A 113126-nucleotide genomic window follows, 5' to 3' on the forward strand; every position below is an offset into this window, starting at 1 on the left:
CCAGCTCAACAGCCGCCCTCGACAAACCCTCGGATTCCGTACACCATCAGAAGCACTCGATGAGGTGTTGCGATAACCGCCTGAATCCGCAGGCATGAGGGTGCGTTTGAGACCGCTGTCTCGGTTTCGAACACAGCCGCCGGCGGGAACCGGACGACCCAACTACCCCCGCGTCACGAAATAATCCGACGGATCGAAGCGGGCGGTCATGCGGCGGAGGCGGCGGGCCGACCACGGCCAGGAGAACCCGTTGCGGCCGTTCCTGTCGAAGTAGTAGCTGCGGCAGCCGCCCGAGTTGTAGACCGTGGATTGGAGCGCCGCCTGGACCTCGTTGTTGAACTGCCGCATCACATTTGGGCGGACCTCCAGCGACACCGCGGCGCTGCGCCGGAGGTGGGTCAGGGCCTGGACTACCTGTTGCAGCTGGGACTCCACGATCAGGAAACCCGACGCGACGGCCGACACGTTCGGGCCGAAGAGGATGTAGAGGTTCGGGAAGGAGGGGACCGTCGTTCCGAGGTAGGCCTGGGGGCTGCCGTCCCAGTGCTGCGACAGGCTGCGTCCGTCTACGCCGTTGACCTTGTCCGCGATCGGCATGTCGAGGATCTTGAAGCCGGTTGCCATGATCACGACATCGACCTCGGTCTTGGAGCCGTCTTCGCCGATCAGAGTGTTCCCGCGGACCGCGGTCAGGCCGGTCGAGACCACCGAGACGTTCGGGCGGGCCAGCGCCGGGTAGTAATCGCTCGACATCAGCAGGCGTTTGCAGCCTACCGACCACTCCGGTGTGAGGGCGGCGCGCAGCGCGGGGTCATCGATCGCCGCGTGAATATTCTGGCGTCCGATCCACTTGAACGCCGCCTGCCCCCAGCGCTGGTTGAACGCGATATTGGTGAGTTCGAGAATCAATTCCTCACGTCGGCGGTTGAATTCGTGAACCCACCCCAGCCGATGCACGCCCAGGCGGCGCGCGATCCGGGACGGCGCGGGCTCCATCTTGGGTACCACCCACTGCGGAGTCCGTTGCAGGACATGGAGTTCGGCCACCTGCTCGGCAATGCTCGGCACCACCTGGATCGCCGAGGCGCCGGTGCCGACGATCGCCACCCGCTGCCCGGTCAGGTCGACGTCGTGATCCCAGCGCGAGGTGTGGAACACCGGTCCGGGGAAGGAGTCGAGGCCGTCGATGGCGGGCAGGCTCGGCTCATGCCAGGGACCGGCGGCGGCGACGAGCGAGCGGGCGCGGATCTCGCCCTCGCCGGTGTCGAGCACCCAGCATCGCTGCGGCTCGTCCCAGCTCGCCTCGAGAACCTCGACCCCGAGGCGCAGATGCTCGCTGACGCCGAAGCGATCGGCGGTCTCGCGCAGATAGGACAGAATCTCCGGCTGCGGCGCGAACTTGCGACTCCAGTTGTCGTGCGGCGCAAACGAATACGAGTAGGCGATCGAGGGGATGTCGACCGCGCACCCGGGATAGGTGTTGTCCCGCCACACGCCGCCGACGCCGTCGGCCTTCTCCAGCACCACGAAGTCGGTGATCCCCGCCTCGCGGAGCTTGATCGCGGTGCCGAGGCCGGAGATACCGGCGCCGATCACGGCAACCTCGAACAGGGGGGTCATGCGTCCTCCAGAACCAGTTGGGCGGCGCGCTCGCCGATCATCATCGACGGCGCGTTGGTGTTGCCGCCGGGAATGGACGGCATCACCGATGCGTCGGCCACGCGCAGCCGCTCGATGCCGCGCACCTTCAAATCGGGGCCGACCACGGCGCGCTCGTCCGCGCCCATGCGGCAGGTGCCGGTCGGGTGATAGACGCTCGAAATCCGCTGGCGCGCATCTTCTCTGACGGCGACCGATGTCGCGCCCGCGCGGCCGGGTGCGACTTCGGCGCGGACGTAGGACGCGGCACCGGGGTGTGCCATCGCCTCGCGGACGATCTCCACGCCCGACATCAGCACGTCGAGATCCGCGGACGCGCTCAGGTAGCGGGGATCGATCACCGGGGCCGCGTGCGGATCACGCGAGGCCAGCCGAACCGTTCCCGAGCTCTCGGGATAGAGCAGCACCAGGTAGACCGTGAAGCAGGAGCCGTCGATGTCGGGGTGAACCCCCGGAACCGTGGCGTCCTTGCCGCGACGGCCGAGCGGGGTCGCGAACAACTGCAGATCGGGAAGCGCACCGGCATGCTCGGACCTGATGTGGGCGATGCCTTCCATATAGGAGCCGCCCAGGAAGGTCGAGTTCGGCCGAATGCGCTCCCTGGCCATCGCGGCCACGAATTTCGCCGGACCGAGGATGGGGCCTTCGGTCACGTTGTAGACCACGGGCACGACCGCGTGGTCCTGCAGACCCTCACCGACCGGCAGGTCACCGAGTACCGGGATCCCGTGTTCGGCCAGGTGCGCGGCCGGTCCGATTCCGGAGAGCATGAGCAGTTGCGCGGTGCGGAACGAACCGGCGGTCACGATGACTTCCTGGTGTGCGACAAGACGTTCCGTGCCTCGCTTGGTCGCGACCTCGACGCCGAACGCGGCGCCCTTGTCGATGAGGATCCGCGTGACCTGCGCACCCGTGCGCACCCGCAGGTTCGGCGGCGCGTCGCGCAGGTACGCCTCCGCCGAGCTCTGGCGACGTCCGCCGGCCGCGTTCCACTGGGCGACCGAGACGCCTTCCTGTTCGGCGGCGTTGTAGTCGGCGTTGTGGGGGACTCCCGCGGTCGTGGCGAGGGCGTCGAGGAAGGCCGTGGTCACCTCGGCGAGATCGAGCGCGCGGGTGACGCCGATCGGGCCGGAGCCGCCGCGGTGGTCGTTCGCGCCGTCCTCGAACGCCTCCATGCGCTTGAAGATCGGGAGCACGTCCGCGTGACTCCAGCCCGCGCAACCGGCTGCGGCCCAGTCGTCGTAGTTCCGGTGGTGTCCGCGGGACCAGATCATCCCGTTGACCGCGCTGCCGCCACCGAGTCCGCGCCCGTGCATCTGCGATACCCGCCGGTCGGCGGCATGCGGCTGCGGGCTGGTGCGCGGTTGCCAGGTGACACCGCGCTGCAGCGCGCCGACGCCGTGCATCGCCCCGACCATGCCCGGGACGCGGACGAGCCGGGAGTCGTTGCGGCCGCCCGCTTCCAGTAGCAGGACCTCGGCGCCGCCGTCGGCGATCCGGCGGGCAACCGCCGCTCCGGCGCTGCCGCCGCCGACCACGATGTAATCCGCGGATGATTCGGTTCGAGCCATGGGCTACTTCTCCTTGCCGGATCGCTCGATGGCGACGGACGGGTAGTTACGGCGAAGCGCGACAAGGGCATTGCTCAGTTCGACCGCCGCTTGCAGGCGTGCATCCTCGAGTTCCGGTCGCGGCAGGATTTCTCGCAGGACGGCCTCGCCGTCGAACATGTGCACCAGCGAGGTGCCCATCAACCGGAGCACCGCGGGATCGACTCCCGCGCCCGATGACGGCACCACCGCGAGCTCGTCGATGGCGGCGTAGAGGCGGGTCGCCACCGGGGTGAGCTGCTCGCGCAGCTCGGCGTCCGTGCGCGCGGCGACCAGTAATTCGAACCAGACCGCGTTGATCTGCGAGCGCGATTGGCTTCGCGTCAACGCGAGCATCTCCCCGACGGGCGCGTCACCGAGGGCTCGAAAACCCGCGAGGTGCCGGCGGCCGACCTCTTCGGCGACTTCGACGACCAATGCCAATCGCGAGTCGAAGTGGCGGAACAGCCCGCCCTTGGACACGCCCGCCCGGGTGCAGATCTCGCCGAGGGAAGCGCGGTAGTAGCCGATCTCGGTGATGGTCGCGATCGTCGCGTCCACCAGCGCTGCCTTGGTGGATGCCGTGCGCTCGGCCTGAGTGCGCCGCACATGCTGGGTCTCGGTCACACAGCAGATTGCAACCAATCGGTCTCTAAATGTCAATGGGTCGAAGTGTATTGGGGGACAGGCGGGTTCGATCGGGGCTGGTCGTGACTTCGTGGGTCGGCAACCATCTCGGTGGCCGGGACTGCCACTTGCCTTCGAGTCTCGCGATCAGTCGGTTTCGGCCGGCTCGGTATTTCGGAGCGTCGTGGCTATCAGTGCCGCGCTGAGTGCGACGAGCGCCGCGGAGATGGTCAGCGCGTGGGCGAAGCCGTCGGTCGCCGCCTGGCGGGGGTCGAGCGAGCCGGAGGTGGTGCGGCGCTGTTCCGCGAGTGTCACGAGAACCGCCAAGCCCACTGCGCCACCGAGCTGTTGGACCGATGTGACGACGGCGGAGCCGAGGCCGGCATTCTCCTCGGTAGTGCCCGTGAGTGCGAGGACTGTCAGAGCGGGCAGGGTCATTCCGCAGCCGATGCTGGTGATCAGCAATGCGGGCAGTATTCCTGCGACATAGCTGTCGGACGGGTCGATGCCCGACATCAGGACGAGCCCGGCGGCGCTGATCAGCAAGAAGGCCACGAGTGCCCATCGCTCGCCGAGCCGGCGCACAGCACGCGATGAGACCGCCATGCCCGTGAGAATGCCCGCGCCGAACGGCAGATAGCTCAGACCGGCGGTGAAGGGGCTGTAGTCGAGGACGGTTTGGATGTGCAGCATCAGTAGAAATGCCATCGCGTAGAAGCTTGCGGAGAACAGCAGGAGGGTTGTATTGGCCACCGCCCTCGGCCGAAAAGTGAGGAACGACAGGGGGACCAGCGGTTCCGCGGTGCGTAGCTCGACGGCGACGAACGTCAACGCCAACAGCGCCGCGGCAGCGATGGGGATCACGGAACTCGCGTTTGCCCAGCCGGTTTCGGATGCCCGCAGCAGGCCGTAGACCAGCAGGCCGGGTACGGCGACGACCAGTACCGCGCCGGGTATGTCTACTCGCGCAGAGGTTTCGGTGCGGCTTTCGCCGACCAGTCGCGGCAGCACGACCAGAACCAGCACGGCAACCGGCAGATTGATGAAGAAGACCCAGCGCCATGAGGCGAAATCGGTCAGCATGCCCGAGATGACCAGTCCCAGTGTCGCGCCCAGCGCGGCGACTCCTCCCCAGATGCCGATGGCCTTGGCCCGCTCCTTGCCGCCGGGATATAGCAGGGTGAGCAGGGCCAGGGCCGCGGGACTCGCAAGCGCTGCACCGCTTCCTTGAACGAACCGTCCGACGATCAGCTGCCAGGGCTCCTGGGCCAATCCGCAGAACAGGCTCGCCGCGCCGAAAAGGGCTACACCGCAGAGGAATACACGTCGTCGCCCGAACAGGTCGGCAATCCGGCCGGACAGTAGCAGGAACCCGCCGAAGGCCAGGATGTATCCGTTGACCACCCAGGCCAGCCCGGCGAAGCCGAAACCGAGTTCCGCGCGGACGGTGGGGAGCGCGATGCTCACCACGTTGTCGTCCAGGTTGAGCATGAACTGCACCAGGCACAGCACGATTAGGGCCGTACTCCGGCGCCTGGCTGCGGGTGGTGTGTCGGGCGTCCGGGTCGAGATCGGAGTCATGAGACGACGGTAGGTAAGGCCGGACCTTGGCCGCTATACGTCACAGGGCCATGTTTTATCGTGTTGGGGACATAGTCTGGTGGGGTGCTCGAGCCTGCTTTCGAACCCGCACCCGCCGGAGTCGGTGCCATTGTCGTGGGAAGCTTTCCCCTGCTCGCGGGTGAATGGACCCACACGCACTACCACCCACAGCACCAACTGGCCTGGACGCGGAGCGGAGTTCTCGGTGTTGCTGCGGGACAAGTGAATTGGGTGCTACCGCCGACGTTGGCGCTGTGGCTTCCCGCCGGGGTTGTGCATCGCACCGGCGCGACGCGCGATGCCGTGCTGCACAGTCTCTACTTCGAACCGGACCGCTGTGACGTGACCTGGACCGAGCCCACCGCTGTGCGCGTCGACGGGCTGCTGGCGCACTTGATCGCCCACCTGGGTAAGGATGATCTGGCCGACGATGCGCGCCGCCGCGCCGAGGCGGTCGTGCTGGATCTCCTGCAACCGCTGCCCGCGACGCCGATCGACGTGCCGCTCCCCGTCGATGAACGAGTGCGGGCGGTCGCAGACGCGCTCCTGGAAGATCCCGCCGATCCGCGCGGACTGGAGGCGCACGCCCGCGCGGTCGGCGTGAGCAGGCGGACGCTGACTCGCCTGTTCGTCCAAGACACCGGTATGAGCTTCGACCGCTGGCGCACTCACGCGCGGCTGCAGGCGGCGCTCGTGATGCTCGCCGAGGGGCAACCGGTATCCCGTGTGGCGCACAGCGTCGGATACGCGACGGCCAGCGCGTTTCTGGCGGCTTTCCGGCGAACGGTCGGCACGACACCCAGGGGATATCTCGGCGGCACTAGGAACTGACGCCGTGCACGGCATGCCCCCGCGTGCAGTGCCACCGTCCACGCGCGTCGCAGTCGAGGCATTTCGCAAGTACATCAGGAGGGCGGTGTAGAGACGGTCTCCGGCAACCCGGACATCGGTCCTGCCGGTGCGGCAGGCCGGCTGCAACCACCCGCTCATCAGCCGTAGCGCATTCCCGCCTGGCCACAGATCGGTTCCGCCCATTGACTCTCGGCGGTGCTCACGATGGCCGGCAACCAGCGCGATCAGCGGCAATGAAGTGCGTTGCGTGGCAACGGCCCTGACCGATTGCGATGGGCAGGGCCGTGCTCGTCAGTTCGCTTGATCATCGGTAGACGCGGACGTCGACGACGCGAGGGTCAACTAGTCGGCGGTCTATGGTCGGTCGGATCAAGAACCTCCAGTCGTACCTCGAAGACGAAACGCAGATGGTCGGGACCGCCGGACAACCACCGTGTACTGACCGTGGCTATGTCGTCTTCGATGTCCTCGAGCGTGCACTCAATGCTGGTAGGGCATGGATACGCAACGGTTCCAGTCAATCCGCCGAAGTAGGCTGTCTTGCCGACCAGTTGGTGCGGTCGGCCATGTGCATCTACAAATTCGACCAGAGCGATGCCCGGTTGCGGATCGTCGGTCAGCAGGTGTACTGCGATGGCAGGTAGCTCGCAACCATCGCCCTTACTCAAGCGCTGTTCCACGGCAACACCGTATCTGCATTGGGTATTGCCAGTGGACTGACGCACACGCCAATCGGCAGAAACGGATGCCCGCGTGGCTTCAGATCAGCGACAGCACGAAACCGATGAAGCCGTGAGTGATTCGCTCCAAGCCGGCTCCGTCGTCACGGTCGGCTGCGCGGCGAGCGACTGGTACACCTCCGGCGGACAGTAGGCCCCCGAACAGTCCGAGAAGTCGAACAAGGCGGGATTCTCCGCCCACTTGGCGAACACCCACAGCCCGCAGGACAACACCAACAGCACCCCGAACACGATCACGTACTTTTTGAACCACACGCGCGCCATGCTAGCCCCCGATACGTCCCATATTCCCCGTACATTGAGGCGTTGAGGCGGGAGTTCGAAGTGGGGCGTTCACATGTGCCAGTCCACTCGGTGGCCATCACGAAGAAGGGTCTCCTCCACCGCGGCCCAGTCCTCCACCCACTCACAGCGGCAGGCGATCTCCATGGCGGGGTCATCGGCAATTCGGATCATGTCGCCTTTTGCCAGCGCTCGCTCCTCTGGTGTTTCGGCGAAGTCCTGCATCCTGTCGACTCGGATACAGCGCCCTGCGTCGGCGCCGGCCACGACTCGGCCCACAATGCCGTAATAGCGAGTCGCGCCCGCGTGTCTGGCGATCTCCTCTGAACGATCGAGCTCCGCAATCACGCGTGATTCCGCACCGATCGTCAAAGTGACGCCCACAGTCTTTCCGAAGATCACGATGCCGCCCTTGGCGGTCGTCGAGTTCTCCTCGGCCTCCATGACAACCGCCTCGAGAGTCATGAACGGCCCCTCCATGACGGTGACCCGCTGACCAACCTGAAATCCGACCACGAGCTCTGACATTCCCACATCGAACCACCCGCGGGCACAGCGCACAGATCGCTGCCTTCCGCGCGAAATCTTCTACGAAATCGGCAACACGGAAACCATCTGATCCGCCACACCGACTGCGGCATGGTCGCTTCCCGGCCACGGCCACGGCCACGGCCACGGCCACGGCCACGGTCAGCGGCGACGGCAAGGCGTGCGTCATCTCCGAAAGTGCCGCCGATCAGGTGACCGCGATCGACTTCGCTACCGGAAGCAAGATCGTGTCGATTCCGGTCGGCGACCATCCGCAACGTATCCGGATCGGCGATCTGCCGGTGGGATGGCAGGCCCCGACCGGAATGCCTTCCAGCGGTAGCGGTTTCCCGTCGAGCGGTAGCGGGTCCTCGGGTAGTTGAGCCGTCGCGGACCAGCGCGGCCGCCCGCCGAGTTCGTCGCGGGCGCGGGCGCGGGGCGGCAGCGGGACCGAGAACGCCGGGTCGAGCCAGACGGTTTGCGATCCGATGTGTTTGTGGTGCAACGGATGTCCTGAGCGGCCGTGACGCTCTAGAGTTGCCGCTGGGTCGGGCGGACCGGCCCGAGACTAGCGGGAGAGACCATGAGCGAGCACGACGACGACATCAAACAGGCGCTGCTCGAGGAGCAGAACAAGAACCGCGAGCTGGACGTCAAGGTGGTGGGTCTCGAACGGCAGATCGCCGAACTGCAGACGGAACTCGAGGCGGCGAACAGCCGGTACGAGGACCTCGACGGGCTGTACAAGAAGGTTCTGCAGGAGGCTGCCGACCTGATTCCCGAGTCCTGAGCGGCACCGGGTTGTAGCGCTCATCAGATCCTGGCCGCCGGAGGTTTTTGCCCCGTCGGCGGCCAGGATCGGTCGCGTTCCACGGGTTGCCGAGGACCCGTAGCGGCTTGCAGCGCTTGGCATTCGCGGACGCGAGCGCGAACACATCGGCTCAACTTCGCCGGCTCCATCGGTGCGCCGGCTCGAGACGGCGCGGGTCCGTTCAGACCCCGGGAGTCAAACGTTTGCGGGCGCCGTCCACGCGTCGTTCCACGCCGTCCAGGTGTTTCTGCGCGCGCTGGAGAGCCTCGCGTGTGGTTCGCTCGGTGGCCGCGGTGAATCGGCGGCGCTGTTCGGCCTCGGTCAGCTCGGCTCGGAGGGTTTCGACCCGGCCGACGAGTTCTGCCAGGTCCGCTGCGGCCGCGTCGTGGTCGGATCGAGCGGAAGTTACGGCGGCGCGGGCGGATTCGACCTCGGTGAGCATCTGCTCGAGCTCGCGCCGTATCTCGGCCTGCGGGTCGGGAGCGGGCTTGTCTTCGGCCTCGGATTCGGGGCGGCGTTTGGTGCGCGCGGCTGGCTTTTCGGTGTGATTCTCGGTGGAATCGTCTGTCGCCGAGTGCGTTTCGCTGCCGCGATGTCCCGCACCGGGAACCGCGGTCAGTGCGGCTGGACCGAATCCCTCGTAGGTGGCTGCGGCGGTGAGCGTTCCGGCGCGCAGCCCGTCGGCGACCGATTGATCCGCCAGCGCCGCCTGCAGACTCGCGCCGACCTCGCGCAGGACGGATTCGGTCAGGCGCTGGCCGTGGCCCGCCGCCAGTTCGGCGGTTTTGCGGGTGACGGCGTTGACCACCTGCTGCCGCTGCGTGGTGAGCGCGCGCAACTTGTCCGCCGACAGCCGCCGCTGCGCGTCGCGCAGGGCTTCGCCCACCTCCGCGACCGCGCGGACATCCTCGCCAGCCTCACGAGAGAGCAGATTCAGCGCCCACGCGGCGACCGTCGGCCGCCGCAGCTTGCCGATGGCGGCGGCCAGGGCCTTGTCCCCGGCGTCGCGGGCCTGCCGCGCCCGCTCGGTGCGGGCGGGTACGAACTCGGCGGGCGGGAGTCCATAGAGTTCGGTGACGACCTGGTCGAGCGTCATGCGCCCAAGCCTAGGGGCACGCCCGCCACCTGCCCGGCAAGGCGAGGTGGTCCAGCGAGTGGCCCACCTGGAGTGGGCCGGCTGGACAACGTCCACAGGCTGAGCGCAGCCTCGCTACCGACCGCGATTGATACTTACCCTGTGAAGAAGCGCTCGAACACCCACCGCAACGGATTGACACGCGAAAACCCGCGCGCCGCTGTGGCAGCCGCGGCGCGACAGCTCGAAAAGGCGATCTCCGCCAGCGACCACAGCGTCAGCATTCTCCTCGACCCTGTCGTCGCCCTGGGCGAGCATCGACTGCCGCATCGCATTCCGGTAGCAGACCATGTGCGCCGTGTGGTGTCGGATCCGGTTGTCAGTGTGCGTGCGATCGGTACGCGGTGCAGCTGGGCGGACGATTTCCGGAGCGTCCTCGGTGCGGTGTATCCACCGGGTGGACTGACCGAGGACGAAGACGCCGTCGATTCGCATGTTCAGGCACTCGCAAATGCCATCGAGAGCTTTATCGGGGCGGTACGAGTCGCCGCCCAGGTTGATACTCGGCCGGAGAGCTATTACGCCAACAAATGGACAGAGATCGTCCTGGTCTCCAGTACACATATCGCCCGTCTGGCGCTGACCGCCACCGACTGATTCCGTGCTGGGAGATTCGGACTGCTCATCGGCGGTCATCCGCCTCGACTTCATCGGTGTAGGTCTGTCGGAGGTTTGCCCTAGCCTCGCCCGAGGAACCGTGGAAAGGAGATGGGTGTGGGGTGGAAGGTGCAGGGGCTGACCCTGGAGGGAGTTGTCGACGTGGCAGGGCTGCCCGGGCGGCCGTTCGAGGTGGGGGAGTTCGTCGAGTTCGACGCGGTGTTCACGGAGCCGCGTGACTACGGGGTTTCGTCGGTGGGCGGGTGGACCTGTATTGCTGATCCGCAATTCCGTGTGGTCTTCGATGACGCCGCAGTGCAGGCGCTTTCGTGCAGCGGCCGGGTGCTGGCGTGGGTGACCAACAGTGTTTCGACCGTGCACGGGTTCGCCTGGTACATCGGCGGGGTCCCGGTACGACGCATCGTTTACGCCGAGGGGGAGGTCGTTGATGAGCACGGGCAACCGCTGCCGGAAGAGGCTTCGGCGCCGGAGCCTGTGGACGAGGAATTTGTCTTCGAGATGATCGCGCGGTTGACCGGGCTGAACTTCGGTGTGATCAGTGCCGCGCCGCAGAGCGTGTGGAGTTGCGGGCATTAGTCGCCGCGGGTCACCCTGCCCTCTATTCGATTCCCGCTCGCGGTGCCGTAGTCCGCGTATTTGTAGCTCGCCGAAACCACCCGGGTACCGCCGGCCTCGCACGTCGGATCGCGTAACTCGGTGAACGCGAACGTGTTGCCTGTACCGGATCGGTGCAGCAACACCACGCTGTTCGGCGGATCCGGCCGTAGCGGCTCGTCGTCGCGGAACGAGATCGCGGTGGGCGGGGTTGTCTCTACCTTGCCTGCGCCGGTTCGTAGCGTGACCACGACCCCGAACGCTTTGTCGGGAACATCTTTCGGCGGATCCGTCTGCTTGGCGTCACCCGCGTAGACGGTCGTTCGCGTCGCGTCGATCCAGTCCGACCAATTCCTCCCGCAATTGCGGTCGGTGACGCGATCGGCCAGGACGCCGGACGGGGTTCCGCTGCCCCCGATCAGCGGCGGAATCGTGAGCATCGCGGCGGTGACGAACGCGACCGAGAGTGCCGCTCCGCCCCGCACCCAGGCGGCACGTGTCCGACCGGACCGGCCGTCGTAGAAGTGGCGGCAGGCCGCCGCGAACGCGGTGGCAAGCGCGACACACGACGCGGCGAGGCTCGTGTCGAGGTGTTCCGATATTCCGGGCTCGAACCCGAACAGGTGTAGCTCGGCTCCCACGAACTGGGCGAACAAACTGGTGATCAGCCCGCCCGCGATGGCGCCGCCGGGCGCGAATCGGTAGGGCAGCAGGCCGAAAATGGCGGTGAGGAACACCAGCGGGCTGACGACCAACAGAAATGGCCAGTAGACGGTGAAGTTGGCCGCGAACCGGCCACCCGCCTCGAGCTTGACCCCCGGATCGGCTCCCGACTCCGAGTAGAGTGCGCGGCCGATCGCCAGCCATGCCACAGCCAACGCGCCGACCGCAACGAGCTGTAGTGCGTATGCGAAGGGGGTCAAGCGATTCCGCGATTTGTCACGAGCAAACACGCGGTAACGGTATCGACCGGATATGTTCGAATTGGTTGCCAGCTGTGGAGAAATCGTGTGGTTCTGAGCTTTTCGTGTCGGCTATCGCTCTTTCACCCAGAACATCCCGCGCCCGGATTCGGCCGGAGCGCTTTGCACGCGGGGTTCGATGCGGTCGAGGCGATAGCCGAGTCGGCGCGCGACCGCGGCGCTGCGGACGTTGGCTTCGTCGCAGTGGATTTCGACGCTCTCTATGCCGGGTAGCGCCAATGCGATTCGGGTCAGCTCGCCCGCGCTGCGGGTGACCACGCCGCGCCCGGTGTGCTTCACATGGCACCAGTAGCCGATTTCCAGCGCCGGTGGGCCGAGGCAGTCGTGGAGGCCGATCGCGCCGAGCAGGGTCCCGTCACCGTCGAAGATCCCGTAGTTGAAGGCGCGGTCGTGCGTTGGCCAGCCCTGGGCGACGGTCTCATCGAACTCGCGCTGCTTCGCAACGGTCGGGGGTTCGGCCAGCCACTCCATCCACGGGTGGATGTGCTCGTAGGATTCGGTGAGCGCCTCGACCCGTGCGGTCAGGTCCTCCGGCTGCCAGCGGCGTAGCAGCAGGCCCTCCAACTCGATTCGCTGCGGAGGGCCGACGCCCGGTGCCAGAGCAGGCGAGAGTTCGAGGTCCATACAGGCGATAGTGGCGGTGGGGCCTGTACCGAGACAAATCGTTTTCGCCCGCGCGCCGGCCGGTTCGGGAATGCACAGCCGCATTCCCGAGCCGAATCGACCGGCTACGGATCCAGCCCGTGGATGATGAAGTCGATGTGGGGATCGCCGCGATAGGAGCCGATGGCCGCGCGGATGTCGAACGTCGTGCCGGCGGTGCTGAGGATGAAGACCCAGACCTTCGGGGTGGTGGCCACGCCGGTGTTGTCGGTGGAGTATGAGGCGTACGCCTGTTCGGAATTGCCGTCGAAGGAGATCCGCATCGCCTGGCCCTGGGGGTTGTAGGGGGCGAAGTAGATCTGGACGCCGGGGAAGGGCACGCCGTTCGCCCGGCCGTATTTCACCGACAGGGGCGCGGCGGAGGTCCAGTCGTTGCCTATGCCGCCGCCGTGCACGGTTTGGTTGTTGCCCGAGACGATCGTCAGTACGGCGTCGGTGGGGTTGGCGGGGGCCGCGTTGTTCCAGATCGAGGGTGCGGCGGTGGACGGATCGGAGCCGGAATAGACCGCGAGGGTGCCATCGTCGGTGATGGTGGTGACGTAGCTGCCCTGCGGGCGGGCCTTGGTCGAGATCGCCCAGTAGAGGCCCTGATTGTGACCGGGGTCCGTGCCCTTGTAGACGCAGAGGTTGCCGTCGGTCTGCATGACAGCGAAGCACGGGAACGCGGGCTTGGTGACGCGGTTGCTCCAGTACGGTTGCCGCGTGGTCTGGATGCCGCTGCCGGGCGGGGTGCCGCACACCAGGGTGAGCGCACCCGTGTCGGTCAGCGTCAGACCGTATTTGCCGTTCCCCGAAGGCAGCAGCGTGTTGCGTGAAATCCATTGTCCGGCTTGCAGAGTGTTGCCGGTCGTCACCCGGGTCGCCGCGTAACTCTGGCTCGAGTTCCAGGTGATGAACGCGGGGTCGAACCCGTTGTCCGGCACGACACCCTCGGGCGCGGAGCCGATCTGGAGGTTGCCGTCGGGCGCGAAGACCGCCCAGTACTTCGGACCGGGGCCGCGCTGCCAGGTGTTCGTGGCCCAGCACGGACCCTTGTTGTCCGACGGCCCGGTCCCGCGATAGATGACGAAGTTGCCGTCGTTCTGGATGGTCGCGAAGTACTGGCCGTTGGTCTGCGCGGGATTGAACTTCCACTTCGGGTCGATGTGCGCGGAACCGGCGTCGCCCACCGCGGAGTAGTACGGCTGATTCGGGTCGATGTCGGCGTAGGCCCCGCCGGTCGCCCCGGGGCGCGCGAAATAGAACCGCAGGTCGCCGTTGGCTTGCAGGACCGCGTAGAAACCCGAGAGCGGGCCCTGTTTGAAGAAGTAGTCACCGACGCGCAGAAAGTTGCCCGACGCGAGCGCGGACCCCTTGTTCGTCCCGGCGGGCGGGAGCAGATTGCCGCTGTTCAAGCTGGTCTTGTTCATCGGCTTCTCGCTTCGCTCTCGCCGGCCGTGCTGAGTTTCGATGGTCCGGCGACGCGCCCGGTCCGGTCAAGCGGTTCGGGTGAAATCGATGTCCCGGCAAGGCAAGTCGTGCGCGACGCGCCGGAAAACCGGGATCGCGATCAGTGGGGCGGGAGCACCGCCCGGCGTTCGACGGCCTCGATCCCGCCGAGTTCGGCGAGCAGTTCGGTGAGGAACGTGCGCTGTGCCGCGAGATGCGATTCACCGAACCGTGCCGCGAGTCGGGTTTCGAGAGCGGCGCGGGCGCGGCGGGCGGCGGCGACAGCGGCGCGGCCGCGGGAAGTCAGGCGGATGCGCCGGATGCGGGCGTCCGAGGGGTCGGGCGTGCGTTCGCAGTAGCCGAGGCGTTCGAGCTCGGCGACGGCTTTGGACGCGCCCTGCTGGGTCATCGAAAGGTGGGTCGCCAGTTCGGTGATGGTGGGCTCGCCGACGATCAGGTGCTGGAAGAGGTAGCCGTGTGACATGCGCAGATCGCCGAAGCCGTCCTCGCTCAAGGACGCCTGAACCTGTGCCGCGGCGGCTTGGCCCGCGAACAGCGCGAGGGTTCCGGTGTCGAGCGAGCGGGGATCGAGGTCGGCGGTCATGGGGACATTCTGCGTTGCACAACCTTAGTTGTGCAACTATGGTTGTGAATATGTCGAACATCGAGAATCCCAATGTCGAGATCGCGCTGCGCTACCACCGGGCGGTGTCGGACTTCGCGGGCGGAGCCGAGCTGGCCGCGTTCTTCCACCCGGATTTCACCCACCACGAGCTGCCGAACGCGCTGTTCCCGCAGGGGAACATGCGCAGCCTCGACCAGGTGCAGGCAGCCTCGGCGGCGGGGCGGAAAGGCTTGAGCGCGCAGAACTTCGAGGTGCTCAACACGATCGCGATGGGCGAGCAGGTCGTGCTGGAGGTGCTCTGGACCGGGACGCTGGCGGTGCCGGTGCGGGACCTGCCGGTCGGTCATGTCATGCGGGCGCACATCGCCACGGTGCTGGAATTCCGGGAGGGGAAGATCATCGCCCAGCGCAACTACGACTGCTACGAGCCGCTCGTGCCCGCCTGATCGGGATGGCCCGTCCTGCGCAGGCGAACCGCCACCGCGATCGTGAGACAGGTGGTCACGAAACTGCCGAGCATCCCGTAGAACAGCGCCCACTGGCGCTCGTGGAAACCCACCAGGCAGAAGACGGACTGCACGTAGACGAAGATCGCGAGCATGCCGAGCGAGACGCCCTCGGCGCTGCGCGAGGCCCACATGCGGCGCAATTGCAGGCAGACGGCGGCGATGTTCACGAAGCTCGCGCTCCACGCCAGCCAGCCGATGAGGGTCCAGAAGCTCACCGCGCCTCCGATTGCCGATGCCCGAGGACACCGGGCCCCGGTGGATCCGGAGCCCGGCATCGTTCGCAATCAGTGTGCCGCAGACCTCGCGGCCTCGAACGGCAGGCGGTCGAAGATGAAGCGGCTCTGCGTGATTCGGCCGTCGACAACGGTGACGAGTTCGGCCCCTGGGCCGTCGGCGACCGGGAGGGTCGAGGTGTTGTACATGACCAGGGCCGTGGTGTCGTTCCCGAAGGCGGCGAACATCGTCGCGCCGACGAGGATCTGGCTGAACGGCTCGAGGAAGGCGCGATAGGCGGCCGCGCCCTCGATGCGGCCCGCGGGGGCGTCGCAGACGATGTCCTCGGCGACGTACTTCATCGCGGTGTCCATGTCCTTACCGGTCCAGGCGTGGAAGTACTCCAGGGCGACGCGGACGGCGGGGCTGTCGTTGGTGATCATGTCGGTCTCGATTCGATCGGTGAGAAGCGGTCATCGGTATAGACACCGACCCGCCCTCGAACGGACCGGTGGCGTCCCGGCGAATGTCGGCCACAGATGTCACGATGGCGGCATGACCGAGGCATTGACTGCTGCGCGGGGCGGGGACGAGCTGGCGTTCGCGCAGCTCACCGCGCCCTATCGGGGTGAATTGCGGGTGCACTGCTATCGGCTGCTCGGGTCGCTGCACGATGCCGAGGACGTCGTGCAGGAGACCCTGCTGGCGGCGTGGCGAGCGCTGCCGGAGTTCGAGGAGCGCTCCTCGGTGCGGACGTGGCTGTATCGGATCGCCACGAATCGCTGTTCGAACGCCCGGCGGGACGCGAGCCGCCGGCCCCCGCCGCCGTTGCCGTTCGAGGTTCCCGAGCCCACGCGGGCGGGGGACGTGGGCTGGCTCGAGCCGTTTCCGGACAGCCTGCTCGACCCGGAGAAGAGCTATCAGGCAATGGAATCGGTTGGGGTGGCATTTATTTCGGCATTGCAGCGGTTGCCGCCGCGCCAGACCGCGGTGCTGGTGCTGCGGGATGCGCTGGAGTTCAGTGGATCCGAGGTCGCCGACATGCTCGGCACCACGACCACCGCGGTGAAGGCCACGTTGCAGCGCGCGCGGGCGACGCTGCACGGCGATGCCGAGCCGGTGGATCCGCCCGGGCGTGGTTCGGACACCGAGCGGGAGTTGACGCGGCGGTTCGCGGCCGCGTATTCGGCGCGCGATGTGGATGCGGTCGTGGCGCTGCTGACCGACGACGCGTGGCTCACCATGCCGCCGTGGCCGCACCAGTATCAGGGCCGAGAGGTGATCGCGGAGTTCCTGCGCGGGGTTCCGGCATTCCGGGATCGGAATCCGTTGCGGCTCATGGGTACGCGTGCGAACGGTGGTCCGGCGTTCGGGGTCTACGCCAGGCTCGCGGGTGACTCGGGTTTCCGTGCCACGGGGCTGCTCGTACTCGGTCTCGCGGGGGAGGGCGTGGGTATGCTCACCCACTTCCCGCCCGCCGAGGTGTTTCCGCACTTCGATCTGCCGATGACGCTGGATGCGTGAGTTGTGCATCCTGGCCTGGACCGGCAGTGCAACCGTGACTGTCGGACCCGCTGCGGCCACCACCCGCGCGGTCGCCGCGGGCGCGAGTACGGCATCGACATCCCCGCATTCGGCGGCCGGCCTCGCTTCGCCCGGCGGCATGTTCAACGGCGCGCTGGGTCGATCGTGAATCGCACTATGGCGCATCGGGTATTCGAGTGGGCGAGCATGATTCACGCCGCGTGACGGCCGGTCGGTAGCGCGGCGTGCGGGGTCCGGATGATGGAGCGTTCGCGTTCGATGCGCGAGCGAATGGCCTCCACGGTCCACTCCTCGCGCGCGGGCATGGCGCGTGCCAGGGTCGCGAGCCATGCGCCGAGAGCGCCAACTCCCACGCCGATCACGAAGAGCAGCCAACCGTGCAGCATCTCCGCCACCTTCTCTCCGGTCGTTCCATGATTGGTTTCGGTGATCCCGGCCGCTGCTCGATCAGCGATCTATACCGGGGATGAACTCGACAGGCTTGCCGGACAGCGGATTTCGCGGCCAGTGCCCGATCGGCGTCAAGGACCACACATCCACGTCCTGCCGCATGGCGTCGAGCCAGCCCGAGACGTGCAGGACGTCCGGGACGATGACGGCCCGGATTCCAGATGGGGCGAAGGTCGCGAGCAGCAGGCTGAAATCCTTGTCGCAGGGTTCGACGAGGATGGCGCGCAGGTCGAATCCGTGGTGCCGGGCGAAACGGCGCAGCGCGCCGATGTGGTCGCCGGTGTCCTCGCCCGATCTGTCGCTGCGCACGATTCCGTATGCGCTGGTCACGGATTCACCTCGCAGACGGTGGCGGCGGCGCGGTCGGCGAGGACGCCGAGCAGGCAGTCGTGCGGAACCGGGAGGCCGGTCAGGTGCCCGCACAGGGTGATGACGGTGCGCGCCTGGGCTCGCCGGCATTCGTGCAGCAGGTCCAGGAACGCGGAGGGGACCGTTTCGTCTCGCGGATGCGGCTCGAGGAAGACGGTGCCCAGCTCGCAGCCGAGTTCGCGTGCGGCGGTGGATAGCCGGCGTCGATGGCTCTCGATCGCGCTCGCGTCGAGCAGGTCGAGTCGGAGGTATCCGTAGGCGAGGGGCGGGAGGGGGTTCATCGGCTGTACTCCTGCTGCGGAAGTGTTGCTGGAGCGTTCGCTGGAGATGTGAGTTGAGTTCCAGCCCTTGGTTTTTCTCGGACGCTTGACCTGATCGATGCTGCTGGAAGCACTTTTGACGGTACCTCTGACAAGTTGTCAGAACAACACTCATCCGCGAATCGGTCCGAGTTGTACGATTGCGGGGACCCCGTAGAAGGAGCGCGCTATGGCACCGCAGTCACCGACGGTGGCTCGATGGGAACTCTCGCTTCGGTTGAACGAGTGGCGAAAACAGCTCAACATCGATGTGGACACGGCGGCGAAGGCGCTCAAGATCTCGCGAAATCACTGGTGGCAGATCATGAGTGATCGGCGCGCGCTGACCGACGATCATTTCGCGGGCATGATCCGGTTGTTCGGGATCGACGAGGAACAGCGCAAGCTGCTGCACGAGCTCCGGGGCATCGCGCGCGAACGAGGTTGGTGGTCGGAGTATTCCGCGCTGTACAGCGACGAGAACCGGCGATTGTTCGGCCTCGAACATGGCGCGCAAGCGATCTCGAGCTACGAGGGGCTGCTGATTCCCGGGCTGTTGCAGACCGAGGACTACGCGCGGGCGATCATGGCGTCCGATATCGCCCGTATCCGTCCCGTCGATGCCGAGCGGTACATCGAGGCGCGCATGCGGCGGCAGCGACGACTCACCGATGACGATCCGCTGCAATTCACCGCCCTGTTGAGCCAAGCGGCGCTCGTGCAGGAGACGGGCGGTCCTTCGGTGCTGCGAGATCAGTTGCGGCATCTCGCCGCGCTGATGCGGGATGACCGCGCCCGCATCGATATCCGTGTCGTTCCGTTCGCGGCGGCTCAGCGTCCGATCCTGAGCGGCTCGCCGTTTCATCTGATCGAGTTCGAGAGTTCGGTCCTGCCCGCGCTGGCGTGGCACGAGTCGGTTGCAACGCACGGCATCATCGACGATCCGGCACGGGTGCGCGAGCTGCGCATCATTTTCGGGCAGCAGGTGGAACGGGCGCTCAGCCGGGCGGACTCGCTGAGTCTTATAGAGCGAACCGCCGATACGATAGCCTGAAAATCATGTGCGGCATTGAGATCCGAGACAACTCGAACAGAGTCTGGTTCAAGTCGTCGCGGTCCAATGACGGTCCCAATTGCGTCGAGGTTGCCTTCGACGGGGATCTGGTGCTCATTCGCGACAGCAAATACCTGCGTGATCCCGCCAACGACCCGGCGCGGCAGCCGATGCTCGCCGTGTCCGGCGCGGTGTGGGCCGCCTTCCTCGCGGGAGTGTGCGAGGGGGAGTTCGCCGTCGCGGCGTGAGGTGGCGGGCGGCGCGGTCGCGCGCGGCTACGGTGTAGCGATGGAGGAACGCCGACTGCTCGAGGAGTACGTCGCCGGGGGCGGGCTCATGCAGCTCGCCACGGTGGGCGACGACGGCACGCCCCGGGTGTGCAGCGTGTGGTACCTGCCGAGCTTCGGGCCGGATCGGCTGCATTTCATCTCGCGCCGGGATCGGTTGCACTCGAAGAACATCGATGGGAACCCGGCGGTGGCCGGGGCGATCATCGACAACCCGCCGGCCGAGCTCGGGCTGACCGGGCGGGGCGTGTCGTTCACCGGTGTCGCGCGGGAGCTGCCCGGGACGGGCAACGACGACGTGGCCGCCGCCTTCGCCGCGCGCTGGCCCAGGGCGGGTGGTGTGCTGAGCGCGATGCCCGACGCTGCCTCCCGGCTGTACGAGATCGCGGTCAGCGAATGGGTGCTGTTCGACGAGGAGAATTTTCCGGCGAGTCCGCGCCGGGTCATCAGCGCGGGATAGCCTCGCCCCCATCGGTGTTCGCGGCGCGCAGCAGTCGCAGCTGACCGATCTCGGCGGCGTTCTTCATCAACTCGGCGTTGACCCAGGCGACCGCGTGCGCCACCGCTTTACCGGCGTCGCTCGGCCACGGGAACTCCGCCGGGGCGTCGAGCTCGGCGTCGGTGATCGTGTCCAGGATGTCGAGCCACTGCGCACGCAGGTCGCGCAACCATTCGATGGTCGCGGACCCGGGCCCCGGCCAGCGAATCTCGGTGCGCTCGTGCGGAGTCCGATGCCGCCCGTGGTCGATCGCAACGGTCCACCACCACCCGATATGCCAGGTGAGCCACGCGACGGTCGGGACCGGGATGGGATCCGGCTCGGAATCGGCCCAGTCCGGAACCCAGCCGCCGTTCCCGTCCGCCCGAACCGTCCACGTCAGTTGGGCCGGTTCCCAACCGAAGTCGTGGTCGTCCAGCCGCTCGAGGTGGTAGTCCAGCAACGCCCACACCAGCTCGAACTGGTCACGCAGCACGTCGGTACGCGAGGTAGTCACGGCCGCATCCTGCCGGGCCGGCTCGGTGCGCGGCAACCACATTTGGCACGGCTGCCACCGTAGGCGGCCGCGCCCGCGCTGCCCGGCGCGGCCGCCGGCCCCGGGTTAGGCTGCGATCCGAGGCATCGGGAGGGACCGTGCTGCTCGCACATTTGAGTGATCCGCATCTGCGCGCCGACGCGTTGTCCGCCGCCCCCGCCGCCGGTTTGCATCTCGCGCTCGGACGGGTCCTGTCACTCGATCCACGCCCGGACTGCGTCGTGATCACCGGCGACCTCGTGGAGTTCGGTCATCGCGCCGCGTACGACCAGCTGCGAGAGCTGCTCGAGCGATTCCCGCTGCCGATACACCTCGTTGTCGGCAATCACGACGATCCCGATGCGGTCCGGCGCCGGATCAGGGCATGCGGGCAGACCCCTGGCTGACGGGTCGGCATCACGAATCCGTGGTCCGGCCCAAGGTGCCGAGGAACGTTTCGAAGACCGGGGTCGGGGTCACCTCGCCCTGATTGTTCACGTGGTTCGTGGTGGCGGCCAGGTCTATTCGGCCTTCGTGCCAGTGGTAGAGCCAGGGGCTGACCGGCCAGGGGTCGGTTTCGTAGACCAGGGTGCCGAAGCGGGCCAGGACCAGGAGGGCGCGTAAGACCTCCAGGTCGGTTATGGGGTGGCAGTAGACGCGCTGGCGGGCGGGGGCGGTGAAGAGGGCGCCGGCGGGGCCGACTACGGGGTAGTCGTCGAGCCAGCGGAGATTCGTCGTGAGGTACTCCGAGCCCGCCATGCGGAAGATCGGCAGGTTCGTGGCCAGCGCGTCGAAATCGCCCAGGGGCAGGGGTGCGAGGGATACGTCGCCGTCGGCCCGCACGTTGTTCTCGGCCAGGGTGAAAAGTTCGGTGTCGGGCGGCCATTCGTGGGTCCAGGCGCGTTCGACGGGCATCACCGTGTGCACCTTGTCGATGAGCAGGCGCTGGATCAGGCCGGGAGCCCATTCACGCCACACCAGATTGCGGGCGGCGGCCGCGGCGGGATAGACGCGGGTTCTGAGCAGTGCGCGCATGGCCGGGAAACTGTGCACCTCCAGGGGTGCGTCGCGGTCGACCGCGGTGGCCGCGACCACGGTGCCGAGGTGGTCGCTGACGATCGCGGGCCAGTGATCGGCCGGTTCGAAGAGCAGGCGGCGGCGAATGTGCTCCAGGGTCAGGGTCGTCATGCTGTCGTTGTCGGACACCATGATCTCGTCGGGGCCGACCGGGAGAATGGTGTAACCCAGGTCCGAGGCAGCGGCGAAGAGCAGACCGAAGAGCCGGCGCGGGTTCAGGTCGTCGTCGCGCATTCGAGCCGCCACCGATACAGGATATTCGACGCGGGCGTTCGCGGGGTTCTGTCGGGCGTGCGCGCGCGGATGCATGACACCGTGAGAGTGTCGGGGCGGCAGATTGATTCGGCGACGTGGCGTTCCCGGGAGGCGGGACGACCGATACGGCGGCGCGCCTAGTGGGAGCCCTCCCAGCGGTAGTACGAGGCGACCGCGGGCTGTCCGGTGTAGCCGGGGCCGGTCGTGTCGTCGGCCCCGAGGTAGGTGGCGGAGAACCGCGCCGGACGAGATGCCCCGGCGGTGAGGCGGTGGTGGCGGGCGTCGTACGTGAAGTCGGATTTGCGTAGTTCCGCCAGGACTTTTCGCGTGGCCGGTGTGCCGTCGGGATGGCGGATCAGCGCCGGGTCGAATTGCGCGGCCAGGGTTCCGGTGGGTGTGAGCGAGCGGGTCATGGCGGCCAGCAGCGCCAGCTTGTCGCCGATGTAGTGCAGACCGTGCACGCAGGTGATGAGATCGGCGGCGCCAGATGGTTGCCAGTCGGTTGCGTTGGCGGTGATCAGGCGCAGTCGCGGGGTGGCGGGAGCAGCTCGGAAGTGGTCGACGAGGTCGAGACCGACCAGGGTGATGTCGGCGGTGGGGAATTCGGCGGCGAAGCGTTGCTCGGCCGCCAGCAGCGCCCGGCCGGAGCCGCAGCAGATGTCGATCCAGGTGACCGCGGCGTCGGGGTCCGCCCGCAGGCGCTCCGCCAACCGCTCGTAGGGGTCGAAGCCCAGATCACGGGCATAGCTGTTCACTCCGGAGAGCCCGCGATCGCGGTTCATCGCGTTGTTGGCGACCACCGCGGAACGCTCCAGCGCGGCGGTGTCGAGCAGTGGCGGAACGGGATTGGACGGCATCGGACCATTCTCCCGGTTTCGCGGTCTTACCGCGTGTCGCGGCCTCGAACGCGGTCCCGCCGCCGCCCGGCACGCTCGCCGATGGGACACGACAGGAGGTTCAATACCCGTCTCGCGCGTGCTCGAAACAGTTGTCCGAAAGTTCGCTAGATAACCAAACCTTCGGCGGCGCGGCTCCGAAATCCCTTCTGTCCGGCTCATCCCGGGGCCGGATTCGCACAGTGTTGACGCTACTGGAAGGAATCGCTTTTTCATGAGGTTGATCAGTTCGCATGGCTTCGCTCGTTCGGCGGTACTCGCCGGTTTCGCTCTGTCGGCGATGCTGACCGGTGCGGGCGCGGCGAGTGCCGATCCGATGAGCGATCTCGAGCCGATCCTCAACTCGAGCTGTTCGTTCAGTCAGATCGATGCCGCGCTGCACGAGGTCTCGCCCGAGACCGCGGCGCAGCTCGATGCCGCGCCGGCGCAGAAGAACGCGATCAAGGCCGCCTACGACCAGCCGGTCGAACAGCGCCGCGCCGCGTTCCAGGCGCTCATCGCCCAGCAGCAGCAGATGGGTGCGGTGGCGCAGGACAGCTCCGCCTTCGGCAGCCAGATGGACGAGGTCGTCGCGACCTGCAGCCAGTACTGAGTTCCGGAGGCGGCTCGCTCGCGCCCGGATCGTCCGGGGGCTGAGTGACACCGCGTGGATCGGGCGCGGGTACGCGTGACTGCGGAGCACGCGTACCCGAGCCCGCCGGGACTCCCCTCAGGGCAGGGCGTTCGCCCGCGGATTGCGTTCCACGCTGTAGTAGGTCGGATCGTCGCGCAGACGCCAGTCGGGACCGGTGAAGAACCGGGCGGCGGTGTCGTCGCCGAGGGCGATGTAGCGCAGCCAGGCCACGGCGGCGCCGGACGATCGGTAGTTGCCGGGGCCGTCGACCGGTGAGAAGTGGCTCACCCCACGGGCATTGGCGATCCAGGCCGGGGCGGCGGACACGAGGTTGTATTCCCACCACCGCACCCAGGCGAAGTCGGGGACCACGACATCGTTGTAGCCGGTGAGGAACAGGGTGGGCACGGTGATCGACGAGCCCAGGGCCAGGGGGCCGGGTTCGATCGCCAGGGCGCCGATCATGCGCAGGGCCGGATCGATCGCGCCGGCGATCGGAGGGAACAGGGCTGCCGCCTGGAGCGTGGCCTGACCGCCGCCGGAATGGCCGGCCAGCACGGTGCGGCTCAGGTCGATCTTGCCGAACAGCGGTGAACTCGGATCCCGCTGCTGGGCAACGGCGGTGGCCAAGCCGATCGCGGGCACATACGCCAGCGAGTTGAAGAAGTCGTAGGACACCACGACCACGAAGCCGTGGCCGGTCCACTGCCGGACAATGGCGTCGTATTGCCCGGGGTTGGAGGTGATTCCGCCTTCGAACAGGATCAACGGAGCGCTGTCCAGGTCGGCGATGTCCGCCGGAAAATAGGTGTTCACCCCGATCGGCGACTGCAATCCGTACGGAAATGCCTGCGTGCACCGCAGATCGTCGACATTGCCCGACAGGTGCACCACGATGTGGGCGATCATGCCGAACACCGATTCCTGACAGAGATCGGTCACCGTCGAGGTCGTCACCCCGTGCGGTCCGGCCGTGTCGAAGAGGGACTGCGCCGTCGTCCCCGGTGCGATGTCATCGGCCGTCGCGGTCGCGGGGCGCACTCCGCCCACCCCGGCAGCGATCCCGAACGCCGCGACGAGAGCGAGAACGCGCCGCCCGGCACTGGACTTCATCATTGATGTCCGCCTTCACCCGATCGGAACCGCCGAGCCCGATCGATCAACTCTGAGACTGTTCAGTCTCGGATTAGACCGTAACTCCGGTGTGGCGTACGACACAAGGGGGCACCGGACCCGCCTGTCCGTGCCGCGAACCGACCAGCCGTTCGGTGCCGCGGTCTGTTGGCTTGTGCGCCAATGGATTCACATGCCCGGGAGCGGAAACGTAGAGTTCACCTGCGGGTGAGCGCGCAGAATCCCATGCCGGGCCCGATGAATCGACCAGAGCGAGGACAGACATGACGGACGCGTCAGCACCGGCCCGCGCGTCGGCCAAGGCGGCCGGAGCGGACACCGATCAGGTCGAATTGCGCCAGCTCCTGGCCGGTTTGACGGCGGTGCGCGACGGCGACTTCGGCACCCGGCTGCCGACCGACACCGACGGGCTGCTCGGCGAGATCGCGACCGTCTTCAACGGCATGGTCGATCAGCTGTCGCTGTTCACCTCCGAGGTCACCCGCGTGGCTCGCGAGGTCGGCACCGAAGGCCAGCTCGGCGGGCAGGCCGAGGTGCCCGAGGTCTCGGGAACGTGGAAGGACCTCACCGATTCGGTGAATGCCATGGCGGGCAACCTCACCGCCCAGGTCCGCAACATCGCCCAGGTGACCACCGCCGTCGCGCGCGGCGACCTGAGCCAGAAGATCACCGTCAGCGCGCAGGGCGAGATCCTCGAACTCAAGAACACCATCAACACGATGGTCGGCCAATTGTCCTCCTTCGCAGACGAAGTCACCCGCGTCTCGCGCGAGGTCGGCACCGAAGGCATCCTGGGCGGGCAGGCCGATGTGAAGGGCGTGTCCGGCACCTGGCGCGACCTCACCGACTCGGTGAACTTCATGGCGGGCAACCTCACCGCGCAGGTGCGCTCGATCGCCCAGGTCGCCACCGCGGTCGCGGGCGGTGATCTGACGCAGAAGATCCGCGTCGACGCGCGCGGGGAGATCCTCGAACTCAAGAACACCATCAACACGATGGTCGACCAGCTCTCGGCCTTCGCCGACGAGGTCACGCGCGTGGCCCGCGAGGTCGGCACCGACGGCAGGCTCGGCGGCCAGGCCGATGTGAAGGGGGTGTCCGGCACCTGGAAGGACCTCACCGAATCGGTGAACGTCATGGCCGACAACCTCACCGCGCAGGTGCGCTCGATCGCCCAGGTGACCACGGCGGTGGCGGGCGGTGATCTGACGCAGAAGATTCGGGTCGACGCGCGCGGGGAGATCCTCGAACTCAAGGAGACCATCAACACGATGGTCGATCAGCTGTCCTCGTTCGCGGACGAGGTCACGCGCGTGGCCCGCGAGGTCGGCACCGAAGGCAACCTGGGCGGGCAGGCCACCGTGCGCGGTGCGTCCGGTACGTGGAAGGACCTGACCGACAACGTCAACGTGATGGCCTCCAACCTCACCAATCAGGTGCGTTCGATCGCCCAGGTCGCCACCGCGGTCGCGCGCGGTGATCTGAGCCAGAAGATCACCGTCGAGGCCAAGGGCGAGGTCGCCGCGCTCGCGGGGGTGATCAACACGATGGTCGACACGCTGTCCGCGTTCGCCGACGAGGTCACGCGCGTGGCCCGCGAGGTCGGCACCGAGGGCATGCTGGGCGGGCAGGCGCGGGTGCCCAACGTCGCCGGCACCTGGAAAGACCTGACGGACAACGTCAATTCCATGGCCAACAACCTGACCAATCAGGTGCGCAACATCGCCCAGGTGACCACAGCCGTCGCCCAGGGCGATCTGACCCGCAAGATCGACGTCGACGCGCGCGGGGAGATCCTGGAACTCAAGACCACGATCAACACCATGGTCGATCAGCTCTCGGCGTTCGCGGCCGAGGTCACCCGCGTGGCGCGCGAGGTCGGCTCGCAGGGCCGGCTGGGCGGGCAGGCCGAGGTCGAAGGCGTCTCGGGCACCTGGAAACGCCTGACCGAGAACGTGAACGAGCTCGCGGGCAACCTCACCCGGCAGGTGCGCGCGATCGCCGAGGTCACCAGCGCAGTCGCCGAGGGCGACCTGACGCGGTCGATCACGGTCGAGGCCTCGGGCGAGGTCGCCGAACTCAAGGACAACATCAACTCCATGGTGGAGTCGCTGCGCGAGACCACCGAGGCCAATCAGGATCAGGACTGGCTCAAGACCAATCTCGCGCGCATCTCCGGGCTCATGCAGGGCCAGCGCGATCTGCACGTGGTCGCCGAGCTCATCATGGACGAGCTGGCACCGCTGGTCTCGGCGCAGTACGGCGCGTTCTACCTGGCCGACGACACCGCCGAACGGCCCGAACTGCGCCTGATCGGCTCCTACGGCAGCCCGCAGGAACCCGGTGGGACCCAACGGTTCACCTTCGGGCAGTCCCTGGTCGGGCAGGCCGCGCGCAGCCGTCGCACCATCGCGGTGGACGACGTGCCCGGCGACTACCTGACCATCGCCTCCGGGCTCGGGCAGACCGCGCCGAACACGCTGCTGGTGCTGCCGATCGGCGTCGAGGACCAGGTGCTCGGCGTGATCGAACTGGCGTCGCTGCACCGCTTCACGCGCATTCACCGCGACTTCCTGGACCAGCTGATGGAAACCGTCGGGGTCAACGTCAACACCATCATCGCCAACGCCCGCACCGACGAGCTGCTGGTGGAATCGCAGCGCCTGACCACCGAATTGCAGGTCCGCTCCGAGGAATTGCAGGTCCGCCAGGAAGAGCTGCAGCGCTCCAACGCCGAAATGGAGGACAAGGCGGCGCTGCTGGCCATGCAGAACCGCGACATCGAGGCCAAGAACCTCGAAATCGAGCAAGCCAGACAGGAATTGGAGACCCGGGCCCAGCAACTGGCGCTGGCCTCGAAGTACAAGTCGGAGTTCCTGGCCAATATGAGCCACGAGCTGCGCACCCCGCTCAACAGCCTGCTGATCCTGGCACAGTTGCTGGCGCAGAACCCCTCTCGCAATCTCTCGCCCAAACAGGTCGAATACGCGGGCATCATCCATTCGGCGGGATCGGATCTGCTCCAGCTGATCAACGACATCCTGGACCTGTCCAAGGTCGAGGCCGGCAAGATGGACATCACCCCCGCGCGTGTGCCGCTGCGCAAACTGCTGGACTACGTCGAGGCCACCTTCCGGCCCATGACCACGCAGAAGAGCCTGGGATTCCGCATCACCACCGCGCCCGGTCTGCCCCTGGACGTGCTCACCGACGATTCCCGGCTGCGGCAGGTGCTGGGCAATCTGGTGTCCAACGCGGTGAAGTTCACCGAAACCGGCACGGTGGAACTGCGGATCGAGCCGCCGCAGGCGCGCGAACTGCCGGCGGCCATGCGCAGGCACGGGTCCGCGATCGCCTTCCGGGTGGTCGACACCGGCATCGGCATCGCCGAGCATCAGCTGGAATCGATCTTCGGGGCGTTCCAGCAGGCAGACGGGACCACGAGCCGCAAATACGGCGGCACCGGACTGGGACTGTCGATCAGCCGGGAGATCGCCTACCTGCTCGGGGGCGCGATCACCGCGGAAAGCACACTGGGCGAGGGCAGTACGTTCACGCTGTACCTGCCGGTCGCGCGGCCGGACTTCCAGGAGAGCGCCTTGACCGAGCGCGAGGACGAGCAGCGCTCGGACGACCGCCCGGAGCTTGCCCTCGCGGGGCCCCAGCCCCAGCGCCGGTTGCTGGTGGTGGAGCAGCGGCCGCAGGGCCTGCTCTCGCTGGTCGCCCAGGGCGCGGTGGCAGACCTGGCCGACAGCAACGACCCGCGCGGGCCGGTGCAGGTGGTCAGCGCGACGGGGGTGCAGGAGGCGGCCGCGGCCATGGCGGCGGAGGCATTCCATTGCGTCGTACTGGAATTGGATCTGCCGGGCGACGCGGCGCTGGCGTTCCTGCAGACCATGGACGGGGACGCCGCGCTGAGCAGCGTGCCCGTGCTCGCCCACAATCACCGGCTCGATTCCGAACAGGAGCGACTGCTACAGCAGCGCATCGAGCGACAGCCCCTGGAATTGCTGTCGAGCCTCGACGAACTGCGCGAGCGCATCGCCCTGCACGTCATGGCGCAGGCCCCGGGGGACGTGGTGCCGCTGGTGCGGCGCGAGGACGCGCCCGCCGTCGCCCCGCAGCAGCCGGTCGGAGAGCTCGTCGGGCGCACCGTGCTCATCGTCGACGACGACGCGCGAAACCTGTTCGCGCTCAGCAGCATTCTGGAACTGCACGGGATGAGCGTGCTGCACGCGGAGAACGGGCGCGAAGGCATCGACAAGCTCCTGGCACACCCGGAGACCGATCTCATCCTGATGGACGTCATGATGCCCGAGATGGACGGGTACACCGCGACCGCGACCATCCGGGAGATCCCGCGCTACGAAGACCTGCCGATCATCGCGGTGACCGCGAAAGCCATGCTGGGCGACCGCGACAAGAGCCTGGCCTCGGGCGCGAACGACTACGTCACCAAACCCGTGGACGCGGACGCGCTGCTCGGCCGGATCCAGCACTGGCTCGGCGCCTGATGGAGCAGGACGGTGACGCCGCGACCGCCAGGCTGAACGGGGTGGTGGTCAACCGGCTCGCGGCGACCGTGGACCGGCTGCGGACGCAGATTCAGCAGGCCCAGGCCACCGCCGACGGGCGCGCGCTGATCGAGATGGCCAAGGGGGTGCTGGTCGAGCGGTTGCGCTGCGGGCCCGCGCAGGCGGCGCAGCAGCTGGAGTCGCTGTCGCGGCAAGCGGGCGTCGGGGTGCTCGAGCTGGCCGCGGATCTGGTCAACCAGGCCGCGCAGGACAAGATCAGCGAAGCGGTCGGCCAACTCCTGCGGCGCACAACCGATTCCGACGCGGCGGCGGTGCGCCTGCGGACCGCGGAGAGCGCGCTGCTCGCCGCGAACGGGGACACCCAGCGCGTGGCCGAATCGGTGCTCGAGCACGCGCTGGCGCCGCTGGGCGCGACAGCGGTGGTGATCTGGGCCGCGGGCGCGGACGCCTCGCTCTCGCTGGTGGGGTTCGCGGGTATCGGCGTGCAGGAGGCCGAACGCTGGCGGTACGTGCCGCCGGGGCTGGCGACCCCGGCGCGGCAGGCGCTGCTCACGCGCGAGGCGGTGTGGATCGAGGATCTCGACGCCTCGCGACTACCCTCGATCGGCGACCGGCGGGGCGGGCGCGCGGCCGTTCCGGTCGGCGCGGGCGGCAGTCTGCGCGGTGTCCTCGAGGTGTGCTGGCCCCAGCCGATCGAACCGCAGCCGCCGCAGGTGCGCCGGCAGTTGGCGGCGCTGGGCGAGCTGTGCGCGCACACCTTCGAAGCGGATCCGCTCGCGGTGCAGTCCTCGGACCGATCCGACGCGGCCGGGCTGGTGCGCCTGGCCGACGGACTGTTCGATCCGGCGCTGGTGCTGGTGCCCCAGCGCGAGCACGGCGCACTCACCGATTTCCGCATCCACCATGTGAATTCGTCCTTCGTCGACCCCGCCGGGAGGCCGCGCGGACTGATCAACGGCGCGCTGTTCCTGGAAACGTATCCGATGGTGGCCGAAGAGGGCCGGCTGTTCGAGCGCATCGAGCGCGTGCTGGCCACGGGGGAGAGCTATCGCGCGGACCGTGTGCTGCTGACCGAGCTCGTCGACCAGGTGCCGCTGACGGTCGCGGCCGCGCTCAGCATCGGCCGCTACGACGACGCGGTGCTGATCGTGTGGCGGCTCGAGGACGACGCGGCGCGGCTGGCGGCGCTGCTGCAGCACGCCCAGCGCCTGGGCCGGGTAGGCGGGTTCGAAGAGAACGCAGCCTCCGGCGAGATCACTTGGAGCGCAGAGCTGTTCGCGCTCTACGGGGTGTCCGCGGGTTCGGATCCCGTTCCGCTGGCGCAGTTGCCCGGGCACGTGCACGAGGCCGACTCCGAGGCGGTCCGGCGGTTCCTGCGCACGCTGCTGCAGTATCGCCGCCCGACCTCGGCCGCGTTCCGGCTGATCCGGCCGGACAGCGTGATCAGGCACGTGCGGATCATCGCCGAACCGGTGCACGACGAAGCCGGGCACCTGCTCGCGGTTCGCGGTGCGTACCAGGACATCTCGGCGCAGCACTGGACCGAGATCGCGCTGTCGGCCACCCGGGACCGGCTCACCCACACCGAGGAACACGCGGCCGAACAGAGCAGTCTGGCGCGGCAGCTGCAGCAGGCGATCATGCCCGACGCCCAGCCCTACACCGACGCGTTCGGGCTGCGCATCGCGGTGCGCTACCAGCCGACCGAACAGGCCCACCTGGTGGGTGGGGACTGGTACGACACCATCGTGCTGCCGTCCAAGAACATCCTGGTCTCGGTCGGCGACATCACCGGGCACGGGATCACCGCGGCCACCGGAATGGTGGTGCTGCGCAACGCCTTGCGCGGACTCGCGGCCACCGGTGCGGGTCCGGGGCAAATGCTGACCTGGCTGAATCTGGTCGCGCACCACCTGACCGATCACATCCTGGCCACCGCGGTCTGCGGTCTCTACGATCCGCAGACCCGGGTGCTGCGCTGGGCGCGCGCGGGGCACCTGCCGCCGGTGCTGATCCGGTCCGGGCAGGCCGTGAACCTGCCCGAGCTGCGCGGCATCATCCTGGGCGCGCTGGCCGAAACCTCCTATGAGGAGGGCGAAGTCCAGCTCGAGCCCGGCGACACCCTGCTGCTCTACACCGACGGCCTGATCGAACGCCGCGCCGAGCACCTCGACGTGTGCGTGGACCGCCTGCTGCGAGTGTCCGCCGAGTTCACCGGCGGGCTCGACGATCTCGTGGATCACCTGCTCGACGGCAGCGACGCCGACACCGACGACGACACCTGCGTGGTCGGCATCCAGGTCGAGCCGAGCCAGGGCCCGCCGCCGTAGCTCCGCGCGCGGCGGCGTGTCTTGTACAGTGACGAGTCGTCAGCGAGTCTTACCGGTGGGGGTTTGTCATGGCGCGCAATGGGTTACGGCGATTCGTGATTCTCGCGGCGGCGGTGACGCTCGTCGCGGGCGCCGCGGCGGTGACCACGGCCGCGCCCGAACCGGCGGTCGCCGCGGCCGTCGAACTCACCCCGCCCGCGCCGACCGGCAGTCATCCCGTGGGTGTCACCGAAGTGCATTTCGTGGACGCCGGGCGCGTCGACCCGTGGGCCGGCGGCGACCGGGAACTGATGGTGCAGATCTGGTATCCCGCCGAGGATTCCGGGTCGTCGGAGCCTGCGGCGTGGATGCCGGCCGGTGGCCGCGAAGCCCAGCGGGACTACCTCGACGGGCTGGGGGTGCCGGCGCGGAGCTGGCGGTTCGGGCCGAGTCACAGCTACCCGAACCGGCCCGCGCGCCAGGGGATCGGGCGTTTCCCGGTGCTGCTGAACTCTCCTGGTATGACCGACACCACCGGGTGGAGCACGGCGCAGGCCGAGGATCTGGCCAGTCACGGCTACGTGGTGGTCGCCATGAACCACACGCACGAGGCGTTCGCGGTGCACTTCCCGGACGGGCGCGTCGAACGCACCGTTGTACCGCTGGATTCGCCGCCGGAGGTGCTGAGCGATGTGCTGTTGCCGAACCGGGTGGCCGATACCCGCTTCGTGCTCGCCGAGTTGGCCGACGCGGCGGCGGGCGGTTCGACCGCGGCGGCCCTGCCCGCCGAACTGGCCGCCAATCTCGACCTGACGCGGGTGGGTATGTTCGGTCATTCGCTCGGTGGCTCGACCACCGTGCAGGCGCTGCACGACGAGCCCGGGATCCGGGCCGGGGTGAATCTCGACGGGCCCGTGCTGGGTTCGGTCGCGGACGAAGGCACGGACAAGCCCCTGCTCATGCTGGCCGGTGGCCGCTCGCCGTGGTACGGCCAGCCGGGCTGGGAACCGTTCTGGTCCAACAACATCGGGGTGAAGCTGCCGATCGGCATCGCGGGCACCGAGCACATGTCCTTCTGCGATCAGCAGGTGATCCTGCCCGTGCTCGCCGCGGCGGGACTGCTCGGGGCGGAGGCCGCAGGTGACGCCGTCGGGGACATCGACGCCCGGCGGTCGGTCGATCTTCAGCGCACCTATCTGCGCACCTTCTTCGATACCGTCTTCGCGCGCGAGGGCGGGGATATTCTCCGGGCTATCACCCTGCTGGCGCAGCCGGAGGTCGTTCCGCACGGTTGAGTTGCGGCGGGCGGGGCCATCCGAGAGCGCGCGAGAAGGGCCCGGCGCGGCGGGGAGCTGCGGAATTGCCGGGCACGAGAGGCGCTGTCGGTTCTATCGTGAGGTAGTGGCTCGCCGATAACCCTGATCCGTATCGGGGGCGATGTACTGCCCGGTCTGCCGGGCTCGTCAGGTCCTGTGCCAGTATTTTTCGCCAGGACGGCCAATCCGCGGACGGGTTCGCGCCGACTTCTGTGAAGTAGCTCGTTCATTGCCATGCTCGGTCAACTTCAGGAGGAGAACGCTCGATGGCCGCCACCGTGAACGAATGCCTGGATACGCCAGTGACCGCGCCGGAGCCGGGGGACGGGGAGAGCGGGGGCACAGCGGCAACGCTGGGGGAGATGGTGGGGCGTCAGTTCCGGCTGCGGGACCACTACGAGGTGGGGCGGGAGAAGGTGCGCGAGTACGCGCGGGCCGTGCAAGCCGAGCATCGCCTGCACTTCGACGACGAAGCCTCCGCGGCGCACGGGCTGCCGCGGCTGATCGCACCGCCGACCTTCGCGGCCCTGCTGGCCGCGCCGGCACAGACGGCGCTGACCGATCAGCTCAGCGGCTGCGATCTCACCACCGCGGTGCAGACCCAGCAGCACCTGGAGCTGCACCGGCCCATCGTCGTCGGCGATCGGCTCTCGAGCACCATCGCGCTGCGGTCACATCGGGAAGCCTTCGGCGGCGATCTGATGTTGGTGGACAACTACATTCGCGATCAGTACGGCTGCCCGGTCGTCACCTCGCACACCAGCGTGATCGCGCGCTCGGGCGGATCGGATATGGGACGGGCACTCAGTGCGCTGAACCCGACGATCCTGCGCCATGACGTCCGGAACGGCGCAGCCCCGGAGGTCGTGGACGTGGTCGGCGGCGCGGCGTCCGCTCGCGCGGAAGCCAGCACCCTGCGTGGTCTGGATCGCCGGACCGTCGCGGTCGGCGATGCCCTGCCCACGCGCCAATTCCGGCTCAGCTACGGCGATTTGGTGCACTACGCGGGACTGTCGGGAGATCCGAATCCGATTCACTGGTACGAGCCCGCCACCGCGCTGACCGGGCTCGGTCCCGGGGTGGTCGCGCACGGCATGCTCACCATGGGGCTGGGCGCGTCCTATCTCACCGGGTGGGCGCGCGATCCCCGGGCGCTGCGCGAGTACAGCGTGCGCTGGACGAGTCCCGCGCTCGTGGTACCGGGCCGGTTGAGCGTGATCGAGTTCACCGGCAAAGTCGCTGCGCTGCACCGGGACAGCGGACTGGCGACGGTCGCGATCGGCGCGACCCAGAACGGCCGGCGGCTGTTCGGGCGCGCCACCGCGACGGTGAAGCTGGGCTGAGTCGCCGTGCGTGACGCCGAATCACTCCGTCGCCGATGGAATCGGCGCATGTATCTGACACTCGAGATTGTACGAAGACGCCGGGGTCGGTAACGTTTCCGGCCGTCGGGGCGTTCCGGGCCGGAGAAATTCCCGGGGGCCGGTGCGCGATGGGGTGCGTTTCGGTCGCGGATATGGTCGAGCGGATACGCCGTTCGGGCTGTATCGCACGGAGGGGGCAGTGAATGCCGGGTTCGCGTCTGTCGGCGCCGCAGGCTCTGCTGTTCGATGTGCAGGGCACCGCGACGGATTTCTTTTCCACCGTTACCGGTACCGCCCGGCGCGTAGCCGGTGCGAAGAACCCGGCCGTGGATTGGTCGGAATTCGTCAATGCCTGGCGTGCGGCGTATTTCCGGGAAACCTCGCGCGAGCGACGGGCAACCGATGCGTGGATCAGCGTGGATTCCATCTACCGGTCGACCCTCGACGAATTGATCACCGCCCGGAATCTCGAACTCGACGAGAACGAACGCCGGGAGGTGAACGCCTCCTGGAAGCTCCTGACGCCCTGGCTCGACGTCGTGCCGGGCCTGCGCCGGCTGCGCCGAGATCATGTGCTGGCCACCCTGTCCAACGCCGACGTCGACGCCGTCGTCAGCATCACCCGGCACGGTGACCTGCCCTGGCATGCTGTTTTCACCGCCGAGATGGCCGGGGTGTTCAAACCCGACCCGGTCATCTATCACCTGGCCGCGCGTTATCTGGGCCTGCCGCCGTCGGAGATCATGATGGTGGCGAGCCACAAGTACGACATCCGCGCGGCGGCGCGATTGGGCTTCCGGACCGCGTTCATTTCCCGGCCCGACGAGTTCGGCGACCCGGCGCTCGCCGACGCGGAATTCTCCGACGAATTCGATATCAACGCAAGGGATTTCCAGGATCTCGCCGATCAACTCGGCTGTTGATCTCGCTGGCGCCGGTGCCCGCGGCGACGCTGCTGTTCGGCCGCTGGAACCGGTGGTCACCGGCGCGGGGAGTGCGGATCAGGCGCTCGCCTCGGCGAATCTGAGTTCGAATCGCCGCGTGGTCGGCTCGTCGAGGTCCGGGCGCAGCCCGGCGAGCCAGCGGCGGTACAGCGCCTCCTCCGCGTTGTCGTGCTCCGGATCGACGGGGCGATCGAGGTACGGGCCCAGGATCGTCACCAGGGGGCCGAGCGCGCCGCCCCGGCGGCGGTTGGCCTCGAGCAACTGGGTGACATAGCGCCCGTACAGCGGCTGAACGGTGGCGTTCAGGCGACGCGCGGCGGCCTGTTGTGCGGGGGATCCGGATTCGGTGAGTGCGCTGATCTCGCCTGCGGCGGCGATCAATTCGGTGATGGTCTCGGCGTCGATGTACACCCCGGGCGGTCCGGCGACGATGCCGGTGCGCTCCTTGAGCGGGGTGGGGTTGCCGCCGGCGAAGTACACGTTCTCCGCCGAGCCCGGCGTCCAGTCCAGTCCGATGTCGAGGCGGCGCAGGGTTTTCGAGGTCAGGCCGTGCGCCGCGCCTCGCTCGATCTTGAGCATGGTGGGTTCGGTCGGCCCGCCGTGCAGGTGCACCTGCCGCCGCGATCGGTGCATCGCCGCCATGCGGGCGAGCACGATCCGGGCCAATCGTGTGGCCGACGCGTCATCGTGCGCGTCGCCGCCGGTCACCGTCACGGGCACGATAATAGTACGAAAATCCTTCACGACGGAACCTTCGATTTGCGTGGATCACCTGGGTTCCAGGCGGAAGGCTGCTGATTTGTGCACTATGTCGGTGACGAAGCCCTTGTTAATGGGGAAAGATTTTCGTAGGATTTTCGCATCCTGACGTCGCGTTCAGCCGCACTCCCGCGCGGCGGCCGGGAACTGGCGTTGGGTGATCGACCGCGAAGGGGGCGGTCGATCACCCAGTGTCCCGGTACATTTGGCGCAGCCCCTGCTCACCGATGACCGAGGATCCGCAACTGTGCTTCTGCCCTGGGATGGTCGAACGCTCCGGGGCCACGTCCCGCGCATCCTGTTCGGCCTCTGCGCGATCGCCCTCGCCGTGATGGCCACCTTCGCCATTGCCGAGAGTCTCGCCGTAATCACCCGAGCCACCGGAATCTCCGGTGTCGCCGGCACCTTCGTCAGCGAGCGTTGTGATCCCGACAGCGGTCGCCGCGCCGCCGTCTGCACGGGAACCTTCGCCGCGGACCGGAATCCGGGCACGGTGGTGCCGAAGGTCCTGCGGGGTGGTCCCTATACGCCGGGCACGCGGGTGCCGGTGCGCTCGGGCGCTGATCTCTCGGTGACCGGAAGCGTCACCGCCGCCACCGGATTGGGCTCGGCCGCGATGTTCACGTCCTTCGTGCTGCTCATGCTCGTCGGCGCCGCGATGAGTTTCTTCAAGATCACGCTGATCCAGCGGTTCTCCCGGGTCACCCTGTACTCGGCGGCCATCCTGTTCATCGCCGGCGTGCTGATCGCCGTCGCCGCGGCGCTGGCCGGTCCCTGACCGCGCGCCGGGCGGGCGATATCCCCGGGGCCGTGATCAGGGGATGAGAGCCTGATCCGCGTTGCGGCCCAACTGGTTTCGGAGCCACGGTGCGGCCGCTAGCGCGTTCGCGGCCAGATGCGTCACCAGGGCGGCGTCCGCCGGGGCGATCAGCGTCGCGGGGTGTGGGATGGCGAGTACCCGCATGCCCGCCCCGGCCGCCGAGCGGATGCCCGCGGGGGAATCCTCCACGGCCACACAGTGTGCGGGGGAGAGATAGAGCAATTCGGCGGCGTGCAGGTAGGGCGCCGGGTGCGGTTTGGAGTGCGGATGGTCCTCGCGGGTCAGGACCAGGGGGAAGTATCGGTGCAGATCGAAATACCGCAGGGTGGCGTGTACGAAGCGGCGGGGCGAGGCCGAGACGATGCCGGTGATGGCGTGGTCCGCGGCGGCTTCGATCAGTTCCGCGATGCCCGGGAGCAGGGCCACCTGCCCCTGCTGGATCTGGCCGATCATGAGATCGGTGCAGGCTTCGACGACCCGGGCCGGGGAGTCCGAGCCGCAGACGTGTGCGAGATGGTCGGCCCAGTCGCCGTGACCGTGGGTGCGCGCCCGATCCGAGTCGGTCCAGCTGTGCCCGTGCTGGGCCGCGTAGTCGACCCAGCACCTGTCCCACGGGTCCATGCTTCCGACCAGGGTGCCGTCCAGATCGAACAGCACCGCGTCGACGCGTTCGCTCATGCGTCGACGCCTGTCGGGCCGGATGGCAGGGCGATCAGCTGGTCGATCGAAATCAGTTTCAGCCCATGGGAATCGGCGAAGGCGCGCAGTGCGCCCAGGCGCATGACCGAACCGTCGTCGTGGCAGACCTCGCTGATCACGGCCACGGGGGACAGGCCCGCCAGGCGCATCAGTTCCACGCCGGCCTCGGTGTGACCCTGGCGGGCGGCCAGGCCTCGCGGATGGGCGCGCAGCGGGAAGACGTGTCCGGGTCGTTGCAGGTCACCGGGGACGGTCGCGGGATTCGCGAGCGCGCGCATGGTGGTGGCGCGGTCCTGCGCGCTGATGCCCGAGACCACGTCCGCCACCGCGTCGACGGTGAGGGTGAACGCGGTTTCCTTACAGTCCTCGTAGGTCGAGGTCATGAGCGGCAGGCCCAGCAGGTCCGCGCGTTCGGCGGGCATGGGTGCGCAGACGACGCCGCCGGTGTAGCGGATGAAGAAGCCGAGCGCCTCGGGCGTCGCGAATTCCGCGGCCATGATCAGATCGCCCTCGTTCTCGCGATTCTCGTCATCGACCACGATCACCGCTCGGCCCGCCCTGATCTCGCGCACTGCCTCGTCGACCTGGTCGAATACGTTCACGCGGTACTGCGTGGATACCGGAATCGTCATCGTAGTGGCCTTCCGTTCGAGTGGAATGGGAGCGCACAACTCAGCAGACGGTAGCCGAAACAAGATCGATAACGCGGGAGCGCGGGAGACCGCTCGCGCCCGTGTCCATGAACATACTCCGTGGTCAGCGCGCCGGGGCGGCTCGGTCGCCCGGGTGGGGACGGGCGATCACCGCCCGTGTTCGCGGGCGGGCGGGCAAGATTGAACCCGGTTCCCGGACAGCGGTATTCGGCGCGGGAGCCCGTTCGCGCCGGCCGGTGCGGGCGCGTAGCTGTCGGCGAGGCGAGGACACCAGCATGAGGCTCACGCTCACCCCCATCCCCGCGCACCGGTGCGACGGCGCACCGTGCCCGGTGCCCCTGTCGCCGCAGGCGTTCAGCCAGTTGTATCTCGCCTATCTCGATCTGAACGGCGCGAACCGGCTGCCCTCGACGCTCTCGTTCGAGGAGTACTACGAGATCTGGCGGGCGCAGCGGCGCGGGGAGGATCTGGTCGGGCTGGACGACGGCGCGACGCGGACCGCGCCGGGCGGGGACAAGGAACTCATCACCCGGCCCAATGTTCGGCTCAACGGGGTGATTCGGACGATCGTGCTGCTGGTCGATTTTCCGGACAAGCCGCACGAGGCCGCGCACGGGCCCGGGTACTACGAGGCGATGCTGTTCAGCGACAAGCTTTTTCCGACCGGCAGCATGCGTGACTTCTACCGTTCGGTGAGCGGGTTCGACGCCGAGGCGGGAACCGGCATCGATGTGCAGGGTGCCGTGCACGGGTGGTTCCGGCTGCCGCAACCGCTCACGTTCTATACCGACGGCAGCTCCGGGACCGGTAACGGGTTCCCGCGCAATGCCGCGGGGATGGCGCGGGACGCGGTCAAGGCCGCGCTGGCCGAGGGCGTGGATTTCACGCCGTACGACGTGCTCGGGGAGCGAATCGTGACCGCGCTGTTCATCGTGCACGCCGGGCGCGGAGCCGAGGAAACCGGTTCGGCCGACGACATCTGGAGCCTGAAATGGGCGATCCCGGGCGCGGGGGAGCAGGTGGCGCCGAACCTCGCCGTGACGACCTTCCTGACCGTGCCCGAGGACTGCAACATGGGTGTCTGCGCGCACGAATGGGGCCATCTCGCGGCGCGCTGGGCGGATTACTACGACACCACGCAGTCGCCGAACTTCCGCTCGGCAGGGCTCGGCGACTACTGCCTGATGGCGGCGGGCAGCTGGGGCAATCACGGCATCACGCCCGTGTACCCGAACGGCATGTTGCGCGCGTTCCACGGCTGGCTCGAGCCGCGCGTCGTCACGCAGACGACCGCGGGCATCGTCCTCGAGCCGGCGGCCGAGGGCGGCGGGATGGTGTTCATCCGCAATCCGCGGCGGATGCCCCGCGAAAGCCAGTACGTCGCAGTGGAATACCGCCGCAAACGCGGGCAGGACGCGTTTCTGCCCGACGAGGGGATCGCGATCTACGTGGTCGACGAGGCGATCGAGAACGTCAACGACGAGTCCGCCCTGGCGATCGAGCTGATGCAGGCCGACGGGAAACGCGACCTGGCCGCGATCTTCCGCGGCGGCAACCGCGGCGACGCGAACGACCTCTACCCCTCCGCCGGCAACGCCACGATCGGGCAGTCGACCCGTCCCGCCCTGAACATGCCCGGCGGAACCTGGTCCGGGATCACGATCACCGTCCACGGCAGTCCGGGGGACGATCGGATGACCATCGACGTCGCCATCGACTGACCGGTCATACGCGCCCGCATCGTGCTGCGGAGGGGACCGTGGCGGGGCGCCCGCCGGGGCGACCGGTGGACCGGTCACCCCGGCGTGTCGCGCGCGGCGGGTAGTCGCCGAAGCCGAGAGGTGGCGTCACACGCCGGCGCGGGGAACGTCGCCGGGCCAGGCGCCGGTTTCGTGGCCGCGCTCCTCGATGAACTGCTTGAAGCGCTTCAGGTCGCCCTGGACGCGGCGGTCCAGGACGCCGAGCTTGTCGCCGACGTTCTCGACGAAGCCCTCCGGATCTATGTCCATCTGGGTGATCACGCGGGTCGTGGTGTCGTCGATGCGGTGGAAGGTCACCACGCCGGCGTGCTCGGGGCCGCTGTCCGAGCGCCACGCGATGCGTTCCTCGGGATGCTGCTCGACGATGGTCGCGTCGAATTCCCTTTCCACCGGCCCGAAGTGGACCTTCCAGTGGGTGCGGGTGCTGTCGAGCTGATCGACGCGCTCGACGCCCTCCATGAACTGCGGGAAGGACTCGAACTGGGTCCACTGGTTGTAGGCGGTCCGGATCGGTACGTTGACATCGGTCGATGCGGTAACGGTACCCATGGGGAGACCTCGCTTCCTGTGTCACGGATGCCGAGATTTCCGGCATCAACCGCGTGCTACCCGACGCGACGGGACGCAAACACCGCTCCCGTGACCAGCGGCGTCGCCCTCGGCCGGCCGGTTGTTCCCCGAATCTCCGTCCACGCCGGGCCGATCGGCACTCGATCGGCCCGGTGAGCCACCACGGGCCTCATGTACGCCGAGGTTGCCCCGCGGCGTCCGGCTCAGAGCTCAGCACATTGTGCTGCTGAGTTAACACGGTTGTCCCGCAGCGTTATTCACCGGGTGAGACCGTCGTATTGCGGGTTCCGGCGGTGCGCCCGCTGCGGGAGAGTGAGGGAAAATGCCTGCTGTGGAAGCCATTACCGTCGTCGCCGTGCTGACTCCGCTCGCGGCGATCATCGGTCGCATGGTCATGATCGCCGTGCCCTGCCGGGATGTGCCCCGGGCGTACCGGCCGGGCACGGACTGATCCGGGACCCCGGTTACTTCACGCCGATCGGTGCGCCGAAGAACGATCCGAGGGTATTGCCCAGCGTCTGGCCCAGCAGGGTCAGGCCGGCGGGGTCGGTCGCCATCAAGGGAGTGTCCGTCGTCGAGCAGCCGGGGGCGGCGGGGACGCCGTTCAGACGGTCGCCCAGCCACAGCAAAGCGGTTGTGGAGCCGGAGATCTCGGTGGTGATGTGCTCGCCGAGGTGTTCGCGGGTGTACTGGACCCGGGCGTTCGGATCCTGGCAGTAGGTGTCGACGAGGGTGTTCACCGGGCCCACCGGGATGAGCTCGTCGGGATTGGCCTGCCAGATGAACATCGGCATATCGGGTGTGGATTTACCCATGCGGGTGCGGGTGAGGGTATCGATCACCACCGGGTTCCGCATCGGATCACCCTCCGGAACCCGCAGCATGCCTTTCAGATTCGCGAAGGGGAACAGGGCGGTGTTGTACTGCACGCACAGCCCGCCCTTGACGACCTTCAGGGCCTGGCCGAGCGGGTCCAGATCGCGATCGAGCAATGCCCCGAACTCGGGGTACTCGCGGCCGAGGCCGATGACGGCGGACATGATCATCCCCGACCACAGCTGACCGTTGCCGATGTCGAGCAGCGGGCCGAAATCCGCGGGCACGCCACCCTCGGCCGTGCCCACCACGTTGAGTTCGGGCGCGTAGGAGGCCTTCAGCTCGGCCGCGTGGCCGGTCGCGATCGCGCCGCCCGAATAGCCGTACAGGCCGATCCGCGTGTCGGGGGCCAATCGCATCGGGCCGAAATCCTTCGCGGCGCGGATGCCGTCCAGGGTGATGCGCCCGGCCAGCGGCCCGGCGCCGAACGCGCTGTCGGGTCCCTGGTAGTCGGGAATGACGATCGCCCAGCCCTGTTGGACGGCGGCCTGCGCGATGACGAACTCCAGCGGCGCGACGATCTGCCCGACCGCGGCCGCGGCGGACCACTGCTGCACCGCGTACGAGGGCGCGCAGTAGGCGGCCAGAGAATCCTCGGCGACCTGCACCGAGACCAGCTTGTCGGGTGCGGACCCGCGCGGCTTGATGACCGTGGCGACCGCCGGAATCGCCTCTCCCCGAGTGTTGTTGGAGCGGAACGAGACCTGCCAGGCGTCGACGTTGAGCGGAATCACCCCGGCGTTGGCCACATTCACCTGCCGGGCGGCGATGACCTCGCCCGGGGCCTTGCTCGCCACCAGCGCGGCCGGCGGATCGTAGAACCCCGGATCGAGCTCGGGGGGCACCGCGAACGCCGGTGCGGGCTGCACCGCGACGGGTGCGGATCCCGCGGGTTCGCCGGACGCGATTGCGGTGGTGAAGGTACCCACCGCCGCCGTGAATGCCAGAGCCACCACGGCCGCCCGGCCCGGTAGCGACGCGCGCAGCGCCATAGGTCGTCTCCATCCGTTTCAATGTGAGACCACACTGACTCACACGGAGGGCAGAGTATCGCCTGAGTCACCGTCGAGCAAGGGCTGTCCGAGACAGTTTGCCGAAATTCTGCGGGAGCGGTTGTGCACGGTGCGACGAACATCCGTGCCGACCCGCGGTCCCCGCCGCACGGCCGGATTCCCCGCGCGCCGAAAAGCTTTGGCACGCGAGGAATCCGACCGGCGTCACCGCCGGATCAGATCAGGTTCCAGCTCTAGAGCCCCTGGTACAGCGGAATGTCGCGAGCCAGCTTGCCGACCCGGGCGCGCAGGGCGTCGATGTCGGAGCCGCCCGCGAGCGCGGTGGCGATGATGTCCGCGACCTCCGTGAACTCCGCATCGCCGAACCCGCGCGTGGCCAGTGCGGCCGTGCCGATCCGCAGCCCGGAGGTGACCATCGGCGGACGAGGGTCGAACGGAACGGCGTTGCGGTTCACCGTGATTCCGATCTCGTGCAGCAGATCCTCGCCCTGCTGACCGTCGAGCTCGGAGTGCCGCAGATCCACCAGCACCAGGTGCACATCGGTCCCGCCGGTGAGCACTGTGATGCCACGTTCCTTCACATCCGCGCCGCTCAGCCGCTCGGCCAGGATCTTCGCCCCGGACAGGGTGCGCAGCTGGCGATCGGCGAACTCCGCGCCCGCGGCGATCTTGAAGGACACGGCCTTGGCGGCGATGGCGTGCATGAGCGGGCCGCCCTGCTGACCCGGGAAGACCGCGCTGTTCAGCTTCTTCGCGAATTCCTGCTTCGCGAGGATGAGCCCGGAGCGCGGCCCGCCGAGGGTCTTGTGCACGGTGGAGGACACGATGTCGGCGTGCGGCACGGGCGAGGGGTGCACGCCCGCGGCGACCAAACCGGCGAAATGTGCCATGTCCACCCACAGGTACGCCCCGACCTCGTCCGTGATCTCGCGGAACGCGGCGAAGTCCTGATGCCGCGGGTAGGCCGACCAGCCCGCCACGATCACCTTGGGCCGCGCCTCGAGTGCGATACCGCGGACCTCGTCCATGTCGATCCGATGGTCCCGCTCGCTGACCCCGTACGCGTGCACCTCGTACAACTTGCCCGAGAAGTTCAGCTTCATGCCGTGCGTGAGATGACCGCCGTGCGCGAGGTTCAGCCCGAGCAGCTTCTCGCCCGGGTTCATCAGCGCCATGAGCACCGCGGCGTTGGCCTGTGCGCCCGAATGCGGCTGGACATTGGCGAATTCGGCCCCGAACAGTTCCTTGGCGCGCTCGCGGGCCAGGGTCTCCACCACGTCGACGTGCTCGCAGCCGCCGTAGTAGCGCCGGCCCGGATAGCCCTCGGCGTACTTGTTGGTGAGCACGCTGCCCTGCGCCTGCAGCACCGCGCGCGGCACGAAGTTCTCCGAGGCGATCATTTCCAGGGTGTCGCGCTCGCGGGCGAGTTCACCCGCCATGGCGGCGGCGAGCTCGGGATCGAGTTCACCGAGCGATTGCGTATCGACCGATGCCGGACGGGTTTTCGAGGTGGTCACGGGAAGCTCCAGGGTGGCGGTGCGAAGGATCGCCGCCCTATCCGCGCGCACGACCGACGCCCGCGCCCGCCGGGCCGGTGCTGATCGGTGATACGCCCGGTCCACGAGGCAACGACCACCGGATACGGCGTATCCGGTACAGCGGGCAGGTCTTCGGACTCGCGGGCACCGGTCCCCGCGCGGGGTCCACCTACTGGCCGTCGCTTCCCGGACCCGGGTCCAGTGCGTGTGACGGCGGTCGTTCCTGCTCACCGCTGCGGGACAGTCCCGGATTCTCACCGGGTTCCCTCTCACCCGTCGGCGTGACCGCCGCTCGGGCTTCGACACTCGCGATGGGTCAGGGGCTCCGTCGGCCACATCGCAAGCGAACCAGCTGCGCCACCAGGATAGGCATCGGTGATCACGCCCGGGCGTTGGGGGCTTCCGGGTGTCCCGGCTCGCCCGCGCCACCGCGCGCGTAGGTTTCCTCGGGTTCGACCGTGATCACGTCGACCACCGCGACCAGACCGGTGGGGACGACCGCGGCGTCGAAGTGTTCGACGGTGGGGACGAACACCGCGCTCGCGCCCGTGCGGGTCACCGCGACCCGCAGGCGATGCACCCACTCCTGGGTATGGGCGTCGAACACCAGGATTTTGGACAGGTCGTAGCCGAGCCGGGCGGCGGCGCTGCGGATCAGGCGCTCGTCCCACGGCTGCCGCACGCCGGAGACGTCCTTGTTCAAGAAGCCGAGGGCCTTCGGACTGTCGAACATCACCGGCACCCCCCAACAGCGGCGAAGGGCCGTGGGTCCTCGCCGGCGCGCATGCGTTCCATGTCCGATTCCTTCGGTGCGGGAATTCATCGAGTGCGCCTGTCGCGCCGCAGATTCGACAAATCGGACGAACCGCTCCGGCGCTGGTCGCTGTATCCAGCCTGCTCCCGCTACTCCCGGCGGACTCACACAATTTGTGGCAGTCTCGATACCGGGGAACCGCTTGAATCGAGGCCGTGATGAGTGAGGAATCGGCCGGGGTGGGCTCGCGCGTCGCGCAGGGCCGCAAGCTCCGGGGATGGACCCAGGCCCGATTGTCCATGGAGACAGGACTGTCGACCTCGTTGATCAGCGCCGTGGAACAGGGCCGCCGCGCGGCCACCCCGGCCTTCATCGCCGCGAGCGCGAAAGCGCTGCGCACCAGCACCGCCGAACTGCTCGGCCAGCCGTTCGCGCCGACCAGCGTGGAGGACCGGGAACTGCACGGCGCGATCGCGCTGCTGCGCAACGAACTCGCCGCCTACGACCTGGCCGACTCCGAGATCGAGGTGCGCCCGGTCGCCGCCCTCGCCGCCGCCGCCATCGAGGCCCGCCACTACCGCCGCGACGCCGCCGCGCCGAAACTGGCCGCACTGCTGCCCGCCCTGCTCACCGAAACGCGGGTTCTGGTGCACCGCAGTCATGGTCACGAGCGCGATCGCGCGTTCGTCGTGCTGGCCGAGCTGTACTACAACGTGCGCAGCCTGGCCCACAAACTCGGGTACGTCGACCTGGCCGCCAGCGCCGTCGACCGAATGACGTGGGCCGCCACCGCGAGTGGCGATCCGCTGTGGATCGCGGCCAGTCAGTTCCATCGCGCCAGCCTGCTGACCAACGGCGGCGACTGGAAGACCGCGCTGATCTTCCTGGAGCAGTGCCGCGCCGAACTGGAGGCGGCGTTGCGGGCGGGCGCCGATCGCGACCTCATCGCCTGGGGCGGACTGCATCTGCAATCCGGGCTGGCGGCCGCGCGGGCCGGAAATCGGGATCTGGCCGATTCGCATCTGGCCGAGGCCGAGGCGACGGCCAAGCGCGTCGGGCACGATCGCGACGAGGTCCTGGTGTTCGGCCCGACCAATGCCGGCATCTGGTCCGTAGCCCTGGCGGTGGAGTTGATGGATGGCGGAGAAGCGCTGAAAAGAGCTGACGGACTGTACATTCCGCCCGGCACCCCGCGCTCGCGGTCCGGGCACCACTACATCGATCTCGCCCGCGCCTACCTGCTGCACGGCGATCGCGCCATGGTGCTGGACGCGCTGCACACCGCCAAGAACATCTCGCCCTCGCTGACCCGCTACCACCCGATGGTGCACGAGACCATCCGGGTGCTGGCCCGCCAGGATGCCCGCCGCACCGACGGAATCCGCGGGTTCGCGGCCTGGTGCGGGGTCAGCGCCTGAAAAGCCCCCGATACACCTGTGCCCGAGTCGCCCCGGAATGTGGGGCGCTCGGGCACAGGCAGTTTCAGTGGTGGGGGGTCAGCGCACCGATCGTCGCGTGACCAGATTGACCAGTAGCAACAGGATGACGGCGCCGCCGAGACAGGTGAAGAAGCTGAACCAGAGGCCGCCGCCCTCGACGTCGACATCGAAGAGCTTGAGCAGGAAGCCGCCGAGCAGGCCGCCGATGACACCGACGACGATGTTGAGCAGGATGCCCTGCTGAGCGTCGGTTTTCATGATCTTGCTGGCAATCCATCCAGCGAGACCGCCAATGATGATCCACCCGAGAATACCCAGACCGAGCATGATTTTCTCCTTCTATCAGCGTCGCCGTAATCGCCGGCGCTCACTTCTTCACATACCCGCCGCGGGGGAAACGATGCGGGGGTACCGCAGAATCCCGGGCGGCGCGCAGAGTTTCAAGCTCCGAGCAGGGGGAATGCCGGGAGCAACAAGATTGCGATCGAAGGAGATGCTCGGTGTCCATCGCGTTGGTAAACCCGGACGGATCAGCGCTGGAATGCGTCGCGGTGGCGTTGGGGTGGGACGCATCGGACCTCGATCTCGTGGTTCCCGTCGACGGCGCCCTCGAACCGGGGGTCAGGGTCGACTTGAACGTTGCGGCACTGCTTTTCAGTGCTGATCAGTTGGTGGACGCCGTGTACTACGGGCAGCTCTCCTCGCGGGACGGTTCGGTCCGGCACACCGGAGACAACCTGACCGGTGAGGGGGCCGGCGACAATGAGGTCATCGTCCTGGACCTGGCTCGCCTGGCCCCGGAGGTCACGTCGGTCATCGTCGTGATCACATCGTACTCCGGACAGAGTTTCGCGAACATCGCAAACGCGTACTGTCGCCTGCTCGATGCCGGAACCGATACCGAGATCCACCGGTACCTGCTCAGCGGCGGGCCGCACACCGCTCTGGTGATGGGCAGGTTCGAACGCTTCCCGGTGGTCTGGGCGTACGAGGGCATCGGCGTCGGCATCCCCGCGCTGCACGCGGCCGAGGCGGTCCCGTACGTGCTGCAGTATCTGCACAGTCAGGCCGCGCAATGATTTCCGATTTCCGGAAATCGACCACGTTAGGTTCCCGGATTCCCGGGTATCCGTCGAGTATGAAGACGATCCGTAATACTCGGTGACACCGGGTATTCGACGAAGGATTCAAAATGAGAACATATCCGGACGACGGGAGAACGCGCGTGGTACGCAGCTCGGGTGGTATCAGCATTCTTGGTGTGCTGGTCTTGGTTTGGCTGCTGATCGGCGCCATTGCCGCAGGCCAGCGCGACTACTTCGACAACGCGCCGACAAACTGCGCGAGCACCGGAACCATTGCGGTGACAATTCTCGCCGGGCCGTTGAATTACATGGGCGTGAATCCGAAGATCGAGGACTGCAACGTCGATGTCCCGCAGCCCAGCCCGTAAATACTGACGTCGGCGCAGCACGGGTCGTCGAACGCGAGAACGCCCACTCGGTGAGAATCGGTCATGCCGTAAGGCACTGACAGGCGATAACTCACCGGGTGGGCGTTGTGCTGCGTGTACCCCGGTGCGGTCTGGTTCGTCCCTTGCCGGTTCCGGTCCTTCCGTTGTAGTGTCCGGACATGTGTCCAGCCACTTGGCCCGGGCGCTTGTTTCCGGGAAGGATTGCTCATGACTCTGCTGAGGCCGAAGCGGGTATCGGGCGGCGCGCACGAGCACGGTCACCTCGAGGAATTCCGGGTGGATCCCATCGCGCTCATGCGGAGGGTGCGGGCGGAGTGCGGGGATATCGGCGCCTTCGATCTGGCGGACAAGCAGGTCATTCTGTTGTCGGGGGCCGAGGCCAACGAATTCTTCTTCCGGTCGGGTGATGACGATCTGGATCAGGGCGCCGCGTATCCGTTCATGAAGCCGATCTTCGGTGACGGCGTGGTGTTCGACGCGCCCCCGGAACGGCGCAAGGAGATGCTGCACAATTCGGCGCTGCGCGCGGATCAGATGCGGGAGCATGCCGCCACCATCGCGCGCGAAGTGGAACGAATGGTGGCCCGCTGGGACGACGAGGGTGAGATCGATCTGCTCGAGTTCTTCGCCGAACTCACCATTTACACCTCCTCGGCCTGCCTGATCGGGGTCAAGTTCCGCAATCAGCTCGACGGCCGCTTCGCCCGGCTCTACCACGACCTGGAGCAGGGCACCGACGCGCTGGCCTACGTGGACCCGTACGCGCCTATCGAGAGCTTCCGCCGGCGCGATGCCGCGCGGGTCGCGTTGGTCGAACTGGTGCAGGGCATCATGAACGATCGTGCCGCGAATCCGCCTGCGGGCAAAGGGGATCGGGACATGCTCGACATTCTCATCTCGGTCCCGGACGAGCAGGGCAATCCGCGCTTCAGTGCCAGCGAGATCACCGGCATCTTCATCTCCATGATGTTCGCCGGGCATCACACCACCTCGGGCACGGCCGCGTGGTCGGTCATCGAGCTGCTGCGTCATCCCGGGGAACTGCGCAAGGTGGTCGACGAGCTGGACGAGTTGTACGCGGATGGCTCGGAGATCAGTTACGGTGCGCTGCGCAGGATTCCGAATCTGGAAGCGGTGGTGAAGGAGACCCTGCGGCTGCACCCGCCGCTCATCATTCTCATGCGGGTGGCGCGCGGGGAGTTCGAGGTGTGCGGCAGCGCCATCGCGCCGGGGGATCTGGTGGCCGCCACGCCCGCCATCTCCAATCGCATCCCCGAGGACTTCCCGGATCCGGACAGCTTCGATCCGGGCCGGTACATCGACCCCAATCAGGAGGACATCCTCAACCGCTGGACGTGGATCCCGTTCGGTGCGGGCAGGCATCGCTGTGTCGGGGCGGCCTTCGCGCAGATGCAACTCAAGGCCATCTTCTCGATTCTGTTGCGGGACTGGGAATTCGAGATGGCGCAACCGTCCGAGAGCTACCGCAACGATCACTCCAAGATGGTGGTGCAGCTGCAACAGCCCTGCCAGGTGCGCTATCGGCGCAGGGCCCGATAGCCGGGCGCGAAACCCGTTGCCCGGCCGGGTCCTTGCGCCTGTTCACTAGCGCGGACTATAGTCCGTACACCTGTCCAGACAGTATTGGAGTGGTTCATGGTTCTCCCGCCCGCAGACAGCTCGCGGCTCTTGATCGGCGGCAAGCTGACCACCGGCGGTGGCGGTGAATTCGTCACGCTCAACCCGGCGACCGAAGAGGCGTACGGGTTCGCGGCCGATGCCGACAAGGCCGATATGAGCGCGGCCATCGAGGCCGCGCGTTCGGCCTTCGACAGCACCGGCTGGTCCCGCGATCACGCCTTCCGGGCCCACTGCCTGCGCCAGTTGCGCACCGCGTTGCAGGCCGAGGTCGAGGGTCTGCGCGCGCTGACCGTCGCCGAGGCCGGTGCGCCGGTCATGCTCACTCGCGGCCCGCACCTCGAGGGCCCGGTCGCGGATCTGGAGTTCTCGGAGAAACTGGCCGAAAGCTACGAGTGGGAAACCGATCTCGGGGTCGCCGCGCCGATGGGCATTCGCAGCCGGCGCGTGCTGCAGCGCGAGGCGGTGGGCGTTGTCGGGGCGATCACGCCGTGGAACTTCCCGCATCAGATCAATTTTGCCAAGCTCGGCCCGGCCCTGGCGGCCGGGAACACCGTGGTGCTCAAGCCCGCTCCCGATACCCCGCTGTGCGCGGCCGCGGTCGGGGCGATCATCGCCGAGCACACCGACTTCCCGCCGGGCGTGATCAATATCGTCACCTCGGCCGATCACGAACTCGGCGCGCAGCTCAGCGGCGATCCGCGGGTGGACATGGTCACCTTCACCGGGTCCACCCAGACCGGGCGCACGGTCATGATCAATGCCGCGGCCACGCTGAAGAAGACCTTTCTCGAACTCGGCGGCAAGTCCGCGTTCATCGTCCTGGACGACGCCGACATCGGCGCGGCGGCGGGCATGGCCGGTTTCTCGGTCGCTGTGCACGCCGGGCAGGGCTGCGCGCTCACCACGCGCCTGCTGGTCCCGCGCGCCTCGTATGCCGCGGCGGTCGACGCGGCCGCGGCGGCGCTGGGACGGATCACCCCGGGCGATCCGTCGGCTCCCGGAACCATCTGCGGCCCTTTGATTTCCGCACGCCAGCGCGCCCGGGTCGAGCGGTACATCGATATCGCGCGGACCGAGGGCGGGCGCATCGTGGTGGGCGGGCGCAGGCCCGCCGCGCAGCAGCACGGCTTCTTCATCGAGCCCACCCTCATCGCCGACGTCGACAACGCCGCGACCGTCGCCCGCGAGGAGATCTTCGGTCCCGTCCTGGTGGTGATTCCCTACGACGGAGACGAGGACGCGATCCGCATCGCCAACGACTCGCCGTACGGGCTCTCCGGTGCGGTCTGGGGTACCGATCCCGAGCGGATCGCCAAGGTCACCGCGGGTGTGCGCACGGGCACGCTGAGCGTCAACGGCGGGGTCTGGTACGCCGCGGACGCGCCGTTCGGCGGCTACAAGCAGTCCGGCATCGGCCGGGAAATGGGCGTCGCCGGCTTCGAGGAATACCTGGAAACCAAACTCATCGCCTCCATGGCCTGACAACCGCACCACCACACCATGTTTCACGCACGCAGGAGCTGATCTTGTCTCGCTTTACCGGAAAGTCCGCCATCATCACCGGCGCCGCCCAGGGCATCGGGGCCGCCTACGCCCGGGCGCTGGCCGCCGAGGGTGCGAAAGTCGTTGTCGCCGACCTGAACGCCGAACGCGGCAAGGAGGTCGTGGAGAGCATCGCCGCCGCGGGCGGGACCGCGATCTTCGGTGAGGTCGACGTGGCCGACGCCGAATCGGCGACCGCGCTGGCCGATCTCACGCTGCGTGAGTTCGGGTCCATCGACCATCTGGTGAACAACGCCGCGATCTACGGCGATATGAAGCTGAACCTGCTGCTCAGTGTCGACTGGGATTACTACAAGAAGTTCATGAGCGTGAACATGGACGGCGCGCTCATTGTGACCCGGGCGGTGTGGAAGCACATGCGTAAGGCGGGTGGTGGTTCGATCGTGAACCAGTCCTCCACCGCGGCGTGGACGTATTCGAGTTTCTACGGGTTGGCCAAGGTCGGGGTGAACGGTTTGACCCAGCAGTTGGCTACCGAGTTGGGTGGGGCGAATATTCGGGTGAATGCGATCGCGCCGGGTCCGATCGATACCGATGCGACGAAGAATGTGACGCCGGATGTGATCGTGGAGGACATGGTCAAGCGGTTGCCGCTCAAGCGGATGGGTACCCCGCAGGATCTGGTGGGGGCGTGCCTGTATCTGCTGTCCGATGACGCGTCGTGGGTGACCGGTCAGATCTTCAACATCGATGGCGGGCAGGTGTTTCGCTGATGACGACGCCGGAGAACGCGGCGGCTCCAGACGGTTCTGCACCGCGCGTAGGTTTCCTCGGGCTCGGTAACATGGGCGCGCCCATGGCCGAACGCCTACTGGATTGGGCGGGCGGGCTGACCGTCTGCGACATGCGGGACGACGTCGTCGCGCCGTTCACCGAGCGTGGTGCGCTGTCCGCGGGCAGCGGCGCGGAACTGGCCAAGACCTGCGAGGTCATCTGCGTCGCGGTCGTCAGCGACGATCAGGTCCGCGAGGTCGTGGACGGGCCCGAGGGCGTATTGCGCACGGCGGCGCCGGGTCTGGTGATCGCGGTCCATTCCACCATCGGTGACCAGCTGGCCGAGGAGCTCGCCGCGCGCTGTGCCGAGTACGGCGTGGAATTCGTGGACGCTCCGATCAGCGGTGGCGCGATGGGCGCCAAGAGCGGGCGGCTCGCGGTCATGGTCGGCGGGACCGACGCGGCCTACGCGCTGGTGCGCGCGCCCTTCGCCTGCTTCTCCGATCTGGTCGTGCACGCCGGTCCGGCGGGTGCGGGCACGCGAATGAAGCTGGCGCGCAACCTCATCCACTTCGTCGCGTTCACCGCCGCCACCGAGGCGCAGCGCCTGGCCGAGGTCGCGGGCTTGGACATCACCGCGCTGGGCAAGGTGGTGCGCCATTCGGACGCGGTGACCGGCGGGCCGGGAGCGATCATGCTGCGCGATAACACCGCGGAAATCGCGGAGGGCGATTTCTGGCTGCCGATCCTGACCCACGTGCGGAACCTGGGGGAGAAGGATCTCGCGCTCGCGCTCGAACTGGGTGCTCGCCTGCAGGTGGAGCTGCCGCTCGGTGCGCTCGCCATCGACCGACTGGGACCCGGACTCGGTGTGCCCGTAGATAATTCGACCAGCGACAAGGAACTGTGATGGGTGATCAGGAATCGGTGAACGGCCAGGAATCGGCGAACGGGCAGTCGCGGCGCGAACGCGGTCTGGCGAAGATGTCCGAGGTGTACGGCTGGGAGTTCCAGGACGGCCCGGGCGATCACTTCGCCTTCACCGCCGACCATCTCTTCGCCGACATCTGGTCCCGGCCCGAGCTGTCGGTGCGTGATCGCCGGCTGTTGCTGCTGGGCGCGCTCACCGCGCAGGGACTGTTCGACGTCGCCTCCATCCAGGTCGGCGCTGCCCTGCGCAACGAGGAGCTGACCCCGGCGCAGTTGCGCGAGGTCGCGCTGTTCCTGTGCCACTACGTGGGCTGGCCCAGCGGCACCAATCTCGACGGCGTGGTCGGCAAGGCGGTCGCCGAGCATCGCAAAGCCACCGCCGCCAAGTCCGCCGAATAGCGCCGGTCCCATGTCCGACAGCGAACCCCTCGAGCTCGAAGCGACCCGGCGTCGGCTGACCGGCAAACAGGCCGACACCGTCGACAAGCTCACCGGAACCGCGCTGCGGGTCCTGGCCCGTGAGGGTTTCGCCCGGATGACCATTCGGATGGTGGCCGCGGAAGCGGGTGTCGCCGCGGCCACCGCGTACACCTACTTCTCCTCCAAGGAACATCTTGTGGCGGAGATCTTCTGGCGGCGGCTGCGCACGGCGCCCGTGACCGATGGCGACGATCCGGACCCCGTCGCGGGGACGATCGCCGAGCTGCGCACGATCGCCCTGCTGGTCGCCGACGAACAAGAACTTTCCGGCGCGGTGACGCACGCCCTGCTGGGCCGCGACCCCGATGTGCGGCATCTGCGGGCGCGGATCGGGCTGGAGATCCGCACGCGCCTGACCCGGGCATTGGGTCCGGCGGCCGATCCCGAGCTGGTGGAGGCGCTCGAACTGGTCTACGCGGGCGCGTTGGTCCGCGCGGGAATGGGATACGAGTCCTATGCCGATATCGCCGACCGGATCGAACGCGCGGCACTGCGTATTCTGCGCGCGGCGTGAGACTGCGCATTCTGCGCGCGGCGTGAAGCCGAATACGCGCCAGCTCCCGGCCGCACCGCCGATCGCTCGACGTCGCTGTGCTCGATGACGCTGTGCCCCGTGCCACCGAACTCGGCGGCACGGGGCGCGGTGGTGCGTGCACCCGGAAGTTTCCGGCCGAGCGCGGCGGTCGCCTCGATCGCCGTCCTGTCGGTCGGGACGGGCGTCCTCAGCCCACGTGCGGCAGCAGTGTGGCGTCGATCAGCGTGGCGTAGTCCGGCAGGGTGATCGCGGCGTCGATCTTGCCCTGTCCCTTCGCCCACTGCGCGAGGGCGGTCAGTTCGTTCGCGATCTCGGGCCGCAGCTGGAGCCCGAAATCGAACTCCGGCAGGACCTTGCCGAGCAGGGCGGGCTCGAGCTGGGTCGCCGCGGCGACCGCGCTCACCGCGTCGGCCGAGCGCGCGGTGAGCTGTCCGCCCGCCTCCTGCAATGCCGCGAGCAGGTTCGTCAGCGCGGGGCCCTTGTCGCGCACCGCGGCGGCGGTGGCCAGGTAGAGGCTGTGCTGGTTGTAGCTGCCGCCCGGCAGCTCCACCGCGTCCGCGCCCAGTGCCGCGGCGACCTGGGCCTGATACGGCTGGAAGATCGAGACCGCGTCCACGTCGCGCCGGGTGGCGGCGGTGACGGTCGCCGAGGGTGCGACCTGGACCAGGTTCGCTTGGATTCCGTTGTCGGAGAGTGCTTTCGCGACGAAGTAGGCCGCACTGGTGCCCAGCGGGGTGCCGATCGAGCGGCCGGCGAGATCCTGGACGGAGGTGATACCGGCGCTGCGCCGCGCGACGATTCGTGAACCCTGCCACCGGGATCCGTCGGCGATCACGCGCAGGGAGGCGGACCGGGCCAGGGTGGCGGAGGTGGGTACATCGGCGGCCGTGGCCACGTCCAGCTGTCCGGCGGCCAGCGCCTGCAGCGCCTCCACCCCGGAGGGGAAGTTCACCACTTTCACGCGGACACCGTGCCGGTCGAAGTAGCCCAGCTGCTGTGCCACCGGGACCTGCGCCCAGGACGGGTCGACGACGAATCCGACCGTCAGCGTGCCGGTGTCGGAGGTGTCGCCGCCGCACGCGGTGGCCGTGGTGAGGGCGGCGACGGCGGCCACCGCGGTGAGCAGTCTGGTCACAAGTGTCTTCATCGGTCTTCTCTTCATGCGTAGTGATAGCGGTCGTCGTGGTCGACGCCCAGTTCGTGGTGCAGGGTGCGGCGCAGTTCGCTGTACCCGGGTTGGTCGGCCAGGGCGCCCGCGGGGCGGGGGCGGTCCAGGGGATTGGTGATGAGCCGATCGATCCGGCCGTCGCGCAGCACGCCGATGGTGTCGGAGAGCCGAATCGCCTCGTCGACGTCGTGGGTGACGAACACGACGGTGCGCTCGAGCCGCGCCCACAGCTCGATCAGCAGGTCCTGCATGCGCAGCCGGGTGAGCGCGTCGAGCGCGGCGAACGGCTCGTCCATGAGCATGACCTCGGGATCGCCTGCGAGCATGCGCGCGATGCCGACGCGCTGGCGCATGCCGCCGGACAGGCTGCTGGGTCGCTGCCCGGCGACCGCATCCGGCAGCCCGACCTCCTCGAGCAGCTCCCGGACGCGTTCGCGCCGCCGCCGCGCGGGCACACCGGTCGCACGCAGCGCGAACGCGATGTTGTCCGCGACGCTCATCCACGGGAACAGTACGTCGCGCTGAAATGCCATGCCGCGGCGCGGATCCGGGGCGGTGACGGCCCGGTCGGCATCGGTCACCGTGCCCGTGGTCGGGGTGATGAGGCCCGCGAGACAGTGCAGCAGTGTCGATTTGCCGCTGCCCGACGCACCGACCAGCACGGTGCAGGAGCCATCGGGCACATCCAGGTCGATCCCGTGCAGGGTGGGCGCCACAGCGCCGGGGAAGTGGACGCCGAGTCCGCGGGCGATGAGCGCCATGTCAGTGTTCCTCTCGCGCCCAGCGCGTCAGCGGTGTGGTGAACGTGGCCAGGGCCAGATCGCAGGCCGCGCCGATGATTCCGAGCACGATGAGGCAGAAGATGACGCGATCGGCCTGGGAGAACAGCTGCGCCTGGTAGATGCGATAGCCGATGCCCTCGGTCGTGCCGGTCATCTCGGCCACGACGATCAGCACGAACGCCATGGCCGCCCCGACCCGCAGCCCCGCCACCACGTCGGGCGCGGCTTCGGGCAGCACCACGCGGGTCAGGGTCTGCACGCGGCCGCCACCCAGGCAGCGGGCCGCGCGCAGGAAATCGGCGGGGGTATCGGCGAATCCGGCGTGGCTGTTGATCCAGACCGGCACGAACACGCCCAGGGCGATCACCAGGGCCTTGCTGTCCTCGCCGATGCCGAACCACAGGATCGCCAGCGGGACGATGCCGATGGTGGGCACCGGCGCGAGCAGTCGCAGCACCGGCTGTAGCAACCGCCGGCCCAGCCAGGTGCTCGCGGTGACGATGGCGGCGGCGATACCCGCGAGCGCGCCGATCAGGAAACCGATCAGTGCGCGTTGCAGGCTTGCGGCGATGTCGGGTCCGAGCAGTCCCTCGGTCCACATTGTGCGACCGGCCCGGAAGACCTGGGCCACACTGGGAAACAGCTCGCGGGGGAACACGTCGGCGGCGACCACCAGCGACCACAGCGTGGCGGCGATGGCCAGGCCGGCGAGGGTTCCCCCGGCCGCCCCGGCCCGCGTGGACCAGATCGCGCGCGGGCGGCCGCTGCCCGGCCGGCGCGCGGGCGCCCGGGCCGTGGTGGTTGTCGGACGCGAGCTGGTCATGGGCGGAACTCCTCGGGCGAGCGTGATGGTCAGAGAGCGCCGCGCCGGTCGACGGCGGCGGCACGGGATGCGGGCGCTCCCAGGGGCACCCAGTCGAACGGCACGGCTTGCGCGCGGTAGACCAGCGGGGTGCGGGTCAGGCGGTCCACGCCGGGCACCCGGGGTTCGCGCACCTCGGGTTCACCGCCGACGCCGAGGCCCTCGTACGGGGATCCGTACTCCCACACCACCTGACCGGTCGAGGTGACCTGGAACAGCCGGCCGGTCATTCCCTCGGTGATGAGCGTGTTTCCGTTGGGCAGCCGCTGGGCGTTGCTCACGAAGGAACTGAAGAATGTCCAGGAGGGCAGTCCGGAATCCTCGGCGGTGTACTGCCAGACGATCTGCCGGGTCGACGGATCGATTTCCAGTACCCGCGAGCCCGCGTAGATTCCCAGCGGCGCCGGCGGATAACCCGCGCCGCCCTGATTGTCGAATACGAGAATGTTTCCCGCGCCGGGCAGGCCGTCGGCGATGAGATGTGGATTGTGCTGTCCGGATATCTGATCCACCGGCCGCGGCACCTTGTGCGCGTTGATGCGCTGGTGCTGCGCGCCCGGGGTTTCGGAGATATAGGGGCCCAGTTGCCAGACCACCGATTTCGTGGCCTTGTCGATCAGCGCGACGATATTGGCCTTGCGCGAGCTGATCAGAATGTTGTCCGGATGAAAGACGCCGCCGGGGTGCTCGCGATGCCAGCGGTTCGGTCCCAGGGACTTGGCGCTGTTGAGTTCGAGGTAGCCCCACGGATCATCGGGATCGCGGGTCACCGTCGCCCGCAGGGCCTCCCAGCCCGCGGCGGAGAAGCCCAGTTCATCGAGGTGATCCCCGGCCAGCCACTCCCAGACGATCGAGCCGTCCGGCGCCACCTCGAACAGTCCCTGGTCACCGACGACCGCGGGGCCGAGGGCGGGAACCACGCGCGGTACGGTCACCAGCAGCAGCCGGTTGCCGTTCGGCAGTGATTCCCAGTCGTGATTCTGCCGCGCCGCGCCGCCGGGAGCCTCGCTGCCCCATTCCCACACCGTGTCGCCGGACCAATCCAGCTGTCCCACGGTGCCATTGGCGAAGATGCCGCCGCGCGAATCGCCGCTGCCCGACAGCTGGATTCCGATATCGCCCAGGCGGCCATTGTTGAGGGCCGGATCGATGATGCGCGGCGGCACCCCGGCGTACGGCCATTGTTTGCGCACGACGCCGCCCAGGTCGATGAGCCGGGTGATCGAATCCGCGCCCGTGAACAGAACGTAGCTGTCATATGCGAGTTCGGGTTCGAAGTAGGTGACGCCCGTGGGGCGAACGAATGCCATGCCGAATACTCCACCAGTCGGTTGTTAAGTCCGTGGATCGTGAACGTAACGAATCTAATCGATTAGCGCGACCGCGCAGAAGTCCCGTACGGTGTGAGAATCAAGGTGATTCCAACTGTGGCCGCAGCGGCCCCGGGTGTCGACGATAGGGCAGATGTGACCGCCAAACGAGTGACGCTGGCCGACGTGGCCGCGCATGCGGGGACCTCCACCGCCGTGGTGAGCTATGTCCTCAACGATGGACCCCGCCCGGTGTCGGAAGCCCTGCGCGCCAAGGTGCTCCGGGCTCTCGACGAGCTGCAGTACCGTCCCGATCGCATCGCCCGCGCACTGCGCCGCCCCGGTAGGTGGCGGCAGATCGGCCTACTCGTACCCGATCTCACCCTGCCGCTGTTCGGCACGCTGGTCGGCCGGATCGAGCTCGAGGCGCGCCGCCGCGACCACCTCACCCTGATCGGCAACACCGGGTACGACCCCGATCGCGAACTCGAGTTCGTCGAGGCGTTCGCGGGCAGCGGCATCGACGGGCTGATCGTCGTGGGCGGCGCGAACGGACCCGCGACCGCCAAAGTCTGTGCCCGCGAACGCATTCCGATCGTCTGGGCGCACAACAACCGGGATCACGTGGATTCCCCGCTCGTCGGAGCGGATCACGTGGCGGCCGGCGCGCTGGCCGCACGGCATCTGCTCGAGGCGCACGGTCGCCGCGAGATCGCCTTCGTCGGCGGCTTCACCGCCGAGGACGTCGTGCACGGTGATCGGGAAACCGTCGCGCAGCGCCACGCGGGATATGCGACGGTCGTCGGCGCCGCCGATGCGCGGGTCGTTCGCACCGATCTCACCCCGCACGGGGCATATGCCTCCGTAATCCGGTATCTCGCAACCGAACCCGCTCCCCGGGGCATGGTCGTGGGCACCTATGGCCAAGCCGCCGCGGTGTTGCGCGCCATCGCGGACTCCGGCCTGCGCACCCCGGAGGACATCGCGGTCGTCGGTTTCGACGCCGATGCCCGCAACAGTTTCGGGCAGCCCGTGCTCACCACCGTGCAGCAGCCGATCGACGTCATCGCCCGCGCCGCGCTCGATCGCATTCTGAGCCCCGCGACGGCCGCGACGCCCGTGGTCGATGTACGCCTCGAAACCGGTGAGACCTGCGGTTGCGGGATCGATCCGATGTCATCGCGAAACCACCGGCTCGCAGCCGGGACCCTCTGACATCGGTTCCTTCGGTGCGAAGGGCCGGGTGAAACCGCCGAAACCCCGCCTGGCGGGCGGGGTTTCGCCAGAGCTCGGCCCGGTCTACTTCGCCGGTGCGGGCGCCGGGGCGTTGATCGTGGTGAAGTACTGTGCCGCGGCCAGAATCGCCACGGGGGCGGTGATGAAGATCTGGCCGGCCACGGTGCCCAGGGCCCCGATCGCGGCGATCCCGCCGATGCAGCCGACCGCCGCGGCGGGGATGAAGGGGCCGAACAGGCCGACGATGGAGGCCGAGGCCACCGTCGCGCCGACCACGCCGCCCAGTACGCAGCCGACGGCCGCGCCGCCGAGTCCGCCGACCAGGGTGCCGATGGCCGCGCCGAGGGAGATGGTGCTGGTCATGCGGGACCAGGCGGCCACTTCGCGGTCGTATTCGGTCTTGAACGGCGCCTTGTCCTCGAAGGGCAGGGCCACGGGCTCGTAGACAGCGTGCGCCAGGTCCAGGCGCGGGGTCAGGGTGGCGGTGTTTCCGGAGATGTCGGCGGTGATCGGGAAGCGGAAATCGTCCACCCGGAAAGACAATTCGGTGCCGGCGAGGACCGTGCCGTCCGCGGCTCGGATCGTGAAGACGCCGTTGTCGGCGTTCAGCGATCCGGCGTCGGTGGTGATCACCGTGGATCGCTCGCCGACCTGTGCGGTGTAGCCGACCGCGTCGGGGGCCGGGGTGGCGTGTGCGGTGCCGGCGCCGATGGCCGCGACGGCGATCAGCATGGCGGCGCCCTGCGCGGGCGCCGCGAATTTCCTCATCAACATTTCTCGGTTCCTCGATCGGATTCATTCGGGCGGAACGGCTCCGGAGCCGTTCCGAACTGTAATGAAAACGATTGTCATTAGCAAACCGGTGGGCTGCCCGTCATCGGAGAAGAGGCGGCTCGGAACGCGACCGAGCCCCGTCCGGGTCGTGGACGGGGCTCGGTGGGCGGGCGGGGTTACGGCTGGTCGGTGAGGTAACCGCCACGCGCGAAGAACTCCGCGACCGGTGGCTCGGCGCCGTCCGCGGTCCGCACCGCGGTGATGTTCAGGGCGCGGTTGCCGCCTCGGAAAGCGTGGGGGCCGCTGACGACCGAGGCCTGGCCGTCCAGCACGACCACCCGGCCGGGGGTACCGCCGACGGGGAAATCCGAGACGCGGGCCGCGAGGATTTCCACGCGCTCGCCGCGGTAGAAGCTGTACGCGCGGGGGTACGGGGCCGAGAGTGCGCGCACGAAGCGTTCGAGATCGGTTGCGTCCCAAGACCAGTCGACGCGACTGTCGATGTCGGCGCGCTTGTGGAAGTAGGTGCGCTCGGCCATGTCCTGTGGCCGCCAGACCGCGGTGCTGTTCTCGAGGGCGTCCAGGGCCTCGTGCACGGCGGCCGGGATGAGATCCAGCCCCGCCAGGACGAGTTCGGTGCCGGTGGCCTCCGGGCCGATGGGCAGCGACTTCTGAATGAGAATGTCGCCGGTGTCGAGGTTCTCGTCCATGCGGTGCACGGTGAGACCGGTCTCGGCGGCGCCGCTGATCAGGGCCCAGAGCACGGGGGAGAAGCCGGTGAACTTCGGCAGCAGCGAATCGTGCAGGTTCAGGGTGCCGTGCGGGGGCATGGCGTAGAGCTCGGCGGGCATCCAGGTGTACCAGCTGTTCACCACGATGACATCGGGTTCGGCGCGTTTGACCAGGTCGATGGTCTCGGTGTCGGCGCGCTCGGTCAGGTGGACGGGAATACCGTGCGCACGCGCCAGATCCTCGACCGAGTCGTTCCAGATCGCCTTGTACGAGGACTCGCTCGCCGGATGGGTGACCGAGAGCACCACCTCGTGCCGCGAATCCAGCAGCGCCTGCAGGGTTCTGCGCCCCCAGGTCTGAAAACCGAACGTGACCACCCGCATTCGGGCACCTTTCTGTCGAGGAATGAAACTAAGGGTAGCCTCACTAACCGTTCGGTGTCTCGAGTACGTCCGTGGCCTGCGCGGGTCCGGCCACACCCGTTCAGAACATCGCGACCCACATGGCCAGGGGTGCGTTGATGAAGCCGTGCACCGCGATGACGAGCCACGGATTGCGGTGCCGCGACCAGAGATAGCCCAGGAACAGGCTCTTCACCCCGATCACCGCGACGGCCGCGGCGAGGTCGACGACCGGCCCGTTGCCGCCCTGGATGGCCGCGTGCCAGGCCGCGAACACCACGCTGGTCACGAGAATCGCCGCCCACCGCCCGTACAGCGACTCGAGCCTGGTTTGCAGCCAGAAACGGTAGAAGACCTCCTCCAGCACCGCGTTCAGCACGAAGACCGCCGCTATGGTGACCGGATCCGGTATCGGGTCCGGGGCGGCGGGGTCGAGCGCGTAGGTGATCAGCACGAAGGCCGCGACCGCGGGCAGCGGGCGGACCCAGCGCCCGGACAGGTCCGCGCGTGCCCATTCGCGCCACGTCACCACGCGCAGCGCCACGGGAAGCAGTAGCAGGAGAACGGCTTTCAGGCCGAGGAACCAGAGGTTGTCGCCGCCCGCCAGGTGCAGACCCGTCGCGAAGGCCACCGCCAGCGCCGCGAGCGTCCAGCTCTGCCGGACTCGGATACGGGTGTCGATCGCCGCGAACGGATCCGGCGCGGGTTCGCGCGGCGGGATCAGCCACGCCAGGGCGAGACCCGCCACCGCGGGCAGTCCGAGCAACCAGATCGACTGTGTCTCGGCGTCATCCGCCGAGAACCGCACCTCGGTATGGCCGGTGACGAGCAGAATCACCAGCGCGCCCAGGTAGATCGCCACCCCGGCGGCGAGCAGTGCCGTGCCGATACGAGAGCCGCTGTTCACCTCGCTCAGGCTACCCACGCCGATGTCGTGCCGGGTCGGGGTGCGGCCGGGCCGGCCAGTCCACAGATCGCCCGACGGCACGGGGATTCGGGCGACCCTCGCGCCCGTGGGCGGCGCGGTCCCACGCCCGGTCGAAACGGCGATGCGGCCGCGACACGCCGATGACTGCTAGCGTGCGGCTATGCAGAACAGTGTGACAGTGCGAATGGCCGCGCCCGCCGAACAGATCTGGGGGCTGGTCAGCGACATCACCAACACCGGTAAGTTCAGCCCGGAGACGATCGCGGCCGAATGGCTCGGGGGCGCAACGAGTCCCGCTGTCGGCGTGAAGTTCCGGGGGCGGGTGAACCGGAACGGGTGGGGGTTCAAATACTGGACCGTGTGCCGGATCATCGCGAGCGAGCCGGGTAAGGAGTTCGCGTTCACCGTGCTCGGGCCGGGCGGCATGGGCATCAACACCTGGCGCTACGAGTTCACGCCGGTCGAGGGCGGGACCGACGTGACCGAGTCCTTCCACCTGCATCAGGAGACGCTGCCGGTCAAGCTGTACTGGCTCGCGGCGGGCTGGACCCGTGGCAAAACGAACCTGGACGGCATGCGCGAGACACTGAACCGGATCAAGGCCGTCGTGGAGAAGTGAACGGTTCGGGCTCGGCTCCGTCGTGACCACCGGGCGGGTGACCGCCGATCGCCGGTGGTCACCACCCCCGGCTGGCTTCGGCACGGCACCACTGTTCGCCACCGTGGTCGGAGCGGATGGCCGGGCCAACCCCTAGCGCATCGCGGACGTCGCGCTGTCGGTGACGTCCGCGCTCGCCCGCAACGGGGTGATGCGCACGCGATTGTCGTGGAAGACCGCACCGCCCTCGTAGTCCGAATCCCGTTCGGCGATGGTGGCATTCACCGTTGACCCGCCGCTGAGCTTGGCCCAGCGGCCCTTGGTGGTCGCGGCCACGCCCGGTCGGACCCGGTCGGACACCTCGGCCACGGCTTCGAACGAGCCGCGGTCGTTCGCGATGAGAATCGGTGTGCCGTCGGCGATCTCGCGCGCGGCGGCGTCCCGCGGATGCAGGGTGACGCGGGGTTCGCCGGAGCGGCGGCGCAATTCCGGGTTCGCGCCGAAGGTCGAGTTCAGGAAGTAGTGCGAGGCCGCCGAGATCAGCACCAGGCCGTCACCGGGATCGGCGGGCGGGGTATAGCCGGGCAGCGGATCGTGCCCGGCGGCCAGGGCCCGGGCGGACAGGAATTGCAGCTTGTCGGCGGGCACCGGCTGCGGGGTGATCTTGAGGAAGCCCTGGGCGCGCAGGCGCGCGGTGTCGTAGCCCGCCAGCAACTGTTCGGCCAGGGTCTCGTCGGAGTCGTAGAGCGCCGGTTCGGTCAGGCCCAGGCGCCGAGCCAGGCGGCGGAAGGTCTCGGTGGTGGACAGGCATTCGCCCGGCGGCGCGACGGCGGGATCGTTCCAGACCAGGTAGAGGTGCCCGTAGCCGGCCAGGACGTCCAGGTGTTCGGGCTGCATGGTGGCGGGCAGGATGATGTCGGCGTAGTCGGCGGTGTCGGTCATGAAGTGCTCGAGGACCACGGTGAACAGATCCTCGCGGGCCAGCCCCGCGCGCACGCGGTTCTGATCCGGATTCGAGCCGACCGGATTGGCCGCGATGACGAACAGCGCCTTGACCGGTGGATCATCGATCTCGGTGAGTGCCTCGCCGAGCCGGGTCATCGACAGCGTGCGCACCGGATGCGGCAGCAGGTCCATGCGCAGCAGCGCCGGCTCGTCGAGCTTGAAGTGGCCGCTGGTCGAATAGTGCAGTCCGCCACCGGGAATGGCCCAGTCGCCGGTCACGCCGGGCAGGCACGCCAGCACCCGCAGCGCCATGCCGCCGCCCGCGTGCCGCTGGATGCCCTGCGAGGCGCGGATGGCGGTGGGCCGGGTGCGGGCGATGCGCTCGCCCAGCGCCACGATCGACGCGACGGGCAGCCCGGTGATCTCGGCGACCCGGTCGGGCGTGAATTCGGCTATGCGGTCCCGGAATTCGGGCCAGCCCACGGTGTGGGTGTCGATGTACTCCTGGTCCTGCGCGCCCAGGCCGACGATCACGTTGAGCAGGCCCAGCGCCAGCGCCGCGTCGGTGCCGGGCAGCGGAGCCAGGTGCTCGTCGCAGCGCTCGGCGGTCTTGGTGCGGATCGGATCGATGGCCACGGTGTACGCGCCGCTGTCCTGGATGAACTTCCACAGGTGGTGACCGGAGGTCAGCGGATTGGTGCCCCACAGCAGGATCAGCTCGGACTTGGCGAAGTCCTCCGGATCCATGCCGCCTGAGCCGCCGAGCGTGTATTTCAATCCGGTGGTGCCCGCGATCGAGCAGATGGTGGCCTTGTGCAGGCTCGCGCCCAGCACATTGAACAGGCGCCGCCCGGCGTAGCCCTCGAGGCCCTGGAGATAGCCCAGACTGCCGGTGCCATGGAACGGCCAGATCGCCTCGCCGCCGAACTCGTCCACGATGCCGGTGAGGCGCTCGGCGATCTCGCCCAGCGCCTCGTCCCAGCTGATCCGCTCGAACCGGCCCTCGCCCTTGGCGCCCACTCGGCGCAGCGGATAGCGCAGCCGGTCGGGTGAATCGACCTGTTCGAGATAGCGATTCACCTTCACGCACAGCGCGCCCCGGGTGATCGGGTGCTCCTTGTTGCCGCGCAGTTCCACCGCGGCCCCATCGCGCACGGTGACCACCCAGGAGCAGGCGTCCGGGCAGTCGAGCGGGCAGGCGCCGAGGACCTTCATGTCCTCGATCGTAGGACCCCGCCCGATCTCGGTCGCTACGTGCCGGGCCGTACTACAGTGGCGTCACGTACGCCCCGGAGATGCCGCCGTCCACCAGGAACTGCGAGGCCGTCATGAAGGACGAGTCGTCACTGGCCAGGAACGCGACCGCCGCGGCGATCTCCTCGGGTTCGGCGAATCGGCCCACCGGGATGTGCACCAGCCGCCGGGCCGCGCGCTCGGGATCCTTGGCGAACAGCTCCTGCAGCAGCGGGGTGTTGACCGGGCCGGGGCACAGCGCGTTGACGCGAATGCCCTGGCGCGCGAACTGCACTCCGAGTTCGCGGCTCATGGCCAGCACACCGCCCTTGGACGCGGTGTAGGAGATCTGCGAGGTCGCCGCGCCCATGACCGCCACGAAGGAGGCGGTGTTGATGATCGAACCCCTGCCGCGCACGAGCATGTGCTCGATCGCGTACTTGCTGCACAGGTACACCGAGGTCAGGTTGACCTCCTGCACCCGCCGCCACGCGTCGAGCCCGGTGGTGAGGATGGAGTCGTCGTCCGGCGGGGAGATGCCCGCGTTGTTGAAGGCGATGTCCACCCCGCCGTAGGCGTCCGCGGCCTGCTGGAACATGGCCTGGACCTGGGTCTCGTCGGTGACGTCGACCTTCACGTAGAGTCCGTCGACCTCGGCCGCGGCGGATTGACCCGAGGTGGCGTCGATATCGGCGACGACGACCCGGGCGCCCTCGGCGGCGAAGCGCCGCACCGTGGCGAGACCGATTCCACTGCCGCCGCCGGTGACGACCGCTACTCGATCCTGTAAGCGCTGCAACATATCTCCTCTGGTGAATCGGTGGTGGATCCGGGCCGGGGGCGCGGTGCTCAGTCGGTGGCGATGAAGACGTTCTTGGTCTCGGTGAACGCGCGGGCGGCGTCGGGGCCGAGTTCGCGGCCCAGGCCGGACTGTTTGAAGCCGCCGAACGGTGTCCAGTAGCGCACCGAGGAATGCGAGTTCACCGACAGGTTCCCGGCCTCCACGGCCCGGCTCACGCGCAGCGCCCGGCCCACGTTCGAGGTCCAGATCGAGCCGGACAGGCCGTACTCGGTGTCGTTGGCGATGCGAATGGCGTCGGCCTCGTCCTCGAAGGGCAGCACCGCGACGACGGGGCCGAACACCTCCTCGGTGAGGATACGATCGGCCGGGCCCTGGGGCAGGACCACGGTGGGGGCGAACCAGAAACCGGGCCCCTCGGGGCGGTCGCCGGTGAAGGCCACCTTGGTCGAGGGCTCGAGGAAGCTCGCCACCCGCTCGCGGTGCGCGTTGGAGATGAGCGGTCCCATCTCGGTGGTCTCGAGCGCTGGATCGCCGACCCGAACGCCGCGCACCGCGGGTTCCAGGAGTTCGAGAAAGCGATCGAAGACGCTGCGCTGCACCAGGATCCGGGAGCGGGCGCAGCAGTCCTGGCCGGCGTTGTCGAACACCGCGCCGGGCGCGGTGGCGGCGGCCTTCTCCAGATCGGCGTCGCCGAACACGATATTGGCGCTCTTGCCGCCGAGTTCGAGGGTCACCCGCTTCACCTGGTCGGCACAGCCGGTCATGATCTGCTTGCCGACCTCGGTGGAGCCGGTGAAGACCACCTTGCGGACGGCCGGGTGGGTGACGAACCGCTGCCCGACCACCGAGCCCTTGCCCGCGATCACCTGGAAGACGTTCTCCGGCAGGCCCGCTCGCACGGCCAGTTCGGCCAGCCGCAGCGCGGTGAGCGGGGTCAGTTCGGCGGGTTTGAGGACAACGGTGTTGCCCGCGGCCAGGGCGGGACCGAAGCCCCAGGCCGCGATGGGCATGGGGAAGTTCCAGGGCACGATGATGCCGACCACGCCCAGCGGCTCGTGGAAGGTGACGTCGATGCCGCCCGCGACGGGAATCTGACTGCCCAGCAGGCGTTCGGGGAGTCCGGCGCTGTAGTGCAGCACGTCGCGGGCGTTGCCCGCCTCCCAGCGCGCGTTGCCGAGGGTGTGGCCGGAGTTCCGGACCTCGAGTGCGGCCAGGTGCTCCAGGTCGGCGTCGACGGCGTCGGCGAAGCGGCGCAGCAGCCGCGCGCGGTCGCCGGGGGCGGTGTCGCGCCAGCCCGGTGCGGCGCGGTGGGCGCGCTCGATGGCGGCGTCGACCGCGGCGAGATCGGCCGCCTCGACGGTCGCGATGACCTCCTCGGTCGCGGGGTTGATCACCTGGGATGTCGTCACCGATCGCGCTCCTGTCCGTATGTCGTTGCCGCCGCTACCAATGCCCGCATGAGCCGATGATCGGTGAGATCCGCCTCCGGATGCCATTGCACACCGATCAGGAAGGATTCGCCATGCGATTCGATCGCTTCGATGGTGCCGTCGGCGGCGTGTGCGGTGGCGCGCAGCGGTTCGGCGAGTCGTTCGATGGCCTGGTGGTGATGGCAGTTCGCCTTGACCTCGGGGCCGATGATCGCGGCCACCAGGCTGCCCGCGACGGTGGTGACGCGGGTGGCGCCGAAGATCCCGGGGGTGCGGGCGTGATCGGTGTGCCCCAGCACGTCCGGCAGGTGCTGCACGAGGGTGCCGCCCAGGGCCGCGTTCACCAGTTGCAGTCCGCGGCATACGGCCAGCACCGGAATGCCTTCGGCCCGGGCCAGTTCGAACAGCGAGAACTCCGATTCGTCGCGTTCGGGCCGGGTGCCGCGGGTCGCGGGATCGGGGGCCGCGCCGTAGCGGGAGGGCTCGAGATCGGCCCCGCCGGTCAGGACGATGCCGTCGAGGCGGCGCACCAGTTCGCGCCGTGCGGCGCCGACCGGTGGCAGCAGGACCGCGGTGCCCCCGGCGTGCTCGACCAGATCGACATAGTCCCGGGGCAGCAGCGCGCATTCCTGATCCCAGACCCCGTAGCGAGCGCGTTCGGAGTACGTGGTCAGGCCGATCACGGGCCGGAAGGCCGGTGCATCCGGCGCCGGATCGCGCACCGCCGCCGCGGCTTCCGGCGTGGCGCGGCGGGTGGGGTGAGCCTGGTCCGGTGCGGACGCCGGTGGGCGGTGTCCGGGTCCGTCCGCGCCGGTGTCGTGATCAGAGGCGTTCGAAGCCACGGATGCGCTCCCAGTCGGTCACGGCCGCGTCGAAGGCGTCGAGTTCCACCTGCGCCGCGTTGCGGTAGTGGCGGACCACCTCGTCGCCGAAGGCGAGTTTGGCGGCCTTGCTGTCGCCGAACAGCAGGGCGGACTCACGCAGGGTTGCCGGGACGCGCGGGCGATCCGAACGGTAGGCGTTGCCCCGGAACTCCGGTTCCAGGGGTAGCGCGTTCTCGATGCCGTGCAGCCCCGCGGCAATGGTCGCGGCGACCGCGAGGTACGGGTTCACATCCCCGCCGGGTACGCGGTTCTCGAAGCGCAGGGCCGGGCCGTGGCCCACCACGCGCAGCGCGCAGGTGCGGTTGTCCCGGCCCCAGGCGATGGCGGTCGGCGCGAAGCTGCCCGCCTGGAAGCGCTTGTAGGAGTTGATGTTCGGGGCCAGTAGATAGGTGAACTCGCGCAGGCATTCGAGCTGCCCGGCCAGGAAGTGCCGCAGGATCGCCGATTCGCCGATCGCGCCGTCGCCGGGGAAGACCGGCTCGCCTGCCTCGGTGCGCAGGCTCAGGTGGATGTGACAGGAATTGCCCTCGCGCGCATTGTATTTGGCCATGAAGGTGAGGCTGCGGCCCTCCTGGGCGGCGATCTCCTTCGCGCCGGTCTTGTAGATGGTGTGGTTGTCGCAGGTGATCAGGGCCTCGTCGTAGCGGAAGGCGATCTCGTGCTGACCGGGATTGCATTCGCCCTTGGCCGATTCCACGTACATGCCCGCGCCGTCCATCTCGTTGCGTATGCGGCGCAGCAGCGGCTCGACACGGGTCGTGCCCAGCATCGAATAGTCCACGTTGTACTGGTTGGCCGGGGTCAGTTCGCGGTAGCCGCCGCGGAAGGCCGACTCGTAACTGTCGTCGAAGACCAGGAATTCGAGCTCGGTGCCGACGTAGGCGCGCAGGCCGTGCTCGGCCAGGCGATCGAGCTGGGCGCGCAGCACCTGACGCGGGGAGGCCGTGACCGGCGTGCCCGCGGGGTCGACCTGCTCCACATCGCACAGCACCAGCGCGGTGCCGGGCAGCCACGGCACCAGGCGCAGGGTGGCCAGGTCCGGGCGCAGGACGAAATCGCCGTAGCCGGTGTCCCAGGAGGACATGTCGTACCCGTCCACGGTGGCCATGTCGACGTCCACGGCCAGCAGGTAGTTGCACGCCTCGGTGGCGTGGTCCAGCACCTCGTCCACGAAATACCGTGCCGAGCAACGTTTTCCCTGGAGCCGGCCCTGCATGTCGGTCATGGCGACCAACACGGTGTCCAGCGTTCCCGCCTCCACCCACTGCATCAGCTCGGCAACACTCAGCATCCCGGTTCGCATCATGACCCCTCTCGGCGGCAATGCCGATCACGCTAAGCGAAGTCGCGGCCTCGGGCTGCCCGAATCCACGATGCGATCGGCGGCACCCAGTCTGGCCGGTAGCTCGCGTCGCGGCGAGATGCCACACCGCAGGGGCGGGGGAGCAAGGTCGGTGATTTTCCTGAAAGTTCGCTGTCCCGGTCGTACCGTAGTGGAGGGCAGAAACACCCTGCCGCACAGAAGGTTCCGCTGGTCGTTGGTCCAGCGGTTTTGCTTTGCTCGAAAATGCACCGTCAGCGTTGTGATACAGGGCCAGGGGGTTGCTGTGCAGCCGTTCGAACTTCCCGATTTCTACATGCCGTATCCGGCCAGGCTCAATCCGCATCTCGAACAGGCCCGGGCGCATACCCGGGGGTGGGCCGCGCGCATGGGCTTCTTCGAACCGCAGCTCGGGCATCACATCTGGGACGAGACCGACCTGGAGCGGCACGACTACGGGTTGCTCTGCGCGTACACCCATCCCGACTGCGACAGTCCGGAACTGGACCTGATCACCGACTGGTACGTCTGGGTCTTCTACTTCGACGATCACTTCCTCGAACTGTTCAAGAAGACCGGCGACACCCGCGGCGCCCGGGACTATCTGGAACGCCTGCGCGCCTTCATGCCGCTGGACAGCGTCGAGATGCCCGAGCCGACCAATCCGGTGGAGCAGGGCCTGGCCGATCTGTGGCCGCGCACGGTGCCGAGCATGTCCCTGGACTGGCGGCGGCGCTTCGCCGGCACCACGCAGGCGCTGCTCGAGGAATCGCGATGGGAGCTGGCCAACATCACCGAGGGCCGCATCGCCAACCCCATCGAGTACATCGAGATGCGGCGCAAGGTCGGCGGGGCGCCGTGGTCGGCGAATCTGGTGGAACACGCGGTGGCGGCGGAGGTTCCGGCCGACTTGGCGTACACCCGGCCGCTGCGCGTGCTGTGCGACACCTTCGCCGACGGGGTGCACCTGCGCAACGACATCTTCTCCTACGAGCGCGAGGTGCGTTCCGAGGGCGAGAACGCCAACGGCATTCTGGTGGTCGAACGCTTCCTGGGCTGTGCGACCCAGGCCGCGGCGGAGATCGTCAACGATCTGCTGACCTCGCGCGTGCAGCAGTTCGAATACACCGCGCTCACCGAATTGCCGCTGCTGTTCGCCGAATACGGGGCGACGCCACGGGCCCAGCTCGCGGTGGCGGCATACGCCAAGGGGTTGCAGGACTGGCAGGCCGGCGGGCACGAATGGCATCTGCGGTCCAGCCGCTACATGAACAAGTCGAGCACTCGCGCGAGTTCGACCGCCGCCCTGCCGACAACGCTCATACCGAACGGAATCGGGATGTCTGCGCTGCGGCTCACCCCGGGCAGCCTGGGCCTGGGGCCGCGCGTCAGGAGCTTCGCCCACGCGCCCGAACCGGTCGGCCCGACGCCGCTGCCGGAGATCTACATGCCCTTCACCCTGCGGCTCAATCCGCGGGTCGACGCCGCCCGCGAACACATCGTCGACTGGGCGCGCGCCATGGGCATGCTCGAACCCGCGCCCGGGGTCGAGGTGAACATCTGGTCCGAGCGCGATCTGCGCGACTTCGACTTCCCGCTCTGCGCAGCGGGATTGGATCCGGACGCGAACGGCGACGAACTCGACCTGTCGAGCGGGTGGCTGACCTGGGGCACCTACGTCGACGACTACTATCCGGCCGTCTTCTTCCCGGCCAAGAACGTGGTCGCGGCGAAGGCGCAGGGGTTGCGGCTGGCGGAGTTCATGCCGATCGAGGGGGCGGCGGCGGAACTGCCCGTCAATCCCCTCGAGGCCGGGCTGGCCGATCTGTGGGCGCGCACCACCGCGCCCATGGACGGCGCGCAGAAACAGGAATTCCGCAGGGCCATCCAGAGTTTCCTGACCGCGTGCGAGTGGGAGGTGCTCAATCACACCCTGCACCGCATCCCCGATCCCATCGACTACGTGGAGATGCGCCGCGACACCTTCGGCTCGGATCTGACCAAGTCGCTCTCGCGGCTCACACACGGCAATCTCGTTCCGCCGCAGATCTACCGGACCCAGACGCTGTCGAATCTGGAGAACACCGCGGCCGATTACGCGGTGCTGCTCAACGATCTGTTCTCGTATCAGAAGGAAACCGAGTTCGAGGGCGACTTCCACAACGGGGTGCGGGTCATCCGCAATTTCCTGGGCTGCGACCGGGATCGAGCCGTGGCCGTGGTCAACGATCTGATGACCGCGCGCATGGAACAGTTCGAGCGGGTGGTGAGCGTGGAGCTGCCCACCCTCTACGAGGAGTACGAGCTCGAGCCCGACGTGCGCCGGGTGCTCGACCAGCGGGCCCGGGAGTTGCAGGACTGGCTGGCCGGAATCCTGCACTGGCACTTGGAATGCCGGCGCTACGGCGAAGAACATCTGATCGCGCGGTACCGGCCCGCCCCGCCGGCGCCCGCGGCCCCGGTGACCCCGGGCTTCACCCGGCCGTCCGGGCTGGGCACCACGGCCTACCGGTTCGGCGCGGCGCGGTCCGTACACAGCTGACGCACGACCGGTGGCGGGCGGCTCGAACCGGGCCGCCCGGCACCGCGTATTGCCCGGGGACCCGCTGGGCGGTCGCTACCCTGGAGGATCCAGGGGAGAAGGGTGGGGAAATCAGGTGAATACCGGAGCCGTATCGGTGGCCTTGCCGATCGCGCTGGCCGTGATCATGTTCGGGCTGGGGCTGTCACTGACCATCGAGGATTTCGCGCGGGTCGCGCGGCATCCGAAGGTGGTCGCCATCGCGCTGGTGTGCCAGGTGCTGGTGTTGCCGGCGCTGGCGTTCGGTCTGATCCTGGCCTTCGATCTGCCGCCGCTGCTGGCGGTGGGCATGATGTTGCTGGCGGCCTCGCCCGGTGGGGCGTCGGCGAATCTGTTCAGCCATCTGTTCCGCGGTGACGTGGCGCTCAATGTCTCGCTGACGGCGGTCAATTCGGTGATCTCGGTGATCACCATCCCGCTGCTGGTGAACTTCGCCATCGACTATTTCGAACCCGTCGACGACACCGGCGCGGTCGGGCTGCAATTCGGCAAGGTGGTGCAGGTCTTCGCGATCGTCCTGGTGCCGGTGGTGCTCGGCATGATCCTGCGGCGGGTGGCTTCGGGTTTCGCCGATCGGATGGACAGGCCGGTGCGAATCGCCTCGGTGGTCCTGCTCGCGCTGGTCGTGGTGGTCGGCGTGAGCGCCGAACGCTCGGACGCGGCGGGCTATCTGCGCCAGGTCGGCGCGATCACGGCGCTGTTCTGCCTGCTGAGTCTGACGATCGGATATTTCGTGCCGCGCCGCCTGGGCATCGGGCGGCGGCAGGCCATCGCGTGCTCGATGGAGATCGGCATCCACAACAGCGCCATCTCCATCACCATCGCGATCAGCGTCCTGGACAGCACCCAGATCGCCGTTCCGGCAGCGGTTTACGCCATTCTCATGACGCCCATGGCGGCGGCGGTCGGCTGGCTGCTGACCAGGCCGCGGCACCCGCGCCACGACGCGGCGGATCTGCAACCGGCCGAATCCTGACGCGGAGCGGATGTCGCGGGCGATGCCGCCCGGTGCTCACGGCCGCGGGCCGGCCAGCCGGGTCGGTTGCAGACGGCCGCGCAGGGTCACCGATTCACCGAGTTCCCAATGCTTCTGCTCGTCGAGGTCGGCGGCGTTCACGGTGTTCTCCGAGGCCAGTACGCGCGCGTCATAGGATTTGGCGAGTTCGCACAGGCGCGCGGCCTCGTTGACCGCGTCACCGATGACGGTGAATTCGTAGCGACGGTGCGCGCCGACATTGCCGGCCACCACGCGCCCGGCCGCGACCCCGATCGCGGCGTCGAATTCGCTTGCGGCGCCGGTCAACCGGGAGCGGATGGCGCGGGCCGCGGACAGGGCCGCGGCGGCCGGATCGGCCAGCGGCGCGGGGGTGCCGAACACCGCGAGCGCGGCGTCGCCCTCGAACTTGTTCACCAGACCGCCCGCGTGCTCGACCTCGTCGACCACGATGGCGAAGAACTCGTTGAGGATGGTGACGATCTCGGGGGCCGGGCGCGAGGCTGCCATGGTGGTCGAGCCGATGATGTCGATGAAGAGCGCGGCGGCGTAGCACTCCTCGCCGCCGAGTTCCTGATTGCGCTCGAGGGCCGCCGCGGCGACATCGTGGCCGACGTGCCGGCCGAACAGATCCCGGATCTGCTCGCGTTCACGCAGGCCCTGCACCATGCGGTTGAAACCGCTTTGCAGCTCGCCCAATTCGGTGCCGTCGTAGACGGTGACGGCGGCGTCGAGATCGCCGTTCTCGACCCGGCGCAGCGCGTTGCGCACGCCGCGGATCGGGGCGACGGTGGCCGCGAGCGTCTGGGCCATGAGCATGCCGCCGAACACCAGGGTCGCCCCGCCCAGGGACAGCACGCAGACAGCGAGCCGCGCGGTGCTGATGTCCATGCCGCACAGCGCGAGGATCGCCACCACCATGAGCAGTGCGACCGGAATACCTGAACCCAGCACCCACACCAGCGCCGAACGCCCGAACACCCCGACGCCGCGGGCCTGCCGGGACGGAGTCGCGTCGAGCACCCGGGCGGTCACCGCGCGCAGCGCGAACTCCGCGACCAGATAGCTGTTGGCGCACACCACGATCGCGCTGAATCCGATGCCCAGCAGGAGCTTGGGCACGAAGGCCGGATCCATGACCCCGTACAGCGGCGTCAGCACCGCCATACCGCCGATCCACAGTGCGGCCTGCTGGAAGGCCAGCCGGCGCGGCACCCGGGCGGCGGCCCGGCGTTCCTTCTCGTCGGGCACGTGGTCGGGGTCGATCGCCCAGCGCAGGGTCCGCACGCCCCACACCGTGCCCCAGGTCGTGCCGATCACCAGCGCGAGCGCCGCGTACAGCGGGGTCGCCAGGAAGTTCAGCAGGATCAAATCGCGGCTGAAGACCGACGGGCCCGGCAGCACCGCCCCGATCAGGGCGATGGCCACCACGATCCCGACCAGGTTGCCCAGGATCAGCGGCACGGTCAGCAGCGTCTGCACGCGCACCCGCCGCGACAGCGCGCCCTCGTTCGCCGGCCCGAGCAACCGCGATCCCCACGGTGCCGATCCCAGCGCCTTGCGCTCCCCGCCGCCCTCGACCATGCGGCCAGCCTAGGGGAAACGCCGGCGCGGTGATCGACTCCCGACCGGTTCACCGCGTGGAGAGAACGCCACGGGAGTCGGACACTCCGGACCGGCGGCGAGCCGGTCGGGCCCGCATCGGTCGGCCGGGTCGCATCCGAGCGCGCCGCCGCGGGTAGGTGACGGGTCGACCGGGACAGCGCCCGCGCAGCGACACCATTCGCGCTGCGCACGCGATTGTTCCGGGTTTCACCAGCCGGACCCCGCTGTCAGGCGGAGACTCTCCGCGGTGCTGTGGGATGCAAAGACTCGGCCGAGTCGGTCGTCGAGCCCGGGTATACCTGCGAGCGGCTCGACCGTCCGGTGGCACGCCGTGACGCCGGAATCAATCGCGGATCACGTCCGGCACTGGCTCGAGTGCGGCGTACAGATTGTGCCGCGGTGCCGGATCCGAGTGATCGTGCGTCCGGGGGTCAGCCCTCGCGGCGCGTCGTGCGGACGTCGCGCTGGAGCACGACCTGGACGACCGCGTCGGTGCGGGCCAGGAGTTTGTGGGGGTCACCGGGTTCGATGTGGATGACGCTGCCGGGCTCGAGGACGTGGGAGGTCGTGCCGGCGGCGGTCGTGACGTCGAGGTCGATCACGCCGGAGACGCAGGTGATGAAGATCGGGCCGACTGCCCGGTGTTCGTCCAGGAGCTGGCCCGCGCGAAAGCTGATGCGCACCAGGGTGAGCCCGGTGCCGTGCAGCAGGCGCTGCGGGTTGGGGGTCGCGCCGTCGCGCGGCACCCAGGAAGTGGTGTCGTGGACTATCGGGGCGGTGCTGGTCGTCACGCGTTCGGCTTTCTGGCGATGATGGAAATGGCGATGAGGGCGTCGCGATGGGTTTCGAAGGTGGCGCGCATGGCGAGTACGCGTTCGCGGGCGGGGCGGTCGCGCAGGATGTTGCACACGATGCGGGCGGTGCCGAGCAGACCCTCGTCGGCGATCACTCGGCGCGGTCGCAACAGGGCCATGGGCGCGAAATCGATGGTGTCGACGACGAATCCGGCCGCGGTGAGGGTGGCCGCCCATTCCGAAGCGGTCAGCGGCCGGGCGTTGACCTTGATCGAGCGGGACATCGCCTTGCGGATCTCGGTCTTGATCTCCTCGGGCAGATCGTCGGGGCGCAGCGCCAATTCGTGGATGGCGTACCGTCCGCCGGGCCGAAGCACCCGGAACGCCTCGGCGATGATCTCGGCCTTGTGCTTGTCGGTCTGCATGGTCAGCATGGCCTCGCCGATGACCGCGTCGGCGGAATCGCCGGCCAGACCCGTGGCGGCGGCGTCACCCGCGGTGATCTCGCCCCGTCCCCCGATGGCCGCGGTGGTGAGCGCGGCGGCGGCCGGATCGGCTTCCACGCCGCGATAGCTCGCGGGATCGTGCCCGAGAATGAGCGCGGCCGTCTTGCCCAGACCGGGCGCCAACTCGACCACCTCGGCCCCGCGCAGGGCTGCCGCGTCGAGCATGCGCTCGGTCATGGCCTTGCCGCCGGGGCGCAGGATGCGCTTGCCGAGCCGGGCCAGCAGCCAGTGTCCGGGGATGTGCGCGGAGTCGCGTTCGTCGAAGGGCAGGGGTGTGGTCATATCGCGGTGTTCCTACAATCAGTCGGATCGGTCATCGGTCGTGGCGTGAGAGGAGCGAAATGGCCACCGTGCCCCGGCAGCGGGATCGGGTCTTCGCCCTGGTGCGCGATTCGCTGCAACCGCTGGACGCGCCGGTCATCGCGCAGGCGCTGGGGATTCACATCACCACGGCGCGATTTCACCTGAACTCGCTCATCGAGGCGGGTCTGGTCGAGGGCACCTGGTTGCCGTCGGAGACCGTGGGCCGCCCGCGCAAGGGGTACGTGGCGGTCGGGGCCGATCCGATCGCGCCGGTGCTGGCCGCGCTGCTCGCCCAGCTGGGGGACACCCCGGCGGATCGGCGTGCGAAAGCCGCTGCGGCGGGCCGGGTCTGGGCGGACACCCTCACCGGCATCAGCGCGGACGACTCCGGTCTGCCCGATCCGGTCGGCGTGCTGTCCACGACGCTGACGCGGCTGGGTTTCCAGGTCTCCTCTGCCATCTCGAGTTTCGGCACGCACGAGATCGCGCTGTGCAACTGCCCGCTGCGGCGCATCGCGGCCGGGTCGCCGGAGATCGTGGTCGGCATTCAGCAGGGCATGATCGAACGGATTCTCGAGCGGCATTCGGCGGCGCTGGCCGCGCAGTACGAGGTCGACGTGCGGCCCGACGCGAGTGGCGACTGCGGCGTGACGCTGCGGCTCACCGTGCGACCACCGCAGGGCGCGACCACCGCGGGTTGAGTTCACCGTCGCACACCTCTTTTCGATAGTCCGGCCGGTCCGGGGCCTCGGCTGCTTCGCGGCCGAGCTATTTAAATGAGTCTTGACCGTCGCCGTTAGGCTAGGCTAACTTAGCGCCTTCAACAGTATGTTTACCACGTCGCCGCGCTGTTAGGTGAATCACGCGAAAGGCTAAATAGATGAAAAACCGCCGAAGTCTGGCCGGGGTGCTCGCCGTGCTCGCGGCCGTGCTCGCGGTCTTCGCGCCGACCGCGACCGCCGCACCCGAGGGCTTCCGGATCACGCGGGAGGTGCCGACGCTCGCCGATCTCGAGGAGCAGGTCCGGTTCCTGGTGGAGACCGCCGCCTCCGACGAGGCCAAGGCCGCCAATCTCGAAGGCGGGATGAACGCGGTCGTGGTTCCGCGCACGGTCTACAACCTCGGGCTGTTCCGCGCGCCCAAGGGCTGGAACGAGGTGACCGGACCCGAAACCCACAGCGGCGACGAGCACACCGCGATGCTGCACACCAATTCCGCGGGGCGGCCCGGGATCGTGATGAAGGTGACCTGGAAGCGCATCGACGGGGTGTGGAAGCTGGCGAACAGCTCGCTGTGCGAGGGCGTCAAAACCGTCGGGCTGCCCATTCCGTGCACGTTCTGATCCCGCCGCGATGATCGAGATCGAGGGCCTCACACTGCGTTACGGCGCGACGACCGTGCTGGACGTTCCGGAGTTGACCGTCGCGGACGGGGCGGTGACGTATCTGCTCGGGCTCAACGGGACCGGCAAGACCTCGCTGCTGCGTTGCGTCTCGGGCATTCTGGCGCCCGGCGCCGGGAGTATCCGGGTCGACGGCGCGCCGGTGCGCGCCGGGCACAGCACGCCGCCGAATCTCGGTGTGCACCTGGACTATCGGGCCTTCGATCCGCGCCATACCGCGCGCCGGCATCTGCGGTGGATCGCTCGAGCGCGGGGGATCGCCGGCAGCCGGGTCGCGGCGGTGCTGCGGCTGGTCGATCTGGAATCGGTGGCCGATCGCAGGCTCGGCCGGTACTCGCTGGGTATGTTGCAGCGCGTGGGCATCGCGGCCGCGCTGCTCGGCGAGCCGCGCACGCTCATCCTCGACGAACCGGTCAACGGGCTCGATATAGCGGGCATCCTGTGGTTGCGGGAGTTGCTGCGGCGCTTGGCCTCCGACGGCGTGTGCGTGCTGGTCACCAGTCATCTGCTGGACGAAGTGGAGCGCAACGCGGACGCGATCGTGGTGCTGGGACCGGGCCGGGTGCTGGCCGCCGAACCACTTGCGGCGCTGGTCGTGCCGGGGGTGCGGCTCGAAGACGCCTATCTGCGCCTGACCGGTCCGGTGGGGGCGTCGTGAGCGGCGTCGAGGTGGTGCAGCCCGCGCTGCGGGTGCGCTGGGGCCGTGCGATCGCCGCGGAGTGGACGCGCACGTCTGGGCGCGGGTTCCTCTGGAGCATCGCGGTGCCGCTCACGGTCGGGTTGCCGTTGCTGGTCACCTTTGCGATCGCGGCTGTGGCGGAACGATTCGCGCGGATTCCGGGGCAGTCGGCCATCACGTCGGTGAGCACCACCAACGCGGTGTACTGGGTGATCACCTTCGCGACCGCGATCATGATGGTGACCGCCGCCTACGCGCACGGCGTGCAGCGCCGGGGCGATGTCCGGGATCTGGAAGCGTTTCTGTTCCCGCGCGCCTGGGTGGCGGCGGCAGCGCGGTGGGTGTTCTACGGGGGCATCGCGGCGGTGTCGACGGTGGTGTTGCTGGTGATCGTGCTGGTCGCGCTGCCCCGGCTGTTTCCGCTCGTGTACGGGGAGGTGGATCTCACCGATGCCGCCGGGCTCCGATTCCTGTGGACGGTACCGATGTACGCGTTCGCCGCGTGCGGGATGGGCATCGCCGCGGGGGCGGTGATCCGGACTCCGTCGGCGGCGGTCGCGGTGCTGCTGTTCTGGGTGTACGTGGCCGAGAACTCGATCAGTCTGCTGCCGCACGGGTATACGGTGCAGGCGTACGCGCCGTTCCTCAACGCGGTGGCCGCCACCGGTCAGGAACTCGCCTTCCTGCCGCGGTTCGGGCGCAACGGGTCGCTGGTGTACTTCGTGGTAGTCACGGTGGCGGTGTTCGCGGTGGCGGTCGGCCCGTGGGCGTGGCTGGGACGTGTTCGGCGGCACCGTGGTGCGGTCGCGGTGCAGGGCGCTTAGCGCCACCTGCGGGTCCTGTTCGGGCGGGTCACCAGCCGCCGTCGAACAATGCCGCGAGGCCGGACGCCGGATCGCCGGCATTGGTCGTATTCGCCACCGCCACCACGATCGTGGCCATCGCCGTCAGAATCGACAGCGCGCCGAACGCGGTCAGCACGCGCTTCGCTCGCGAACGCGCGGGCTGGGCGGTGGATTTACGCCACATCAGCACGCTCAGCGCCAGCAGGTCGGCGGCCACCAGGGCGGCGGCCACCGCGACGACGACGTGATAGCGCGTGAAGTCGTCCAGCATGACATTCAGTGCGGCGGGCGCGCGTTCGCCCGAGGTCGCGGCCTCGGCCAACCGCTGCCGCACCTGATCGAGGGTCTCGGCGAGCGCGGGATCCGGTGGGCCGTCGATCAGGAAGGGCAGGAGTGAGGCGAAAGGCGCTATCGCGCCTTGGATATTGGCGATCACCAGCATCGCGGCGAACAACACCAGCGCGGTGGTGACGACTCCCGCCGCACCGAGTGCGAGTCTGCCGTTCGTGCTCGATTCGTGTGTGCGAACGAACGCGCGCCACAGCAGCACCGTGAGCGAGATCAGCACGAACAGCAGCACGCCCGCTATGACGGCCTTGCTCAGGTGATAACGGAACCAGTAGTCGACGATGCGCTGCAGATCCGCCGGGAAGGCGGATTCCCCCGTGCGCCAGTAGGTATCGAAGGCCGTGCGAAACTCGCCGCGCAGCGCGTCCGCGTCGCCGAAGGACGCCCCCTCGCGGGCGGCGAGCGCGCGGGGCGCGATCACGAAGGCGATACCCAGGACCACCGCGCCCGTGGCAAGCAGGCCGAGCACGCGCCCGGGGAAGTTCGTCCGGACCGGCGGCGCCGGGGGAGCGGCCACGAACCACCTCCGCGTGATCGGGGAATGTGCCCGGCAGCCTACCGAATCCGGGCGTCGCGGGGTCGGAACGCGCTAGGCGGAGACCCCGTCTCGCGCTGGAACATGACCGAGAACGCCGCGGGGGTGTCGTAGCCGAGGTGTGCCGCGACGGCGGTCACGGTTTCGCCGGTGGCCACGGCGCGCAGGGCGTGCGCGACGCAGGCCCGCTGTCGCCACCGCTGGAAGGTCATGCCGGTTTCGGTACGGAAGACCCGGTTGAATGTTCTTGTGCTGATGCGCATTCGGAGCGCCCAGTCCTCGGGGGTGGACCGGATCGTGGGGGCGAGCTGGAACTGCTCGCACAGCCCGCGCAGTTCGGGTCCAAGGGGCAACGGTAGTTCGAAGGGCAGCGGGGTCAGATTCCGCAGCTCGTACAGCAGGAGATCGGCCAGGCAGGCGTCGCGGCCGCGCCGGGCGTATTCGGCGGGCATGTCCACCGCGGCCAGCAGCAGCTCGCGCAGCAGCGCGGACACCTCCACCACCTGACAGCGCGCCGGAAACCACGGCACCGCGCCGGGTTCCAGATACAGGCTGCGGGTGCTGACGCCCGCCATCAGCACCGCGTGCTCGACCTCGGGTGGAATCAAAGCGGCGCGCTGTGTCGGAACCGTCCAGCTCCCGTGCGCGGTGTCCACCCGCATGACCCCGGTCGCCGCGTACAGCACCTGTGCGCGGCGATGCCGGTGGGCGGGCAGGGGATGCGACACCGGATAGTCGGTGCCGATCGCCAGTACCGCCCGGTCGATCGAATCGACGTCGGCCACCGCGATGTTGCGCATTCTGATCACCCTAGGTGCGTGGCGGATTCTCACGGTAAACGGTCCGAACATCGAATGTGCGCCCCCTGTTCCGCGTCATACGGTTCCCGGGTGCTGACATCGTTCCTGCTCCTGCTGTGCTGCGGCTGTCTGACCGGCGTGACGACCGTCCTGTTCGGGTTCGGTGGCGGCTTCGTGACCGTGCCCGTGGTCTACGCCTTCTCGGCCGCCACCGCCGGCGCCGATGCCATGCACGTGGCCGTGGCGACGTCCGCCGCCGTCATGATCGTCAACGCCGCGCTCGCGACGGTCGCCGCCGCCCGCACCGGCGATCTCCGCCCCGAGTTCCTGCATCCCCTGGCGCTTTTCATCGCCGTCGGCGCGGTGGCGGGGGCCGCGCTCTCGACCGCGGTCCCCGACCGGGTTCTGCAACTCTTGTTCGCCGCCTACCTGCTGATCACCATCGCCGATATCGTGCTGCGCGCCGGGTTCATCACTGCGCCGGATCGGCCGGGCACCCGGCCGATGCCGCTCCCACCCGTCAGCGGTGTCGGAATAGGCGCGGTCGCAGCGCTTCTCGGCGTGGGCGGCAGCGTGATGACGGTCCCGCTGCTGCGCCGCGCCGGTCTGCCCATGTCCGAGGCGGTGGCGATGGCCAACCCGCTCGGTCTGCCGGTGGCCGTCACCGCGACCGTGGTCTACGCGCTGGCGACACCGGTAGCGGCGCCCGCCGGTAGCTACGGTCACGTCGACCTCTTGGCTGCCGCCGGGCTCCTGGCCGGGGCGTTGCCGACGATCGGCCTGCTGAAGAGGTCGCCGCCCGCGATTCCCGACCGCTTCCACGCGATCATCTACCCGGTCTTCCTCACCGTCGTCCTGGTTGGGATGATCACCGCCGCCTGCGCCGTGAATACGTAGGGCCCGTGTGGAATTCGGGTCGACGCTGGCGGTGGTGACCGCTCGAATCCGGAACTCGGAGCCGAACCGATGGGTCTCCCGAGTGGGCTGAATCGACGGGGGCGACGGAACGCGGGTGCTCCGAATGCTTGTCGCTGCCGATTCAGTCGGGCTGCGGTCGGGACCTTTCGAGTACGCGGACCGGTTCGTCTCCGGTCACCGTCGCGGCCGGACTCTGCGGTCGTCGGGGCCGGACCGCCGGTGTGATCCGAGCCGGTGGGCCTGCGGCACAATCTGATTCGTGAGCATGTGGGATTATCATCCGGGCGCGTTGTCCTGGGCCGACGTCGACCCGGCGACGCACGCATTCGATGCCGATGAGGCCGCCGGGGTGATCGGTGCGCTGCCGCCGCCGGACAGCGCGGATCCCGAGCGCTGGGTCGTGTCGGTTTCCGAAGCGGTGGGGGAGCGGTACGGGGTGTGGGCCTACGGGTGGGCCTGGGGGTGCGATGAGTCCGATTTCGGTGGCGGGCCGATCTCGGAGTGGTGCTGTCTGCGCCATTCGGTCGGTGAACCGGACGAGACGGTCGCACGGACCGTGCGGGCCCTCGTGGAGTGGCGGGGTTGGCTCGAACGGCTGGCGAGGCGCTTCGGGGAGCTGGGGGTGCCCCCGGGGTCGTCGGAATCGCGGATAACGGTGTGGGAAGACGCAATTCCGCTGCTGGTGACCGAGGTCGTGGCACAGACCAACGCGGGTGACGCGTGGTACCGGCATGCGGCGCAGGTGCTGGGATGGTTCCTGGCGCGGGAAGGGGTTTCGCCGGACTTCGCCGACGCGCTGGTCCATTCGGCGATCGGCGGGCGTTTCCGGAGCTGGGTCGGCCCGGACCAGGCGGTCGTGGCGGATGTCGCCGAGCGGGTGGCCGACGGGTTCTTCGAATCCGATGCGTGATGACCTGCGGTCCTGGCTCGGGGTGCGGGCGGCGGTGCCGTGGGGTGAGATGGGCAGGCGGGATGTGGGGCCGGTGGCGGGGCGGCGCGACGGGGTTGTGTCCTACGTGAAAGCCTCGGGCTGGGACTCGGCGCGCGTCGAGCGGGTGTGCGCGGCGCTGGCCGCGGAGCGGTCCGATTCGGAGCTGACCTTCGAGCGGCTCGCGGAGTGGCATCGAATCGCTATGGGAGCGGGCGAGATCGAGCGATTTCGCGTGCTTCCCGCGTTCGCCAAGGGTGGTCGCGAGCGGTATGGCGTCGACGCGACTACCGCCGGGGAGTTCGCGAATTGCCTGCGTGAGGCCGCCGAACCGGGGATGGCGCCGGCGGCGCGGGCCGCTCGGGTCTACCTGGATGTGTGTTTCTTTCATCCCTTTTCCGACGGCAACGGGCGTGCGGCGATGCTGGCGTTCGATCATGTGCTGGGGCGGGCCGGGGTGGTGCTCGATCAGGCCGGGCCGGTCTTCGCGGTGAGTCGCCGGGCTGATGACCCGGAGGGGGCTCGGGAGCTCGTGCGGCTGGTCGATATTTTGATCGCTGCCGCAGAATCTCGTGCGCGGTGATCGCGGGATTTGAATTGCCAACGTGTCTAAATAGTGCTGTAGCACAATGGAATTGAGCTCTGGAACCGCAGTCGAGGCTCCCGACCGGTCCCCGCCGTCCGTCAGGACTCGGCGAGCCGCAGCCGTGCCACCACGGCCCGGTGGTCCGTTCCCGGGATCGTGTGAGAGTTGATCTCCAACGCATGCCCCCCGGCTATCAGAACCCGGTCTATGCCGATGAACGGTCCGAACGGCCGATCGGTGGGCCAGGTCGGCAGGGCGGCCACGCCGAGGAGTTCGGCCGCGTCGGCGTAGCGGCCGGTCAGCAGCGAGCGGTAGGGCGCGTGGTCCCAGGTCGCGTTGAAATCGCCGCCCACCAGAACGGGTCCGGACTGGGCTTCGAGGATTTCCGCGATCCGGGTCAGTTCCCGGTGCCAGACGTCGGCGTTCGAGAGCGGGGGGATCGGGTGGAGGGCGAAGACCGTGACCGGGCCGCGGTCGGGGTGGATCATGGTGGCGCGCAGGTTGTTCAGCCAGAAGCCGTCGAACTTCACGCCGTCCCGCAGTGGATAGCGGCTGAAAATGCCGGTGCCCTGGCCGCCGCCGGACGGCGCGGTGAAGCGGTGGGGGAACAGGTCGGCCAGGCCGGCCGCGTCCAGGCGGATCAGTAGGTCGGGGGTGAGTTCCTCGATGGTCAGGACTTCGGCCGAGTTGTCGCGGGCCGCGGTGACCACCGCTTCGGGTGAGCCGTGGCCGAGCATCAGATTCGACTGCATCACAACCACATCGGTACCGGGTGGCGCGGAGCCGTCCGGCCACAGCATCGGCGCTTGCGACCACAGCGCGGCGGTCGTGACCACGACTGCCAGCGCCGTGCTCACCCACCGGCGCGTAATTGCGAACAGCAGCAGGGCCGGAATCGCGAACACCATCAGGTACGAGGCGAACGACGCCGCGAGGACCGCCGGCTCCCACGCCGTGGTGCTGTAGTGCAGGCCCACCCCGGCGCCCGCGGCGACCATTCCCGTCCAGCCGGCGATCACTCCGACCCAGCCGAGCCATCCCCGCTTGCTCGGTCGTGCGATGCGCTCGGTGACCCGCTGATCCTGTGTCAGCTCATCGATACTCACAGAAAATCTCCCCTCCCCGTTGGCGCCGCCCACCCTACGCGACGCCGCGCACACCCTTCGTACCCCGTGAACGACGCAGGTCCGGGGCTCGTGGAGAGCCCCGGACCCGGTCCGGCCGAACACGCCCCCGCAGCGCGAGGGCGTCGGTCGACTACTTGTTCAGACCCGCCTCGATCGCGTCGATGATGCGCGGGCGCAGTTCGGCGGCGCGAATGATCGCGTCGACCGATCCGACCTGCACGGCGCGCTGGATGTTGTGCACGCCGTCGAATTCGGCGGCGACCTCACCCAGCTTCTCCGCGCGGACCGAGGAGCGCATCTCGTCGAGCTCGGCGGTGAGCACCGCGCGATCCGCGCCGATGGCGTTGGCCGCTCGGGTGCCCAGGTCCCGCACTCGCGAGTCCGCGCCGGTGCGGGCGTTGACCTCACCGGAGAAGACCACGGCCGCGGCCGGAGCGCCGCCCAGCACCGAGGCGAACGAACCCTCCAGGGCCAGCACCGTCATGTTCGGGTTGAGCGCTTTGGAGAACACGACGAACGCGCCGCCGTGGTAGCGCGAGATCACGCAGAACACGATCGGGCCCTGGAAATTGACGATGGCCCGGCCGATTTCGGCGCCGTACTCGAGCTGGAGCTTGCGCATCGATTCCGGGGAACCGTCGAAGCCCGAGAGGTTGGCCAGCACCACCAGCGGGCGGTTGCCGCTCGCGGTGTTGATCGCACGCGCTGCCTTCTGCGAGGAACGCGGGAAAAGCGTTCCCGCGGTGTAGGTGTCGGGACCGTCGGTCGGGGTGAGGCCGCGTCGCACCACGCCCCGCGATTCGATACCCAGCAGGCACACCGGGATTCCGCCCAGGCGCGCGTCCTGCACCACCGCGGTCTCGGCGTCGGCCATGCCTGCCCAGCGCTCGAGCACCGGATGATCCTGATCGGCCAGTGCCCGCATGACGGTGCGAATGTCGAAGGGCTTCTTGCGATCCGGGTTCGCGGTCGCGGAGAAGATCTCGCCGACGGTGGTGAAATCGCTGTCCGCCAGCACATGCGGGAAATCGGAGATGTCGCGGTCGATCGGGTCTCCGGTCGGCGCGCGGCGCGGTCCCTGCTCACCCGGGGCCACATAGGTGTGGTCGTAGTGCGACATCAGAACTTCGCGCGCCGCGGTCAGGTTCGGGGCCCAGTACTGCGCCTGGCCGTTGGGGCCCATGACGCGGTCGTAGCCGCCGATGCCGAAGTTGTCCTCGGCCGAGACGCCGCCGGAGAAGTCCAGGGACTGCTTGCCGGTGAGCACCATGGCCGAATCCGGGGTCATCACCAGGATGCCCTTGGTGTGCATGAGCATCGTGGCTTCGGCGTTCCAGTACGGCTGCGCGCCGACGTTGATGCCCGCGACGACGATATTGATCTCGCCGCCGTCCTGGGTGAATTCGACGATGCGCTTGAGCGCGGCCGCCACCCAGTCCATGTTCTCGGTGCCGGACTCCATGGAGATGCGCGCGCCCGAGGACAGTGCGTACCACTCCAGCGGAACTCGCAGCTGCTCGGCCAGATCCAGCGCGGCGATGACGCGGCGGCATTCCGGCTCGGACAGCGCGCCGAGGGACTTGGTCGGATCGCCGAGCAGCACCACGCGGGTGACGCCGTCGGGATGCCGCTCGGTGCGGGTGGTCACCACACCGGCGACCAGTGCGGCGCTGTTGCGCCCCTTGGGCCGGTCGACCGGCACCAGCGCGTGATCCGAGTCCAGGTCGTGCTCGGTGAAATCGCCCAGCAGACCGGTCAATTCGTACGGGTACACGGTGTTGCGGCTGCTGGCGCGCAGCACCTTCTGCCGGTACTCGTCCAGCGGCTCGACCGGCTCGTCCGAGCGATCGACGATGCTGACCTCGGTGCCGCCGATGGCGTCGAACGAGATCCGGACCGCGATCTTGACCAGTTCGTCGGTGCGGGCGTCGCGCTGACGGGCGATGAGCAGGATCTCCTCGAGTCCCGTGCCCGCCGTGGTCGGCTGCACGTGTCCCGCAATGGTTTCCAGCTCGGCCCGGGTCACATCGACCGGCGGCCAGATGTACATGACGATCCGGTTGGTGTGCAGTCGCTTGGCCGAGGGCCGCTGGGACTGCGCGCGCCGGATGGAGTCCAGGCAGGTGGCGATCGTGGTCTCGGCGGTCGGCAGCGCGAGCAGCCGGCCGTCGTGCTCACGCAGGGCCGCCAGGTCGCGGACCTGGGCGAAGGCCACCAGTCGCTCGTCGGAGGGGTTCTCCTTGGCGACCGCGCGGAACAGGTACACCTCTTCGTCGTCCGAGGACGGCAGTCGGGTGAGGTCGAACTTGTGCAGGCGCTTCATCTGCATGCGCTGCGCGATGTACGGGTGCAGGCCGCGGATGAGGCGTTCCTCGTCCAGCCCGGTGGTCGAGGGCCGGAAGGTGAAGTGGTGGTGCATGACCGCGCCGCCGCTGCCCGCGACCGTGCAGGTGATGCGATGCACCTGATTCGGCATGGGCTGGGCGTTGAGGACTTCCTGCAGGGCCACGGCCATGGCGTCGAAGTCCTCGGGCTGGCCCTCCCAGCCCAGGTAGATGTCGGCCTCGATCGAGGCGGCGCCACCGGCCAGCTCGATGAGCCCGCGCACCGCGGTGTCCAGGGCGTGGAAGCTGACCGCGGCCGAAACCAGGCTCATGCCCTTGCGCTCGGCGATCACGAAGGTGCAGTCGTCGGCCTCGGTGGTGCGGACGCCGGTGAGACCCTTGTTGCCGTAGTAGCGGCGGGTCAGGACCTCGAGCATCGCCGAGTTGTCCATCTTGCCGCGCTCGAGCCGCTGGCCCAGCAGCCGCACCAGGGGCTCGGTGCTGCGGACCATGTCGGAGATGCGCTCGGCGCGATCCGGGGTGTTCGGGTTCTCGTCGAAGTGCCGCAGCTGCCGGCGGACATTGGTGTACACCCGAGCGCGGTTGCGGCGCAGCAGCGGCAGGCCGTACCAGGCGTAGACCACACCGCGCGAGAGATCGGCGATGACCGGGAAGCGCACCTGCGTGGCGGCCACCAGACGCTCGAGCGCCAAGCCGACCGGCTCGCGCAGCGTGCCGTTCGGCACGGGCTCGCGGACCCACTTGCGCAACAGCGTGGTGATCACCGCGACGGTCTCGGCCGGGCGCTGCTGCGCCAGGAAGATGCGGAAGACCGCGGCCTCGAGCTCGGGCGTGCGATCGAGCTCGGTGATTCCGTAGTGCCCCAGCGCCTTACCGAGCTTGGCCTTGAACGATTCCGGCAGACCGGCCCGCTCCACGTCCAGGCTCTGCAGGTAGGTGTGGAAGTACTCGCGGGCGCTGTGGACGTGGCTCTGCGCGCCGTCCTCGTCCCACGAGCGGTTGTGGCTCAGCTCGGCGAGATCGGCGAAGACCTCGACCAGTTCGAGCTCGTCGGCCAGCGGGCGCTGATTGTCGGCGAGGGCTTCCGCGCGCGCGGCGAGGTAGTCCTCGAGGACACGCTGTTCCTGGTGCGGATCCTCGTCGAAGCCGAGCAGCAGGCTGCGCAGATCCTGCAGGCCGCGAGCCATGCGCTCGGCGGTGCCCGCGGGGGTGGGCCGGTCGGGCAGGTCCAGTTCGACCGCGCCGACGGCCGCGGCCTCGCCCGCTCCGTCGTCGTCCGCGATCGGCTCGAGGCGCATGAGCGGCGCACCGGTTTCCACCTGGGTGCCGACCGATACGGTGCATTCCTTCAACCGGGCCTTGAACGGCGCGCGCAGCACCGTTTCCATCTTCATGCTCTCGAGCACCAGGATCGGCGCTCCCGCTTCGACTTCCGCGCCGACCGCGAGCGGGGTCGCGACCACCAGCGCGGGCGCGGGGGAGCGGACCACGCCGCCCTCGTCCCGGCTGATGCGGTGCGTGACGCCGTCGATGTCCACCACGGCGATGGGGCCGTGGGTGCCGGTGGTCAGGCGGTAGCGGATGCCGTTGACCACGATCTGGCCGGTGTGCTCGTCGAAGCGCTCGAGATCGACGTCGGCGGTGCGGGTTTCGGCGCCCGCCTCGATGCCGATGCGGAAGCGGTGCGCGCCGATGCGGGCGACTCGCACCCGGTAGCCCACGCCGCGCAGCTTGAGATCGTGCGGGCGCCCGCTCTCGTGCTGCACCTGCGGCCGGCCGCCGGACGCGGTGGACAGCAGGCGATGCCGCTCGGCGCTCTCCTCGTCCTCGTAGGCGTCGATGGCGGCCGCGGCCAGCGCGACGGTCGAATGCCGTTGCGAGACCAGGCGGCCCTCGCCGCGGACGCGGTCGATCCAGCCGGTGTCGGCCGAGCCGTCGATGACCTCGGGCTGAATCAGCAGGTCCAGGACGAAACTCTTGTTGGTCGCGCCGCCTTCGATGACCACGCGGGTCTGCACCATGGCGCGGCGCAACCGGCCCAGCGCCTCGTTGCGATCACGGCCGTAGGCAATGATTTTCGCGATCATGGAGTCGAAATCGGCGGGGATGGTGTCGCCTTCGCTGACACCGGTGTCCACGCGGATGCCCGGGCCGGCGGGCAGATCCAGGCGCACGATGCGGCCCGGCGCCGGGGCGAAATCACGGTCCGGGTCCTCGGCGTTCAGGCGCGCCTCGATGGCGTGCCCGCGTTCGGCCGGGGGCTCACCGGTGAGCGGGATGCCCGAGGCCACCATCAGCTGAGCGCGCACCAGGTCGAAACCGGTGGTGTACTCGGTGATCGGGTGCTCGACCTGCAGGCGGGTGTTGACCTCGAGGAAGGCGAAGAGCTGGTCGCCGGGGTGGTAGAGGAACTCCACCGTCGCCGCGCCGCAGTAGCCGACCGCGATGGCCAGGCGCTCGGCCGAGCCCTTGAGGTCGGCGACCTGCTCGGGCGAGAGCACCGGGGAGGCGGACTCCTCGATGACCTTCTGGTTGCGGCGCTGCACCGAGCAGTCGCGCACGCCCAGCGCCCAGGCGGTGCCCTGCCCGTCTGCGATGACCTGCACCTCGACGTGGCGGGCGCCGGTGACCAGGCGCTCGAGGAACACGACGCCGCTGCCGAAGGCACGGGCGGCTTCCTGGCGGGTGCGCTCGTAGGCGTCGACCAGTTCGTCCTCGTTGGTGATGACGCGGATGCCGCGCCCGCCGCCGCCGGCGGTGGCCTTGAGCATCAGCGGGTAGCCCACTTCGGCGGCGGAGGCCAGGGCCTCCTCGACGGTGCCGACCGCGCCGCGGCTCCAGGGCGCGACGGGCACGCCCACCTCTTCGGCGATGAGCTTGGCGCCGATCTTGTCACCGAGTTTGCGCATGGCATCCGGGTTCGGGCCGATGAACGTCACGCCGATGCGCGCGCACAGCTCCGCGAACGCGGGATCCTCGGCGACGAAACCCCAGCCGACCCAGGCCGAATCGGCGCCGGTGGCGAGCAGTGCCTGCTCGAGCACCTTCAGGTCGAGGTAGGGGCGATTGGCAGCCGGTCCGAGGTCGTACGCGACGTCGGCTTCGCGCACGAACGTGGCGTTGCGATCGACGTCCGTGTACAGGGCGATCGTCTGTATCGGCAATCCGGTCTCGGCGGCCAGATCCCGGACAGCATGGATGAGGCGCATGGCGGCCTCGCCCCGGTTCACGATGGCGATGCGGCTGAACACTCGCCTGCTCCTTCCACTGCACTGGCCCGATCGGGCGCGGATTTCGAGTATCGGTCCCGCGTAGTCTGCACCTAATCGCGCCCAGGTACACGGCATGTGGTTGTTACTCGCACGTATCCTTGGGAATACCTCGTATAGGCCCGGTCACGGGTGGGAGAATTTCCGGTGGGCGGCCGACCGGTACCGGACAAGGACCGTGCGAATCGGACTCGAACAAGGGAGGGGCGTCCGGCCGCGAGCCCATCCCGTCCAGCTTTTCCTGACTCAGCTTTTCCGGGCTCCGCGACGGCGGGCCGTCCAACTGGCAGCGTCGCCGAGTGGCTCTCGAGCGTCCTGCCGCGGTGTAGGAGGTGATTCGCGTGACCGACATTCTCGATGTGCTGCACGCGCGCTGGGCCGAGATCGCGGGCGAAGCGCTGCTGTCGGGCCGGGAACAACCCGATCTCACGCTGACCACTCGCGAGGTGCTGGACCTGATCGATCACATCGCCGAATTGCACCGGCGCTGCGACGAGTTCGATCTCGAATATCGCGAGATCGAGCACCAGTACGCGGTGCTGCGCGGGGCGAGCGCCGATTCGGTCAAGTCCTTCGAGCGCATTCGGGCCACGCTCGAACAGCGCACCGCTCATCCCGAGGCCCGAGTCCGCCAGGCCTGCACCATCGCTCGCGCCGCCGCCGAGCGACTGACGGCCGCGAGCGCCGACGCGGACGACGCGCTCGGCTGATTCGGCACACTCCCGCTGCCCTCGTGCGCATTTCGTGATCCGGGGATCGGATTCGACTGGGCGCGAGGGCACTCGGTATCCCTTTATGGTGAAGGCCGACGGGCCTGCCCGCCGAGAGGAGTTGCCGATGGCCGCCGAACACTTTCTGCCGTTTCGCAAGAGCACGGTCGTAGCGCTGTGCGCGGGGGAGTTGCCCGCCGACGAACGGGAGTCGTTCCTGGAGTTCGCGCGATTACTGGCGGCGATGGCGCAGCACCGGATTCATGTGCGCGGTGAGCGGGTGCTGGACGCGTACGAGATCGTCGATCCGGCCGAGGACGTGCGCACCGTGCGCACCGCCACCGCGCGGGATCGGGCCGATGCGCGCGCGGTGGTCGAACGCGAACTCGTCGCCCTGGCCGCCGAGGCCGACTTCATCCGGATCGAAGCGGACGAGATCGAACAGGCCTTCGCCGAACACGATCTGATGAAGGTGCGCCTCGAGGTCGAGGACGAGAGCATCGACACGGTCATGTTCTTCCGCCGCGGCACCCGCCCGTGCACGGAAGAGGTGAAGTCCTTCTACGGATTACGCCGGCGGACCGTCGAGTTCACCAGCTACGCCAAGGTTCTGGTGTACATCGCCTTCACCGAGCGCCCGGACGCGACCGAGCGCGAGCCCAGCGGCGGGGTGCTGCTCAAGATGTTCCAGGATGTGCCGCGCAACGACCTGGAGATGCTGTATCCGACCGTGCGCGTGCGGATGCGGACCAAGGACAAGGTGCTCATCGGGGTGCCCGCGGTGCTCTCGGGCCTGGTCGTGCTGGCCACGAAACTGCTGGCGTCACTGGGTTTGATGGTGCTGCTGCTGGCGTTCTGGGTCGGGATCCGCGAGGAGACGGTGCGCCTGGATCAGGCGGCGCTGGTCACCCTGTTCGCCGGGCTGGCGGCCCTGGGCAGCTACCTGTGGCGGCAGTTCTCCAAGTTCAAGAATCGCAAAATCAAGATGCTGAAGACGCTGCAGGAGCACCTGTACTTCCGCAATCTCGGCAACGGCGCGGGGGTGTTCCATCATCTGCTCGACGCCGCGGCCGAATCCGAGGTCAAGGAAACCCTGCTGACCTATCACTTCCTGCGCACCGCCGAACAGCCGCTCACCGCGGCCGGGCTCGATCGCGTGGTGGAGCAGTGGTTCGGCAGGCACTGGGACACCACGTTCGACTTCGACGTGCGCGGCGGGCTGCGGACGCTGCGGCAGCTGGATCTGCTCACCGAGGACGAGCAGGGCGTGCTCGGCGCGATCGCGCTGCCCGAGGCCAAACACCGCCTGGATCGGCACTGGGACAATCTGTTCCACATGCCCGTTCCCGGCGCGGCGGGGGTGCCCACCGTCAGTCGATGAACGCCTCGCGGAAGTGCGCGGCCAGATCCAGGCCGGCCGCCTCCGCCGGGGAGACCCACCGGTGGTCGTCGTGCTCGTCCGGATTGAGAGTGACCGGGCCGCCGCCGTTCTCGGTCACGTCGTAGACGCGGGCGTTGATGCGCAAGGGCTTTCCGGCCACGTCCATCCAGGAGTGCGCCGCTCGCTCGGCGACGACCTCGATGCGCAGTCCGGTCTCCTCGGCGACCTCGCGGACCGCGGCGTCCTCGGGGCGCTCGCCCGCTTCGATGCCGCCGCCGGGCAGCTCCCACCGGCCGGCCAGGAACACCCCCGGCGCGCGCCGGACCAGCAGTACCGCGCCCGCGCGTTCGACCCGGCAGTACACCAAATTCTTCTCCCGCATCCGACGATCATGCTGCCCGGGTCGCGGGTGCGCCAATCACGATTCCGGCGAAACAGTTGTGTGGGACTCGCGGTCCCATATATTCTGATTGTGACGCGCCACACGGCCGCATGTGCCGGATGGCCCGAACGAGGAGACACCGATGACGCTGTCGCAATCGGGTAGCAAACTGTTCGACCAGGACTATCGAGACGCGCTGGCGACCCTGTCCGAGGGGTCCGTCAACCGCAACTTCGATCCGTACCTGGACATCGCATGGGATGCACCGGAATTCGCGATCGATCCGAACGACCCCCGCTGGGTGCTGTCGCCGGAATACGACCCCCTGGGCGCCACGCAGTGGTACCGGGACCTGCCGCTGGAACGGCAGATCGAGATCGGCAAATGGCGGATCGCCAATGTCATCAAGGTCGGCGCGGCCTTCGAGAGCGTGCTCATCCGCGGGATGATGCAGTACATCATGAAGCTGCCCAACGGGTCGCCGGAGTTCAGGTACTGCCTGCACGAGATGACCGAAGAGTGCAATCACATCCAGATGTTCCAGGAACTGGTCAACCGGATCGGCGTGGACGTGCCGGGCATGCGGCGGCTGTTCCGGGTGCTGTCCCCGTTCATCGGGGTGGCCGGCGGCTACGCCCACGTGATCCTGTTCATCGGCATCCTCGGCGGCGAGGAGCCGATCGACCACTACCAGAAGTCGCTGATCCGAGACGGCGACGCGGTGCCGCCGGCGGTGCTGCGCACCATGGAGATTCACATCGCCGAGGAGGCGCGGCACATCTCCTTCGCCGGTGAATTCCTGGCCGCGCATCTGGCCCGCATGAATCCGGTGTCCAAAGCGGTTGCCGCGGTGTCGTTCCCGCTCGCCATGCGCTGGCTCGCCGGGGAGATCATGGCGCCGTCCAAGTCCTTCGCGCGTCAGTTCGACATCCCCGACGAGGTTTTCGCCGAGGCGTTCTGGGGCGGAGAGCAGCAGCGCCGCATCCTATCCGGATACTTCGGGGACATGCGGAAGCTGGCCGGTGATCTGGGGCTGATGAACATGGTCACCAAACCGCTGTGGTCGCTGCTGCACGTGGGCGGCGAGCCGTCCCGGTACCGGAGCGAGCCCGAGCGCGGAAACCGGCACGCGGCCTAGGGATTCACGTCGTTGCTCGGTCGGCGACCGCGAGCGCGGCCGTGGCCGGTGCTCGTTCGCCGCGGTTCATCGCCCGCGGCGGATCTCATCGGGACGCGTCGTCGGCGAGCTCGGCGAGCACCTCGAGCAGCGGGCGATCCGGATCCAGGCCGATGCCGTGGTCGCGGGTGACCGCGTCCAGCACGCTCCAGATGTAACCGGTGACGGTGGTGACCAGCGTGGCGCGATCCAGGTCCGGATCGGGGTCGCGTGCCCAGCGGGTCACCGTCGCCTCGGTCATCGCCACGATGGCGAAACACATGGTGTCGATGGCCGGTTCGTCCACCACCCCGACCACCCCGGCCAGGCCGGACACCAGTCGCCGGGTGCGTGCGGAGATGGCGGTGGCCAGGCCGGTGGCGGCGTCGAGATCGTCCGGATCGCCGACGGCCGGGCCCTTGCGCAGGAAATCGTGCAGCCGGGGATGGGTCTCGAACCAGTCCACGACCGTCGAGACCGCGCGGGCGAGGATCTCCCGGATCGAGCCGAAGCCGACGTCCAGTGCGGCGTCGAGGGTGTCGGTGAAGCGTTCGCCGATGGCGGTGCGCACCCGGCGGTCCAGATCGTCGCGGCCGTCGAACTGGCGGTAGACCACCGACTTGGCCAGTCCGGCCCGGTCGGCGATCTGCTGCATGGAGGCGTCGGCGTGCTGCTGTTCGAGCAGCTCGATCGTGGCCGCGATGATGCGCTCGCGGCGTTCGTCGTTGTGCGGCTGCCAGCGCGCCTGCCGCCCACCGGGGGCGGCTGACGCGGGTGACTGCGTGGTCGGCACGGGTCCAAGTCTAGAACACCGGGGTCCGCTCGCCGGGGCACTCGCGCGGGTGGCGGGGCGCCGGCGGCGTGCGGGCCGGAAGGTGTTCGTGGGGAAGGGGTTCGGGTGTCACGCCTCGTGCGCGCTGCTCGCTCCGGCCAGGACGGCGTCCCGGTCGGCGGCGCGTGTGCGCGCGTACTCGGCGACGGCGCGGGCGTAGTCGGCGTCCCCGCGCGCGGTGCAGGCGTGCACCAGCTGCTCACCGGCCTCGTGCAGGTGCGCGCTCGGGCCCTGTTCGGCCAGCAGGACCACGATCGCCTCCCAGGTCTCGGCGTGCTGATCGGGCAGGTTGAGCAGTTCTTCGAGGTAGTGGCCGGGCTCGAGCAGCCGCAGCGCCCGGCGAGCGTAGGCGTGCACCCGGCGCGGTAGTTCGGTGCGAATGAGCTCGATGTCGCCCTGATCCACGTGCCCCGGATGGCCGGGAAGAATTCGCATGGACCACATTTCGGTGAGGGAGTCGGGCAGGGCGGAGTCGGTGAGCAGTCCGGGGCCGGTGGCGGCCGACAGCGGGGTGGGTTCGGCGCCGAGCCGGGCGGCGCGCCAGGTGCAGAACTCCCACCAGGGGGCCGGGGTCGCGCTCAGGGTCAGGCCGAAGCTCAGTACCTGCTGGCCGCCGGTGTAGGTACGGAAGGTGCGGGTGCGGCCGATCGCGGCCACGCCCTCGGGCTCGACCCGGGTCCAGGTCGGCTCCTCGCCATCAAAAGCGTAGGGCTCCAGCAGTTTTCCCGTGGTTCGCATCAGGCGGCGCAGCGCCGAATCCGGTGTAGCCATTCGGGCAGATTACTGGCGCGGTGCGACAGATCCGGGGAACCGCACCGGTGCCATGTCGCGCTCGAATCGATCTTGGTGTCCGGATCGGGGTCGGCCGCGCCGAGAGGTTGACAATTCCGGGCGCATCGAAATACCGTCGGTATTCGAATACTGTCGGTATCAACATTGTGGTTGAACGAGGGGTGTAGGGCATGAGGTATCCAGGGACCGGTGCGGATCGGGTTCGCCGCGGCGGCGCCGAGTTCTCGGCGGGTGCGCGATGAGCGGGGTCCGGCAGCCGCGCGTGGTGATCATCGGCGCGGGCGTGTCCGGCATCGCGAGCGCTATCACGCTGCGGCGCAACGGCTTCGACGACTTCGTGATCCTGGAGAAGGGCTCCGACGTCGGCGGGGTGTGGCATTGGAACCGCTACCCGGGCCTGACCTGCGACGTGCCCTCACAGGTGTACCAGTTCGGCTTCGCGCCCAAGCCGGACTGGTCACGGGTGTTCGCGCCCGGGGCGGAGATCCAGCGGTATCTGGCCGACGTGGTCGATGAGTTCGGACTGCGCCCGCACGTGCGCGTCGATTCGGAGGTGGTGTCGGCGGAGTTCACCGGGACCGGCTGGCGGGTCGAGACCGTGGGCGGACAGGTGCACGAGGCCGATTTCGTCATCTCCGCCACCGGCGTGCTGCACCACCCCGCCCGGCCCGCGATCCCGGGCCTGGACGAATTCACCGGCGATGTCGTGCACACCGCGCGCTGGGACGATGCCGTGCGCACTGCGGGCAAGCGGATCGCGGTGCTGGGGACCGGGTCGACCGGGGTGCAGGTCGTGTCCGCGCTGCAGCCCGCGGCCGAGCGCATCACCCATTTCGTGCGCAGCCCGCAGTGGGTGATCTGGGCCCCGATGTGGTTGCCGCAGCCCGCGGTCGTCGGCGCGGTGCTGGATCGGATGCCGGCGCTCAATCGCGCGCTGCACCGGGTCGGCATGGCGGGTGCGAAGGCGTTCACCGATGTCGTCACCCGGCCGAGCTGGCGGCGGCGGGCGGTGCAGGAGTACGCGCGCCTGAGCCTGCGCGCGCAGGTCGCGGACCCGAAGCTGCGTGCGGAACTGACGCCCGACTACGAGCCGCTGTGCAAGCGACAGGTGTTGTCCGGCACCTACTATCGCGCCCTGCGCGCCCGCAACGCCGAGCTCGTCACCGCCGGTATCGAGGAGATCACCCCGACCGGCATCCGCACCGCCGACGGCAGGCACCACGAGGTGGACACCATCGTGCTCGCGACCGGATTCCGCGCGCACGACTACATGCGGCCCATGAAACTCACCGGCCGCGCGGGCATCTCGATCGACGACGCCTGGGCGAAGGGACCGCGCGCCTACCGCATGACCGCGATCCCCGGATTCCCCAACTTCTTCACCGTCCTGGGGCCGAATTCACCCACCGGTTCGATCCCCCTGCACCACGCCGCCGAGGTCACCGCCCGCTACATCACCGCGTGGCTGCGGCGCTGGAGCACAGGCGAGTTCGATACGGTCGAGGTCACCGAGGCCGCCACGGACCACTTCGGCGACCAGGTGGGCGAGGCCCTGCAACCCACGGTCTGGAACACCGGCTGCAACTCCTGGTACTTCACCGAAGGCGGCCACATCGACCTTCTCCCCTTCGACCGCCGGACGATGGAGGAGATGCTCGCCGCCCCGGAAGATGGTGACTTCCACCTGACCAAGTCCTGACCGTCCCGCAGGATGTCGCCGCCCACGCTCGCCGCGCGGCGCGGGCGGCTGGTCCGCGCCGTTCCGATTCGGGCCGGAATGGATCGTGTGCGCGTCGGACGCGGCGGTGTGACGCCGGTGCATCCGAGGGAGTCCGAATCCGCGTCCGAGGGAGTCTGAATCGGCGGGATCAGCCCGGCCACTGGTGAACTCGGGTCTGGGGGACGATCGCCGGGGCCTGGGTGGCGGGGACTTGCGGACGCGGGGCCGAATAGGTGGGAACCACCTGTTGGGCCGGTGGGGCCGGGGCCACGTAGGGCTCGGTCTCGACCGGGGGCGGGACCTCGGCGGGCGGGGCGGTGGTCGCGGGCGGCGGGGGTGCGGTGGTGACCGGCGTGGTGGTAGTGGAGACTACGGCGACGGTGGTGGAAGGGGTTGTCGTCGTGGGGGATTCGGAGTTGCCGCGGATCGCGAGGGTGATGGCGACCGTGGCCGTGATCGCGGTGAGAAGGACGCCGGAGACGGCGGCGGCGCGTCGGCCCGGGCGGGCGGGCGGTGGGAAGTCCGCGACCATGACCGCGGCGGGGGAGCCGGGGAGAGCGGGCTTCTCGGTGTGTGGCTGTGGGCCGAGGGGGCTGGATTCGGCGATCTCGGGGGTGGAAGCGGCTGGGAGGGAGAGCTTTTCGGCGGAAGGGGGTGCTGTGGCGCGGAGGTCGGGGCCGTCCGCCTGCGGCGGATCGCCTCGGAACGGCGCGGGCTTGCCGAGGTCCACCGGTGCGGGGATCGGGACAGGCCGCGGTGCGGCGGCTCCGACGACGGTGGGGATCGCCGCCTCGTCGCGGGATGCGCCGTCGCGCCGGGGCGGGCTGTCGGTGCGGGCGGCCGTGTTCGACACCACCACCGGGCGGGCTGGTGCCGCGCGTTCGGTGGGCGCGATGGGCGGGAGCGCGCGGGCCGCGGCCTCGGCCAGCGCGGTGCACGTGGGGTAGCGGGCATCGGGGGACTTGGCCAGGGCGGTGGCCAGGACGGCGTCGAGGTCGGCGGGCAGATCCGGGCGAACCTCGCGGGGAGAGGGCGGGGGTGCGGTGAGGTGGGCGCCGATCACCGCGGCTTGATCCTTGCGGGCGTAGGGCTGGCGGCCGGTCAGGAGCTGGAAGAGCGTGCAGCCCAGGGAATAGATGTCGGCGCGGTGGTCGGCGGGGGTGCCGCCGAAGCGTTCGGGTGCCGCATAGGCGAAGGTCGCGGCGATGCCGGACAGGGTGACCGTGTCGTCCAGGGTGCGGGCGATGCCGAAGTCGGTGAGCACGGCGCGCTCGCCGTGCCCGCGGCCGTGCTCGATGAGCAGGTTCGCCGGTTTGACGTCGCGGTGCAGGACGCCGCGCGCGTGCGCGTGGTCCAGTGCGGAGGCGGCGTCGGTGATCAGTCGCACCGCGCGGGCGGGAGCCAGTCCCGCCGGGTGGTGCTCGAGCAGCGCGGCCACGTCACCGCCCTCGATGTGCCGCATGGCCAGCCACAGCGCCGGATCGTCGAGTTCACTGCGGTCGTACACCGGCACGATATTGGGATGGTCGAGCCCGGCGGCCAGGTCGGCCTCGCGCGTGAACGCCGAGCGCGCCTTGGCATCCGAGGTGAAGGTCGCGGCCAGGACCTTGAGCGCGACCCGCCGCCGCAGGCGCGGATGCTCGGCCAGATACACCGCGCCCATCCCGCCCGCGCCCAGCAGCCGCTCGATGGTGAACCCGGCGAAGACAGACCCCGGCGGCAAACTCACTGCACCCTCCCCGCGCACGCCCGCGGGCCGCGCCCGAATCGGCGTCGCGGCCCGCAGCGAATGTAGCGCAGTCGGCCGGATGGCCGGTACGGCACCGTGATCCGTGCCGGATCACGGTCGCCGGCTCACAGCAGCCGGAATCCGGCACCCACCCCGCCACGCTCGTCGATATCGCCCAGTATGTAGTCGATACCGGTCGCCACATCGGGTTCGTGGATGGGGTTGAACGGGTTGGAACACGAGGGCAGGCGAATGACGAGCCCGCCCAGGTGGATCGCCTGCCCGGAAATGATCATGCCCACCAGCCGGTCGTTCACCAGCACCGGCGAGCCGGAGTCCCCGTAGTCCGCGCACACGTGACTGCTGAACCCGCCGCCGAGGTCCTCCCACACGGGTCCGCAGGTGAATCCGGTGGTGCGCCCGTTCTTGCACACCCAGGACAGCGGTCCGGGCGGCGCGCCGACGCCGTTGATCACGCTCTGGGTGACCTGGCGGACCGGAGCCACGCGCGCGGCGTCGAATTCGATGATCGCCCAGTCCCAGTAGTGATCCACCTCGGCGAAATGGCCGATGATCCCGGCGCCGGGTGCGGCTTCGGACCAGACCGGCAGGCCGGGATTCCCGCAGTGCCCGGCGGTGATGCCGACCAGGCGATCGGCGTTGTCGAAGCCGATCGCGGTCAGGGTGCACAGGCCGACCACATTGGGGTCGCCCGTCCCGATGGCAATGCCCGAACCTCCGCCCATCGGGACGGGCCCGTCCGCGGCGGCGCTGCCGGGCAGCAGCACGCCGATCGTGAAGAGCGTTGCGGCGGAGAGGGATCCGGCGCTGGTGCACATCCTTGCCAAAGACAACATGCCGAACCTCCCGGGTGTGGATACCGCTCGAGGTCATTCGTTGGTGTCGGGTGGGACGCGTACTCGCGAAGAAGGACCGCCGGGCGGACCCGTGAAGCCGTGACTGGACAAACATACCGGTCGGTTCAGTTTAATCAAGTGTGCTCTGCACCGAATTCCGCGGGTGCTCGGCGCACCGCGGCGGGCACGCCCATCCTGGGTGGGCTCGGCCGCCCGCACCGGCCGCGACCTGGGAAACCCGGCGCGCGCCCTCAGTCCCGCAGGGCGTCCTCGCGCAGCCGGGTCAGGGTCCGGGTCAGCATGCGGGACACGTGCATCTGCGAGACGCCTAGATCTTCGGCGATCTGGGTCTGGGTCTTGCATTCGAAGAAGCGCATGGTCAGCAGCCTGCGCTCGCGATCGGGCAGCTCGGCCAGCAGCGGGCGCACCGCCAGGCGCTGCTCGATGAGCTCGTAATCGGTTTCGATCCCGCCGAGGGTCTCGGCCTTGGGCAGCGGAGTGTTGTCGCTGTCGTCGCCGGTCAGCGTGGTGTCCAGCGAGGACGCCTGATAGGCGTTGGAGGCGATGAGCGCCTGGGTCACCTCGAGCAGATCGATGTCGAGCTCCTCGGCGATCTCGCGGGCCCGGGGCATGCGCCCCAGCCGCTGCGCGAGCAGCTCGATCGTGGAACTCAGCTGAACCTGAATCTCCTTGGTGCGGCGGGGAACTCGCACCGCCCAGGTGTAGTCGCGGAAGTGCCGGCGCACCTCGCCCATGATGGTGGGCACCGCGAAGGACAGAAACGGCGAGCCCCGCGAGACCTCGAACCGATCGACCGCGCGCACCAGGCCCAGGCGGGCCACCTGGACCAGGTCGTCGAAGCTCTCCCCGCGCCCGGCGAAGCGTCGCGCGATGTGTTCGGCCAGGGGCAGGCAGCGCTCGATGATCTTCTCGCGCACCATGTTTCGATCGGGTTCGCCGGTCTCGTCGGCTCGTTCCAGTTCCTCGAACGCGGCCTCGATGTCGTCGTAGCTGTTGACCCGCGTCACCTCACACCTCCAGCGCGGCGGACAGGCTGTGATAGGAGTTCAACAGGCTGCGCGCACCTGACAGGCGCAGTACGCGGTCGACCTCGCGGCGGCCCACGACCAGGCGCAGATCCACGCCGTTGGCCACGGCCTCGGTCGCCGCGCAGATGAGGACCGCGGCGTTGCCGATGCTCAGGAACCGGGTGTTGCGCAGATCGAGCACCACGATGGCGACGCCCGCGCGCAGCGCGGTGGTCAGTGTCTGCCGGAATTCGGGCAGCACGAGTGCGTCCAGCTCGCCTTCGATGCGAATGATGGCGTGCACGTGGCGGTAGGCGGTGTCCGTGGTGTGGGATGCGGGGCGCTGAGCAGGCATATCGACTTCGATACGCCCCGGCAGGGTTGCGATTGCGGACACGGCGAAACCTCCCGTGAGGGGATGTCCGTAGGGGTCGGTCCACCACGTCGGCGAGTCACCGCGATCGGGCGGCGCGCTGTCCGGCTGTCGAGAGGTGGACTGATCGCGCATGACGCGGCACGGACCAGGGTCGGCTGTATTCTCAACCTCCCCTCGGGTTACCCATCCGCGCGCGTGGCCAAACCGTAGTCTGCGAGGTGTGCGAATTTCGGCCGGGTTTCGGATCGGCCCCCGCTGGCAACAAAGGGGGTGGGGAGCACAATTCCGAAGGAGATCCCGCGATGAGCGCACGTTTTTCGGACACCGCCGGCGATACGAGAAAGCAGCCCGCCGAAGCCCTGCTCGACACCTGCAACGGCCCCGGCCTCGCGCTGCTACTCGTGGGCATCATCGCCCTGGGATCCACGCTCACCGCCGCCGCCTCCGGAACCCCCGGTTGGCTGGCCCTCGGGGCCGCCACCAGCCTGGTCTGCCTGGCCGCCGGGCTCGTCGTGGTCGTGACCGAAGTCCGCCACGCACGCGCCCCGCGCACGGACGCCCGCGAACTCGAGCGGGCGCGGGGGTAGCCCAGCGAGGGTCACTGCGCCGCTACTCGACCGCCGCGGTTGTACCGGGATCCGGGGCGGTCGGCCAGCGCACGTCATAGGCCCAGCCCAGGCGCTCGAATATCCGGATCAGGGCCGCGGTCGGGTCGTGCTGGCCGGGCAGCCCGCCGTGCCGGGCGCTGGTCGGATTGGCGTGGTGCAGGTTGTGCCAGCCCTCGCCGAAGGTCAGCAGGGCGATCCAGCGCACGTCCCGGGATTGGTCCGCGCCCCGGGTCGAATAGTGCCGGTCACCGAACGCGTGGCAGATCGAGTTGACCGACCAGGTGACGTGATGCACCAGCGCGTAGCGCACGAGCCCGGCCCACAGGAACGCGGTGACGGCCCCGTGCGCGCTCGCGGTCACCAGGCCGCCGATCAGCGCGGGCAGGAGCAGGGAGGCCGCGGCGATCACCGGGTAGCACCGATCGATGCGCCGCAGGATCGGGTCGGCGAGCAGATCGGGAACGTAGCGTTCGCGGTCGGATCTGCTCGGCGCGGTGACGAACCAGCCGACCTGAGCGTGAATCAGGCCCCGTAGCAACGCGGTTCGGCTCGTGCCGAATCGCCAGGGTGAGTGCGGATCGCCGGGCGCGTCGGAATACCGGTGGTGCCGGCGATGCTCGGCCGCCCACAGCGTGACCGGTCCCTCGAGCGCGATGCCGCCCGCCAGCGCCAGCGCTGCCTTCAGCGGCCCGCGCGCGGCGAACGAGCGGTGCGTGAAGCAGCGGTGGTAGCCGGCGGTGATGCCGAAGATCGCCACGGCGTACAGGGCCGCGCCCAGCGCGACATCCAGCAGCGAAGGTCCCCACCCGTAGCGCAGGGCGACGGGAACCGCCGCCGCCAGCACCAGCGGCGGCGCGATCACCAGACCGATCAGGGCCGCGACGCGGTGGCCCGTGCCGATCGGCACGGTGTCCGCGGGCCGGTCCCCGGGGGGGGGGCCGCGCCCCCCCGCACCCGCCCGCGTTCGCGAGCCGCGCCGGCGTTCGAGCCCGGTCGCGCCGCGGCGTGGTTCGCGGAACACTCGACGAAGGACGGCTGTCTTGAGCGCATCGAACGGCACCGCTTCCGATCCCGCGCCCGTCCACCCCCGGGCGGCGGTCGCGCCCCGGGTGTTCTGGCCCTCGGCGATCGTGGTGGCCGCCTTCACCGTGTACGCCATCGTGTTCCGCGATCTCGCGGCGCGGCAGGCGAAGGCGCTGCAGGACAACGTGATCGGCAGCTTCGGCTGGTACTACATCGTGATCGTCTCACTGTTCGTGGTGTTCGCGATCTGGCTCGGGGTGGGACGCTTCGGCGACATCAAGCTGGGACAGGACGGCGAGCGCGCCGAATACACCATGGGCGCATGGCTTTCCATGCTGTTCGCGGCGGGGATGGGTATCGGCCTGGTGTTCTGGGGCGTGGCCGAGCCGCTGTTCCACTACGACGACCCGCGCCCCGGCGTCGGCGACACCGCCGCCCAGCGCGCCGACGCCGCCATGGTGCAAACGTTCCTGCACTGGGGAATTCACCCCTGGGCCATCTACGTGGTGGTCGGGCTGGCCATCGGCTACTCCATTCACCGCAAGGGCAGGCCGGTCTCGATCCGCTGGTCGCTGGAATCGCTGGTGGGCGACCGGATCAGGGGGTGGCGCGGGGACGTCATCGACATCGTCGCGGTCATCGGCACCGTGTTCGGCGTGGCCACTTCGCTGGGCCTGGGCATCCTGCAGATCTCGGCGGGCCTGAACTATCAGGGCTGGTTGCACGAACCCGGCAAGGGACTGCAGGTGGTGCTGATCCTGGTCGTCACCACACTGGCCACCATTTCGGTGGTGACCGGCGTCGACAAGGGGATCAAGCTGCTCTCACAGGCGAACATGGGCGTGGCCGGGATGCTCATGCTCTTCGTGCTGTTCGCGGGGCCGACGCTGTTCATCGTCAACGACCTGGTGCAGAACATCGGGGCGTACATCCAATCGCTGCCCAAGATCAGCCTCTATACCGGCGCGACCGAGGGCCCGACCGGCACCGCGTGGACCCAGCAGTGGACGGTCTTCTACTGGGGCTGGTGGATTTCCTGGGCGCCCTTCGTCGGTGTGTTCATCGCGCGCATCTCGCGCGGGCGCACGGTCCGCGAATTCGTGGCCGGGGTGCTGCTGGTGCCGACCCTGCTGACCTTCGTCTGGTTCGCGGTCTTCGGCGGCGCGGCCCTGAACCGCGAGATGTTCGGCGGCGGCGGGCTGGTCGGCCCGGACGGCCCCGATCGCGACAGCGCCCTGTTCGCGCTGCTGGACACCCTGCCCGGCGGCAGCCTGACCGCCGGCCTGGCCATCCTGGTGATCGTCCTGTTCTTCGTCACCTCGGCCGACTCCGGCGCGCTGGTGATGAACATGCTGTCCTCGGGCGGTAATCCGGAGCCGCCCACCTGGAGTCGCGCGTTCTGGACCTTCGCGACCGGCGGTGTGGCCATCGCCCTGCTGGTGGCCAGCGGTTCCGGCGCCTCGGCCCTGACGACCCTGCAAACCGTGGCGATCCTGATCGCCCTGCCGTTCAGCGTCGTCATGCTCGCCATGTGCTGGGCCCTGGTCCGCACCTTCCGCGCCGAGCACGCGGACCGGGCCGCCGCCGAGGCGGGCGCTACGCGGCGGTGACGGGCCGCGGCGCGGGCTGCCAGCCGGGCGGGGCGAAGATGTAGCCGAGTTTGTCGCGCAGGCGGTCCGCGCCCCGGACGTCGCGAACGATCTTCACGTATTCGCCGTACTCCAGTTTCAGCAGGTTGTAGGTGCCGACCGGGGTGGTCAATCCGTAACGGGGACGGTGTAATTCGGGCTGGAAGGTCCCGAACATCCGGTCCCAGACGATGAAGATGCCGCCGTAGTTCTTGTCCAGGTACTCCGGGTCCGAGCCGTGATGCACCCGGTGGTGCGACGGGGTGTTGAAGATGTACTCGATCGGGCGGGGCAGCTTGCCGACGGTCTCGGTGTGCGTGAAGAACTGGTAGATCAGATTCAGGGTCAGTGCGATGTAGATCGCCCACGGCGCGAAGCCCAGCAGCGGGAGCGGGGACCAGAACAGCGCCTCGGACCAGGGGTTCCACTTCTGCCGCAGCGCGGTCCCGAAGTTGAAGTACTCGCTGGAGTGGTGCGCGCGATGCGCGGCCCAGCCGATCCGGACCCGGTGCGAGAAGCGGTGATTGAAGTACAGCGACAGGTCCACCACCACCAGCAACAGCGCCCAGCCCCACCAGGTGTCGGTGGGCACGTGCCACGGCGCCACGGCCCATAGGTAGCTGAAGCCGACCAGCACACCGATTTTGAGCAGCAGCGACGAGGCCAGCGAGCCGACGCCCATGGCCAGGCTGGTGCGGGTGTCCCTGGCCAGATAGCCGGTGACGTGGTCGCGGTCGCGCAGCGTCCACACCTCCACCGCGATGAAAAGGAAGAAGAACGGGATGGCGTACAACACCGGTGTGTTGATCTGGTGCCAGAACGAAGTCAACATCGATCCTCCTGAATTGACTGATCCGTAATTTACGGATCAGTCAATTTGAAGTCAAGACCTGTGACCGGCCCGGATACGGGCGATTTCGGTGCGGAGCGGTCAGTCGAGCAGCGCGACCAGGCGCAGACTGCGCGCGGTCATCTGCGCCGCGGTCTCCCCCGGATGCCGCAGCCACCAGTCGACCAGGGCGCTCACGATGCCCATCCAGGCCGCGGTCAGCGCGGACACGTCGTCCGAGTCGGTCAGCCCGCCCGCGGCGCCGAACGCCGAGATACCCCAGTTCGCGCGCTCGGCGATCTGCCGCCGGGCCTCCCGGGCGGCGTCGGCGGCCGGGCCCTGCTCGGGATGCGAACGATCGAAGACCACGCGCCAGTCGTAGGGGCGGTGCTCGAGCGCACCGAAGATCGCGGCCAGGGTGCGACCGGCCAGGGCCGTGGTCACGGTGCCGGCCCGGGCCTGTTCCTCGGTCTCCCCGATGACGCGGTCCATGGCGTCGCACAGGTTGGCGGCCGCGCGCCGCACACAGCGCACGTACACGCCGTCCTTGGAGTCGAAGTAGGCGTAGATGAGCGGCTTGGAGACGCCCGCCGCGGTGGCCACCGAGCCCAGGAACAGCCCCGCGTACCCGACGCGGCCGATCTCCCCCGCCGCGGCGTCGAGGATCGACTCCTCGCGCTCGTGCCGCGGAACGCCTTTGGTACCAGCCTTTTCGGCCATTCCCACCCCGCTCCGTCGCCGGTCGCCAATACTTCTGGCAATTTACCAATCGGACCGCCGCGCATACCCGGACGACCGCCCGCCGGGCCGGGCCGATCGGGCTCACTCATCGGCGACGGGGAGTGATAGCCCACCCCGCGCGGTGTGATGTGAGGGTCGTCAAGGTGGGTGCGCTCGGTTCGAATCCCGTGGTCCGGAGCACTTAGACTGCGGCGAAGTACATAACGGAGTCGTCACGGATGGGGTTTACGGCGTCATGTTCAAGGGTTTCAAAGATTTCCTGATGCGGGGCAATGTCATCGACCTGGCGATCGCGGTCGTCATGGGCACCGCCTTCACCGCCATCGTGACCTCGGTGACCAAGGGTCTGCTCGAGCCGCTGCTGGCCGTGCTCGGCGGGAACAGCGAGTTCGGGCTCGGCTTCCAGATCATCGGCAGCAAGCCCGCCACCTTCGTCGCCGTCGGGCCGATCATCAGCGCGGTCATCAACTTCCTCACCGTCGCCGCGGTGCTGTACTTCATCCTGATGGTGCCCATGACCCACCTGCAGCGCCGCCTGGCCCGCCAGACCGAGATCAAGGCCGATCCCACCGAGATCGAGCTGCTGGTCCAGATTCGCGATCTGCTCGTCGAGCAGAACTCGGGTAAGAGCGAGACCGCCACCACGACGCAGCGGGGCACGACCGCGGCGGCCGCGGCAGCGGTGGCGGCCACGGCGCCGGCCGGGGCCATCGCGCCCGCCCGGCAGCCCGAAAGCGCGGACAAGTAACCAGCTTCCTCCCGAACCGGACGTCTTCGGTCCGTGTGCCCGGTCGCGGCCCGCACACGGACTATCGTGCTAGCCAGAGTGTTGCTGTCTGGTCGATAGGCGTCTATCCGAGGAGGCTCGCACGTGGGTCGCATCCCGCCCCGGGAACCGGCACTGGATCGACCCGCCGGCCGGCTCGAGCCGATGCCCGGACGCTGGGCCATGCTCGCGGTGCTGTGCTGCAGTCTGCTGCTGGTGGCCATGGACGCCACCATCCTGAACGTGGCGCTGCCCTCGCTGATCGATCACATGGAACCCAGTCCCATGCAACAACTCTGGATCGTGGATCTCTACGGTCTGGTACTGGGCGGCCTGCTCATCACGTGCGGCGCGATCAGCGATCGGTACGGCCGCAAGCGACTGTTCATCGCCGGCTTCGTGCTGTTCGGCCTGGCCTCGGTGGTGGCCGCGACCGCCGATGATCCCGCGCAGCTCATCGCCGGGCGCGCACTGCTCGGCGTCGGCGGGGCCATGGTCATGCCCTCCACTCTGTCGCTGATCCGCAACATCTTCACCGACGATCACGAGCGCACCCAGGCCATCGGCATCTGGGCGGCGGTCGCGGGCGCGGGCGCGGCGATCGGCCCGCTGATCGGCGGCCAGCTGGTGGAGCGCTTCGGCTGGTCCGCCGCGTTCTGGCTGAACGTTCCGGTGGTGGTGCTGACCGTGACCGCCGGCCTCTGGCTGCTGCCGGAATACCGTGCGCCGCAACACGGCCGGCTCGACTGGTTCAGCGCGGTGCTCTCGGTGCTGGGCGTCGTGGCGCTGGCCTGGGGCATCAAACACGTGGCCAAGGGCGAACCGGCCGCACTGGATGTGCTGATCCTGTTCGCCGCCTTCGCCCTGCTCGCCCTCTTCGCATACCGGCAGCTGAAATCCCCCGACCCGCTGCTGGACGTGCGGCTGTTCCGCAACCGCGCCTTCACCGCCGCCGCGCTGGCGACGCTGCTGGCGATGCTCGCCATCGGCTCGGCCCTGTTCCTGATCTCGTTGTGGCTGCAGTACATTCACGGCTACACCCCGTCCGAGGCCGGACTGCGCACGGTGCCCGCCGCCATCGCCACGCTGCTGGGCTCGCTGTGCACGCCGTGGCTGCTGCGGCGGGTGAGCGTGCGCTTCCTGATGGGCTTCGGATTGTTCACCCTCGCAGGCGGTTTCCTGCTGCTGGCCGCGGTGTCGACCACCACCTATCCACTGGTCGCGGTCATCCTGGTGGCGCTGGGCATCGGCGACGGCGTCGCCATCACCACGGCGGCGGCGGTACTGGTCGCCGCGGTGCCGCCCGAGCGGGCCGGGCAGGCGGGCGCGGTGGAGGAGACCAACTACGAACTCGGCATCGGCCTGGGCGTGGCCCTGCTCGGCAGCATTCACGGCCGGCTCTTCGTCACCCATATGACGGATCTGCCACTCACCGGCGATCAGCTGGACACCGCGCGCGGCTCGGTCGGCGGCGCGGCCTACGTCGCACACGACATCGGCGGGCCGACCGGTGATCGCGTGCTCGAAATCGCCCAGCACGCCTTCGATTCCGCGCTCACCACCACCTCGTGGATCTCCGCGGGGCTGGTGGGCGCGGTGGCCGTGCTGACGGTGGTCCTGGTGCCGCGCGGGTTCCGGGCCACCGCCTCGCACTGACGCAACGCGGCCTGTCAGGCGCCCACGCACCGCGGTCCATCGGGCGCCCACGCACCGCCACCTTTCGGGCATCCAGGCAACGCGGCCGTCGAGCACCGCGGGTCCGCGGCCGGTCAGGCTCGAGCGCCGGAGTCGGCGGCCGGTCGGGGCCGAGCAGGATGCGACCGCGCACGACCCCTTCCGCTAGTCGGGGCCGAGCAGGATGCGACCGCGCACGACCCCTTCCGCTAGTCGGGGTCGAGCAGGATGCGACGGCGCACGACCCCTTCGGCCACCTCCGCCAGCGAGAGGTCATGGGTGAAGGCGTAACCGCGCAGGCGCGCGCAGGCGTCGGCCGCGCCGATGCCCAGCCGCGCACCCGTGAGCGTCGCCGCCTCGTGAATCCATCGGCTGGACAACGGTTGTGACCATTTGCGCGCCTGCTGTCCGGCGGAGAGCACCAGGCTCGCGGTCACCAGGTCGGCGATGTGCAGCGCCGCGGACATGAGCCGGGGTTCGGGCCGCCCGGGCAGATCGCGGTACAGGTCCATCGCGCCGAGCCGGACGCGGCCCAGTTGCAGCGGCACCGCGAACATGGAACCGGCCGTGCGAAATCCGGTGAGCGCCTCGGCGAAACCGGGCCAGTGCTCGCTCTCGGAGGAGAAGTCGGTGATCAGGACCGGCACCCCGGCCCGCGCCGCCGAGACCGCGGGTCCCTCCCCCGCGGTCGCCTGGGCGGTTTCCACGCGCGTCGCGAATTCGTCACTGGCACACCAGGGCTGCATCCCGGCATCGTGCTCGGTGAGCACGATGGCGGCACGCCGCACGGGCAGTACTCGTACGCACGCCCCGCACACCGCCGTCAATCCGCCTCCGGCGTCGCGGACCGCACGCAGAAACTGCCCCGTCAGTGGGTCGAACTGTGACGAAACCATCCTGCGAACCGCCCCGTGATCCTCGCTCTGCCATGAGTATTCGGTGCTCGCGGCCCATGGTGCCGTCACAGGTCGGCAACGAAAAGGGCCGAAAGTCACTCCGGGCCAACGCCGCCCGGGAGCGGCGGATCGCTCCGCCGCTCCCGGGCACGTGGCACTCCGGCAGTTGCGCGCCGGCTACTCGGCCGCGACGGGCTTGTGCGGCACCCCGAGCCGGTACAGGCCGCGCAGGTCGTAGGTGTGGGTCACCACCGCGCCGAACAGCACGCCGAAGCCCAGTCCGAACAGCGTCATCCAGATGCCGGTGCCCAGCCCCGCCGCCAGGTGCCCGTCGAAGTACAGCAGCGCGCGCACCGAGAGGTAGATCTGGTGCATGGGTTCGAAATTCGCCAGGACCGCGATGTAGCGCGGGGTGGCCTCGACCGGAATGGTGCCCGAGGACGACGGCAGGCCGAGCACCACGAAGACGATCATGTTGATGAGCAGGCCGGCGGTGCCGAAGGCGGCCAGGATGGACAGCCCGGTCACGCAGACCGCCGCGACCGCGAGCGCACCGTAGAGGAACAGCGGCAGCGCGTGATCGATCGGCATGTCGAGCAGCGTCGCGATGCCGAGGAACAACCCGGACACGATGGGCGCGGTCACCAGCGCGATGGCCCACTTGAGCAGCAGGGTGCGCCAGCGGCTGATGGCCACGGGCTGCACGTCCAGGAACCACGGACCGTATTCGGCGGGCAGGTAGCCGAGCTTGTTGTCGACCATGCCGTGGATGAGCATGGCCCCGCTGAATCCGGCGAACAGCAGGATCAGGGTGTAGAAGAACGCGGACAGACCCTGGCCGGTGCCCTCGGGCAGCGGGCGGAAGGGGCTGACGGAGATGTCGATCGGGGTGGCCAGTTGCAGGCGGGCCGCGCCGGTGAGTTCGGCAGGCGCGGCGCCGGGGGCGGCGGCCAGTGCCGCGTTGACCCGGTCGGTGAGTTGTGCGCCGACGGTGTGGTTCACCTCGGTCATGGCGCGGTCGCTGACCCGCTGCACGATCTGCGCGGCGTAGGTGCCCGCGCGCGGATTGGTGTGCACGGTGATGACCGGCCGTTCGATGTCGCCGGGCACCACCGCGGCCGTGCCCAGGATGGTGAGCCGCTTGGAGAAGTCGCTCGGAATGACGATGGCGCCGTAGATCCGGCCGTCGCGCAGCTGGCGCTGGGCCTCGCCCACGCCGACCAGGCGCAGATCCACCTTGTCGGCGGGCACCTTGGCGATCAGCGCGTCGGTGATCTGCTTGCCGACGTTGACCGCCTGTCCGTCGACGATGTCGCCGTCGTCCTGGTTGACCAGGGCCACCGGGAAGTCGTGCAGGTTCTTCTCCGGGTCCGAGGTGTAGCCCAGGTACATGGTGCCCAGCAGGGCGGCGAGCAGCGTGACCACGAAAATCGGCGGGATCCAGCCGCGCAGGGGCAGCCCGAATCGGTGCCCTGCACCGCTCGCCCGGCCGCCACTGTCCGGAATCGCCGAGGGCGCACTGTTTTTCGGCACGGGCTCACTCCCATTCGGTTCGGACGCACTCACGTTCGTCATAGCAAGGGCAAATGTAGGCACTGACAACAAAGTAGTCAATGCCAACATCGCGGAGTGTGTCCGATATCCTGCTCTCACCATGCCCATCACCAGCTCGCGCTCCTATCACCACGGTGACCTCCGCGCCGAACTGCTGCGCCGCGCCGAGGCACTCCTGCGCCGGGCCGGGGTGGACGGGCTCTCGCTGCGCCAGCTCGCCCGGGACACCGGGGTCAGCCACGCCGCGCCGAGCCGGCACTTCCGCGACAAGCAGGCGCTGCTGGACGCCCTCGCGGCGGAGGGTTTCGAACGACTCGGGACCATGCTCGAAAAGGCCGCCGCCACCGGCACTTTCCTGGAGCGGATTCGCGCGGTGGCCCGGACCTACCTCGGCTTCGCCATCGAGAACCCCGCCCTGCTGGCGGTCATGTTCGCGCGCAAACAGCGCCAGACCCCGGAGATCGCGGCGGCCGTCGCGCAGGCGCTGGCCACCCCGCTGGCCATGATCGCCGACGGTCAGGCGCGCGGTGAGGTGGTCGACGGCGATCCGCGGCGCATGTGCCTGACCGCCATGGCGGCGCTGCAGGGTCTGGCCACTTTCGTGGGTTCGGGCTTCGTTCCGGCCGCCGATGCCGACGCACTATTTGAAGAGACCGTGACCCACATGTTGGACGGTTTGCGGCCCCGTCGCTGATTTCCCGGCCGTCCCCGTTACCTTTGGAACGGTTCGGACGATGACCACAGGGTGGCCGCGACGCCACCATCAGGCACCAGCGACAGTCGAGGACGGACAGTGACAATCGAGGGACGGCAGTACGGCGGGCGCGCCGTCACCGAGCGCAAAGCCGAACGCCGACAGCGCTTCCTCGACGCCGCCATCGAAATCTTCGGCGAGCGCGGATACGCCGACTGTTCGCTCGCCGATGTGTGCGCGGCGGCCGGCCTGTCCAAGCGGCAGTTCTACGAGGAGTTCGCGACCCGCGAGGACGTGCTCGTCGCGGTCTACGACCACATTCAGCAGGCCGCGGCGACCGCGCTGGCCACGGCGGTCGCCGACCTGGGACCCGATCCGGACCCGACCGTGCGCGTCACCAAGGCCATGGAGGCGTATCTGGGTTCGGTCGGCGCGGACCCGCACCGCGCCAAGGTGGCCTTCGTCGAGGTCGTCGGGGTCAGCGAGCGCATGGAAGAGCACCGCCGCGCCCGCAGGCACGAGTGGATCGCGACCATCGAGATCATTCTGGGCCCGCTGGCCGGGGCCGACTCGCGGCTGCGCAGCACCCCGGAGCTGACCGGCAGCGCGCTGATCGGCGCGGTGAACGGCCTCGCGCACGAATGGCTGCTCTCGGACCCGCGACCGCCGGTGAGCGAGCTGGTGGGTGTGCTGGTGGCGGTGTCGATGTCGTTGATCGTCTGAGCGGCTACATGAGCTGGCGGGCGAAATAGGTGTACTCGAGCGCGCTGGTGCGGGCGCGCTCGTCGATGTTCGCGCCCGAGCCGTGCCCGCCCTGGGTCGCCTCGTAGAAGAAGTACGGCGCACCCAGTTCCGACAGTCGCGCGGCGAACTTGCGGGCGTGCTGGGGGCCGACCCGGTCGTCCTTGGTCGTGGTCCAGATGAAGGGCTTGGGGTAGGACACCCCCGAGCGCAGCTGCGCGTAGGGCGAAATCGATTGCAGGAAGGCGCGTTCGGCCGGATCGGCCACCGTCCCGTATTCGCCCGTCCAGGACGCGCCCGCCGCGATCTGCTCGTACCGCACCATGTCCAGCAGCGGGATCTGGATGTCGACCGCGTTCCACAGCTCCGGGGCCTGGGTGAACTGCACGCCCATCAGCAGCCCGCCGTTGGATCCGCCCTGGATGCCGAGGTGGCGCGGGGTGGTGACGTCGCGGCCGATGAGATCGTCGGCGACGGCGCGGAAATCGTCGAAGGCCCGCTGCCGCTGGGTTTTCAACGCGGCCTCGTGCCACGCGGGACCGTATTCGCCGCCGCCGCGAATGTTGGCGATGACGTAGACGCCGCCGCGTTCGAGCCAGAGCCGGCCCAGCAGGCCGCTGTAGCCGGGCGTCTCGCTGGAACCGAAACCGCCGTAGCCGTACATGATCGTCGGGTTCTTGCCGTCGTACTTCATGCCCGCGGCGTGCACGATGAAGTACGGCACCCGGGTGCCGTCCGGGGACGTAGCCTTGAGCTGCTCCACCACGAACCGGGAGGCGTCGAAGCGCGCGGGGGCGGCCTTGATCGGGTCCGCGCGACCGGCCGCGGTGTCGAGCCGCCACAGCGTGACCGGGGTGACCGGTGAGCTGACCGTCAGATACGCGGTGTCACCGCGGGAATCGGCGTCCACGGCGTCGACGGTGGCGTTCTCGGGCAGCGCGACCGGGGCCGCGGACCAGCCGCCGCCGGGCAGGGGGGTGTAGACGGTGGCGCGCCCGCGCACGTCGTCCAGGGAGGTCGTGATCAGGTGCGCCCGGGTGGTCATGACCTGCTGCAGGGTCTGGGTGGGGCCGGGCGCGTAGACCAGGGTGGCCCGCGGCCGGTCCGGGGCGGCGGTCAGCTCGTCCCTGTCGAACGAGATCAGCGATCCCGCGGCGAACGCCTGCCCGTCCGCGCCGGTCCAGTCCTGGCGCAGCGAGACGAGCACCCGATCGCCGACCAGTCCCTGCACATCGACCTTGGGCGGCAGGTCGATTCGCACCGCCTGCCCGTCCCGGACCAGGCTGATCTGCGATTCGAAGAAGGACGGCCGGCGCACCACCATGGTCACCCGCTCGCCCCGGCCGCCGTCGAGCAGGAACGGCGCGGTGCCGAGACCGTCGGCGGGGTCGCCGCGCAGGATCTCGGTCGCGTCCGCGAGCGGTTGCCCGCGCTCCCAGCGTTTGACCACGTACGGGTAGCCCGAGACCGTCGTGTCCCCCGGGTTCCACTCCCGCGAGACCAGCAGTGTGTTCTCGTCGACCCAGGACGTGTACTGCTTGCCTTCGTCGAGCACGAAGCCGCCGGCCACGAATTGCCCGGTGGACCTGTCGAATTCCCGCACGGTGACCGCGTCCGCACCGCCGTCGGACAACTCGACCAGGCAGCGGGCGCCCGCGCCGGGCGCGCAGTTCATGCCCTCCCACACCCAGTTGCGGCCCTCGGCCGCGGCCAGGGCGTCCAGATCCAGAACGGTCTTCCACTCCGGTTGCGGCGCTTCGTATCCGGCGACGGTGGTCTCGCGCCAGATACCGCGCTGATGGTCGCCGTCCTGCCAGAAGTTGCCGACCGCGCCGCCGTGGAATCGAGGCAGCGGCAGCCGATCCGGGGCCTTGCCGAGTTCCACCGCGGTGGTGAGGTTCG

The 113126-nt window shown here is 68.8% G+C and carries 110 protein-coding genes and 1 riboswitch (1 of these 111 running past the window's edge); of the genes, 49 read left to right on the forward strand and 61 right to left on the reverse strand.

The features are described from left to right. Positions 1-162 precede the first annotated feature (162 nt). The 4 genes from ABZ319_RS07045 to ABZ319_RS07060 all read right to left on the reverse strand — a co-directional run bounded on the left by ABZ319_RS07045 (position 163) and on the right by ABZ319_RS07060 (position 5456). Entirely contained in the window at positions 163-1620 is a 1458-nt protein-coding gene (locus ABZ319_RS07045; protein WP_354985410.1) for an NAD(P)/FAD-dependent oxidoreductase, read from the reverse strand. After that, positions 1617-3230: a GMC family oxidoreductase N-terminal domain-containing protein gene (locus ABZ319_RS07050; protein ID WP_354985411.1), complete on the reverse strand. Its 1614-nt coding sequence runs from the start codon at positions 3228-3230 to the stop codon at positions 1617-1619. The genes ABZ319_RS07045 and ABZ319_RS07050 overlap by 4 nt, the downstream gene beginning before the upstream one ends. Before the next feature lie 3 nt (positions 3231-3233). Beyond that, positions 3234-3875 (reverse strand): TetR/AcrR family transcriptional regulator, encoded by a 642-nt coding sequence (locus tag ABZ319_RS07055; protein WP_354985412.1) that lies wholly within the window; start codon positions 3873-3875, stop codon positions 3234-3236. A gap of 147 nt (positions 3876-4022) precedes the next feature. Next, a complete protein-coding gene (locus ABZ319_RS07060; protein ID WP_354985413.1) occupies positions 4023-5456 on the reverse strand; it encodes an MFS transporter in 1434 nt (477 codons plus the stop codon). Between the two features lie 135 nt (positions 5457-5591). On the opposite strand from ABZ319_RS07060, the gene ABZ319_RS07065 reads away from it, so the two are divergent. Continuing rightward, a complete protein-coding gene (locus tag ABZ319_RS07065; RefSeq protein WP_354985414.1) occupies positions 5592-6308 on the forward strand; it encodes a helix-turn-helix transcriptional regulator in 717 nt (238 codons plus the stop codon). Between the two features lie 359 nt (positions 6309-6667). Here ABZ319_RS07065 and ABZ319_RS07070 read toward each other — a convergent pair whose 3' ends face one another. The 3 genes from ABZ319_RS07070 to ABZ319_RS07080 form a co-directional block, all read right to left on the reverse strand. Then, entirely contained in the window at positions 6668-7009 is a 342-nt protein-coding gene (locus tag ABZ319_RS07070) for a hypothetical protein (protein ID WP_354985415.1), read from the reverse strand. 84 nt (positions 7010-7093) lie between these two features. Next, a complete protein-coding gene (locus ABZ319_RS07075) occupies positions 7094-7333 on the reverse strand; it encodes a hypothetical protein (protein ID WP_354985416.1) in 240 nt (79 codons plus the stop codon). A 69-nt stretch (positions 7334-7402) separates the two neighbouring features. Continuing rightward, entirely contained in the window at positions 7403-7879 is a 477-nt protein-coding gene (locus tag ABZ319_RS07080) for a hypothetical protein (RefSeq protein WP_354985417.1), read from the reverse strand. A 212-nt stretch (positions 7880-8091) separates the two neighbouring features. On the opposite strand from ABZ319_RS07080, the gene ABZ319_RS07085 reads away from it, so the two are divergent. Beyond that, a complete protein-coding gene (locus ABZ319_RS07085; RefSeq protein ID WP_354985418.1) occupies positions 8092-8262 on the forward strand; it encodes a hypothetical protein in 171 nt (56 codons plus the stop codon). Positions 8263-8462: 200 nt separating this feature from the next. After that, a complete protein-coding gene (locus ABZ319_RS07090) occupies positions 8463-8669 on the forward strand; it encodes a hypothetical protein (protein ID WP_354985419.1) in 207 nt (68 codons plus the stop codon). Positions 8670-8871: 202 nt separating this feature from the next. Here ABZ319_RS07090 and ABZ319_RS07095 read toward each other — a convergent pair whose 3' ends face one another. Continuing rightward, entirely contained in the window at positions 8872-9786 is a 915-nt protein-coding gene (locus tag ABZ319_RS07095; RefSeq protein ID WP_354985420.1) for a hypothetical protein, read from the reverse strand. A gap of 141 nt (positions 9787-9927) precedes the next feature. Here ABZ319_RS07095 and ABZ319_RS07100 point away from each other — a divergent pair, with 141 nt between their 5' ends. Together ABZ319_RS07100 and ABZ319_RS07105 are read left to right on the forward strand one after the other, a co-directional pair. Beyond that, complete coding sequence (locus ABZ319_RS07100; protein ID WP_354985421.1) at positions 9928-10422, forward strand: hypothetical protein; 495 nt, start codon at positions 9928-9930, stop codon at positions 10420-10422. A gap of 129 nt (positions 10423-10551) precedes the next feature. Beyond that, entirely contained in the window at positions 10552-11019 is a 468-nt protein-coding gene (locus tag ABZ319_RS07105; protein ID WP_354985422.1) for a hypothetical protein, read from the forward strand. Here the strand turns inward: ABZ319_RS07105 and ABZ319_RS07110 are convergent. The 4 genes from ABZ319_RS07110 to ABZ319_RS07125 all read right to left on the reverse strand — a co-directional run bounded on the left by ABZ319_RS07110 (position 11016) and on the right by ABZ319_RS07125 (position 14715). Next, positions 11016-11960: a hypothetical protein gene (locus ABZ319_RS07110; RefSeq protein WP_354985423.1), complete on the reverse strand. Its 945-nt coding sequence runs from the start codon at positions 11958-11960 to the stop codon at positions 11016-11018. The genes ABZ319_RS07105 and ABZ319_RS07110 overlap by 4 nt on opposite strands. Before the next feature lie 111 nt (positions 11961-12071). After that, the gene (locus tag ABZ319_RS07115) at positions 12072-12644 is read right to left on the reverse strand and encodes a GNAT family N-acetyltransferase (protein WP_354985424.1); all 573 of its coding nucleotides are present in this window, start codon (positions 12642-12644) and stop codon (positions 12072-12074) included. Between the two features lie 104 nt (positions 12645-12748). Further along, complete coding sequence (locus ABZ319_RS07120) at positions 12749-14092, reverse strand: hypothetical protein (protein ID WP_354985425.1); 1344 nt, start codon at positions 14090-14092, stop codon at positions 12749-12751. A gap of 140 nt (positions 14093-14232) precedes the next feature. Beyond that, positions 14233-14715, reverse strand: a complete 483-nt coding sequence (locus tag ABZ319_RS07125; protein WP_354985426.1) for a MarR family winged helix-turn-helix transcriptional regulator — start codon at positions 14713-14715, stop codon at positions 14233-14235. Positions 14716-14765: 50 nt separating this feature from the next. On the opposite strand from ABZ319_RS07125, the gene ABZ319_RS07130 reads away from it, so the two are divergent. After that, the gene (locus ABZ319_RS07130; RefSeq protein WP_354985427.1) at positions 14766-15182 is read left to right on the forward strand and encodes a nuclear transport factor 2 family protein; all 417 of its coding nucleotides are present in this window, start codon (positions 14766-14768) and stop codon (positions 15180-15182) included. Here ABZ319_RS07130 and ABZ319_RS07135 read toward each other — a convergent pair. Next, complete coding sequence (locus ABZ319_RS07135) at positions 15158-15460, reverse strand: hypothetical protein (RefSeq protein ID WP_354985428.1); 303 nt, start codon at positions 15458-15460, stop codon at positions 15158-15160. The two genes, ABZ319_RS07130 and ABZ319_RS07135, sit on opposite strands and share 25 nt — an antisense overlap. Before the next feature lie 69 nt (positions 15461-15529). Next, positions 15530-15901 carry a nuclear transport factor 2 family protein gene (locus tag ABZ319_RS07140; protein WP_354985429.1) on the reverse strand — a complete coding sequence of 124 codons (372 nt, stop codon included), beginning with the start codon at positions 15899-15901 and terminating at the stop codon, positions 15530-15532. Between the two features lie 112 nt (positions 15902-16013). Between ABZ319_RS07140 and ABZ319_RS07145 the strand changes: the two genes are divergently transcribed. Beyond that, on the forward strand, positions 16014-16982 hold the full coding sequence (locus tag ABZ319_RS07145) for an RNA polymerase subunit sigma-70 (RefSeq protein ID WP_354985430.1): 969 nt from the start codon (positions 16014-16016) through the stop codon (positions 16980-16982). 212 nt (positions 16983-17194) lie between these two features. Here the strand turns inward: ABZ319_RS07145 and ABZ319_RS07150 are convergent, their stop codons facing one another. The 3 genes from ABZ319_RS07150 to ABZ319_RS07160 all read right to left on the reverse strand — a co-directional run bounded on the left by ABZ319_RS07150 (position 17195) and on the right by ABZ319_RS07160 (position 18103). After that, positions 17195-17389 (reverse strand): hypothetical protein, encoded by a 195-nt coding sequence (locus ABZ319_RS07150; protein ID WP_354985431.1) that lies wholly within the window; start codon positions 17387-17389, stop codon positions 17195-17197. A gap of 61 nt (positions 17390-17450) precedes the next feature. Next, on the reverse strand, positions 17451-17783 hold the full coding sequence (locus ABZ319_RS07155; RefSeq protein WP_354985432.1) for a hypothetical protein: 333 nt from the start codon (positions 17781-17783) through the stop codon (positions 17451-17453). After that, positions 17780-18103, reverse strand: coding sequence for a hypothetical protein (locus ABZ319_RS07160; protein ID WP_354985433.1), 324 nt, complete (start codon positions 18101-18103; stop codon positions 17780-17782). Before ABZ319_RS07160 ends, ABZ319_RS07155 begins: the two co-directional genes overlap by 4 nt. Before the next feature lie 208 nt (positions 18104-18311). Here ABZ319_RS07160 and ABZ319_RS07165 point away from each other — a divergent pair, with 208 nt between their 5' ends. From ABZ319_RS07165 to ABZ319_RS07175, 3 genes are read left to right on the forward strand one after another with little or no spacing between them, the layout of a single operon-like run. Beyond that, a complete protein-coding gene (locus ABZ319_RS07165) occupies positions 18312-19175 on the forward strand; it encodes a DUF5753 domain-containing protein (protein WP_354985434.1) in 864 nt (287 codons plus the stop codon). Positions 19176-19180: 5 nt separating this feature from the next. Next, positions 19181-19423, forward strand: a complete 243-nt coding sequence (locus ABZ319_RS07170) for a DUF397 domain-containing protein (RefSeq protein WP_354985435.1) — start codon at positions 19181-19183, stop codon at positions 19421-19423. Between the two features lie 40 nt (positions 19424-19463). Continuing rightward, entirely contained in the window at positions 19464-19922 is a 459-nt protein-coding gene (locus ABZ319_RS07175) for a pyridoxamine 5'-phosphate oxidase family protein (protein WP_354985436.1), read from the forward strand. On the opposite strand, the gene ABZ319_RS07180 is transcribed toward ABZ319_RS07175, so the two are convergent. Then, entirely contained in the window at positions 19909-20457 is a 549-nt protein-coding gene (locus ABZ319_RS07180; protein WP_354985437.1) for a DinB family protein, read from the reverse strand. The genes ABZ319_RS07175 and ABZ319_RS07180 overlap by 14 nt on opposite strands. A 137-nt stretch (positions 20458-20594) precedes the next feature. Between ABZ319_RS07180 and ABZ319_RS07185 the strand changes: the two genes are divergently transcribed. Next, the gene (locus ABZ319_RS07185; RefSeq protein ID WP_354985438.1) at positions 20595-20882 is read left to right on the forward strand and encodes a metallophosphoesterase; all 288 of its coding nucleotides are present in this window, start codon (positions 20595-20597) and stop codon (positions 20880-20882) included. A 10-nt stretch (positions 20883-20892) separates the two neighbouring features. Here ABZ319_RS07185 and ABZ319_RS07190 read toward each other — a convergent pair whose 3' ends face one another. Both ABZ319_RS07190 and ABZ319_RS07195 read right to left on the reverse strand, forming a co-directional pair. Next, positions 20893-21798: a hypothetical protein gene (locus ABZ319_RS07190; protein WP_354985439.1), complete on the reverse strand. Its 906-nt coding sequence runs from the start codon at positions 21796-21798 to the stop codon at positions 20893-20895. A 146-nt stretch (positions 21799-21944) separates the two neighbouring features. After that, a complete protein-coding gene (locus ABZ319_RS07195) occupies positions 21945-22664 on the reverse strand; it encodes a class I SAM-dependent methyltransferase (RefSeq protein ID WP_354985440.1) in 720 nt (239 codons plus the stop codon). A gap of 253 nt (positions 22665-22917) precedes the next feature. Between ABZ319_RS07195 and ABZ319_RS07200 the strand changes: the two genes are divergently transcribed. Continuing rightward, positions 22918-23295: a hemophore-related protein gene (locus tag ABZ319_RS07200; RefSeq protein WP_354985441.1), complete on the forward strand. Its 378-nt coding sequence runs from the start codon at positions 22918-22920 to the stop codon at positions 23293-23295. A 117-nt stretch (positions 23296-23412) separates the two neighbouring features. Here ABZ319_RS07200 and ABZ319_RS07205 read toward each other — a convergent pair whose 3' ends face one another. After that, positions 23413-24432 (reverse strand): hypothetical protein, encoded by a 1020-nt coding sequence (locus tag ABZ319_RS07205; protein WP_354985442.1) that lies wholly within the window; start codon positions 24430-24432, stop codon positions 23413-23415. Between the two features lie 281 nt (positions 24433-24713). Here ABZ319_RS07205 and ABZ319_RS07210 point away from each other — a divergent pair, with 281 nt between their 5' ends. The 5 genes from ABZ319_RS07210 (at position 24714) to ABZ319_RS07230 (ending at position 34897) form a co-directional block, all read left to right on the forward strand. Then, complete coding sequence (locus ABZ319_RS07210; RefSeq protein WP_354985443.1) at positions 24714-28964, forward strand: HAMP domain-containing protein; 4251 nt, start codon at positions 24714-24716, stop codon at positions 28962-28964. Next, positions 28964-31315 (forward strand): SpoIIE family protein phosphatase, encoded by a 2352-nt coding sequence (locus ABZ319_RS07215; RefSeq protein ID WP_354985444.1) that lies wholly within the window; start codon positions 28964-28966, stop codon positions 31313-31315. The genes ABZ319_RS07210 and ABZ319_RS07215 overlap by 1 nt, the downstream gene beginning before the upstream one ends. 68 nt (positions 31316-31383) lie before the next feature. Continuing rightward, positions 31384-32589 carry a hypothetical protein gene (locus tag ABZ319_RS07220; RefSeq protein WP_354985445.1) on the forward strand — a complete coding sequence of 402 codons (1206 nt, stop codon included), beginning with the start codon at positions 31384-31386 and terminating at the stop codon, positions 32587-32589. Positions 32590-32876: 287 nt separating this feature from the next. Beyond that, the gene (locus ABZ319_RS07225) at positions 32877-33953 is read left to right on the forward strand and encodes a fused (3R)-hydroxyacyl-ACP dehydratase subunits HadA/HadB (RefSeq protein WP_354985446.1); all 1077 of its coding nucleotides are present in this window, start codon (positions 32877-32879) and stop codon (positions 33951-33953) included. 224 nt (positions 33954-34177) lie between these two features. After that, positions 34178-34897, forward strand: coding sequence for a haloacid dehalogenase type II (locus ABZ319_RS07230; RefSeq protein WP_354985447.1), 720 nt, complete (start codon positions 34178-34180; stop codon positions 34895-34897). A gap of 78 nt (positions 34898-34975) precedes the next feature. Here ABZ319_RS07230 and ABZ319_RS07235 read toward each other — a convergent pair whose 3' ends face one another. Next, on the reverse strand, positions 34976-35632 hold the full coding sequence (locus ABZ319_RS07235) for a hypothetical protein (RefSeq protein ID WP_354985448.1): 657 nt from the start codon (positions 35630-35632) through the stop codon (positions 34976-34978). 292 nt (positions 35633-35924) lie between these two features. Here ABZ319_RS07235 and ABZ319_RS07240 point away from each other — a divergent pair, with 292 nt between their 5' ends. Continuing rightward, on the forward strand, positions 35925-36455 hold the full coding sequence (locus ABZ319_RS07240; RefSeq protein ID WP_354985449.1) for a hypothetical protein: 531 nt from the start codon (positions 35925-35927) through the stop codon (positions 36453-36455). Positions 36456-36491: 36 nt separating this feature from the next. On the opposite strand, the gene ABZ319_RS07245 is transcribed toward ABZ319_RS07240, so the two are convergent. Further along, positions 36492-37175: an HAD family phosphatase gene (locus ABZ319_RS07245; protein WP_354985450.1), complete on the reverse strand. Its 684-nt coding sequence runs from the start codon at positions 37173-37175 to the stop codon at positions 36492-36494. Then, positions 37172-37828, reverse strand: coding sequence for a 3,4-dihydroxy-2-butanone-4-phosphate synthase (gene ribB / locus ABZ319_RS07250; RefSeq protein WP_354985451.1), 657 nt, complete (start codon positions 37826-37828; stop codon positions 37172-37174). Before ribB ends, ABZ319_RS07245 begins: the two co-directional genes overlap by 4 nt. Before the next feature lie 296 nt (positions 37829-38124). Here ribB and ABZ319_RS07255 point away from each other — a divergent pair, with 296 nt between their 5' ends. Beyond that, on the forward strand, positions 38125-39570 hold the full coding sequence (locus tag ABZ319_RS07255) for a M6 family metalloprotease domain-containing protein (RefSeq protein WP_354985452.1): 1446 nt from the start codon (positions 38125-38127) through the stop codon (positions 39568-39570). A 126-nt stretch (positions 39571-39696) separates the two neighbouring features. On the opposite strand, the gene ABZ319_RS07260 is transcribed toward ABZ319_RS07255, so the two are convergent. The 4 genes from ABZ319_RS07260 to ABZ319_RS07275 form a co-directional block, all read right to left on the reverse strand. Beyond that, on the reverse strand, positions 39697-40158 hold the full coding sequence (locus ABZ319_RS07260) for an SRPBCC family protein (RefSeq protein WP_354985453.1): 462 nt from the start codon (positions 40156-40158) through the stop codon (positions 39697-39699). Positions 40159-40643: 485 nt separating this feature from the next. Continuing rightward, positions 40644-42047 (reverse strand): lipase family protein, encoded by a 1404-nt coding sequence (locus tag ABZ319_RS07265; RefSeq protein WP_354985454.1) that lies wholly within the window; start codon positions 42045-42047, stop codon positions 40644-40646. Positions 42048-42301: 254 nt separating this feature from the next. After that, positions 42302-43585 carry a serine hydroxymethyltransferase gene (gene glyA, locus ABZ319_RS07270; protein WP_354985455.1) on the reverse strand — a complete coding sequence of 428 codons (1284 nt, stop codon included), beginning with the start codon at positions 43583-43585 and terminating at the stop codon, positions 42302-42304. A gap of 126 nt (positions 43586-43711) precedes the next feature. Beyond that, positions 43712-43911, reverse strand: a riboswitch (cobalamin riboswitch). Between the two features lie 74 nt (positions 43912-43985). Beyond that, on the reverse strand, positions 43986-44339 hold the full coding sequence (locus ABZ319_RS07275; protein WP_354985456.1) for a hypothetical protein: 354 nt from the start codon (positions 44337-44339) through the stop codon (positions 43986-43988). A gap of 239 nt (positions 44340-44578) precedes the next feature. Here ABZ319_RS07275 and ABZ319_RS07280 point away from each other — a divergent pair, with 239 nt between their 5' ends. Further along, complete coding sequence (locus ABZ319_RS07280) at positions 44579-45778, forward strand: helix-turn-helix transcriptional regulator (protein ID WP_354985457.1); 1200 nt, start codon at positions 44579-44581, stop codon at positions 45776-45778. Positions 45779-45856: 78 nt separating this feature from the next. On the opposite strand, the gene ABZ319_RS07285 is transcribed toward ABZ319_RS07280, so the two are convergent. Then, positions 45857-46126 carry a GlsB/YeaQ/YmgE family stress response membrane protein gene (locus ABZ319_RS07285; protein WP_354985458.1) on the reverse strand — a complete coding sequence of 90 codons (270 nt, stop codon included), beginning with the start codon at positions 46124-46126 and terminating at the stop codon, positions 45857-45859. Positions 46127-46299: 173 nt separating this feature from the next. Between ABZ319_RS07285 and ABZ319_RS07290 the strand changes: the two genes are divergently transcribed. The 8 genes from ABZ319_RS07290 (at position 46300) to ABZ319_RS07325 (ending at position 53115) form a co-directional block, all read left to right on the forward strand. Continuing rightward, complete coding sequence (locus ABZ319_RS07290) at positions 46300-46878, forward strand: TerD family protein (protein ID WP_354985459.1); 579 nt, start codon at positions 46300-46302, stop codon at positions 46876-46878. 113 nt (positions 46879-46991) lie between these two features. Further along, positions 46992-47252, forward strand: a complete 261-nt coding sequence (locus tag ABZ319_RS07295) for a hypothetical protein (protein WP_354985460.1) — start codon at positions 46992-46994, stop codon at positions 47250-47252. Positions 47253-47480: 228 nt separating this feature from the next. Beyond that, positions 47481-48833, forward strand: a complete 1353-nt coding sequence (locus ABZ319_RS07300; protein WP_354985461.1) for a cytochrome P450 — start codon at positions 47481-47483, stop codon at positions 48831-48833. Positions 48834-48929: 96 nt separating this feature from the next. Next, complete coding sequence (locus ABZ319_RS07305; protein WP_354985462.1) at positions 48930-50396, forward strand: aldehyde dehydrogenase; 1467 nt, start codon at positions 48930-48932, stop codon at positions 50394-50396. 44 nt (positions 50397-50440) lie between these two features. After that, complete coding sequence (locus tag ABZ319_RS07310; RefSeq protein ID WP_354985463.1) at positions 50441-51190, forward strand: SDR family oxidoreductase; 750 nt, start codon at positions 50441-50443, stop codon at positions 51188-51190. Further along, positions 51190-52101: an NAD(P)-dependent oxidoreductase gene (locus ABZ319_RS07315; protein WP_354985464.1), complete on the forward strand. Its 912-nt coding sequence runs from the start codon at positions 51190-51192 to the stop codon at positions 52099-52101. Before ABZ319_RS07310 ends, ABZ319_RS07315 begins: the two co-directional genes overlap by 1 nt. Then, complete coding sequence (locus ABZ319_RS07320) at positions 52101-52520, forward strand: carboxymuconolactone decarboxylase family protein (RefSeq protein ID WP_354985465.1); 420 nt, start codon at positions 52101-52103, stop codon at positions 52518-52520. Before ABZ319_RS07315 ends, ABZ319_RS07320 begins: the two co-directional genes overlap by 1 nt. A gap of 10 nt (positions 52521-52530) precedes the next feature. Then, entirely contained in the window at positions 52531-53115 is a 585-nt protein-coding gene (locus tag ABZ319_RS07325; protein WP_354985466.1) for a TetR family transcriptional regulator, read from the forward strand. Positions 53116-53323: 208 nt separating this feature from the next. On the opposite strand, the gene ABZ319_RS07330 is transcribed toward ABZ319_RS07325, so the two are convergent. From ABZ319_RS07330 to ABZ319_RS07345, 4 genes are read right to left on the reverse strand one after another with little or no spacing between them, the layout of a single operon-like run. Then, positions 53324-54283 carry an ABC transporter substrate-binding protein gene (locus tag ABZ319_RS07330; protein ID WP_354985467.1) on the reverse strand — a complete coding sequence of 320 codons (960 nt, stop codon included), beginning with the start codon at positions 54281-54283 and terminating at the stop codon, positions 53324-53326. A gap of 11 nt (positions 54284-54294) precedes the next feature. Beyond that, entirely contained in the window at positions 54295-55065 is a 771-nt protein-coding gene (locus tag ABZ319_RS07335; RefSeq protein ID WP_354985468.1) for an ABC transporter ATP-binding protein, read from the reverse strand. 1 nt (position 55066) lies between these two features. Continuing rightward, positions 55067-55909: an ABC transporter permease gene (locus tag ABZ319_RS07340; protein WP_354985469.1), complete on the reverse strand. Its 843-nt coding sequence runs from the start codon at positions 55907-55909 to the stop codon at positions 55067-55069. Positions 55910-55938: 29 nt separating this feature from the next. Beyond that, complete coding sequence (locus ABZ319_RS07345; protein WP_354985470.1) at positions 55939-57258, reverse strand: aryl-sulfate sulfotransferase; 1320 nt, start codon at positions 57256-57258, stop codon at positions 55939-55941. 156 nt (positions 57259-57414) lie between these two features. Here ABZ319_RS07345 and ABZ319_RS07350 point away from each other — a divergent pair, with 156 nt between their 5' ends. Further along, on the forward strand, positions 57415-58473 hold the full coding sequence (locus ABZ319_RS07350; protein ID WP_354985471.1) for a LacI family DNA-binding transcriptional regulator: 1059 nt from the start codon (positions 57415-57417) through the stop codon (positions 58471-58473). A gap of 84 nt (positions 58474-58557) precedes the next feature. On the opposite strand, the gene ABZ319_RS07355 is transcribed toward ABZ319_RS07350, so the two are convergent. From ABZ319_RS07355 to ABZ319_RS07365, 3 genes are all read right to left on the reverse strand, one after another. Next, a complete protein-coding gene (locus ABZ319_RS07355) occupies positions 58558-59268 on the reverse strand; it encodes a hypothetical protein (RefSeq protein WP_354985472.1) in 711 nt (236 codons plus the stop codon). Positions 59269-59444: 176 nt separating this feature from the next. Continuing rightward, entirely contained in the window at positions 59445-60383 is a 939-nt protein-coding gene (locus tag ABZ319_RS07360; RefSeq protein ID WP_354985473.1) for a methionyl-tRNA formyltransferase, read from the reverse strand. A 100-nt stretch (positions 60384-60483) separates the two neighbouring features. Next, positions 60484-61326 carry a CPBP family intramembrane glutamic endopeptidase gene (locus ABZ319_RS07365; protein ID WP_354985474.1) on the reverse strand — a complete coding sequence of 281 codons (843 nt, stop codon included), beginning with the start codon at positions 61324-61326 and terminating at the stop codon, positions 60484-60486. A gap of 163 nt (positions 61327-61489) precedes the next feature. Here ABZ319_RS07365 and ABZ319_RS07370 point away from each other — a divergent pair, with 163 nt between their 5' ends. Further along, the gene (locus ABZ319_RS07370; protein ID WP_354985475.1) at positions 61490-61948 is read left to right on the forward strand and encodes an SRPBCC family protein; all 459 of its coding nucleotides are present in this window, start codon (positions 61490-61492) and stop codon (positions 61946-61948) included. 132 nt (positions 61949-62080) lie between these two features. Here ABZ319_RS07370 and ABZ319_RS07375 read toward each other — a convergent pair whose 3' ends face one another. The 5 genes from ABZ319_RS07375 to ABZ319_RS07395 are packed head-to-tail and all read right to left on the reverse strand — an operon-like array spanning position 62081 to position 68512. Then, a complete protein-coding gene (locus ABZ319_RS07375; RefSeq protein ID WP_354985476.1) occupies positions 62081-64087 on the reverse strand; it encodes a molybdopterin-dependent oxidoreductase in 2007 nt (668 codons plus the stop codon). Between the two features lie 52 nt (positions 64088-64139). After that, positions 64140-64907 carry a 3-oxoacyl-ACP reductase gene (locus ABZ319_RS07380; RefSeq protein ID WP_354985477.1) on the reverse strand — a complete coding sequence of 256 codons (768 nt, stop codon included), beginning with the start codon at positions 64905-64907 and terminating at the stop codon, positions 64140-64142. Between the two features lie 47 nt (positions 64908-64954). Beyond that, positions 64955-66316, reverse strand: coding sequence for an aldehyde dehydrogenase family protein (locus ABZ319_RS07385; RefSeq protein WP_354985478.1), 1362 nt, complete (start codon positions 66314-66316; stop codon positions 64955-64957). After that, positions 66313-67179 (reverse strand): gamma-glutamyl-gamma-aminobutyrate hydrolase family protein, encoded by an 867-nt coding sequence (locus ABZ319_RS07390; RefSeq protein ID WP_354985479.1) that lies wholly within the window; start codon positions 67177-67179, stop codon positions 66313-66315. Before ABZ319_RS07390 ends, ABZ319_RS07385 begins: the two co-directional genes overlap by 4 nt. Continuing rightward, on the reverse strand, positions 67160-68512 hold the full coding sequence (locus ABZ319_RS07395) for a glutamine synthetase family protein (protein ID WP_354985480.1): 1353 nt from the start codon (positions 68510-68512) through the stop codon (positions 67160-67162). Before ABZ319_RS07395 ends, ABZ319_RS07390 begins: the two co-directional genes overlap by 20 nt. Positions 68513-68828: 316 nt before the next feature. Between ABZ319_RS07395 and ABZ319_RS07400 the strand changes: the two genes are divergently transcribed. Continuing rightward, entirely contained in the window at positions 68829-71084 is a 2256-nt protein-coding gene (locus ABZ319_RS07400) for a germacradienol/geosmin synthase (RefSeq protein ID WP_354985481.1), read from the forward strand. A 115-nt stretch (positions 71085-71199) separates the two neighbouring features. Next, a complete protein-coding gene (locus tag ABZ319_RS07405) occupies positions 71200-72099 on the forward strand; it encodes a bile acid:sodium symporter family protein (protein WP_354985482.1) in 900 nt (299 codons plus the stop codon). Between the two features lie 36 nt (positions 72100-72135). Here the strand turns inward: ABZ319_RS07405 and ABZ319_RS07410 are convergent, their stop codons facing one another. The 3 genes from ABZ319_RS07410 to ABZ319_RS07420 all read right to left on the reverse strand — a co-directional run bounded on the left by ABZ319_RS07410 (position 72136) and on the right by ABZ319_RS07420 (position 75304). Further along, on the reverse strand, positions 72136-73701 hold the full coding sequence (locus ABZ319_RS07410) for an adenylate/guanylate cyclase domain-containing protein (RefSeq protein WP_354985483.1): 1566 nt from the start codon (positions 73699-73701) through the stop codon (positions 72136-72138). A 452-nt stretch (positions 73702-74153) separates the two neighbouring features. Further along, the gene (locus tag ABZ319_RS07415; protein WP_354985484.1) at positions 74154-74513 is read right to left on the reverse strand and encodes a cupin; all 360 of its coding nucleotides are present in this window, start codon (positions 74511-74513) and stop codon (positions 74154-74156) included. Further along, positions 74510-75304: a methyltransferase domain-containing protein gene (locus ABZ319_RS07420; RefSeq protein WP_354985485.1), complete on the reverse strand. Its 795-nt coding sequence runs from the start codon at positions 75302-75304 to the stop codon at positions 74510-74512. Before ABZ319_RS07420 ends, ABZ319_RS07415 begins: the two co-directional genes overlap by 4 nt. Before the next feature lie 59 nt (positions 75305-75363). Between ABZ319_RS07420 and ABZ319_RS07425 the strand changes: the two genes are divergently transcribed. The 4 genes from ABZ319_RS07425 (at position 75364) to ABZ319_RS07440 (ending at position 78230) form a co-directional block, all read left to right on the forward strand. Further along, positions 75364-76026, forward strand: coding sequence for a transcriptional regulator (locus tag ABZ319_RS07425; RefSeq protein ID WP_354985486.1), 663 nt, complete (start codon positions 75364-75366; stop codon positions 76024-76026). A gap of 179 nt (positions 76027-76205) precedes the next feature. Beyond that, entirely contained in the window at positions 76206-76667 is a 462-nt protein-coding gene (locus ABZ319_RS07430) for a hypothetical protein (protein ID WP_354985487.1), read from the forward strand. Positions 76668-76677: 10 nt separating this feature from the next. Then, entirely contained in the window at positions 76678-77385 is a 708-nt protein-coding gene (locus ABZ319_RS07435) for an ATP-binding cassette domain-containing protein (protein WP_354985488.1), read from the forward strand. Continuing rightward, on the forward strand, positions 77382-78230 hold the full coding sequence (locus tag ABZ319_RS07440) for an ABC transporter permease (RefSeq protein WP_354985489.1): 849 nt from the start codon (positions 77382-77384) through the stop codon (positions 78228-78230). Before ABZ319_RS07435 ends, ABZ319_RS07440 begins: the two co-directional genes overlap by 4 nt. A 28-nt stretch (positions 78231-78258) precedes the next feature. On the opposite strand, the gene ABZ319_RS07445 is transcribed toward ABZ319_RS07440, so the two are convergent. Then, the gene (locus ABZ319_RS07445; protein WP_354985490.1) at positions 78259-79116 is read right to left on the reverse strand and encodes a hypothetical protein; all 858 of its coding nucleotides are present in this window, start codon (positions 79114-79116) and stop codon (positions 78259-78261) included. A gap of 38 nt (positions 79117-79154) precedes the next feature. Continuing rightward, entirely contained in the window at positions 79155-79934 is a 780-nt protein-coding gene (locus ABZ319_RS07450; protein ID WP_354985491.1) for a helix-turn-helix transcriptional regulator, read from the reverse strand. Positions 79935-80024: 90 nt separating this feature from the next. Between ABZ319_RS07450 and ABZ319_RS07455 the strand changes: the two genes are divergently transcribed. The 3 genes from ABZ319_RS07455 (at position 80025) to ABZ319_RS07465 (ending at position 82363) form a co-directional block, all read left to right on the forward strand. Beyond that, on the forward strand, positions 80025-80831 hold the full coding sequence (locus tag ABZ319_RS07455; protein ID WP_354985492.1) for a sulfite exporter TauE/SafE family protein: 807 nt from the start codon (positions 80025-80027) through the stop codon (positions 80829-80831). A 280-nt stretch (positions 80832-81111) separates the two neighbouring features. Further along, positions 81112-81762, forward strand: coding sequence for a hypothetical protein (locus ABZ319_RS07460; protein WP_354985493.1), 651 nt, complete (start codon positions 81112-81114; stop codon positions 81760-81762). A 106-nt stretch (positions 81763-81868) separates the two neighbouring features. Next, complete coding sequence (locus ABZ319_RS07465) at positions 81869-82363, forward strand: Fic family protein (RefSeq protein ID WP_354985494.1); 495 nt, start codon at positions 81869-81871, stop codon at positions 82361-82363. A 101-nt stretch (positions 82364-82464) separates the two neighbouring features. Here ABZ319_RS07465 and ABZ319_RS07470 read toward each other — a convergent pair whose 3' ends face one another. Then, entirely contained in the window at positions 82465-83472 is a 1008-nt protein-coding gene (locus tag ABZ319_RS07470; RefSeq protein ID WP_354985495.1) for an endonuclease/exonuclease/phosphatase family protein, read from the reverse strand. Positions 83473-83623: 151 nt separating this feature from the next. Continuing rightward, positions 83624-89089 (reverse strand): carboxyl transferase domain-containing protein, encoded by a 5466-nt coding sequence (locus ABZ319_RS07475; protein ID WP_354985496.1) that lies wholly within the window; start codon positions 89087-89089, stop codon positions 83624-83626. A 359-nt stretch (positions 89090-89448) separates the two neighbouring features. Here ABZ319_RS07475 and ABZ319_RS07480 point away from each other — a divergent pair, with 359 nt between their 5' ends. Next, complete coding sequence (locus ABZ319_RS07480; protein ID WP_354985497.1) at positions 89449-89817, forward strand: hypothetical protein; 369 nt, start codon at positions 89449-89451, stop codon at positions 89815-89817. A 127-nt stretch (positions 89818-89944) separates the two neighbouring features. Beyond that, positions 89945-91198, forward strand: a complete 1254-nt coding sequence (locus tag ABZ319_RS07485; RefSeq protein ID WP_354985498.1) for a TMEM143 family protein — start codon at positions 89945-89947, stop codon at positions 91196-91198. Here ABZ319_RS07485 and ABZ319_RS07490 read toward each other — a convergent pair. Then, a complete protein-coding gene (locus tag ABZ319_RS07490) occupies positions 91188-91580 on the reverse strand; it encodes an NUDIX hydrolase (RefSeq protein WP_354985499.1) in 393 nt (130 codons plus the stop codon). The two genes, ABZ319_RS07485 and ABZ319_RS07490, sit on opposite strands and share 11 nt — an antisense overlap. A gap of 142 nt (positions 91581-91722) precedes the next feature. Here ABZ319_RS07490 and ABZ319_RS07495 point away from each other — a divergent pair, with 142 nt between their 5' ends. Beyond that, positions 91723-92718, forward strand: coding sequence for a diiron oxygenase (locus ABZ319_RS07495; protein WP_354985500.1), 996 nt, complete (start codon positions 91723-91725; stop codon positions 92716-92718). 85 nt (positions 92719-92803) lie between these two features. Here ABZ319_RS07495 and ABZ319_RS07500 read toward each other — a convergent pair whose 3' ends face one another. After that, positions 92804-93529, reverse strand: coding sequence for a TetR/AcrR family transcriptional regulator (locus ABZ319_RS07500; protein WP_354985501.1), 726 nt, complete (start codon positions 93527-93529; stop codon positions 92804-92806). Positions 93530-93637: 108 nt separating this feature from the next. Next, positions 93638-94339 (reverse strand): hypothetical protein, encoded by a 702-nt coding sequence (locus ABZ319_RS07505; RefSeq protein ID WP_354985502.1) that lies wholly within the window; start codon positions 94337-94339, stop codon positions 93638-93640. A 259-nt stretch (positions 94340-94598) separates the two neighbouring features. On the opposite strand from ABZ319_RS07505, the gene ABZ319_RS07510 reads away from it, so the two are divergent. After that, complete coding sequence (locus ABZ319_RS07510) at positions 94599-96059, forward strand: NAD(P)/FAD-dependent oxidoreductase (RefSeq protein ID WP_354985503.1); 1461 nt, start codon at positions 94599-94601, stop codon at positions 96057-96059. Between the two features lie 169 nt (positions 96060-96228). Here ABZ319_RS07510 and ABZ319_RS07515 read toward each other — a convergent pair whose 3' ends face one another. From ABZ319_RS07515 to ABZ319_RS07530, 4 genes are all read right to left on the reverse strand, one after another. After that, positions 96229-97809: a protein kinase gene (locus tag ABZ319_RS07515; protein ID WP_354985504.1), complete on the reverse strand. Its 1581-nt coding sequence runs from the start codon at positions 97807-97809 to the stop codon at positions 96229-96231. Between the two features lie 125 nt (positions 97810-97934). Then, positions 97935-98666: a S1 family peptidase gene (locus ABZ319_RS07520; protein WP_354985505.1), complete on the reverse strand. Its 732-nt coding sequence runs from the start codon at positions 98664-98666 to the stop codon at positions 97935-97937. Positions 98667-98917: 251 nt separating this feature from the next. Continuing rightward, a complete protein-coding gene (locus ABZ319_RS07525) occupies positions 98918-99694 on the reverse strand; it encodes an RNA polymerase sigma factor SigF (RefSeq protein ID WP_354985506.1) in 777 nt (258 codons plus the stop codon). 1 nt (position 99695) lies between these two features. Beyond that, positions 99696-100091, reverse strand: a complete 396-nt coding sequence (locus ABZ319_RS07530; protein WP_354985507.1) for an STAS domain-containing protein — start codon at positions 100089-100091, stop codon at positions 99696-99698. A gap of 281 nt (positions 100092-100372) precedes the next feature. On the opposite strand from ABZ319_RS07530, the gene ABZ319_RS07535 reads away from it, so the two are divergent. Further along, positions 100373-100657, forward strand: a complete 285-nt coding sequence (locus tag ABZ319_RS07535; protein WP_354985508.1) for a hypothetical protein — start codon at positions 100373-100375, stop codon at positions 100655-100657. A gap of 22 nt (positions 100658-100679) precedes the next feature. Here ABZ319_RS07535 and ABZ319_RS07540 read toward each other — a convergent pair whose 3' ends face one another. Beyond that, positions 100680-101585, reverse strand: a complete 906-nt coding sequence (locus tag ABZ319_RS07540) for an acyl-CoA desaturase (protein ID WP_354985509.1) — start codon at positions 101583-101585, stop codon at positions 100680-100682. A gap of 133 nt (positions 101586-101718) precedes the next feature. Here ABZ319_RS07540 and ABZ319_RS07545 point away from each other — a divergent pair, with 133 nt between their 5' ends. After that, positions 101719-103311: a BCCT family transporter gene (locus ABZ319_RS07545; RefSeq protein WP_354985510.1), complete on the forward strand. Its 1593-nt coding sequence runs from the start codon at positions 101719-101721 to the stop codon at positions 103309-103311. On the opposite strand, the gene ABZ319_RS07550 is transcribed toward ABZ319_RS07545, so the two are convergent. Further along, entirely contained in the window at positions 103298-104161 is an 864-nt protein-coding gene (locus tag ABZ319_RS07550; RefSeq protein WP_354985511.1) for a sterol desaturase family protein, read from the reverse strand. The two genes, ABZ319_RS07545 and ABZ319_RS07550, sit on opposite strands and share 14 nt — an antisense overlap. A 99-nt stretch (positions 104162-104260) precedes the next feature. Then, positions 104261-104878: a TetR/AcrR family transcriptional regulator gene (locus ABZ319_RS07555; RefSeq protein ID WP_354985512.1), complete on the reverse strand. Its 618-nt coding sequence runs from the start codon at positions 104876-104878 to the stop codon at positions 104261-104263. Positions 104879-105134: 256 nt separating this feature from the next. On the opposite strand from ABZ319_RS07555, the gene mscL reads away from it, so the two are divergent. Both mscL and ABZ319_RS07565 read left to right on the forward strand, forming a co-directional pair. Further along, entirely contained in the window at positions 105135-105647 is a 513-nt protein-coding gene (mscL, locus tag ABZ319_RS07560; RefSeq protein WP_354985513.1) for a large conductance mechanosensitive channel protein MscL, read from the forward strand. Between the two features lie 123 nt (positions 105648-105770). Beyond that, entirely contained in the window at positions 105771-107321 is a 1551-nt protein-coding gene (locus ABZ319_RS07565; RefSeq protein ID WP_354985514.1) for an MFS transporter, read from the forward strand. 227 nt (positions 107322-107548) lie between these two features. On the opposite strand, the gene ABZ319_RS07570 is transcribed toward ABZ319_RS07565, so the two are convergent. Next, positions 107549-108235 carry a GAF and ANTAR domain-containing protein gene (locus tag ABZ319_RS07570; RefSeq protein ID WP_354985515.1) on the reverse strand — a complete coding sequence of 229 codons (687 nt, stop codon included), beginning with the start codon at positions 108233-108235 and terminating at the stop codon, positions 107549-107551. Between the two features lie 177 nt (positions 108236-108412). Further along, a complete protein-coding gene (locus ABZ319_RS07575; protein WP_354985516.1) occupies positions 108413-109768 on the reverse strand; it encodes an ABC transporter permease in 1356 nt (451 codons plus the stop codon). 121 nt (positions 109769-109889) lie between these two features. Here ABZ319_RS07575 and ABZ319_RS07580 point away from each other — a divergent pair, with 121 nt between their 5' ends. Together ABZ319_RS07580 and ABZ319_RS07585 are read left to right on the forward strand one after the other, a co-directional pair. Then, complete coding sequence (locus ABZ319_RS07580) at positions 109890-110483, forward strand: TetR/AcrR family transcriptional regulator (protein ID WP_354985517.1); 594 nt, start codon at positions 109890-109892, stop codon at positions 110481-110483. 99 nt (positions 110484-110582) lie between these two features. Beyond that, positions 110583-111206, forward strand: a complete 624-nt coding sequence (locus tag ABZ319_RS07585; RefSeq protein ID WP_354985518.1) for a TetR/AcrR family transcriptional regulator — start codon at positions 110583-110585, stop codon at positions 111204-111206. A 4-nt stretch (positions 111207-111210) separates the two neighbouring features. On the opposite strand, the gene ABZ319_RS07590 is transcribed toward ABZ319_RS07585, so the two are convergent. Next, on the reverse strand, positions 111211-113126 hold the 3' portion of the coding sequence (locus ABZ319_RS07590; protein ID WP_354985519.1) for a prolyl oligopeptidase family serine peptidase. It continues 199 nt past the right edge of the window; 1916 of the gene's 2115 nt are visible here — the last part of the coding sequence; the start codon falls outside the window, past its right edge; the stop codon is at positions 111211-111213.

It is taken from the genome of Nocardia sp. NPDC005978 (assembly GCF_040614455.1).
Classification (GTDB): Bacteria; Actinomycetota; Actinomycetes; order Mycobacteriales; family Mycobacteriaceae; genus Nocardia.

What these genes read in the sequence shown, in the direction of transcription:
- ABZ319_RS07435 (WP_354985488.1), top strand. Translation starts at nt 76,678, where the DNA reads ATGATCGAGATCGAGGGCCTCACACTGCGTTACGGCGCGACGACCGTG.
- ribB (WP_354985451.1), bottom strand. Translation starts at nt 37,828, where the DNA reads ATGACGATTCCGGTATCCACGCAGTACCGCGTGAACGTATTCGACCAG.
- ABZ319_RS07375 (WP_354985476.1), bottom strand. Translation starts at nt 64,087, where the DNA reads ATGAAGGTCCTCGGCGCCTGCCCGCTCGACTGCCCGGACGCCTGCTCC.
- ABZ319_RS07315 (WP_354985464.1), top strand. Translation starts at nt 51,190, where the DNA reads ATGACGACGCCGGAGAACGCGGCGGCTCCAGACGGTTCTGCACCGCGC.
- ABZ319_RS07510 (WP_354985503.1), top strand. Translation starts at nt 94,599, where the DNA reads ATGAGCGGGGTCCGGCAGCCGCGCGTGGTGATCATCGGCGCGGGCGTG.
- ABZ319_RS07090 (WP_354985419.1), top strand. Translation starts at nt 8,463, where the DNA reads ATGAGCGAGCACGACGACGACATCAAACAGGCGCTGCTCGAGGAGCAG.
- ABZ319_RS07075 (WP_354985416.1), bottom strand. Translation starts at nt 7,333, where the DNA reads ATGGCGCGCGTGTGGTTCAAAAAGTACGTGATCGTGTTCGGGGTGCTG.
- ABZ319_RS07145 (WP_354985430.1), top strand. Translation starts at nt 16,014, where the DNA reads ATGACCGAGGCATTGACTGCTGCGCGGGGCGGGGACGAGCTGGCGTTC.
- ABZ319_RS07285 (WP_354985458.1), bottom strand. Translation starts at nt 46,126, where the DNA reads ATGCTCGGTCTGGGTATTCTCGGGTGGATCATCATTGGCGGTCTCGCT.
- ABZ319_RS07080 (WP_354985417.1), bottom strand. Translation starts at nt 7,879, where the DNA reads ATGTCAGAGCTCGTGGTCGGATTTCAGGTTGGTCAGCGGGTCACCGTC.
- ABZ319_RS07210 (WP_354985443.1), top strand. Translation starts at nt 24,714, where the DNA reads ATGACGGACGCGTCAGCACCGGCCCGCGCGTCGGCCAAGGCGGCCGGA.
- ABZ319_RS07330 (WP_354985467.1), bottom strand. Translation starts at nt 54,283, where the DNA reads ATGAAGACACTTGTGACCAGACTGCTCACCGCGGTGGCCGCCGTCGCC.
- ABZ319_RS07535 (WP_354985508.1), top strand. Translation starts at nt 100,373, where the DNA reads ATGAGCGCACGTTTTTCGGACACCGCCGGCGATACGAGAAAGCAGCCC.
- ABZ319_RS07490 (WP_354985499.1), bottom strand. Translation starts at nt 91,580, where the DNA reads ATGCGGGAGAAGAATTTGGTGTACTGCCGGGTCGAACGCGCGGGCGCG.
- ABZ319_RS07320 (WP_354985465.1), top strand. Translation starts at nt 52,101, where the DNA reads ATGGGTGATCAGGAATCGGTGAACGGCCAGGAATCGGCGAACGGGCAG.
- ABZ319_RS07425 (WP_354985486.1), top strand. Translation starts at nt 75,364, where the DNA reads ATGGCCACCGTGCCCCGGCAGCGGGATCGGGTCTTCGCCCTGGTGCGC.
- ABZ319_RS07160 (WP_354985433.1), bottom strand. Translation starts at nt 18,103, where the DNA reads ATGAACCCCCTCCCGCCCCTCGCCTACGGATACCTCCGACTCGACCTG.
- ABZ319_RS07175 (WP_354985436.1), top strand. Translation starts at nt 19,464, where the DNA reads ATGGAGGAACGCCGACTGCTCGAGGAGTACGTCGCCGGGGGCGGGCTC.
- ABZ319_RS07410 (WP_354985483.1), bottom strand. Translation starts at nt 73,701, where the DNA reads ATGGTCGAGGGCGGCGGGGAGCGCAAGGCGCTGGGATCGGCACCGTGG.
- ABZ319_RS07095 (WP_354985420.1), bottom strand. Translation starts at nt 9,786, where the DNA reads ATGACGCTCGACCAGGTCGTCACCGAACTCTATGGACTCCCGCCCGCC.
- ABZ319_RS07275 (WP_354985456.1), bottom strand. Translation starts at nt 44,339, where the DNA reads ATGTTCGACAGTCCGAAGGCCCTCGGCTTCTTGAACAAGGACGTCTCC.
- ABZ319_RS07345 (WP_354985470.1), bottom strand. Translation starts at nt 57,258, where the DNA reads ATGGCATTCGTTCGCCCCACGGGCGTCACCTACTTCGAACCCGAACTC.
- ABZ319_RS07370 (WP_354985475.1), top strand. Translation starts at nt 61,490, where the DNA reads ATGCAGAACAGTGTGACAGTGCGAATGGCCGCGCCCGCCGAACAGATC.
- ABZ319_RS07165 (WP_354985434.1), top strand. Translation starts at nt 18,312, where the DNA reads ATGGCACCGCAGTCACCGACGGTGGCTCGATGGGAACTCTCGCTTCGG.
- ABZ319_RS07255 (WP_354985452.1), top strand. Translation starts at nt 38,125, where the DNA reads ATGAGGCTCACGCTCACCCCCATCCCCGCGCACCGGTGCGACGGCGCA.
- ABZ319_RS07115 (WP_354985424.1), bottom strand. Translation starts at nt 12,644, where the DNA reads ATGGACCTCGAACTCTCGCCTGCTCTGGCACCGGGCGTCGGCCCTCCG.
- ABZ319_RS07295 (WP_354985460.1), top strand. Translation starts at nt 46,992, where the DNA reads ATGAGAACATATCCGGACGACGGGAGAACGCGCGTGGTACGCAGCTCG.
- ABZ319_RS07260 (WP_354985453.1), bottom strand. Translation starts at nt 40,158, where the DNA reads ATGGGTACCGTTACCGCATCGACCGATGTCAACGTACCGATCCGGACC.
- ABZ319_RS07570 (WP_354985515.1), bottom strand. Translation starts at nt 108,235, where the DNA reads ATGGTTTCGTCACAGTTCGACCCACTGACGGGGCAGTTTCTGCGTGCG.
- ABZ319_RS07280 (WP_354985457.1), top strand. Translation starts at nt 44,579, where the DNA reads ATGAGTGAGGAATCGGCCGGGGTGGGCTCGCGCGTCGCGCAGGGCCGC.
- ABZ319_RS07220 (WP_354985445.1), top strand. Translation starts at nt 31,384, where the DNA reads ATGGCGCGCAATGGGTTACGGCGATTCGTGATTCTCGCGGCGGCGGTG.
- ABZ319_RS07360 (WP_354985473.1), bottom strand. Translation starts at nt 60,383, where the DNA reads ATGCGGGTGGTCACGTTCGGTTTTCAGACCTGGGGGCGCAGAACCCTG.
- ABZ319_RS07505 (WP_354985502.1), bottom strand. Translation starts at nt 94,339, where the DNA reads ATGGCTACACCGGATTCGGCGCTGCGCCGCCTGATGCGAACCACGGGA.
- ABZ319_RS07215 (WP_354985444.1), top strand. Translation starts at nt 28,964, where the DNA reads ATGGAGCAGGACGGTGACGCCGCGACCGCCAGGCTGAACGGGGTGGTG.
- ABZ319_RS07200 (WP_354985441.1), top strand. Translation starts at nt 22,918, where the DNA reads ATGAGGTTGATCAGTTCGCATGGCTTCGCTCGTTCGGCGGTACTCGCC.
- ABZ319_RS07395 (WP_354985480.1), bottom strand. Translation starts at nt 68,512, where the DNA reads ATGCTGAGTGTTGCCGAGCTGATGCAGTGGGTGGAGGCGGGAACGCTG.
- ABZ319_RS07335 (WP_354985468.1), bottom strand. Translation starts at nt 55,065, where the DNA reads ATGGCGCTCATCGCCCGCGGACTCGGCGTCCACTTCCCCGGCGCTGTG.
- ABZ319_RS07340 (WP_354985469.1), bottom strand. Translation starts at nt 55,909, where the DNA reads ATGACCAGCTCGCGTCCGACAACCACCACGGCCCGGGCGCCCGCGCGC.
- ABZ319_RS07120 (WP_354985425.1), bottom strand. Translation starts at nt 14,092, where the DNA reads ATGAACAAGACCAGCTTGAACAGCGGCAATCTGCTCCCGCCCGCCGGG.
- ABZ319_RS07225 (WP_354985446.1), top strand. Translation starts at nt 32,877, where the DNA reads ATGGCCGCCACCGTGAACGAATGCCTGGATACGCCAGTGACCGCGCCG.
- ABZ319_RS07140 (WP_354985429.1), bottom strand. Translation starts at nt 15,901, where the DNA reads ATGATCACCAACGACAGCCCCGCCGTCCGCGTCGCCCTGGAGTACTTC.
- ABZ319_RS07420 (WP_354985485.1), bottom strand. Translation starts at nt 75,304, where the DNA reads ATGACCACACCCCTGCCCTTCGACGAACGCGACTCCGCGCACATCCCC.
- ABZ319_RS07580 (WP_354985517.1), top strand. Translation starts at nt 109,890, where the DNA reads ATGCCCATCACCAGCTCGCGCTCCTATCACCACGGTGACCTCCGCGCC.
- ABZ319_RS07050 (WP_354985411.1), bottom strand. Translation starts at nt 3,230, where the DNA reads ATGGCTCGAACCGAATCATCCGCGGATTACATCGTGGTCGGCGGCGGC.
- ABZ319_RS07045 (WP_354985410.1), bottom strand. Translation starts at nt 1,620, where the DNA reads ATGACCCCCCTGTTCGAGGTTGCCGTGATCGGCGCCGGTATCTCCGGC.
- ABZ319_RS07245 (WP_354985450.1), bottom strand. Translation starts at nt 37,175, where the DNA reads ATGAGCGAACGCGTCGACGCGGTGCTGTTCGATCTGGACGGCACCCTG.
- ABZ319_RS07060 (WP_354985413.1), bottom strand. Translation starts at nt 5,456, where the DNA reads ATGACTCCGATCTCGACCCGGACGCCCGACACACCACCCGCAGCCAGG.
- ABZ319_RS07355 (WP_354985472.1), bottom strand. Translation starts at nt 59,268, where the DNA reads ATGTTGATGAGGAAATTCGCGGCGCCCGCGCAGGGCGCCGCCATGCTG.
- ABZ319_RS07450 (WP_354985491.1), bottom strand. Translation starts at nt 79,934, where the DNA reads ATGCGCAACATCGCGGTGGCCGACGTCGATTCGATCGACCGGGCGGTA.
- mscL (WP_354985513.1), top strand. Translation starts at nt 105,135, where the DNA reads ATGTTCAAGGGTTTCAAAGATTTCCTGATGCGGGGCAATGTCATCGAC.
- ABZ319_RS07125 (WP_354985426.1), bottom strand. Translation starts at nt 14,715, where the DNA reads ATGACCGCCGACCTCGATCCCCGCTCGCTCGACACCGGAACCCTCGCG.
- ABZ319_RS07555 (WP_354985512.1), bottom strand. Translation starts at nt 104,878, where the DNA reads ATGGCCGAAAAGGCTGGTACCAAAGGCGTTCCGCGGCACGAGCGCGAG.
- ABZ319_RS07485 (WP_354985498.1), top strand. Translation starts at nt 89,945, where the DNA reads ATGGCCGCCGAACACTTTCTGCCGTTTCGCAAGAGCACGGTCGTAGCG.
- ABZ319_RS07170 (WP_354985435.1), top strand. Translation starts at nt 19,181, where the DNA reads ATGTGCGGCATTGAGATCCGAGACAACTCGAACAGAGTCTGGTTCAAG.
- ABZ319_RS07130 (WP_354985427.1), top strand. Translation starts at nt 14,766, where the DNA reads ATGTCGAACATCGAGAATCCCAATGTCGAGATCGCGCTGCGCTACCAC.
- ABZ319_RS07230 (WP_354985447.1), top strand. Translation starts at nt 34,178, where the DNA reads ATGCCGGGTTCGCGTCTGTCGGCGCCGCAGGCTCTGCTGTTCGATGTG.
- ABZ319_RS07495 (WP_354985500.1), top strand. Translation starts at nt 91,723, where the DNA reads ATGACGCTGTCGCAATCGGGTAGCAAACTGTTCGACCAGGACTATCGA.
- ABZ319_RS07265 (WP_354985454.1), bottom strand. Translation starts at nt 42,047, where the DNA reads ATGGCGCTGCGCGCGTCGCTACCGGGCCGGGCGGCCGTGGTGGCTCTG.
- ABZ319_RS07520 (WP_354985505.1), bottom strand. Translation starts at nt 98,666, where the DNA reads ATGTTGTCTTTGGCAAGGATGTGCACCAGCGCCGGATCCCTCTCCGCC.
- ABZ319_RS07150 (WP_354985431.1), bottom strand. Translation starts at nt 17,389, where the DNA reads ATGCTGCACGGTTGGCTGCTCTTCGTGATCGGCGTGGGAGTTGGCGCT.
- ABZ319_RS07550 (WP_354985511.1), bottom strand. Translation starts at nt 104,161, where the DNA reads ATGTTGACTTCGTTCTGGCACCAGATCAACACACCGGTGTTGTACGCC.
- ABZ319_RS07305 (WP_354985462.1), top strand. Translation starts at nt 48,930, where the DNA reads ATGGTTCTCCCGCCCGCAGACAGCTCGCGGCTCTTGATCGGCGGCAAG.
- ABZ319_RS07325 (WP_354985466.1), top strand. Translation starts at nt 52,531, where the DNA reads ATGTCCGACAGCGAACCCCTCGAGCTCGAAGCGACCCGGCGTCGGCTG.
- ABZ319_RS07430 (WP_354985487.1), top strand. Translation starts at nt 76,206, where the DNA reads ATGAAAAACCGCCGAAGTCTGGCCGGGGTGCTCGCCGTGCTCGCGGCC.
- ABZ319_RS07300 (WP_354985461.1), top strand. Translation starts at nt 47,481, where the DNA reads ATGACTCTGCTGAGGCCGAAGCGGGTATCGGGCGGCGCGCACGAGCAC.
- ABZ319_RS07195 (WP_354985440.1), bottom strand. Translation starts at nt 22,664, where the DNA reads ATGCCGTCCAATCCCGTTCCGCCACTGCTCGACACCGCCGCGCTGGAG.
- ABZ319_RS07205 (WP_354985442.1), bottom strand. Translation starts at nt 24,432, where the DNA reads ATGATGAAGTCCAGTGCCGGGCGGCGCGTTCTCGCTCTCGTCGCGGCG.
- ABZ319_RS07380 (WP_354985477.1), bottom strand. Translation starts at nt 64,907, where the DNA reads ATGTTGCAGCGCTTACAGGATCGAGTAGCGGTCGTCACCGGCGGCGGC.